The sequence below is a fragment of the Pseudomonas sp. Yb2C2 genome (genome assembly GCF_052112325.1).
GTDB classification, from domain to species: Bacteria; Pseudomonadota; Gammaproteobacteria; order Pseudomonadales; family Pseudomonadaceae; genus Aquipseudomonas; species Aquipseudomonas marginalis.
In genome coordinates this window covers 223988-337809 of record NZ_JAVAJK010000003.1, presented here as the reverse complement: position 1 = coordinate 337809, position 113822 = coordinate 223988, and the positions used below count along the sequence as shown (strand labels likewise).

At 62.2% G+C, this 113822-nt stretch carries 101 protein-coding genes and 4 tRNA genes (1 of these 105 cut by a window edge); 53 read left to right on the top strand and 52 right to left on the bottom strand.

The features are described from left to right. Nucleotides 1–259, top strand: partial view of a methyl-accepting chemotaxis protein gene (locus Q8X51_RS05865; protein WP_137212475.1) — the end only. 1367 nt of this gene lie to the left of the window's left edge; only the last 259 of its 1626 coding nucleotides appear in the window; the start codon falls outside the window, past its left edge; it ends in the stop codon at nt 257–259. A 58-nt stretch (nt 260–317) separates the two neighbouring features. Here the strand turns inward: Q8X51_RS05865 and Q8X51_RS05860 are convergent, their stop codons facing one another. Beyond that, nucleotides 318–1181 carry an MBL fold metallo-hydrolase gene (locus tag Q8X51_RS05860; protein ID WP_315872184.1) on the bottom strand — a complete coding sequence of 288 codons (864 nt, stop codon included), beginning with the start codon at nt 1179–1181 and terminating at the stop codon, nt 318–320. A gap of 94 nt (nt 1182–1275) precedes the next feature. On the opposite strand from Q8X51_RS05860, the gene Q8X51_RS05855 reads away from it, so the two are divergent. The 5 genes from Q8X51_RS05855 (at nt 1276) to Q8X51_RS05835 (ending at nt 6881) form a co-directional block, all read left to right on the top strand. After that, nucleotides 1276–1611 (top strand): ArsR/SmtB family transcription factor, encoded by a 336-nt coding sequence (locus tag Q8X51_RS05855; RefSeq protein ID WP_017527038.1) that lies wholly within the window; start codon nt 1276–1278, stop codon nt 1609–1611. A gap of 51 nt (nt 1612–1662) precedes the next feature. Further along, nucleotides 1663–2907 (top strand): NAD(P)/FAD-dependent oxidoreductase, encoded by a 1245-nt coding sequence (locus Q8X51_RS05850; protein WP_407694338.1) that lies wholly within the window; start codon nt 1663–1665, stop codon nt 2905–2907. Further along, nucleotides 2908–3714 carry a sulfite exporter TauE/SafE family protein gene (locus Q8X51_RS05845; RefSeq protein WP_223013576.1) on the top strand — a complete coding sequence of 269 codons (807 nt, stop codon included), beginning with the start codon at nt 2908–2910 and terminating at the stop codon, nt 3712–3714. Between the two features lie 139 nt (nt 3715–3853). Then, the gene (gene nosP / locus Q8X51_RS05840; protein ID WP_065926981.1) at nt 3854–4999 is read left to right on the top strand and encodes a nitric oxide-sensing protein NosP; all 1146 of its coding nucleotides are present in this window, start codon (nt 3854–3856) and stop codon (nt 4997–4999) included. Beyond that, nucleotides 4941–6881 (top strand): PAS domain-containing hybrid sensor histidine kinase/response regulator, encoded by a 1941-nt coding sequence (locus tag Q8X51_RS05835; RefSeq protein ID WP_407694337.1) that lies wholly within the window; start codon nt 4941–4943, stop codon nt 6879–6881. The genes nosP and Q8X51_RS05835 overlap by 59 nt, the downstream gene beginning before the upstream one ends. Before the next feature lie 342 nt (nt 6882–7223). Here Q8X51_RS05835 and Q8X51_RS05830 read toward each other — a convergent pair whose 3' ends face one another. From Q8X51_RS05830 to Q8X51_RS05805, 6 genes are all read right to left on the bottom strand, one after another. Continuing rightward, nucleotides 7224–7889, bottom strand: a complete 666-nt coding sequence (locus tag Q8X51_RS05830) for a response regulator transcription factor (RefSeq protein ID WP_010209341.1) — start codon at nt 7887–7889, stop codon at nt 7224–7226. Nucleotides 7890–7904: 15 nt separating this feature from the next. Next, nucleotides 7905–8453 carry a PQQ-dependent catabolism-associated CXXCW motif protein gene (locus tag Q8X51_RS05825; RefSeq protein WP_065926983.1) on the bottom strand — a complete coding sequence of 183 codons (549 nt, stop codon included), beginning with the start codon at nt 8451–8453 and terminating at the stop codon, nt 7905–7907. 107 nt (nt 8454–8560) lie between these two features. Continuing rightward, nucleotides 8561–9352, bottom strand: a complete 792-nt coding sequence (locus Q8X51_RS05820) for an ABC transporter permease (RefSeq protein WP_065926984.1) — start codon at nt 9350–9352, stop codon at nt 8561–8563. Further along, nucleotides 9349–10089: an ABC transporter ATP-binding protein gene (locus Q8X51_RS05815; protein ID WP_407694336.1), complete on the bottom strand. Its 741-nt coding sequence runs from the start codon at nt 10087–10089 to the stop codon at nt 9349–9351. The genes Q8X51_RS05820 and Q8X51_RS05815 overlap by 4 nt, the downstream gene beginning before the upstream one ends. Then, complete coding sequence (locus tag Q8X51_RS05810; protein ID WP_065926986.1) at nt 10086–11045, bottom strand: YVTN family beta-propeller repeat protein; 960 nt, start codon at nt 11043–11045, stop codon at nt 10086–10088. Before Q8X51_RS05810 ends, Q8X51_RS05815 begins: the two co-directional genes overlap by 4 nt. A gap of 30 nt (nt 11046–11075) precedes the next feature. Beyond that, nucleotides 11076–12248, bottom strand: coding sequence for an ABC transporter substrate-binding protein (locus Q8X51_RS05805; RefSeq protein WP_407694335.1), 1173 nt, complete (start codon nt 12246–12248; stop codon nt 11076–11078). Nucleotides 12249–12416: 168 nt separating this feature from the next. Here Q8X51_RS05805 and Q8X51_RS05800 point away from each other — a divergent pair, with 168 nt between their 5' ends. Continuing rightward, nucleotides 12417–13679, top strand: coding sequence for a HAMP domain-containing sensor histidine kinase (locus tag Q8X51_RS05800; protein WP_407694399.1), 1263 nt, complete (start codon nt 12417–12419; stop codon nt 13677–13679). Next, the gene (locus tag Q8X51_RS05795; protein WP_065948415.1) at nt 13676–14302 is read left to right on the top strand and encodes a response regulator transcription factor; all 627 of its coding nucleotides are present in this window, start codon (nt 13676–13678) and stop codon (nt 14300–14302) included. The genes Q8X51_RS05800 and Q8X51_RS05795 overlap by 4 nt, the downstream gene beginning before the upstream one ends. A gap of 19 nt (nt 14303–14321) precedes the next feature. Here the strand turns inward: Q8X51_RS05795 and Q8X51_RS05790 are convergent, their stop codons facing one another. Further along, entirely contained in the window at nt 14322–14969 is a 648-nt protein-coding gene (locus Q8X51_RS05790; protein ID WP_407694334.1) for a pentapeptide repeat-containing protein, read from the bottom strand. A gap of 263 nt (nt 14970–15232) precedes the next feature. Continuing rightward, nucleotides 15233–17125 carry a quinoprotein ethanol dehydrogenase gene (gene exaA / locus Q8X51_RS05785; RefSeq protein WP_108574202.1) on the bottom strand — a complete coding sequence of 631 codons (1893 nt, stop codon included), beginning with the start codon at nt 17123–17125 and terminating at the stop codon, nt 15233–15235. 255 nt (nt 17126–17380) lie between these two features. Here exaA and pedF point away from each other — a divergent pair, with 255 nt between their 5' ends. From pedF to Q8X51_RS05735, 10 genes are all read left to right on the top strand, one after another. Continuing rightward, nucleotides 17381–17842 (top strand): cytochrome c-550 PedF, encoded by a 462-nt coding sequence (gene pedF, locus Q8X51_RS05780; protein WP_027606205.1) that lies wholly within the window; start codon nt 17381–17383, stop codon nt 17840–17842. Nucleotides 17843–17845: 3 nt separating this feature from the next. Next, nucleotides 17846–18721, top strand: coding sequence for a substrate-binding periplasmic protein (locus tag Q8X51_RS05775; RefSeq protein ID WP_065926990.1), 876 nt, complete (start codon nt 17846–17848; stop codon nt 18719–18721). Between the two features lie 9 nt (nt 18722–18730). After that, entirely contained in the window at nt 18731–19480 is a 750-nt protein-coding gene (locus Q8X51_RS05770) for a quinoprotein dehydrogenase-associated SoxYZ-like carrier (protein WP_065926991.1), read from the top strand. 16 nt (nt 19481–19496) lie between these two features. Further along, on the top strand, nt 19497–20429 hold the full coding sequence (locus tag Q8X51_RS05765) for a quinoprotein relay system zinc metallohydrolase 1 (RefSeq protein WP_065948411.1): 933 nt from the start codon (nt 19497–19499) through the stop codon (nt 20427–20429). 126 nt (nt 20430–20555) lie between these two features. Beyond that, nucleotides 20556–22331 (top strand): PQQ-dependent methanol/ethanol family dehydrogenase, encoded by a 1776-nt coding sequence (locus tag Q8X51_RS05760; RefSeq protein WP_407694333.1) that lies wholly within the window; start codon nt 20556–20558, stop codon nt 22329–22331. 121 nt (nt 22332–22452) lie between these two features. Further along, nucleotides 22453–23973, top strand: a complete 1521-nt coding sequence (gene exaC, locus Q8X51_RS05755; RefSeq protein ID WP_053138557.1) for an acetaldehyde dehydrogenase ExaC — start codon at nt 22453–22455, stop codon at nt 23971–23973. Nucleotides 23974–24167: 194 nt separating this feature from the next. After that, the gene (gene pqqA, locus Q8X51_RS05750) at nt 24168–24239 is read left to right on the top strand and encodes a pyrroloquinoline quinone precursor peptide PqqA (protein WP_010209364.1); all 72 of its coding nucleotides are present in this window, start codon (nt 24168–24170) and stop codon (nt 24237–24239) included. Nucleotides 24240–24366: 127 nt separating this feature from the next. Then, nucleotides 24367–25530, top strand: a complete 1164-nt coding sequence (ercA, locus tag Q8X51_RS05745) for an alcohol dehydrogenase-like regulatory protein ErcA (RefSeq protein ID WP_065926995.1) — start codon at nt 24367–24369, stop codon at nt 25528–25530. Continuing rightward, nucleotides 25514–26884 carry an ATP-binding response regulator gene (locus tag Q8X51_RS05740; protein WP_065948409.1) on the top strand — a complete coding sequence of 457 codons (1371 nt, stop codon included), beginning with the start codon at nt 25514–25516 and terminating at the stop codon, nt 26882–26884. Before ercA ends, Q8X51_RS05740 begins: the two co-directional genes overlap by 17 nt. A gap of 79 nt (nt 26885–26963) precedes the next feature. Continuing rightward, a complete protein-coding gene (locus Q8X51_RS05735) occupies nt 26964–28442 on the top strand; it encodes a DASS family sodium-coupled anion symporter (RefSeq protein ID WP_027606213.1) in 1479 nt (492 codons plus the stop codon). A 146-nt stretch (nt 28443–28588) separates the two neighbouring features. On the opposite strand, the gene Q8X51_RS05730 is transcribed toward Q8X51_RS05735, so the two are convergent. Both Q8X51_RS05730 and Q8X51_RS05725 read right to left on the bottom strand, forming a co-directional pair. Continuing rightward, complete coding sequence (locus Q8X51_RS05730; RefSeq protein ID WP_074847226.1) at nt 28589–29587, bottom strand: NADP-dependent oxidoreductase; 999 nt, start codon at nt 29585–29587, stop codon at nt 28589–28591. Between the two features lie 29 nt (nt 29588–29616). Beyond that, complete coding sequence (locus tag Q8X51_RS05725; protein ID WP_065926998.1) at nt 29617–30405, bottom strand: SDR family NAD(P)-dependent oxidoreductase; 789 nt, start codon at nt 30403–30405, stop codon at nt 29617–29619. Between the two features lie 177 nt (nt 30406–30582). On the opposite strand from Q8X51_RS05725, the gene Q8X51_RS05720 reads away from it, so the two are divergent. The 3 genes from Q8X51_RS05720 (at nt 30583) to Q8X51_RS05710 (ending at nt 34072) form a co-directional block, all read left to right on the top strand. Further along, on the top strand, nt 30583–31170 hold the full coding sequence (locus tag Q8X51_RS05720; protein ID WP_065926999.1) for a TetR/AcrR family transcriptional regulator: 588 nt from the start codon (nt 30583–30585) through the stop codon (nt 31168–31170). A 116-nt stretch (nt 31171–31286) separates the two neighbouring features. Beyond that, on the top strand, nt 31287–32930 hold the full coding sequence (locus Q8X51_RS05715; protein WP_065927000.1) for an MFS transporter: 1644 nt from the start codon (nt 31287–31289) through the stop codon (nt 32928–32930). After that, nucleotides 32927–34072, top strand: coding sequence for an HlyD family secretion protein (locus Q8X51_RS05710; RefSeq protein WP_065948404.1), 1146 nt, complete (start codon nt 32927–32929; stop codon nt 34070–34072). The genes Q8X51_RS05715 and Q8X51_RS05710 overlap by 4 nt, the downstream gene beginning before the upstream one ends. Before the next feature lie 111 nt (nt 34073–34183). Here Q8X51_RS05710 and Q8X51_RS05705 read toward each other — a convergent pair whose 3' ends face one another. The 9 genes from Q8X51_RS05705 to copC form a co-directional block, all read right to left on the bottom strand. Beyond that, a complete protein-coding gene (locus Q8X51_RS05705; RefSeq protein ID WP_407694332.1) occupies nt 34184–35041 on the bottom strand; it encodes an aldose 1-epimerase in 858 nt (285 codons plus the stop codon). 2 nt (nt 35042–35043) lie between these two features. Continuing rightward, nucleotides 35044–36324: a TRAP transporter large permease gene (locus tag Q8X51_RS05700; protein WP_407694331.1), complete on the bottom strand. Its 1281-nt coding sequence runs from the start codon at nt 36322–36324 to the stop codon at nt 35044–35046. 1 nt (nt 36325) lies between these two features. Beyond that, a complete protein-coding gene (locus tag Q8X51_RS05695) occupies nt 36326–36853 on the bottom strand; it encodes a TRAP transporter small permease (protein WP_065927004.1) in 528 nt (175 codons plus the stop codon). A gap of 66 nt (nt 36854–36919) precedes the next feature. Next, nucleotides 36920–37882, bottom strand: a complete 963-nt coding sequence (locus tag Q8X51_RS05690) for a TRAP transporter substrate-binding protein (RefSeq protein WP_065927005.1) — start codon at nt 37880–37882, stop codon at nt 36920–36922. Nucleotides 37883–37933: 51 nt separating this feature from the next. Continuing rightward, entirely contained in the window at nt 37934–38809 is an 876-nt protein-coding gene (locus tag Q8X51_RS05685; RefSeq protein WP_065927006.1) for an SMP-30/gluconolactonase/LRE family protein, read from the bottom strand. Nucleotides 38810–38839: 30 nt separating this feature from the next. Further along, a complete protein-coding gene (locus Q8X51_RS05680) occupies nt 38840–39658 on the bottom strand; it encodes an NAD-dependent epimerase/dehydratase family protein (RefSeq protein WP_065927007.1) in 819 nt (272 codons plus the stop codon). A 222-nt stretch (nt 39659–39880) separates the two neighbouring features. Further along, complete coding sequence (locus Q8X51_RS05675; protein ID WP_407694330.1) at nt 39881–41131, bottom strand: OprD family porin; 1251 nt, start codon at nt 41129–41131, stop codon at nt 39881–39883. 191 nt (nt 41132–41322) lie between these two features. Then, nucleotides 41323–42180, bottom strand: coding sequence for a copper homeostasis membrane protein CopD (gene copD / locus Q8X51_RS05670; protein ID WP_065927009.1), 858 nt, complete (start codon nt 42178–42180; stop codon nt 41323–41325). A gap of 3 nt (nt 42181–42183) precedes the next feature. Then, complete coding sequence (gene copC, locus Q8X51_RS05665) at nt 42184–42549, bottom strand: copper homeostasis periplasmic binding protein CopC (protein ID WP_065927010.1); 366 nt, start codon at nt 42547–42549, stop codon at nt 42184–42186. A 115-nt stretch (nt 42550–42664) separates the two neighbouring features. On the opposite strand from copC, the gene Q8X51_RS05660 reads away from it, so the two are divergent. Next, nucleotides 42665–43285, top strand: a complete 621-nt coding sequence (locus Q8X51_RS05660) for a TetR/AcrR family transcriptional regulator (RefSeq protein WP_027606227.1) — start codon at nt 42665–42667, stop codon at nt 43283–43285. Nucleotides 43286–43889: 604 nt separating this feature from the next. Here the strand turns inward: Q8X51_RS05660 and preA are convergent. The 3 genes from preA to hydA form a co-directional block, all read right to left on the bottom strand. Then, the gene (gene preA, locus Q8X51_RS05655; RefSeq protein WP_065927011.1) at nt 43890–45164 is read right to left on the bottom strand and encodes an NAD-dependent dihydropyrimidine dehydrogenase subunit PreA; all 1275 of its coding nucleotides are present in this window, start codon (nt 45162–45164) and stop codon (nt 43890–43892) included. Then, entirely contained in the window at nt 45164–46531 is a 1368-nt protein-coding gene (locus Q8X51_RS05650) for an NAD(P)-dependent oxidoreductase (protein ID WP_137212144.1), read from the bottom strand. The genes preA and Q8X51_RS05650 overlap by 1 nt, the downstream gene beginning before the upstream one ends. A 62-nt stretch (nt 46532–46593) precedes the next feature. Beyond that, complete coding sequence (hydA, locus tag Q8X51_RS05645) at nt 46594–48033, bottom strand: dihydropyrimidinase (RefSeq protein ID WP_065927013.1); 1440 nt, start codon at nt 48031–48033, stop codon at nt 46594–46596. A gap of 591 nt (nt 48034–48624) precedes the next feature. Between hydA and Q8X51_RS05640 the strand changes: the two genes are divergently transcribed. Continuing rightward, entirely contained in the window at nt 48625–50106 is a 1482-nt protein-coding gene (locus Q8X51_RS05640) for an NCS1 family nucleobase:cation symporter-1 (RefSeq protein WP_065948399.1), read from the top strand. Between the two features lie 25 nt (nt 50107–50131). Continuing rightward, on the top strand, nt 50132–51415 hold the full coding sequence (locus tag Q8X51_RS05635; protein WP_065927015.1) for a Zn-dependent hydrolase: 1284 nt from the start codon (nt 50132–50134) through the stop codon (nt 51413–51415). Nucleotides 51416–51537: 122 nt separating this feature from the next. On the opposite strand, the gene Q8X51_RS05630 is transcribed toward Q8X51_RS05635, so the two are convergent. After that, nucleotides 51538–51996: an REP-associated tyrosine transposase gene (locus tag Q8X51_RS05630; RefSeq protein ID WP_115488540.1), complete on the bottom strand. Its 459-nt coding sequence runs from the start codon at nt 51994–51996 to the stop codon at nt 51538–51540. Nucleotides 51997–52365: 369 nt separating this feature from the next. On the opposite strand from Q8X51_RS05630, the gene Q8X51_RS05625 reads away from it, so the two are divergent. Together Q8X51_RS05625 and Q8X51_RS05620 are read left to right on the top strand one after the other, a co-directional pair. Further along, the gene (locus tag Q8X51_RS05625) at nt 52366–52749 is read left to right on the top strand and encodes a polymorphic toxin type 44 domain-containing protein (RefSeq protein ID WP_065927017.1); all 384 of its coding nucleotides are present in this window, start codon (nt 52366–52368) and stop codon (nt 52747–52749) included. Further along, entirely contained in the window at nt 52727–53179 is a 453-nt protein-coding gene (locus Q8X51_RS05620; protein WP_074847219.1) for a hypothetical protein, read from the top strand. Before Q8X51_RS05625 ends, Q8X51_RS05620 begins: the two co-directional genes overlap by 23 nt. Before the next feature lie 97 nt (nt 53180–53276). On the opposite strand, the gene Q8X51_RS05615 is transcribed toward Q8X51_RS05620, so the two are convergent. The 3 genes from Q8X51_RS05615 to Q8X51_RS05605 are packed head-to-tail and all read right to left on the bottom strand — an operon-like array spanning nt 53277 to nt 59059. Next, nucleotides 53277–54695 (bottom strand): efflux transporter outer membrane subunit, encoded by a 1419-nt coding sequence (locus tag Q8X51_RS05615; RefSeq protein WP_407694139.1) that lies wholly within the window; start codon nt 54693–54695, stop codon nt 53277–53279. Continuing rightward, on the bottom strand, nt 54679–55848 hold the full coding sequence (locus Q8X51_RS05610) for an efflux RND transporter periplasmic adaptor subunit (protein ID WP_407694138.1): 1170 nt from the start codon (nt 55846–55848) through the stop codon (nt 54679–54681). The genes Q8X51_RS05615 and Q8X51_RS05610 overlap by 17 nt, the downstream gene beginning before the upstream one ends. Next, on the bottom strand, nt 55838–59059 hold the full coding sequence (locus Q8X51_RS05605) for an efflux RND transporter permease subunit (protein ID WP_065948397.1): 3222 nt from the start codon (nt 59057–59059) through the stop codon (nt 55838–55840). The genes Q8X51_RS05610 and Q8X51_RS05605 overlap by 11 nt, the downstream gene beginning before the upstream one ends. A gap of 207 nt (nt 59060–59266) precedes the next feature. On the opposite strand from Q8X51_RS05605, the gene Q8X51_RS05600 reads away from it, so the two are divergent. Continuing rightward, nucleotides 59267–59677, top strand: a complete 411-nt coding sequence (locus Q8X51_RS05600; RefSeq protein ID WP_065927021.1) for a PA0061/PA0062 family lipoprotein — start codon at nt 59267–59269, stop codon at nt 59675–59677. Here Q8X51_RS05600 and Q8X51_RS05595 read toward each other — a convergent pair. Continuing rightward, entirely contained in the window at nt 59674–59835 is a 162-nt protein-coding gene (locus Q8X51_RS05595) for a hypothetical protein (RefSeq protein ID WP_162844269.1), read from the bottom strand. The genes Q8X51_RS05600 and Q8X51_RS05595 overlap by 4 nt on opposite strands. A gap of 212 nt (nt 59836–60047) precedes the next feature. Here Q8X51_RS05595 and Q8X51_RS05590 point away from each other — a divergent pair, with 212 nt between their 5' ends. Continuing rightward, nucleotides 60048–60710, top strand: a complete 663-nt coding sequence (locus tag Q8X51_RS05590) for a peptidase C39 family protein (protein WP_407694137.1) — start codon at nt 60048–60050, stop codon at nt 60708–60710. Between the two features lie 43 nt (nt 60711–60753). Here the strand turns inward: Q8X51_RS05590 and pbpG are convergent, their stop codons facing one another. Both pbpG and folD read right to left on the bottom strand, forming a co-directional pair. Beyond that, nucleotides 60754–61677: a D-alanyl-D-alanine endopeptidase gene (gene pbpG, locus Q8X51_RS05585; protein ID WP_065927030.1), complete on the bottom strand. Its 924-nt coding sequence runs from the start codon at nt 61675–61677 to the stop codon at nt 60754–60756. Nucleotides 61678–61885: 208 nt separating this feature from the next. Then, nucleotides 61886–62740: a bifunctional methylenetetrahydrofolate dehydrogenase/methenyltetrahydrofolate cyclohydrolase FolD gene (gene folD, locus Q8X51_RS05580; RefSeq protein ID WP_065927023.1), complete on the bottom strand. Its 855-nt coding sequence runs from the start codon at nt 62738–62740 to the stop codon at nt 61886–61888. A gap of 275 nt (nt 62741–63015) precedes the next feature. Here folD and Q8X51_RS05575 point away from each other — a divergent pair. From Q8X51_RS05575 to Q8X51_RS05525, 11 genes are all read left to right on the top strand, one after another. Beyond that, a tRNA-Arg gene (locus tag Q8X51_RS05575) sits at nt 63016–63092 on the top strand. Nucleotides 63093–63124: 32 nt separating this feature from the next. Beyond that, nucleotides 63125–63200, top strand: a tRNA-His gene (locus tag Q8X51_RS05570). A gap of 56 nt (nt 63201–63256) precedes the next feature. Beyond that, a tRNA-Leu gene (locus Q8X51_RS05565) sits at nt 63257–63341 on the top strand. Nucleotides 63342–63417: 76 nt separating this feature from the next. Further along, nucleotides 63418–63493 (top strand) — tRNA-His (locus tag Q8X51_RS05560). Between the two features lie 397 nt (nt 63494–63890). After that, the gene (gene tig, locus Q8X51_RS05555) at nt 63891–65201 is read left to right on the top strand and encodes a trigger factor (protein WP_407694136.1); all 1311 of its coding nucleotides are present in this window, start codon (nt 63891–63893) and stop codon (nt 65199–65201) included. Between the two features lie 91 nt (nt 65202–65292). Next, on the top strand, nt 65293–65928 hold the full coding sequence (gene clpP, locus Q8X51_RS05550) for an ATP-dependent Clp endopeptidase proteolytic subunit ClpP (protein ID WP_003174822.1): 636 nt from the start codon (nt 65293–65295) through the stop codon (nt 65926–65928). A 112-nt stretch (nt 65929–66040) separates the two neighbouring features. After that, a complete protein-coding gene (clpX, locus tag Q8X51_RS05545) occupies nt 66041–67324 on the top strand; it encodes an ATP-dependent Clp protease ATP-binding subunit ClpX (RefSeq protein ID WP_003238279.1) in 1284 nt (427 codons plus the stop codon). Between the two features lie 162 nt (nt 67325–67486). After that, entirely contained in the window at nt 67487–69883 is a 2397-nt protein-coding gene (gene lon / locus Q8X51_RS05540) for an endopeptidase La (protein ID WP_065927024.1), read from the top strand. 149 nt (nt 69884–70032) lie between these two features. Next, on the top strand, nt 70033–70305 hold the full coding sequence (locus Q8X51_RS05535; protein ID WP_003174819.1) for an HU family DNA-binding protein: 273 nt from the start codon (nt 70033–70035) through the stop codon (nt 70303–70305). 230 nt (nt 70306–70535) lie between these two features. Further along, nucleotides 70536–72410 carry a SurA N-terminal domain-containing protein gene (locus Q8X51_RS05530; protein WP_027606244.1) on the top strand — a complete coding sequence of 625 codons (1875 nt, stop codon included), beginning with the start codon at nt 70536–70538 and terminating at the stop codon, nt 72408–72410. 101 nt (nt 72411–72511) lie between these two features. Next, entirely contained in the window at nt 72512–73036 is a 525-nt protein-coding gene (locus tag Q8X51_RS05525; protein WP_141690815.1) for a GNAT family N-acetyltransferase, read from the top strand. Here Q8X51_RS05525 and Q8X51_RS05520 read toward each other — a convergent pair. After that, on the bottom strand, nt 72983–74188 hold the full coding sequence (locus Q8X51_RS05520) for an MFS transporter (RefSeq protein WP_407694135.1): 1206 nt from the start codon (nt 74186–74188) through the stop codon (nt 72983–72985). The genes Q8X51_RS05525 and Q8X51_RS05520 overlap by 54 nt on opposite strands. A gap of 115 nt (nt 74189–74303) precedes the next feature. Between Q8X51_RS05520 and Q8X51_RS05515 the strand changes: the two genes are divergently transcribed. Together Q8X51_RS05515 and Q8X51_RS05510 are read left to right on the top strand one after the other, a co-directional pair. Continuing rightward, nucleotides 74304–75200 carry a LysR family transcriptional regulator gene (locus tag Q8X51_RS05515; protein ID WP_065927027.1) on the top strand — a complete coding sequence of 299 codons (897 nt, stop codon included), beginning with the start codon at nt 74304–74306 and terminating at the stop codon, nt 75198–75200. A gap of 89 nt (nt 75201–75289) precedes the next feature. Next, nucleotides 75290–76072: a DUF2242 domain-containing protein gene (locus Q8X51_RS05510; protein ID WP_027606248.1), complete on the top strand. Its 783-nt coding sequence runs from the start codon at nt 75290–75292 to the stop codon at nt 76070–76072. A gap of 1 nt (nt 76073) precedes the next feature. On the opposite strand, the gene aceE is transcribed toward Q8X51_RS05510, so the two are convergent. Continuing rightward, nucleotides 76074–78734: a pyruvate dehydrogenase (acetyl-transferring), homodimeric type gene (gene aceE / locus Q8X51_RS05505; RefSeq protein ID WP_065924141.1), complete on the bottom strand. Its 2661-nt coding sequence runs from the start codon at nt 78732–78734 to the stop codon at nt 76074–76076. A gap of 145 nt (nt 78735–78879) precedes the next feature. Between aceE and Q8X51_RS05500 the strand changes: the two genes are divergently transcribed. Beyond that, complete coding sequence (locus tag Q8X51_RS05500; RefSeq protein WP_027606249.1) at nt 78880–79356, top strand: MarR family winged helix-turn-helix transcriptional regulator; 477 nt, start codon at nt 78880–78882, stop codon at nt 79354–79356. 136 nt (nt 79357–79492) lie between these two features. Next, nucleotides 79493–79750: a hypothetical protein gene (locus Q8X51_RS05495; protein WP_137212152.1), complete on the top strand. Its 258-nt coding sequence runs from the start codon at nt 79493–79495 to the stop codon at nt 79748–79750. Between the two features lie 8 nt (nt 79751–79758). Here Q8X51_RS05495 and Q8X51_RS05490 read toward each other — a convergent pair whose 3' ends face one another. Both Q8X51_RS05490 and Q8X51_RS05485 read right to left on the bottom strand, forming a co-directional pair. Further along, nucleotides 79759–80793 carry an AraC family transcriptional regulator gene (locus tag Q8X51_RS05490; protein ID WP_065924139.1) on the bottom strand — a complete coding sequence of 345 codons (1035 nt, stop codon included), beginning with the start codon at nt 80791–80793 and terminating at the stop codon, nt 79759–79761. A gap of 4 nt (nt 80794–80797) precedes the next feature. Continuing rightward, nucleotides 80798–81928: a carbon-nitrogen hydrolase family protein gene (locus Q8X51_RS05485; RefSeq protein WP_065924138.1), complete on the bottom strand. Its 1131-nt coding sequence runs from the start codon at nt 81926–81928 to the stop codon at nt 80798–80800. Between the two features lie 211 nt (nt 81929–82139). Between Q8X51_RS05485 and Q8X51_RS05480 the strand changes: the two genes are divergently transcribed. Then, nucleotides 82140–84179: an NADPH-dependent 2,4-dienoyl-CoA reductase gene (locus tag Q8X51_RS05480; protein ID WP_323147053.1), complete on the top strand. Its 2040-nt coding sequence runs from the start codon at nt 82140–82142 to the stop codon at nt 84177–84179. 57 nt (nt 84180–84236) lie between these two features. After that, nucleotides 84237–85127, top strand: coding sequence for a 1-aminocyclopropane-1-carboxylate deaminase/D-cysteine desulfhydrase (locus Q8X51_RS05475; protein WP_407694134.1), 891 nt, complete (start codon nt 84237–84239; stop codon nt 85125–85127). Here Q8X51_RS05475 and Q8X51_RS05470 read toward each other — a convergent pair. The 3 genes from Q8X51_RS05470 to Q8X51_RS05460 all read right to left on the bottom strand — a co-directional run bounded on the left by Q8X51_RS05470 (nt 85117) and on the right by Q8X51_RS05460 (nt 87752). Continuing rightward, nucleotides 85117–85674: a cytochrome b gene (locus Q8X51_RS05470; protein WP_065924135.1), complete on the bottom strand. Its 558-nt coding sequence runs from the start codon at nt 85672–85674 to the stop codon at nt 85117–85119. The genes Q8X51_RS05475 and Q8X51_RS05470 overlap by 11 nt on opposite strands. A gap of 113 nt (nt 85675–85787) precedes the next feature. Further along, nucleotides 85788–86615 (bottom strand): phosphonoacetaldehyde hydrolase, encoded by an 828-nt coding sequence (gene phnX, locus Q8X51_RS05465; protein WP_407694133.1) that lies wholly within the window; start codon nt 86613–86615, stop codon nt 85788–85790. Nucleotides 86616–86642: 27 nt separating this feature from the next. After that, the gene (locus Q8X51_RS05460; RefSeq protein WP_323147051.1) at nt 86643–87752 is read right to left on the bottom strand and encodes a 2-aminoethylphosphonate--pyruvate transaminase; all 1110 of its coding nucleotides are present in this window, start codon (nt 87750–87752) and stop codon (nt 86643–86645) included. 113 nt (nt 87753–87865) lie between these two features. On the opposite strand from Q8X51_RS05460, the gene Q8X51_RS05455 reads away from it, so the two are divergent. Further along, complete coding sequence (locus tag Q8X51_RS05455; protein WP_407694132.1) at nt 87866–88726, top strand: LysR substrate-binding domain-containing protein; 861 nt, start codon at nt 87866–87868, stop codon at nt 88724–88726. On the opposite strand, the gene Q8X51_RS05450 is transcribed toward Q8X51_RS05455, so the two are convergent. Then, nucleotides 88696–89592 carry a LysR substrate-binding domain-containing protein gene (locus tag Q8X51_RS05450; RefSeq protein WP_065924131.1) on the bottom strand — a complete coding sequence of 299 codons (897 nt, stop codon included), beginning with the start codon at nt 89590–89592 and terminating at the stop codon, nt 88696–88698. The genes Q8X51_RS05455 and Q8X51_RS05450 overlap by 31 nt on opposite strands. A 257-nt stretch (nt 89593–89849) precedes the next feature. On the opposite strand from Q8X51_RS05450, the gene Q8X51_RS05445 reads away from it, so the two are divergent. Together Q8X51_RS05445 and Q8X51_RS05440 are read left to right on the top strand one after the other, a co-directional pair. Beyond that, nucleotides 89850–91175, top strand: coding sequence for an MFS transporter (locus tag Q8X51_RS05445; RefSeq protein ID WP_407694131.1), 1326 nt, complete (start codon nt 89850–89852; stop codon nt 91173–91175). Between the two features lie 109 nt (nt 91176–91284). Beyond that, nucleotides 91285–91992, top strand: coding sequence for a YebC/PmpR family DNA-binding transcriptional regulator (locus Q8X51_RS05440; RefSeq protein ID WP_027606258.1), 708 nt, complete (start codon nt 91285–91287; stop codon nt 91990–91992). Between the two features lie 227 nt (nt 91993–92219). On the opposite strand, the gene Q8X51_RS05435 is transcribed toward Q8X51_RS05440, so the two are convergent. From Q8X51_RS05435 to Q8X51_RS05420, 4 genes are all read right to left on the bottom strand, one after another. Further along, on the bottom strand, nt 92220–93524 hold the full coding sequence (locus Q8X51_RS05435) for a protein kinase (protein WP_065948444.1): 1305 nt from the start codon (nt 93522–93524) through the stop codon (nt 92220–92222). 39 nt (nt 93525–93563) lie between these two features. Beyond that, nucleotides 93564–94658, bottom strand: a complete 1095-nt coding sequence (zapE, locus tag Q8X51_RS05430; RefSeq protein ID WP_407694130.1) for a cell division protein ZapE — start codon at nt 94656–94658, stop codon at nt 93564–93566. 62 nt (nt 94659–94720) lie between these two features. After that, complete coding sequence (locus tag Q8X51_RS05425; RefSeq protein WP_407694129.1) at nt 94721–95458, bottom strand: anti-sigma factor family protein; 738 nt, start codon at nt 95456–95458, stop codon at nt 94721–94723. Then, on the bottom strand, nt 95455–95961 hold the full coding sequence (locus Q8X51_RS05420) for an RNA polymerase sigma factor (protein ID WP_027606262.1): 507 nt from the start codon (nt 95959–95961) through the stop codon (nt 95455–95457). The genes Q8X51_RS05425 and Q8X51_RS05420 overlap by 4 nt, the downstream gene beginning before the upstream one ends. Nucleotides 95962–96130: 169 nt before the next feature. Here Q8X51_RS05420 and Q8X51_RS05415 point away from each other — a divergent pair, with 169 nt between their 5' ends. Beyond that, complete coding sequence (locus Q8X51_RS05415) at nt 96131–97213, top strand: catalase family peroxidase (protein WP_065948384.1); 1083 nt, start codon at nt 96131–96133, stop codon at nt 97211–97213. After that, on the top strand, nt 97210–97749 hold the full coding sequence (locus Q8X51_RS05410) for a cytochrome b (protein WP_065940125.1): 540 nt from the start codon (nt 97210–97212) through the stop codon (nt 97747–97749). Before Q8X51_RS05415 ends, Q8X51_RS05410 begins: the two co-directional genes overlap by 4 nt. Before the next feature lie 18 nt (nt 97750–97767). On the opposite strand, the gene Q8X51_RS05405 is transcribed toward Q8X51_RS05410, so the two are convergent. Beyond that, entirely contained in the window at nt 97768–98919 is a 1152-nt protein-coding gene (locus Q8X51_RS05405; RefSeq protein ID WP_065924125.1) for a M14 family metallopeptidase, read from the bottom strand. 463 nt (nt 98920–99382) lie between these two features. After that, nucleotides 99383–99733 (bottom strand): DUF6124 family protein, encoded by a 351-nt coding sequence (locus tag Q8X51_RS05400; protein WP_027606266.1) that lies wholly within the window; start codon nt 99731–99733, stop codon nt 99383–99385. Between the two features lie 131 nt (nt 99734–99864). On the opposite strand from Q8X51_RS05400, the gene Q8X51_RS05395 reads away from it, so the two are divergent. After that, complete coding sequence (locus Q8X51_RS05395) at nt 99865–100500, top strand: LexA family protein (protein WP_323147046.1); 636 nt, start codon at nt 99865–99867, stop codon at nt 100498–100500. Here the strand turns inward: Q8X51_RS05395 and Q8X51_RS05390 are convergent. The 4 genes from Q8X51_RS05390 to Q8X51_RS05375 form a co-directional block, all read right to left on the bottom strand. Next, complete coding sequence (locus Q8X51_RS05390) at nt 100497–102422, bottom strand: acetyl/propionyl/methylcrotonyl-CoA carboxylase subunit alpha (protein ID WP_323147045.1); 1926 nt, start codon at nt 102420–102422, stop codon at nt 100497–100499. The genes Q8X51_RS05395 and Q8X51_RS05390 overlap by 4 nt on opposite strands. Beyond that, nucleotides 102419–103225, bottom strand: coding sequence for a gamma-carboxygeranoyl-CoA hydratase (locus Q8X51_RS05385; RefSeq protein WP_027606269.1), 807 nt, complete (start codon nt 103223–103225; stop codon nt 102419–102421). The genes Q8X51_RS05390 and Q8X51_RS05385 overlap by 4 nt, the downstream gene beginning before the upstream one ends. Nucleotides 103226–103358: 133 nt before the next feature. Further along, nucleotides 103359–104966 (bottom strand): carboxyl transferase domain-containing protein, encoded by a 1608-nt coding sequence (locus Q8X51_RS05380; RefSeq protein WP_027606270.1) that lies wholly within the window; start codon nt 104964–104966, stop codon nt 103359–103361. A gap of 11 nt (nt 104967–104977) precedes the next feature. Continuing rightward, complete coding sequence (locus Q8X51_RS05375; RefSeq protein WP_065924121.1) at nt 104978–106141, bottom strand: isovaleryl-CoA dehydrogenase; 1164 nt, start codon at nt 106139–106141, stop codon at nt 104978–104980. Nucleotides 106142–106291: 150 nt separating this feature from the next. On the opposite strand from Q8X51_RS05375, the gene Q8X51_RS05370 reads away from it, so the two are divergent. Beyond that, complete coding sequence (locus Q8X51_RS05370) at nt 106292–107923, top strand: AMP-binding protein (RefSeq protein ID WP_407694128.1); 1632 nt, start codon at nt 106292–106294, stop codon at nt 107921–107923. A gap of 548 nt (nt 107924–108471) precedes the next feature. On the opposite strand, the gene Q8X51_RS05365 is transcribed toward Q8X51_RS05370, so the two are convergent. The 3 genes from Q8X51_RS05365 to Q8X51_RS05355 all read right to left on the bottom strand — a co-directional run bounded on the left by Q8X51_RS05365 (nt 108472) and on the right by Q8X51_RS05355 (nt 110831). Next, the gene (locus Q8X51_RS05365) at nt 108472–109371 is read right to left on the bottom strand and encodes a hydroxymethylglutaryl-CoA lyase (RefSeq protein ID WP_407694127.1); all 900 of its coding nucleotides are present in this window, start codon (nt 109369–109371) and stop codon (nt 108472–108474) included. 16 nt (nt 109372–109387) lie between these two features. Beyond that, on the bottom strand, nt 109388–109780 hold the full coding sequence (locus Q8X51_RS05360; protein ID WP_027606274.1) for a MerR family transcriptional regulator: 393 nt from the start codon (nt 109778–109780) through the stop codon (nt 109388–109390). Between the two features lie 115 nt (nt 109781–109895). Then, nucleotides 109896–110831 carry a LysR family transcriptional regulator gene (locus tag Q8X51_RS05355; RefSeq protein ID WP_027606275.1) on the bottom strand — a complete coding sequence of 312 codons (936 nt, stop codon included), beginning with the start codon at nt 110829–110831 and terminating at the stop codon, nt 109896–109898. Nucleotides 110832–110997: 166 nt separating this feature from the next. Between Q8X51_RS05355 and Q8X51_RS05350 the strand changes: the two genes are divergently transcribed. Continuing rightward, nucleotides 110998–112227 carry an acyl-CoA dehydrogenase gene (locus tag Q8X51_RS05350; RefSeq protein ID WP_074847198.1) on the top strand — a complete coding sequence of 410 codons (1230 nt, stop codon included), beginning with the start codon at nt 110998–111000 and terminating at the stop codon, nt 112225–112227. A gap of 120 nt (nt 112228–112347) precedes the next feature. Here Q8X51_RS05350 and Q8X51_RS05345 read toward each other — a convergent pair whose 3' ends face one another. Continuing rightward, nucleotides 112348–113682, bottom strand: coding sequence for a substrate-binding domain-containing protein (locus Q8X51_RS05345; protein WP_407694126.1), 1335 nt, complete (start codon nt 113680–113682; stop codon nt 112348–112350). Nucleotides 113683–113822 lie beyond the last annotated feature (140 nt).

Sequence of the window (113822 nt, the reverse complement as noted above, 5' to 3'; positions counted from 1 at the left end):
GATTGCCCATGAAGCGGGCCTGGCGATTACTCAGATCACCGAAGCCATTACCGATATCAATGACCGCAACCTGTTGATCGCCACGGCCTCCGAGGAACAGGCCCACGTGGCCCGTTCGGTGGACCAGAACCTGATCAGCATCCGTGATCTTTCCATCCAGAGTTCTTCGGCGGCCGGCCAGACCTCGATCGCCAGCCAGGAACTGTCGAGGCTGGCGGTGGACCTCAAGCAGATCGTGTCGAAATTTGCCGTAGCCTGATCACACCTGCGCAGCACCCCCGGAGCATGGAATGGCATGGACACCAGGCAGGACGGCTTTAGAGCTGGTTCAACGGAATCTTCAAGTACACCACCCCGTTCTCCTCCGCTGGCGGCATATGACCGGCCCGCACATTCACCTGGATCGCCGGCAACAACAGCGTGGGCATCCCCAGCCCGGCATCGCGCTGGGTGCGCATCGCCACGAACGCCGCTTCATCCACTCCGTCATGCACATGGATATTGCCCGCGCGCTGCTCCGCCACAGTGGTCAGGCATTTGGCCTCGCGGCCTTCGGGCGGGTAGTCGTGGCACACGTACAGTTGGGTATCGGGGGCAAAGGCCAAGAGCTTGCGCATCGACGCATACAGCTGGCGCGCATCGCCGCCGGGGAAGTCGCAGCGGGCGGTGCCGACATCGGGCATGAACAGGGTGTCGCCCACCAGGATCAAGCGGTCGTCGATCAGGTAGGCCATGTCCGCCGGGGTATGCCCGGGCACGTGCAGGGCCTGGGCCTTGATGGTGCCGATGTGGAAGATTTCATCCGGCGCGAACAGGTGGTCGAACTGCGAGCCATCGACGCGAAACTCCGGCTCCAGGTTGAAAAGATGCTTGAACACGTCCTGCACCTTGCTGATGCTTTGGCCGATGGCGATCTTGCCGCCCAGGGTGCGGCGCAGGTACGGCGCGGCCGACAGGTGGTCGGCATGGGCGTGGGTTTCCAGCAGCCATTGCACCTGCAAGCCGTGCTCACGCACAAAGGCAATGACCTTGTCGGCCTGAACGGTGTCGGTGCGCCCGGAGGCCGGGTCGTAGTTGAGCACCGAATCGACGATGGCACACGGGCCGCCGTCCGTTTCATAGACGACGTAGGTGTAGGTCGACGACGCCTCGTCCAGAAAGGAATGAATCAACGCTGACATGACGGCTGCCCCTGATGTTGAAAAAAGTGATTACAATCACTTTACATTTACACATAATGTTTTGAGCTTAAGTGACGCAAAGGACCCGAGGCAAATGGAATCTACTCTGAGTGAAGGCGAAGTCGCCCAGTTGCGCGCGTCGGCGTCCAAGGCCTGTGCCTTGCTCAAGGCCCTGGCCAATGAGGATCGTTTGTTGATCCTGTGCCAGTTGACCCAGGGCGAGCGCAACGTCGGCGAGCTGGAAACCATGACCGGCGTACGCCAGCCCACGCTGTCACAGCAGTTGGGCATCCTGCGTGACGAAGGGCTGGTCGCCACCCGTCGCGAAGGCAAGTACATCTTCTACGGGCTGGCCAGCCATGAAGTGATCCAAGTGATGAAGACACTGTCCGGTCTTTACTGCGGCGCGGTGATAAAAAGCTGGGCGTGACGCCATACGGCAGCGACCCTTGTGTGCATTGACGATAAAAGGCAATAGACCATGACCGACCAACACTGGGGGCCAACCATCAGTGGCGATATCGTCGTCATCGGCGGCGGTTCGGCAGGCATCGGCCTGCTGGCCAGCCTGCTCAAGCGCGACCCCGACCTCAACATCACCCTTATCGAACCCAGCGATCATCACTGCTACCAGCCGGCCTGGACCCTGGTCGGCGGCGGCGCCTACGACCTGGAAAAGACCCGGCGTCCCCTGGCCGACGTGCTGCCCAATGGCGTCACCTGGGTGCAGGCTGCCGTTACCGAGTTGCTGCCGGATGAGCACACCCTGGTGCTCGACAGCGGTCAGCGCGTCACTTGGAACAACCTGATCGTCTGCCCCGGCCTGCGCCTGGCCTGGGAGAAAGTCGAGGGCCTGGAAGACACGTTGGGCCGCAACGGGGTCACGTCCAACTACAGCTATGAGCACGCCGCGTATACCTGGCAGCTGGTGCAGCAGTTGAAGCGCGGCAAGGCGATCTTTACCCAGCCGGCCATGCCGATCAAATGCGCGGGTGCGCCGCAAAAGGCCATGTACCTGTCCTGCGATCACTGGCTCAGGCAGGGCGACCTCAAGCACATCGACGTCGAATTCAACCTGGCCGGCGCGGCGCTGTTCGGCGTGGCGACCTTTGTGCCGCCGTTGATGAAGTACGTGGAGAAATACCATGCGCGCCTGGCGTTCAACGCCAGTCTGGTCAAGGTCGATGGCCCGGCGCGCAAGGCCTGGTTCGAGGTGAAGGACGCCGAGGGCAACGTCACGCTGGAGGAAAAAACCTTTGACCTGCTGCACGTGGTGCCGCCGCAAGTCGCGCCGGATTTCATCCGCCACAGCCCGTTGGCCGACGCTGCCGGCTGGTGCGAGGTAAACCCCCACAGCCTGCAACACCTGCGCTACCCGCACATCTTCGGCCTGGGCGATGTGTGCGGCACCCCCAACGCCAAGACCGCCGCCGCGGTGCGCAAGCAAATCGTGGTGGTCGCCGAAAACCTGCTGGCCCTGCGCAAACAGGCGCCGCTGCCACTCAAGTACGACGGCTACGGTTCGTGCCCGCTGACGGTGGAGAAGGGCAAGGTGGTGCTGGCCGAGTTCGGTTACGGCGGCAAGCTGCTGCCGACCTTTCCCCTCGACCCGACCCGGGCGCGGCGTTCTATGTGGTTTCTCAAGGCCACCTGGCTGCCGTGGTTCTACTGGAACGGCATGCTCAAGGGCCGCGAGTGGCTGACCCGTCTGAGCAAGGTGGATTAAATGCTGCTGGCCAGTGTGTTGGGGATGTTGATGGGCCTGGTCATGGGCCTGACCGGCGCGGGCGGCGGCATCCTCGGGGTGCCGGCGCTGGTGTTGGGGTTGGGCTTGACGATGACTCAGGCCGCGCCGGTGTCGTTGCTTGCGGTAGGCGCGGCAGCAGCCGTCGGGGCGATTGACGGGTTACGCCACGGCCTGGTGCGTTACCGCGCCGCGCTGTTGATCGCCTTGCTCGGCGCGCTGTTTTCGCCGCTGGGGGTGTTTCTCGCCCACCAGTTGCCGGAGCCGGTGCTGATGGGCCTGTTCAGTGCGCTGATGGTGCTTGTGGCCTGGCGCATGTTGCAGCGCGAAAAGCTTGAGGCCGGGCCGAGTGACCATGGCGCGGCGTCCTGGGGCCAGAAGAACTGCATGCTCAATCAACAGACCGGGCGCCTGGCCTGGACCGCCAAATGCAGTGCCACCCTGGCCGCACTGGGCGCCGTGACGGGGGCCGTCTCGGGGTTGCTCGGGGTGGGCGGCGGCTTTCTGATCGTACCGGCGTTCAAGCAACTCACCGACGTGCAGATGCGCGGCATCGTCGCCACGTCGCTGATGGTGATCAGCCTGATTTCGCTGATCGGCGTGGCCGGCGCGTTCCATGCCGGTGTGCGCATCGAACCCGTGGGCTGGGTGTTTATCGTGGCGAGCATCGTCGGCATGCTGATCGGCCGGCGCCTGTGCTCGGTGATTGCCGCACGCACCTTGCAGGTGGGGTTTGCCAGCCTGTGTGTAGTGGTTGCAGCTGGAATGCTTGTGAACGCTTTGCTGTGAATTTGAAATGCAGTCCAACATTTGAATCTCCCTTGTTTTTGAGCGATTCATCCCATCGCATCCCCCCACCCAGTACCCAAGTAGCATAGGTCCCACCCTCCGCCCTTCGTACACTCATGCCTCAGAGGGGGAGGCAACGATGCATAACAGCGAAGGCGTAGTCAGCGCGATGTCCCAGGCGAGCGATGCCGGGCAGGCCGCCGAGGAGTTGGCGCAGCAACTGTTGCATCCATACCTGGGCTTCGTGCTGTTTTTCTGCTCGGCGTCCTACGATTTGCAGGCCCTGGGCCGCGCCCTGCAGGAGTGTTTCGGCAACGTGCGCGTGGTGGGCTGCACCAGCGCCGGCGAGATCACGCCCCAAGGCTATGGCCGCAATTGCATTACGGCGATGGGCTTCAACCACGCGCACTTTTCCATCGCCACGGAGCTGATCGACCAGGTGGAACACTTCAGCCTGATCGACGCCCAGCAGATGGTCGAACGTCTGGTCGGCGGTTGCCGCAGCAATACCCTGGCGCCGATCAAGGGCAACACCTTCGCCCTGACCCTGCTCGATGGCCTGTCCAGCCGCGAAGAAGTGGTGCTCGCCGCCCTCAGCGCGGCGCTCGGCGACATTCCGCATTTCGGCGGTTCGGCCGGCGACGACAACTTCCTCACCCACACCCACGTGTACTTCAACGGCGCCTTCCACAGCGGCGCGGCGGTGGTGGTGCTGGTCAATACCTGGCTGGATTTCGAGGTGTTCACCACCCACCACATCCTGCCGCGCAGTGAAAAGCTGGTGGTGACCGGCGCCGACAGTCCGTCACGCCGGGTCTTCGAGCTTAACGCCGAACCCGCCGCCGAAGAGTACGCGCGGCATATCGGCGTGGCCGTGGCCGACCTCGATCACCGCGTCTTCGCCGCGCACCCGCTGGCGGTGCGCATCCACGACCAGTACTACGTGCGCGCGATCCAGCAAGTGCACGACGACCTCAGCCTGAGTTTCTACTGCGCGGTGGAAAACGGCATCGTCCTCACCGTGATGAAGCCCGGACCGATCCTGCCAAACCTGCAAACCCTGTTCGACGGCCTGCAAGCGCGCCTTGGCGATCTGCTGTTGACCATCGGCTGCGACTGCTTCCTGCGCCGCCTGGAGTTGGAAGACTCAGGCAATCTGGAACAGATCGGCGGTTTCCTGCGTGACCAGCGGGTGATGGGTTTCAACACCTACGGAGAACAGTTCAATGGCATGCATATCAACCAGACCTTCACCGGGGTCGCCATTGCCCGAGGCCGGCGCTGAACTGCTCGCCCAGGTTGCCCAGCTGCAACAGGACAACCACAAGCTGGCACGGATCAACGCGGCGCTGATCGAGCGCATCGAGTCCGGCATGGCCCAGGGTAATAACCCGTACACCACCTTTCAGCATTCGGTGGTGCTGGCCGAGCAGGTGCGCGAACGCACCGACGCGCTGAACCAGGCGATGGCCGAACTCAAGGCCAGCAACCACTTGCTGATCAACGCCCGGCTGCGCGCCGAAACCCTGCGCGGCGAACAGGCGGCGGCGCAAAAGGCCCAGGAAAGCGAACGCTGGATTCGCCTGATCACCGATAACGTCCCGGCCCTGATCGGCTACCTGAATGCCGACCTGGTCTACGAGTTCACCAATAAAGTCTATGAAGAATGGTATTGCTGGCCACGCGGCATGATGCTCGGCCAGAGCCTGCGCGAAGTCCACAGCGAGCAGCACTGCCAGCGCCTGGATGCCTACGTCGCCCGCGCCCTGGCGGGGGAGAGCGTGACCTTTGAATTCGCCGAGACCAACATCAATAACCAGGAGCGCTACATGCTGCGCTCCTATGTGCCGAATATGCTGGCCAGCGGCGAAGTGGTGGGGATCTTTGTGCTGATCCGCGACATCACCGAACGCCGCCGTACCGCCGAAGCCCTGCACCAGGCCTATCAGCACCTGGAACAACGCGTCGCCCAGCGCACCTCGGAACTGACCGCGCTCAACGACCAGTTATTGCAGGAGATTGACGAGCGTCGGCGTGTGGAGTCGCGCCTGCGTGAAGCCAAACTGGAGGCGGAACAGGCCAACCTGTCGAAAACCAAATTCCTCGCCGCCGTCAGCCATGACCTGCTGCAACCTTTGAACGCGGCGCGCCTGTTTACCAGCGCACTGCTGGAGCGGCCCAGCGAAACGTTGGTGCGCAACGTGAGCAACTCCCTGGAAGACGTGGAAAACCTGTTGGGCACACTGGTGGATATTTCCAAGCTGGATGCCGGGGTGATCAAGGCCGACATCGCGCCGTTTGCCCTGAGTGAACTGCTCGACAACCTGGCCACCGAGTACACCGAATTGGCCCGCAGCGAGGGCCTGGAGTTGCATTTTGTCGGCTGCTCGGCGCTGGTGCGCAGCGATATTCAGTTGCTGGCGCGGATTCTGCGCAACCTGCTGAGCAATGCGATTCGCTACACCTACAAGGGGCGTGTGGTGCTGGGCTGTCGCCGCCAGCAGCAGCGTTTGTCGATCCAGGTGTGGGACAGCGGCATGGGCATCGCGGAGGAGCGGTTGGAGGAGATTTTCCAGGAATTCAAGCGTGGCGATGTGCAGCGGCCCGATCAGGACCGGGGGTTGGGCCTGGGACTGGCGATCGTGGAGAAAATCGCCGGGATTCTGGGTCATCGCATCAGCGTCAAATCCTGGCCGGGCAAGGGCTCGATGTTCTCGGTGGAGGTGCCGTTGAGCGCCACGGCGCCCAAGTCGCTGCCAATGCTGGCCATGAGCGAACCGATGCTCGAACGCCTGCAAGGCGCACGGGTGTGGGTGCTGGATAACGACGCGGCGATCTGCGCAGGCATGCGCACCTTACTGGAAGGCTGGGGCTGCCAGGTGATCACCGCGTTGTCGGAGCAAGACCTGGCACGGCAGGTGGACAACTACCATGCCGAAGCCGACCTGCTGATCGCCGACTACCACCTCGACGACGACCAGAACGGCGTCGACGCCGTCGCCCGTATCAATGGACGCCGCGGCCGCGCGATCCCGGCGCTGATGATCACCGCCAACTACAGCAATGAACTCAAGCTGCAAATTCGCGAGTTGGGGCACACGCTGATGCACAAGCCGGTACGCCCGATGAAACTCAAGACCGCCATGAGCCATCTGCTCGGCAAATGAACGGCGAAATACCCACAAGTGGAGATCAAAATGTGGGAGGGGGCTTGCCCCGATAGCGGTGGGTCAGTCGACATCATGACTGACTGATGCACCGCCATCGGGAGCAAGCCCCCTCCCACATTTGAGCAGTGTTGTGCCTGGAAGATTGGCGGCGCAGGTACGTCCGATGAAGCTCAAGACTGCCATGAGCCACCTGCTCGGCGGGCCCTGACAAACGGAGAACCAATGTGGGAGGGGGCTTGCTCCCGATAGCGGTGAGTCAGTCGACATCATAACGGACTGATACACCGCCATGGGGGTGCAAGCCCCCTCCCACCTTTGATTTGTGTTGTGTCAGACGGGTCAGCGGCGCAGGTACGAGCCGAAATCGATATCCCCGGCACTGAGGATCGCCTGCACCCGGTTATGCACATTCAATTTGCGCAGGATCGCCGACACATGGGCCTTCACCGTGGTCTCGGCAATCTCCAGGGTGTAGGCGATCTGCTTGTTCGACTCGCCCTTGGTCATGCGCTCCAGCACCAGCAACTGCTTGCGCGTCAGGGCTTGCAGCAGCTCGGGGGCGAAGCCGGGGTTTTCGTTGAGGCGCCGGTGGGTGCCGGGCTTCTGGGTGCGGATGATGTCCGGCGGCAGGTACACGTTGCCGTTGAGAATCTGCTGGATCGCCTCGGTCATTTGCAGGCGGGGCGAGGACTTGGTGATAAAGCCCACGGCGCCGTAAGTGATGGCTTGCAGCACGACCTGCTTGTCCTGCTCGGCCGAGACGATCACCACCGGAATGGTCGGCGCCTCGTTGCGCAGGTTGATCAGGCCATTGAGGCCATGCATGCCGGGCATGTTCAGGTCGAGCAGGATCAGGTCGAGGTCGTCGTGTTCCTGGGTCAATGCCAGGGCGCTGTCGAGGTCGGCGGTTTCCATCACTTCGCTGCCGGGGAAGCCGTCGCTGATGACGTTATGGATCGCTTCGCGAAACAGTGGGTGATCGTCGGCAATCAGGATTTTGTACATGGCCGTTCACCTTTCTTATTGTGAGGTTTGAAATGGCTCGGGTTGGGCGACCGTCACCGGCAGCTTCGCCGCTTCCCAGGCATCCAGGCCGTCGCGATACCAGTACACAGAGGTATAGCCGAGGTTGGCGGCACGTTTTACCGCGTTCCAACTCAGCCAGCAATCGGAGCGGCAATAGAAGACCAACGGTCGCTTGAGGTCGCCGCCGCTGTAGGCATACAAGTGGCGCACGAAATAGCTTTGCCACTCCGGCGTCAGGTCGCCGTCGCCGGTATTGGCCAGCCAGTGGCTGCCGGGCAGGTTGGCGTGGGGCTGGTCTTCGATGAAGCGGCCTTGCAGCCACTGGCGGCGGTACACATCGATCAGCACTGGCGCCGGGCTTTGATTGAGCAGGGTTTGCAGGGCCGCGGTATCGACAATCGTGGCGCCTGGCAGGTGGTCGGGCGTAGGGCTGCGGTACAGGCTGATGCGGTAGCCGTCGGCGGAAAACAGCGGGGTGTCGGCCTGGACGTGGGCGACGAACAGGCACAGCAGCGCCAATAGAGGCAGTCGGGCAGGCAGCATGGCAGGACAATCCTTATCGTTATGCGCGCATTACACGTGAGTCCCGAGCCCTTGGGAATGCGACGATAGACAGGAAAACCAGTACCAAAGTAGTAGTTTTGCCGCCTTCAGCCCTTTTTGCGCAGCGCCGCATGCTGGGGATTGAAGGTCAGCACCGCCAACACCGCGAACAGCACGGTCAAGCCCAGGCACACCGCCAGGGCCAGGCCGGCGAAGCGTTCGTACAGGGCAAAGCGCACCAGCTCCACGGCGTGGGTAAACGGGTTGATCGCGCACAGCCAGTACAGCCATTCACTGGAGTCGCGCATCTTCCACAGCGGGTACAGCGCCGATGACAGGAAAAACAGCGGGAAGATCACGAAGTTCATCACCCCGGCAAAGTTCTCCAGCTGGCGAATCGCATTCGACAGCAGCAGGCCCAGGGCACTCAACATCAAGGCCACCAGCAGCAACGCCGGCAGGGCGACGACCAGCCCCATGGCCGGCGGTTGCACGCCGTACACCCAGGCGATCGCCAGGAACCCATACACCTGCAACAGCGAAATCAGCGCGGTGGCCAACAACTTGCTGCACAGCAAGAATGTGCGCGGCAGCGGGCTGGTCAGCAGCACGCGCATGCTGCCCATCTCGCGGTCGTAGACCATCGACAGCGAGCCTTGCATGCCGTTGAACAGCAGGATCATGCAGGCCAGCCCCGGGACGATGTACACCTCGTAGGGGATGTAGGTGTCGTAGGGTTCGATTACCGAGATGCCCAGCGCGGCGCGGAACCCGGCGGCGAACACCAGCAGCCACAGCAATGGGCGCACCAGCGCACTGAGAAACCGCGTGCGCTGCAACACAAAGCGCAGCCACTCGCGCAGCACGATGCCGCGCAGGCATTGCCAGTAAGCGTTCATGCCGCCGCTCCCGTCGTGGTGGGGCGAGTCAAGTGCGCGAACACGCTGCCCAGATCGCCGCCTTGCTGCGCGATCAAGGCAGCGACTTGCCCACTGGCCACCAGGCGGCCCTGATGCAGGATCATCAACCCATCGTCGGCCTGTACTTCGTCGAGCAGGTGGGTGGTCCACAGCACGCTGATGCCCTGTTCGATGCACAGGCTGCGCACGTGCTGGTTCAGCGCCAGGCGGCTGGCCGGGTCGAGGCCGACGCTGGCCTCATCCAACAGCAGCAGGCGCGGCTCATGCAGCAACGCCCGGGCGATTTCCACCCGGCGCCGATGCCCGCCGTTCAGTTCGCGAACTTTTTCCCGGCGCCGTTCGGTGAGGGTCTGGCGGGCCAGTTCGGCGGCGACGCGCAGGTCGGTCTGGCGCCGCGATAAACCATGCAGCGCGGCGTGGTAGCGCAGGTTCTGTTCCACGCTTAAATCCAGGTCCAGGGTGCTTTGCTGGAACACCACACCCAGTTGTGTGAGGGCCGCACGCGGCGCCTCACGCAGGGAATGACCGCCCACGCGAATGTCGCCGCTTTGCAGGTCATACAGCCGCGTGAGCAGGGCGATCAAGGTGGATTTGCCGGCGCCATTGGGCCCCAGCAGCGCCGCAAAACACCCTGGCGCCAGGCTGAAACTCATCTCGCACAAGGCCTGCCGTGCGCCGTAGGCGAAGCTCAGGTCGCGCACCTCCAGGGCGTTCATGGCGTGACCACCACGCCCCACGGATAACGCCCGACCTTCACCGACTTGATCACCTTGAGACTGTCCACATCGATCACCGACACATCACCGCTTACGCCGTTGGTGGCCAGCAACTGTTTCTCGTCCGGGGTAAATGCCATCTGCCACACGCGGCGGCCCACCAACAGGTAGTCGATGACCTCGAAGGTCTTGGCGTCGATCACGGCCACATGGTTGGCCGGGCCGAGGGCGACAAAGCCGTACTTGCCGTCGGCGCTGAGCTTGATGCCGACCGGCTGGACTTTGTCCGGGTGCACGCCCTTGATCTTGAAGGTCAAGGTCTTGAGGATCGCGCGGCTGGCCACGTCGAGGATGGTCACGGTGCCGCCGATTTCCGCCGAGGCCCACAGCTGCGAGCCATCGTGGTTGAACTCGACGAAGCGCGGGCGCTGGTCCACCAGGGTGCTGTCGGCCAGGGTCTGGGTGCTGGTGTCGATCCAGTGCAGCATGTTGGTGGTTTCGCTGGTGTTCACCGCCCACTTGCCATCCGGGCTCACGGCCATGCCTTCGGGTTCGACGCCGACGTTGATCTGGCCGAGCACCTTGGAGGTCTCGGTGTCGATCACGGTGACCAGCGCATCGTCTTCGTTGGACACGTACAGCCAGCGGTTATTGGGGTGCAGGGCGAACTGCTCGGGGTCTTTGCCGGAGGGCAGTTCCTTGATGATCCTGCGCGTGGCCACGTCCATCACCTGCACGCGGTCCGAGTCGCTGGCGCAGATGTACAGCAGCTTGTTGTCATGGGACAGCAGCAAGCCTCGCGGACGCTGGCCGACCTTGAGGGTGTCGGTGACTTGCAGGGTCTGCATGTCGATCAGGCTCAGGCTGTTGTCTTTCTCGTTGGAGACCCAGGCGGTACTGGCCACGGCGTGCCCGGCGGCAAGCAGCAGGGCGCATGGGAGCAGGGTGCGGCGCATGGCGGATTCCTTATTATTGTGGGTAGGCGATCAAGGGAAGCGGCAGGTCACCTCGGGTTTGTCATAGCCCAGGCTGTCCATTTCGTTGGTGGGGTGCAGGAAGCCGTCCTGGGGCGAGGTGCTGACCAGCGCGCGGGGCTGCACGATGGGAATCGGCTGGCGCAGTTGGCCGTTCCAGGGGCGGTAACTGAGCTTGCGGCCCTTGAACCCGTCCAGGGGCAGTTGCTCGCTGATTTCCACTTGGCGGATCGCCATGGGCTCGACCTGGCGCAACTTGCTCACTGCACTGGCGACGCTGCGCACGGCCATCCAGGAGGCGAAGTCGCGGTCGTTCATCCAGCGCCCGGCCAGGGCCTCGAAGCGTTTCTGCAATTGGGCGGCGCCGTAGGTCTCGACGGTTTTGTGCCAGCCGGTGGGCGTCAGGCCCTGGGTGCCGGCGACGGGGCGCGGGTACCAGGTCTGGTAGGGCACGTACTCGCCGAAGTCGCCGCGCTCGTCGGCCACCAGCACCACGTCGTATTCGGCGGTCTGGGTGAACAGCGGCATATCCGCCTGGGCGCTGCGGCGTTGGTCGTTATCGAAGCGCCAGGCCTTTTCCGCCACCAGCTGCACGCCGAAGCGTTTGGCGGCGCGACGCAGGGCGGCGGCGTAGGCCTGGTCATCCTCGGTGGGGCCGACGATCAGCAGCGCTTTCTGCCATTTGCGCACTACCAGGAACTGCGCCAGGGCATCGGCGAGCATCGCGCGGCTGGGCAGGGTATGCAGCACGTTGCCCAGGCAGTCGCTGCTGCGCAGTCGGTCATCCGGGCTGCCGGCATTGAACAGCAGACTGTCGGGCAGGGCTGCGCTGAGTTGGCGCAGGCTGGCGGCGGGTGCGTTGATCACGAACAGGCGCAGGCCCTGGGCATGCTGGGCCTGGGCGGCGGCGAGCAGGGCGTCCGGGGTGTCCACCGTGGCGGTCGTCAGGCTGTAGCGCTGGTTGAGAAAGGCGCCAGTGCTGTTGCTGTCGATGATCGCCAGTTCAGCGCCGCGCTGCCCGGCATCGGCGGGCTCGGGAATCACATTCGACAGCAGCGGGCCTGGATCGGGCCGATAGCCCAGGTAGCCGATCTGCACCTGCAAGGGCGCTTCGGCGGCCTGGCCGGTGGCGGTCCAGGCGATCGCCAGCAGGCAGATCACGGCGTAGGGGGCGAGCTGGCGCATAGGGCACTCCATGACAGGTAGCGCCAGCATAGGAACCCTGAACGTCGCTGCAAATATGCAGAAAGTAGCGCTGGGGCAGTACCAAGGTAGTAGCCCCGGGCGCGCCGTGGGGTTTTAGCATGGAGCACCACGGGCTCTATCCACAGGAGTGACACCAGCATGCGCGTCTTGTCGGCCTTGTGGCGCATCAACCTATGGGTGTGCGGCTTCTTCATCCTGGTGACCTGCGCCTGCACCGCGCTGTTGCTGCACCAGGCCCTGGCCGATGTGGAGCGCGAGCTGCAATCGGCCGAAGCGGTGGTGCACTACCTGAGCGAAACCGCCGCGCGCGCCCCGGCCAGCCTGCAACCCCACCTCACCGCGAGTTTGCGCCATGTACGTGTGCACTGGCTGGCGAGCGGCGACACCGTGCAAGCGCCGGACGCGGACGGGCTGGACGCCTGGCTCGGGCAGCTATTGTTTGCCGAGGCGCGGCGCAGTGCCCAGGTGTTGGACTTGCCGGACGGCCGGCGCGTGTCCATCGCTGTCGACCCACGGGATGAAATCGACGAGGTCTGGGACTCCCTGCAACAACTGCTGGGCCTGTGCGCCCTGGCCCTGGCCCTGAGCCTGTTGACCATCCGCTGGGCGGTGCGCCGGGGCATGGGCGTGCTGGATGAATTGCTGCGTGCGCTGCAACAGGTGTGCGCCGGCCAGCTCAATGTGCGCCTGCGCAGCCAAGGCGCGCCGGAAGCACGCCAACTGGCGCTGCACTTCAACCGCATGACCGACGCCCTGGAGCAGGCGCGCACCGATAACACCCGGCTTACCCAAACCCTGCTGGCGGTGCAGGAGCGGGAACGCACCCACCTGGCCCAGACCCTGCACGATGACCTCGGCCAATACCTGGCCGGCATTCGCGCCCAGGCCTGCCTGTTGCGCCTGGCCACCGACCAGCCGCACCTGCTGGCGCCCACGGTGACGCAACTTGAGGATCACTGCGAGCACTTGCAGCGAGGCTTCCGGGCACTGGTCCACGACCTTTATCCGGTGGCCCTGCAACACCTGCCGATGGCCGAGGCGTTTGCGCTGCTGGTCACCCAGTGGCAGGCCAGCCACGGCATTCCCTGCCACCTGCAGGTCAGCACCGACCTGCCGCTGTTGCCCGGCGCCAGCAAGACCCATCTGTACCGCCTGCTCCAGGAAGCCCTGACCAACATCCTGCGGCATGCCGACGCCAGCCAGGTGCACGTGCGCCTGCAACATCGCGGTTCGCGCCTGCGCCTGTGGGTGCGCGATAACGGTCGCGGTGCAGACACGCCCCAGCGGCCCGGCGTGGGCCTGTATTCGATGGCCGAACGCGCCCGCTGCCTGGGCGGCGAATTGAAGATCATCAGCCACCCCGGCGCCGGCTGGGCGTTGGCGTTGAACATGCCGTTGGAGGCCTCATGAATATTCTGTTGGTGGATGACCACGCCGTGGTACGCCAGGGCTATGCCAGCCTGTTGCGTGCGCTGCTGCCGGCCGTTGAAGTGCGCGAGGCGGCCAGTGGCGAAGAGGCGTTGAGCCGGGTCCAGGAAGCGCTGCCGCACCTGGTGATCATGGACTTCGGCCTGCCGGGCATCAGCGGCCTGGAAACCACCCGGCGCCTGCGCCAGCGTCTGCCGCACCTGCGCGTGCTGTTTTTCAGCATGCACGACGAGTTGCCCCTGGTGCGCCAGGCCCTGGAGGCGGGCGCCTCGGGCTACCTGACCAAAACCTCGGCACCCGAGGTGTTGATCGAAGCGGTGCGGCGCATCCTCGACGGCCACGCCTATATCGAACAGGCCCTGGCCACTGAACTGGCCTATACGCCCGGTGATCAACGTTTGCAGGGCATGACCCCGCGCGAGCTGGAAATCTTCCTGATGCTGGCCAGGGGCACGCCGACCCGAGCGATTGCCGACCAGTTGAATATCAGCAGCAAGACCGTGTCCAATCACCTGACCTTGCTCAAGAGCAAATTGCAGGTGAGTTCCCATGCCGAACTGGTGCACCTGGGGATCGACATGGGCGTAGTGCGGGTGGTTGGATAAGCGGGTGTGCGCGGGGGTTCTAGCGATCCCAGGTGGTGGGGCAGTCGATGCAGCCTTCCATATTGGCATCCTGGAAGTTCGCGTAGTGCTGGCGGCTGCCGGTGAGGGTGGCCTGTTCCAGGTTGCTCTCGCCGAGCTTGGCTTCCTGCAGGTTGGCATCGCTGAGGTCGGCACCTTGCAGGTCGGCCTTGCTCAGCCAGGTCATTTCCAGGTCGGCCGCACGCAGGTTGGCCTTGTGCATTTTCGCCCCCGACAGCCGCGCAAATTGCAGGTAGGCCGCGCTGAGGTTGGCGTTTTCGAACTGCGCACCCTGGGCGAACAGGCCCCAACCCTGGATCGCCATCAACGTGGCGCCGCTGAAGTCGGCCAGGCGCAGGTTGCTTTGTTGCAGGCTGGCGCGAGTCAGGTTGGCACCTTGCAGCTGGGCCTTTTCCAGGTTGGCCAAGTCGAGGTTGGCATGGCGCAGATCCGCCTCGCGCAGGTCGGCGCCGGCCAGGTTCATCTTGCTCAAGTCCTGGTTGCGCAGGTTGGCGCCCTTGAGGTTGGCGCCAGGGCATTGGCTGTGTTCGGCGATGGTGCAGCCGTTGATGATCAGCGGCGCATCGTCGCCATCCTCGGCGTGGGCCACGGGCAGGCAGAGCAGGAGTAACAAGGGCAGGTAGTTCATCGTGCGACCTCTGGGGATCCTGTGGTAAGCGGGCTTGTTGTGGTGAGGGGCTTGCTGTGGTGAGTGGGCTTGCTGTGGTGAGTGGGCTTGCTGTGGTGAGCGGGCTTGCCCCGCGCTGGGCTGCGAAGCGGCCCCGGCATTCCTCCAGCACCACCGTGCGCTCAGGTTCTACGACTGCTGCGCAGCCGAGCGCGGGGCAAGCCCGCTCACCACAAGGGAAGAAGCCGCCTGCTGCAAAAAGCGGCCCGGCATTCTCGCGGGGGTTATTTTTGCGCGGTCTTTTGATCCCAGCTCGGGATCTTGAACACCCAGAACGACCCGCCTTGTGCCACTGGCTTGGTCAGCTCCGCCATGTCGCCGCCCCACAATGGCACCGCGCCGCCGTAGCCGACGGTGACGCCGACATACTGCTCGCCATCCTGCTCCCAGGTGATCGGCGGCGAGACGATGCCGCTGCCGGTCTGGAACTTCCACAGCTCCTTGCCGGTTTTCGCGTCGAAGGCCTTGAAGAAACCGTCGCCTGTACCGGTAAACACCAGGTTGCCCTTGGTCGCCAACACGCCGGCCCACAGCGGCAAGGCTTCCTTGTGCTCCCACACCACCTTGCCGGTGGTCGGGTTCATTGCCCGCAGGGTGCCGACGTGGTCGTCATACATGCGCTTGATGCGAAAACCCATGCCCAGGTACGCCGAGCCCTTCTTGTAGTTGACCTCTTCGGTCCAGTATTCCTCTTTCCACTGGTTGCCCGGAATGTAGAAGAGGCCGGTGTCCTGGCTGTAGGCCATGGGGTTCCAGTTCTTGCCACCCAGGAACGGCGGCGAGACTTCCACCGGTTTGCCTTTGGTTTCACCCGGCAATGGCTTGGCCGGGCGCTGGCCTTCGTTCTCCACCGGACGTCCGGTCTTCAGGTCGATATGGCTGGCCCAGGTGATGTTGTCGACAAACGGGAAGGCGTTCTGCAGCTTGCCGTTGTTGCGGTCCACCACATAGAAAAAGCCGTTGCGGTCGGCGTGGCCGGTGGCCTTGACCACTTTGCCGTCCTTGTCCTTGTAGTCGAACAGCACCAGCTCGTTGTTGCCGGAGAAGTCCCAGGCGTCGTTCGGGGTGTGCTGGTAGAACCACTTCACTTCGCCGGTGCTCGGGTCGACGCCGACCTGACCCGAGGTGTAGAGGCTGTCGAAGTCGTGGGGGTTGCCGTCCTTGGCGGTGCGCGCCCAGGTGTTCCACGGGCCAGGGTTGCCGGCGCCGACGATGATCGTGTTGGTCTCGGCATCGAAGCTTGCGCTCTGCCAAGGGGCGCCGCCGCCGTGGCTCCAGGCCTCGACCTTGCCGGTTGCGGTGGTCGGGTCATCCGGCCACGAAGGCGCCTTGACGTCGCCGGTGGTGGTGCTGTCCTTGCCGTTGAGGCGGCCCATATGGCCTTCCACGAACGGGCGCATCCACACTTCTTCCCCGGTGTCCGGGTCGCGGGCAAACAGCTGGCCGACCACGCCGAACTCATCGCCGGAGCTGCCGTGAATCAACAGCACCTTGCCGCTGACCTTGTCTTTGATCAGCACCGGGGCGCCGGTCATGGTGTAGCCGGCGGCGTGGTCGCCGAACTTCTTGTTCCACACCACTTTGCCGGTGTGCTTGTCGAGGGCGATCAGGCGTGCGTCGAGGGTGCCGAAGTAGATCTTGTCGCCGAAGATCGCCGCACCGCGGTTGACCACATCGCAGCATGGGCGAATGTTGTCGGGCAGGCGGTGGTTGTAGGTCCACAGGCGCTTGCCGGTCTTGGCGTCGAGGGCGAACACGCGGGAATAGGAGCCGGTGACGTAGACCACGCCGTCGCTGACGATGGCCTGGGATTCCTGGCCGCGTTGCTTCTCATCGCCAAAGGAATAGGACCAGGCCGGGGTGAGCTTGAACACGTTCTTGTCGTTGACCTGGGCCAGCGGGCTCCAGCGCTGGGCGTTGGTGCCCATGCCGTATTGCAGCACGTCCTGGGTGGTCAGGTGGTCGTTGGCGATGTCTTCCCAGGTGACGTTGTGCGTCGGCTTGGCGGGTTCGGCGGCCGCGAACGTTACGGCACTGAGGGACAGGCTGCCCACCAGCACGAAGGCTTGCACGGCAAGGCTTAAAGGTGAGCGGGCGGGTAGCGATCTTATTGTCATGGTTGCAGTTCCCAGTGGAGGTTTTGGCCTGCACAGGGTGGAACGCCGGGGCGCCGGGCGGATACGGAAAAACTCCCGCTGTGGCCGGGAAGACTTCCCGAGGCGCCGCTGTTTTAGGCGTGCCCCACAAGCCCTACTACCAAGGGAGGAGAGGGCGGCCACCAAAGCAGCATACGGCCTATGTCCCGGGGTTTCTAAGATGGTTGCCATAGCCTCTGCAATGAGGTTTTGCGTGCAATCCTGAGGGCAAAAATAATGACAACAAAACACAATGCCTTGCTCGTCGCCGGGCTGTTGGTCGGTGTGATCGCCGGGGGCTCCGCCTGGGCCCATGGCAACGTGGTCCCGCAAGCGGTGGAAACCAAGGGCCTGACCTCGATCAAGGACGCCGGCGTACCGGTCAACGAAGACGGCTGGGCGGCGGTCAACCCGTACCGCACCTCGCCTGAACACGACCGCGCCGTGGAAATCGGCTCGTCCGCCTACAACCAGAACTGCGCCGCCTGCCACGGCCTGGAAGCCAAGTCCGGCGGCATCGCCCCCGACCTGCGCATGCTCGATGTGGGCGAAGCCGGTGATGAGTGGTTCGTCGAGCGCGTGCGCCATGGCGCGGTGCGTGACGGTCGCGTGTACATGCCGAAAATGGCCGACTATCTGAGCCAGGAAGCCTTGTGGGCCGTGCGCACCTACCTGGACAGCGTGCACGTCGAGGAGTAAGCCATGCGCCTGTTCGCTTATGTGCTTGGCCTGGCCCTGCTGTGTTGCCAGCCGGCACAGGCGCAGGTGCGCAGCTATGACCAGATGATCGCCGCCGGCGAAATCAACGTGGCGGTGTACAAGGACTTTGCCCCCTACAGTTTCGAAGACGGCGCCACCGCGCGCGGGGTCGACGTGGAACTGGCCCAGGCCCTGGCCACGGCGCTGGGGGTACGGCTCACGTTGATCTGGGCGCCGGCCGGCGAGAAGCTCGACGACGACCTGCGCGACTACATCTGGCGCGGCAGCCCGTTGCACAACCAGCAACTGGCCGACCTGATGATGCGCGCGCCCTACGACCGCGATTACGCACAAAAGCGCAACGACCAAGGCGAACTGGAAAACGGCCATGTGGTGATGTTCGGGCCGTACCAGAACGAACAATGGCAGGTGGCTTATGACCGTCGGCGCCTGGACACGGTTGCCAGCGTGGCGGTGTTCGAGCAGCACCCGATTGGCGTCGAAGTCGACAGCGTGCCGTCGTTCTACCTCACCTCGGTGTTCAACGGCATGCTCGCCGCCAAGACCCATCACTACCCCGACGTGCCCCAGGCCTTTGCGGCGATGAAAGCCGGTGAGGTCGATGCGGTGATGGCGATGCGCGGCGAAGTCGATTGGCAGGTGCATGAAGCCCACGACCCGCAACTGGCCCTGGCCGAAAACGCCTACCCGAACATGGGCAAGCAACGCTGGGAGATCGGCATGGCGGTGCACGAGAGCAATCGCCAGTTGGCCTACGCGGTGGAAGAGGCGCTGGAAGGCCTGATCCGCGACGGCGCGGTGCAAGCCATCTATGCCCGTTACGGCCTGCAGTACGAAGTGCCCGAGATGTATCAATAGGAGCAGGCGATGAACTGGCGATTGAGCTGCATCCTGGCCTGCTGGCTGCCGCTGGCGGCGCACGCCGTGGAGGTCGATCCGGTGCCGTCGGTGATGTGGGACTTCTATCACAAGCAGTTCCTGGCGCTGGCGCCGTTCGTGTTCGACGACCGAGTCAAGCTGCTTGCGCCGCCGTTTGCCGAAGATGCGCGTCAGGTGCCCCTGGAAATCGATGCACGGGCCTTCAGCGGCCATGTGGTAAAGATCCTCGCCTGGGCTGAGCTCAACCCGTTGCCGAAAATCGTCGACTTCCAGCCCAAGGCCGGGGTGCTGCCGTGGCTGTCGCTGCGGATTCGTATCGAGCAGGCCACGCCGTTGCGGGCGGCGGTGCTCACCGATGACGGCCTGTGGCACGTGGGCTCGACCCTGATCGACGCGGCCGGTGGCGGCTGCACTGCGCCCAGCGTGGTACGCACCCAGCCGGGCTGGGAAGAGCACATCGGCGAAGTGCTCGGCGGCCGTTACCCGCGTGGCGAGTTCAGCCGGGTGCGTGTGCAGGTGGCGCACCCGATGGACAACGGCATGGTCAGCGGCATCCCCGAGTTTTTTATCAACCATGCACAACTGCGCGGCCAGGACGGCCAGGTGCTGGCTGACCTTGAGTTGTTCCCGGCGGTCAGCGAAAACCCCAACCTGGCCTTCGACATCGACGCGCCGGGGCCCACCCGCCTGGTGTTGCGCGACAACAGCGGCAATGAGTTCGACGCGGCCATCCCCTGACCAGAAGGAGCGCGGCATGCGCTGGATTCTATTGTTATGCCTGGGCCTGAGCCTGCCCGCCCTGGCGGACCTCGACTACGCCCTCAAGCCCCGGCTGATCGCCGACGACACCTGGCTGCTCGAAGGCAGCACCGACAATTTTGCCAAGGCCAATGGCGGCAATATCGTCAACACCGCCTTCATCGTCACCGAGGCCGGTGTGGTGGTGATCGACACCGGACCGTCGCGGCGCTACGGCGAAGCCATGCGCGAGGCCATCGCCCGTGTCACCCCCAAACCGGTGATCCAGGTGCTGATTACCCATCATCACCCCGACCATGCGCTCGGCAACCAGGCCTTCAAGGACATGCCCATCGGCGCCCTGGCCGAGACCACGCGGCTGCTGCACGAGCAGGGCGACGGCATGGCGGAAAACCTCTATCGCATGGTTGGCGACTGGATGCGCGGCACCGAGGTGGTATTGCCCACCCAGGTGCTGGAACCCGGTGTGCTGAGTGTCGGCCGCCACGACTTGCGCCTGCTTGCGCTCAGCGGTCACACCGGCGCCGACCTGGCGATCTTCGACCAGAGCACCGGCGTGCTGTTTGCCGGCGACCTGGTGTTTTACCAGCGCGCCCTCACCACCCCCAACAGCCCGGGGCTGGCGGTGTGGCTGGCTGACCTCGGCACCCTGCAAGCCTTGCCCTGGACCCTGATCGTGCCCGGCCATGGCCCGGTGGCCAGCGACGCGCAACCCTTTACGCAGATGCGCGACTACCTGACCTGGCTTGACCAACTGCTGCGTGACGGCGCGGCCCAGGGCAGCGACATGGCCGAGATGATCCGCAGCCCCATCCCCGCACGCTTCGCGGCGATCAGCCTGAGCCGCTATGAACTGATCCGCAGCGTCAGCCACCTGTACCCGCGTTACGAGCGCGAACAGATGCAACGCGTGGATTCGGCGCGCTGACCCGCTACTAAGGAACTAGCAAACTCGATACTGCGGTCAATTGTGACAACTGCCCCTGCGCCCAAGAATCTGCACCAGACCGGGAAAATTTCCCGGGTATAACAAAAAACCGCAGAGGTAGCCGTCATGACCCAACCCGCACGTCGCCAACCCTTCGCCTTGAGTGTGTTGCTCGGTGCCATCCTGTTGTCTGGCCAGGCCATGGCCTCGGTCACCGATGAGGACATCCTCCAGGACCCTAAAAACCCAGGGCAGATCGTCACCAACGGCCTCGGCGTGCAGGGCCAGCGCTACAGCCCCCTCGATACCCTGAACGTCGACAACGTCAAGGAACTGCGCCCGGTCTGGGCGTTTTCCTTTGGCGGCGAGAAGCAGCGTGGGCAACAGGCGCAGCCGATGATCAAGGACGGGGTGATGTACCTCACCGGTTCCTACTCGCGGGTGTTCGCGGTGGATGCGCGCACCGGCAAGAAGCTCTGGCAGTACGATGCGCGTCTGCCCGATGACATCCGCCCGTGCTGTGATGTGATCAACCGTGGCGTGGCGTTGTACGGCGACCTGGTGTTCTTCGGCACCCTCGACGCCAAGCTGGTGGCGCTGAACAAAGACACCGGCAAAGTGGTGTGGAGCAAGCAGGTCGCCGACCACAAGGAAGGCTACTCGATCAGTGCCGCGCCCCTGGTGGTCAACGGCAAGCTGATCACCGGCGTGGCCGGTGGCGAATTCGGCGTGGTCGGCAAGATCCAGGCCTATGACCCGAAAAACGGCGAGCTGCTGTGGAGCCGCCCGACGGTCGAAGGTCATATGGGTTATGTCTACAAGGACGGCAAAGCCGTGGAAAACGGCATCTCCGGTGGCGAGGCGGGCAAGACCTGGCCGGGCGACCTGTGGAAAACCGGCGGCGCCGCACCGTGGCTGGGCGGCTACTACGACCCGGAAACCAACCTGCTGCTGTTCGGCACCGGCAACCCGGCGCCGTGGAACTCGCACCTGCGCCCCGGCGACAACCTCTACTCGTCCTCGCGCCTGGCGCTGAACCCGGACGACGGCACCATCAAGTGGCACTTCCAGAGCACGCCCCACGACGGCTGGGACTATGACGGCGTCAACGAGCTGATCTCCTTCAACTACACCGAAGACGGCAAGGAAATCAAAGCGGCAGCCACCGCTGACCGCAACGGCTTCTTCTATGTACTCGACCGCACCAACGGCAAGTTCATCCGTGGCTTCCCGTTTGTCGACAAGATCACCTGGGCCAGCGGCCTGGATAAGGGCGGTCGACCGATCTACAACGAAGCCAGCCGCCCAGGCGCGCCGGGCAGCGAAACCAAGGGCACCTCGGTGTTTGTCGCGCCGGCGTTCCTCGGTGCGAAGAACTGGATGCCGATGGCCTATAACCGCGACACCGGGCTGTTCTATGTGCCGTCCAACGAGTGGGGCATGGACATCTGGAACGAAGGCATCGCCTACAAGAAGGGCGCGGCGTTCCTTGGCGCCGGCTTCACCATCAAGCCGCTGAACGAAGACTACATCGGCGTACTGCGCGCCATCGACCCGAAGACCGGCAAGGAAGTCTGGCGCCACAAGAACTTCGCGCCGCTGTGGGGCGGGGTGCTGACCACCAAGGGCAACCTGGTGTTCACCGGCACGCCGGAAGGCTTCCTGCAGGCGTTCAACGCCAAGACCGGCGAGAAGGTCTGGGAATTCCAGACCGGCTCCGGCGTGCTCGGCTCGCCTGTGACCTGGGAAATGGACGGCGAACAGTACGTCTCGGTGCTCTCCGGCTGGGGCGGCGCCGTGCCGTTGTGGGGCGGTGAAGTGGCCAAGCGCATCAAGGACTTCAACCAGGGCGGCATGCTCTGGACCTTCAAGCTGCCCAAAGAGCTGGTCGCCAAGCACTGAATCTACGACCAAATGACAAGTGCCCCCCTGCCAACGGCGCATTCGCCCGCCAGCGGGGGCTCTTTACTATCGGGTCATCGCCTGTTGACCGACAGGCCCGGACCCAGACAGAGGCTTTAACATGATCTACGCACAACCTGGCACCCCTGGCGCCATCGTCAGCTTCAAGCAGCGCTACGGCAATTACATCGGCGGCGAGTTCGTCGCCCCGCTCAGTGGTGAGTACTTCACCAACACCTCGCCGGTGACCGGTGAAGTGATCGCCGAATTCCCGCGCTCCAACGCCGCCGATATCGACAAGGCCCTTGACGCTGCCCATGCCGCCGCCGACGCCTGGGGCAAGACTTCGCCCCAGGATCGCTCCCTGGTGCTGCTGAAAATCGCCGACCGTATCGAGCAGCACCTCGACGTGCTGGCCGTGACCGAAAGCTGGGACAACGGCAAGGCCGTGCGTGAAACCCTCAACGCCGACGTGCCCCTGGCCGCCGACCACTTCCGCTACTTCGCCGGCTGCATCCGCGCCCAGGAAGGCGGCGCCGCCGAGATCAACGAACACACCGCGGCCTATCACTTCCATGAGCCATTGGGCGTGGTCGGGCAGATCATTCCGTGGAACTTCCCGCTGCTGATGGCCGCCTGGAAACTCGCCCCGGCCCTGGCCGCCGGTAACTGCATCGTGCTCAAGCCGGCCGAGCAGACGCCGCTGTCGATCATGGTGTTTGCCGAGTTGATCAATGACCTGCTGCCACCGGGCGTGCTGAATATCGTCCAGGGCTTTGGCCGCGAAGCCGGGGAGGCGCTGGCCACCAGCAAGCGCATTGCCAAGATCGCGTTCACCGGCTCGACCCCCATCGGTGCGCACATCATGCATGCGGCCGCCGAGAACCTCATTCCCTCCACCGTGGAACTAGGCGGCAAGTCGCCGAACATCTTCTTCGAAGACATCATGCAGGCTGAGCCGCAGTTCATCGAAAAAGCCGCCGAAGGCCTGGTGCTGGCGTTCTTCAACCAGGGCGAAGTGTGCACCTGCCCGTCGCGGGCGCTGGTGCAGGAGTCGATCTACGACGACTTCATGAAAGTGGTGATGAAGAAGATCGTCAAGATCAAGCGCGGCAACCCGCTGGACACCGAGACCATGGTCGGCGCCCAGGCGTCCGAACAGCAATACGACAAGATCCTCTCCTACCTCAAGATCGCCCAGGAAGAGGGCGCCGAGCTGCTCACCGGCGGCGCGGCCGAGCGCCTGGAGGGCGACCTGTCCAGCGGTTACTACATCCAGCCGACCCTGCTCAAGGGCCACAACAAGATGCGTGTGTTCCAGGAAGAAATCTTCGGCCCGGTGGTGGGTATCACCACCTTCAAGGACGAAGCCGAAGCCCTGGCGATTGCCAACGACAGCGAATTCGGCCTCGGCGCCGGGCTGTGGACCCGCGACATCAACCGCGCCTACCGCATGGGCCGGGCGATCAAGGCCGGCCGCGTGTGGACCAACTGTTATCACCTGTACCCGGCGCATGCGGCGTTTGGCGGCTACAAGAAATCGGGCGTGGGGCGTGAGAACCACAAGATGATGCTCGATCACTACCAGCAGACCAAGAACCTGTTGGTGAGCTACGACATCAATCCATTGGGTTTCTTCTGATTCCAACTTGAAATGCGATCAAGTGTGGGAGGGGGCAAGTCGAATCGTCGCACCGCCCCTCCCACATTTTGCTCCCTGTACATTCGCGACTAATGCAGTGCGGCATTTACTTCGAAAGTAGCATGCGCACCCCCATCCCCCCATGCATTAATGCCCTTACCGGAATCTTCCGGCACAACAAGAGGACTCTCCCCATGTGGACCAAACCCGCCTTCACCGACCTGCGTATCGGCTTCGAAGTGACCATGTACTTCGCCAGCCGCTGATCCATCTCCGGCCAGCCTCGCGCTGGCCGGTGCCCTATTGGGAATGACCCTTTGGTCTGATTGCAAACGCCTGCGAATGGGTTAGTGTGGAGCGCATCTCCCAAAAATAATAACAACAGGCTTTCCAATGAGCCCCAATCTGAGCCTCCTGCGTAAATTCGTCTCGCCTGAAATCATCTTCGGTGCCGGCTGTCGGCACAACGTCGGTAACTACGCCAAGACCTTTGGTGCGCGCAAGGTCCTGGTGGTCAGCGACCCCGGTGTGATCGCCGCCGGATGGGTCGCCGATGTGGAAGCCAGCCTGCAGGCCATCGGCATCGACTACTGCCTGTACAGCGCCGTGTCGCCCAACCCGCGCGTCGAGGAAGTGATGCTCGGTGCCGAGGTGTACCGGGAAAACCATTGCGACGTGATCGTGGCCATCGGCGGCGGCAGCCCCATGGACTGCGGCAAGGCCATCGGCATTGTGGTCGCCCATGGGCGCTGCATCCTCGAGTTCGAAGGCGTGGACACCATCCGCGTGCCGAGCCCGCCACTGATCCTGATCCCCACCACCGCCGGCACCTCGGCGGATGTCTCGCAGTTCGTGATCATTTCCAACCAGCAGGAACGCATGAAGTTCTCCATCGTCAGCAAGGCGGTGGTGCCGGATGTGTCGCTGATCGACCCGGAAACCACGGCGAGCATGGACCCGTTCCTGTCCGCCTGTACTGGCATCGACGCGCTGGTGCATGCGATCGAGGCGTTCGTGTCCACCGGCCATGGCCCGCTGACCGACCCCCATGCGCTGGAAGCCATGCGCCTGATCAACGGCAACCTGGTGCAGATGATCGCCAACCCCGGTGACATTGCCCTGCGCGAGAAGATCATGCTCGGCAGCATGCAGGCGGGGTTGGCGTTCTCCAATGCGATCCTCGGCGCGGTGCATGCCATGTCCCACAGCCTCGGCGGGTTTCTCGACCTGCCCCATGGCTTGTGCAACGCGGTGCTGGTGGAACACGTGGTGGCGTTCAACTACAACTCGGCGCCGGAGCGCTTCAAGGTGATTGCCGAGACCTTCGGCATCGATTGCCGTGGTCTCAACCACCGACAGATCTGTGGGCGCCTGGTGGAACACCTGATTGCCCTGAAACACGCCATCGGCTTCCATGAAACCCTCGGCCTGCATGGCGTGCGCGTGGCGGACATTCCGTTCCTGTCCCAGCATGCGATGCACGACCCGTGCATCCTCACCAACCCGCGCGAGTCCAGCCAGCGTGATGTCGAGGTGGTGTATGGCGAAGCGCTCTGACGACCAGCAACAGGCCCTCGCCGGTCTGTTGGGCCTGGGTAATCACTCGGCGCGCAAGAGCCACTACCCGGAACTCACCGCGCGTCTCGACGAGTTGGAGGCCGAGCGCAACCGCTATATCCGTCTCAACGATGAGCTGGAGCAGCGCGTGGCGGCGCGCACCGATGAACTGCTGGAAGCCAACCGCAACCTGCAACAGCAGATCGCCCAGCGCGAGCAGGTCGAGCAGGAGCTGCGTGACGCCCGCGATGCCGCCGAGGCCGCCAACCGCAGCAAGGACAAATACCTCGCCGCCGCCAGCCATGACCTGTTGCAGCCGCTCAACGCCGCGCGACTGCTGATCTCCACCTTGCGCGAGCGCAAGCTGCCCAGCGTCGAACAAGTGCTGGTGGAACGTACGCACCAGGCCCTGGAAGGCGCCGAGGATTTGCTCACCGACCTGCTGGATATTTCGCGGCTCGACCAGGCGGCGGTCAAGCCCGATGTGGCGCTGTATCGCCTGGATGAGCTGTTTGCGCCGCTGGTCTCGGAGTTCCAGTCGGTGGCGCTGGCGGCCGGGCTGAACCTGCGCGCGCGTACCGGCCATTATGCGATTCGCACCGACCTGCGCCTGGTGACGCGGATCCTGCGCAACTTCCTCAGCAACGCCTGTCGCTACACCGACGAGGGCTGCATCCTGCTCGGCGCGCGCCGCCGTGGCGATCGCCTGCGCCTGGAGGTGTGGGACACCGGGCGCGGCATCGCGGCCGACCGCCTCGACGCGATCTTCCTCGAGTTCAACCAGCTCGACGTCGGCCGTGCCTCGGACCGCAAAGGCGTAGGGCTGGGTCTGGCGATTGTCGAGCGCATCGCCGAGATCCTCGGCTACCCGGTGGCAGTCCGTTCGTGGCCGGGGCGCGGCTCGATGTTCAGTATCGAGGTGCCCATCAGCGACGAGATGCCCCTGGCGATCAGCCAACTGCCGGCGCAACCGAGCACGGGCAACCCGCTGCCGGGAAGGCGCCTGCTGGTGATCGACAACGAGGTGAGCATCCTCGACAGCATGCGCGCGCTGCTGGGGCAGTGGGGCTGCGAGGTAATTACCGCCACCGACCAGGCCGGGGCGTTGCTGGCGTTGCAGGGCAGGGCGCCGGAGCTGATCCTCGCCGACTACCACCTTGACCATGGGGTGGTGGGCTGTGCGGTGGTCAAGCACTTGCGCGAGCATTTCGCGCAGAACATCCCCGCCGTGATCATCACCGCCGACCGCACTGACCAGTGCCGCCGCGCGCTGCGCCGCCTGGACGCGCCGTTGCTGAACAAACCGCTCAAGCCCGGCAAGTTGCGGGCGGTATTGAGCCAGTTATTGACCTAGGGTGTTGATACCCGTCAACACCTGTTGCGGCGCTTTGCCCCATGCTGCCTCCCTGATTCAGAGCCCGACGGAGCCCGCCATGAACGCCCCCGCAACAACCGCAGCCTCTTTCAAGTTGCCCCTGGGCCTGGTGATCGGCGTACTGGTGATGGTCGGCGTGCTGCTGTTGCCGCTGCCCGCCGACCTGCCGGTGGCCGGGCAGCGCATGCTGGCGATCCTCGCGTTTGCGGTGGTGGTGTGGATCACCGAGGCGGTGTCCTATGAAGCCAGCGCGATCATGATCACCTCGCTCATGGCGTTTTTGCTCGGCACCGCGCCGTCGCTGCAAGACCCCACGCACCTGATCGGCTCCAGCCCGGCCATCAGCATGGCGCTTACCGGCTTTTCCAACCCGGCACTGGCCCTGGTGGCGGGCGCGTTGTTCATTGCGGCGGCCATGACCCACACCGGCCTGGACCGGCGCATCGCCCTGGTGACCCTGACCCGCGTCGGCACCAGCACGCGGGGCATTCTGCTCGGGGCGATTGCGGTGACGATCCTGCTCAGCCTCGTGGTGCCCAGCGCCACGGCGCGCAGCGCCTGTGTGGTGCCGATCATGATGGGCGTGGTCGCCGCATTTGGCGTGGACAAGCGCTCCAACATCGCCGCCGGCCTGATGATCGTGGTGGCCCAGGGCACCAGCATCTGGAACGTCGGCATCCAGACCGCCGCCGCGCAAAACCTGCTGACCGTGGGCTTTATGGACAAGATGCTCGGCCAGCGCGTGTCGTGGATCGACTGGCTGATCGCCGGCGCGCCGTGGGCGGTGATCATGTCGGCGGTGTTGCTGTTCCTGGTGATCAAGCTGCTGCCGCCGGAAACCGACAGCATCCCCGGTGGCAAGGAGGCCGTGGCCCAGTCCCTGGTGGACATCGGCCCGATGACCGGCCCGCAGAAACGTTTGCTGACGGTGTCGGTGCTGCTGCTGTTGGCATGGGCCACGGAAGGGCGCCTGCACCCGTTCGACACCACCTCGACCACCTATGCCGGGTTGGTGTTCCTGCTGCTGCCGGGCATCGGGGTGATGACCTGGAAAGATGTGCAATCGCGCATTCCGTGGGGCACGGTGATCGTGTTTGGCGTGGGCATCAGCCTCGGTACCGCATTGCTGACCACCCAGGCCGGGCAATGGCTGGGGTCCCAGGTGGTGGCGCACACCGGCCTGGATCAGGTCGGGCCGCTGGGGGTGTTTGCGATCCTGGGGGCGTTTCTGATTGTGATCCACCTGGGCTTTGCCAGCGCCACGGCGCTGACTTCGGCGTTGTTGCCGATATTGATTGCGGTGCTGCAGACCTTGCCGGGGGAGTTCAACCGCTTGGGCATGACCATGCTGTTGGGGTTTGTGATGAGCTACGGGTTTATCCTGCCGATCAATGCGCCGCAGAACATGGTGTGCCTGGGGACGGGGACGTTTACGGCGCGGCAGTTTGCCAAGGTGGGGATCCTGGTGACGTTGATCGGGTATGGGTTGATGTTGGTGTTTGCGGCGACTTACTGGAGCTGGCTCGGTTGGATCTGATTTGAAATGCGCTTGTGGATGCCCATGAGATCCACTGTGGCAGGCCGCTGATGTGGTGAGCGGGCTTGTCCCGCGCTGGGGGCGCTTCGCACCCTCACGGGGGACAAGTCTGCATCGCCATCAGCTTGAGCGTTGGGTGGGCTTAGTCATAGGACCTTGATCACCACCTTGCCCTTGGCTCTGCCCCGTTCGACGTAGCTCAAGGCCTCAGCCGTTGCCTCGAGAGGGAAGGTTCGGTCGATCACCGGTGTGATAGCGCCGGACTCGACGAGCGCGGTGATTTTCTGCAATTGCGCACCGCTCGCACGCATGAACACGAACCCATAGTCGACGCCCTGCCTGCGGGCTTTTCTGCGTATGCCGCTGCTTAACAGGCGCATGATCCAACCGAGTCCCCAGGACAGCTTTTGCTCGCGTGCGAACTCGGCGGTCGGTGGCCCCGAGATGGAGATGAGCTGCCCACCCGGTTTGAGAATGCGCAGGGATTTTTCCAGTTCGGCGGGGCCGAGGCTGTTCAAGACGACGTCGTAGTCACGCAAGACGTTTTCGAAATTCTGCTGCGTATAGTCGATGACGACGTCTGCTCCCAACGCCTTGACCCAATCCACGTTGGCGGTGCTGGTCGTGGTGGCAACGAAAGCCCCCAGGTGTTTTGCAAGCTGGATGGCAATGCTGCCGACACCACCGGAGCCCGCCTGGATAAAGACTTTTTGCCCCTTCTTCACGCGGGCTGTTTCAACCAGCACCTGCCAGGCGGTCAGTGCCACCAGGGGCAGGGCGGCGGCTTGTTCCATGCTGGTGTTTTTGGGTTTCAGTGCGAGGGCACTTTCCTTAATCGCGATCAGCTCGGCAAAGCCACCGATGCGCGCGTCGGGCGGGCGCGCGTAGACCTCGTCACCGGGCTTGAAGGTGCGCACGCCTGACCCTACGCGAACGACGACGCCGGCCAGGTCGTTGCCCATGATCAGCGGGAATGTGTACGGCAGGATCAGTTTGAATTCACCCTTGCTGATCTTCGAGTCCAGCTGGTTGACGCTGCTGGCATGTACCTTGACCAGTACGTCGTGGATGCCCGGTTCCGGGTCCGGTACCTCGGCAAGGCGTCCTTGATGCTTGCCGTAACGGTCGATCAGGAAGGCTTTCATCGTTCAGTTCCCATGGCTATACGTGACAATCACGCCTTGGCTTGATAGCGCTCGGCGACGACCGATTGGCGAATCTCTGACAGCAAACCCTGGCGGGCGGCTTGCAGGGCATCCCAGCGGGCGGCGTCTTGCAATGGCGGAATGGTCACCGGCTCGCGACGATCAAAACCGACCAGCGCAGCATCGACCAACTCGTCCACGCTCATGATTTCGCTCAGGGTATTGATGTCGATGCCCGCGCGATCCCAGATTTCCGTGCGAGTGGCGGCTGGAAGAACGGCTTGCACGTAGACGCCCTTGGGCGAGAGTTCGAGGCTCAGCCCCTGGGATAGAAACAGCACGAACGCCTTGGTTGCACCGTAGACGCTCATGCCGAATTCCGGTGCCAGCCCCACCACCGAGCCAATGTTGATAATCGCGCCGTTACCGGCGTGTACCAGGCGTGGAGCGATGGCGCTGGCGAGTCGCACCAGGGCGGTGGTGTTGAGCGCGACCAGGTTGGTAACGCTGTCGATGGATTGCTCGATGAAGCTGCCGGAGAGGGCGGCGCCCGCATTGTTCACCAGGATGCCGATACTGGCGTCGTCACGCAGGCGTGCTTCGACGCGGGCCAGGTCACCGGTTTGAGTCAGGTCGGCCTGGATCACGTCAATGGACACCGCGTGTTTCTCACGCAGCTGCGAGGCCAGTGCGTCCAGCCGGCCTTTATCGCGGGCTACCAGCACGAGATTGTGCCCACGTTGGGCAAAACGCTCGGCGTAGGTCGCGCCAATGCCTGTTGAGGCGCCGGTAATCAGTACGGTTTCTGGGGTGCTCATAAGTAGATGCTCTTGATTGTTCAGGATGATCAGAGACGGCGATCCGCGCCGTACAGCCGCAGAGACATGCGCTGGTGGTTTTATGATGTCGATCACAATCAAAACTGTCAACAGTTTTGATTGTGATCGACATCAGAGTATAGTCAGGCCATTGTTCAGGAGTCCCAGGGGCGCGAAATGAAGATCACCAAGACACAATCACTCGCCAACCGAGCTCATATTGTGGAGACGGCGTCAGAGCTGTTTCGTGAGCGTGGCTATGACGGTGTGGGTGTGGCAGAACTCATGGCTACTGCGGGTTTTACCCAGGGAGGCTTCTACAAACACTTCGGCTCCAAGGCCGACTTGATGGCCGAAGCAGCGGAAAATAGCCTGGCAAAGTCCCTGTCGAATAGCTCCGATCTGGACATTCCGGGCTTTGTGAACCTGTACGTGTCCAGGGATCACAGAGACGGCAGGGGAGAGGGGTGCACCATGGCAGCCCTGTGTGGTGACGCGGCCCGTCAGTCAGATGATCTGAAGGCAACCTTTGCCAGTGGCGTTGAAAACACGCTTGCAGCACTCGAGGACAAGTACACGGCGGGTGTGGATGTGCCCAGGCAAGAGGTCCGCGCGAAAATGATCGACCTGCTGGCCCATGCAATCGGTGCGGTCATGCTGTCGCGGGCGTGTCCGGATGACTCGGCCCTGGCGGATGAAATATTGGAAACGTGCCGCGCTGAGATAATGGCATCCCTGCCATCGAGTAAAGAAAGCAGCGCATGAGTGGCAAGATGGGCGCTGACCGACGCGCCCAAGATGGCAAGATGAACCCCGCTCAGGTTTACTACTCTGAGTAGTGGTTTTACCGACGTCACCCGTCGGCTCATCTAGGTCATCGAATGGACAAATACACCCCCCGCCCTTGGGAACCCCACGAGCGCCCGAGCCTGCCGGGCTCGCCGTCGACGCCGCTGCATCCGACGCACAAGCGCTGGCTGTTTGCGATGGTCGGCGTGCTGGTGGCAATCACCGGTGGCCTTGGCAACGCGCTGGTGATCGCCAACCTGCAATACCTGCAAGGCGCCCTCGGTGCGACCACCGCGGAAATGGCCTGGCTGCCCGCCGCCTATGTGATGACCAACGTATGCATGAACCTGCTGCTGGTGAAGTTCCGCCAGCAATTCGGCCTGCGCGCGTTTACCGAGGTGTTCCTGGTGCTGTATGCGCTGGTGACCTTCGGCCACTTGTTCGTCAACGACCTCAACTCGGCCATCGCCGTACGGGCCGCCCACGGCATGGTCGGCGCGGCGCTGAGTTCGTTGGGCTTGTATTACATGATCCAGGCGTTCCCGGCCAAGTGGCGGTTGAAATCCCTGGTGCTGGGGCTGGGCACGGCGCAGTTGGCGTTGCCCCTGGCGCGGCTGTTCTCCGAGGACTTGTTGCAGATCGCCGAATGGCGCGGGCTTTACCTGTTCGAACTGGGCCTGGCGCTGATCTGCCTGGGTTGTGTATTCCTGCTCAAACTGCCTCCCGGCGACCGCTTCAAGACCTTTGAAAAACTCGACTTCGTCACCTTCGCCATTCTCGCCAGCGGTGTCGCGCTGCTGTGTGCGGTGTTGTCCCTGGGGCGTATCGACTGGTGGCTGGAAGCGCCGTGGATCGGCGTGGCCTCGGCCTGTTCCCTGGTGCTGATCATGGCCGGCCTGGCCATCGAGCATAACCGCGCCAACCCGATGCTGATGACCCGCTGGCTGGGCAGCGGCACCATGATCCGCCTGGCGTTGGCGGTGATCCTGATTCGCATGGTGCTGTCGGAGCAGTCCACCGGTGCGGTGGGGTTCATGCAGATGCTGAACATGAGCTACCAGCAGATGCATACGCTGTACGTGGTGATGCTGGCCGGCGCGATCAGCGGGCTGGTGGTCAGTGCGCTGACGATCAACCCGGCGCACCTTTTAATGCCGTTGGTCATCTCCCTGGCGCTGATGGCCACCGGCTCGGTGATGGACAGTTTCTCCAGCAACCTCACGCGTCCGCAGAACCTGTACATCAGTCAGTTCCTGCTAGGCTTCGGTGGCACCTTCTTCCTGGGGCCGACCATGGTGCTGGGGACCAAAAACGTGCTGGCCAACCCGCGTAACCTGGTGAGCTTTTCGGTGATGTTCGGGATTTGCCAGAACCTCGGCGGCCTGATCGGCGCGGCTTTGCTCGGGACCTTCCAGATCGTGCGCGAGAAGTATCATTCCAGCATGATCGTCGAGCACCTGACGCTGCTCGACCCGCGTGTGGCCGCACGGGTGCAGAGCGGCGGGTCGGCCTATGGCGGTATCGTCGCCGACCCGGAACTGCGTAACCTCATGGGCATCCGCAGCCTGGCCACGGCGGCGACCCGCGAGGCCAATGTCATGGCCTACAACGATGTGTTCATGCTGATCGCGATTATCGCGATCCTGACCATGATCTGGATCTTTATCCGCAGTCTGTGGCTGATGAGTACCACCAAGGCAGCCACTCCCGTTCAACCCAGCGGCGCTACTTCATGACCGAACCCACCACCACGACCACCAACGCCATCGCCGCCACCCCGGAAGGCACCACGCCGCCCGGCGCCACGGTTACCGAGCCGCGCTCATTGCGCGTGCGCATCTTCTCGTCCCTGGGCTTTGCCGCGATTGCCATCGTCGGCGTGCTGATCGTGCTGTATGCCTGGCAATTGCCGCCGTTCAGCAGCGCGGTGGAAACCACCGAGAACGCTCTGGTGCGCGGCCAGGTGACCATTATCGGCCCGCAGCTCAGCGGCTATGTGTTCGAGGTGCCGGTGCAGGACTTCCAGTACGTCAAGGCCGGCGACCTGCTGGTGCGCCTGGATGACCGTATCTACAAGCAGCGCCTCGACCAGGCCCTGGCGCAACTGGCGGTGCAGAAGGCCGCGCTGGCCAATGTGGTGCAGCAACGCAACAGTGCCGAAGCCACCATCAAGCTGCGCCAGGCCGCACTGGTGGACAGCCAGGCCCAGGCGCGCAAAAGCACCGCCGACCTGCGCCGCAACGAAGAGCTGATCAGCGACGGTTCGGTGTCCCGGCGCGAGCTGGACGTGACCCGCGCCGCCAATGCCCAGACCATCGCCGCCGTGGCCCAGGCCCAGGCCAGCCTGGAAATCGCGCGGCAGGATTTGCAGACGGTGATCGTCAATCGCGGCTCCCTGGAAGCGGCGGTGGCCAGTGCCGAGGCGGCGGTGGAGCTGGCGCGGATCGACCTGTCCAACACCCGCATTACGGCGCCCCGTGACGGGCAGTTGGGGCAGATTGGCGTGCGCCTGGGGGCCTACGTCAACTCCGGCGCGCAGTTGATGGCGCTGGTGCCGAAGCAGCTGTGGGTGATCGCCAACATGAAGGAAACCCAGATGGACAATGTGCAGGTCGGCCAGCCGGTGACTTTCACCGTGGATGCGCTCAACCACCGCAGGTTTCACGGCACGGTGCAGCATATCTCCCCAGCCACGGGCTCGGAGTTCAGCCTGTTGCAAGCGGACAACGCGACGGGCAACTTTGTGAAGATTGCCCAACGCGTGCCGGTGCGGATCACCGTGGACCCGGATCAGGCCGAGAGCGAACGGTTGCGGCCGGGGTTGTCGGTTGTCGTGAGTATCGACACGGCTGGGCGGCTGAAAAACTCTCCACCTTGAGCATGACGCTGATCCCTGTAGGAGCGAGCTTGCTCGCGAAGATCGTCAACGATAACGCGGGGCGCCTGATGCCCCGCGTTGCCCTGAGGTTTTTCGCGAGCAAGCTCGCTCCTACAGGGGGGTGTATTTCAGGTTGAAATTGAGTTGGACCGACTGATTGTGTTCCAGCAGTTTCAGGCCCGGCCGTCCCGCCAGGTGATGAGCATTCACCGGATGGCTCACCGGCTCGATGCAAAAGAACCCCAGCCCCGGCGGGCAGTACAGCAGGAAGTAATCGGCCCCGCTGGCCTGGCATTCCAGCGCGTAGCCCAGGTCCGGCTGTTCGATCCGGCAATAGCCATCCCATTGGCAGAAACCATTGTCCACCAGGCCTTCGGGCAGGGGCTTCAATGCCTGGAAGTCCCACTCGCCCGGCACCGGCGCCAACCCCGTCGGCAGCTTGGACGCGTCACTCATCCACACCTGTGCGGCCCTGGCCTGCAACCGGGTACCCGGCCGGCGCGGAAAGTACGGATGCAAGCCCAGGCCGTGCCACGCCGCTGTTTCGGCCAGATGGGTCACCCGCAGTTCAATACTTAACGCTCCGTCACTCAGGCGAATCCGCTGCTCGGCGCGATAGGCAAACGGCGTCTCGCACAGTGCCTCCAGCACCACTTCATCCGCCGACTGGCTGACCACCTGCCACGCCTGTTGCCAGGCCGAGCCATGGATCGGCAGCGGATCGGTGAGGCTGTTGGGCGTGAGCGCGAGCCAACCGTCGGGGTTGTCGAAACCGCCGTGGGCAATGCGGTTGGACCAGGGCACCAACGGATAGCACGCCAGCTTGCCGGGCAAACCGGTATGGATCGCCTGCTCATCGTTATGGCGCAGCAGCGGCTGCCCGGTGGCGCGCACCGTCCAGTTGACGAGGCTGCCGCCCACGGCCGGATTCACGGTGAGGTGGGTCAGGTGGTCTTCAAGTTCAATCATCTTCACAACACCACGCTTGGCAGCCACAACGACAGCGCCGGAATGTAAGTCACCGCTAACAGCACCAGGAACAGCACGGCGTAAAACGGCAGCAGCGCTTTCACGGTCTTCTCGATACTCACCTTGCCCACCGCCGCACCCACGAACAGCACCGCACCCACCGGCGGCGTAATCAAGCCAATGCCGAGGTTAACCAGCATGATCATGCCGAAGTGCACCGGGTCGACGCCGATACCGAGCACCACCGGCAGCAGGATTGGCGTGAGGATCAGGATCAGCGGTGCCATGTCCATCACCGTGCCGAGCAACAGCAGCATGGCGTTGATGCACATCAGGATCACGTAGCGGTTGTCCGACAGGGTCAGGAACAGCGTGGTGATTTTTGCCGGGATCTGCATCAGGGTCATGATGTAGCCGAAGCTGGCGGCGAAGGCGATCAGGATCATCACGATGGAAATGGTGCGCACCGTGCGGTGCATCAGCTTGGGCAGCTCGCTCCATTTGTAGTCGCGGTAGATGAACATGGTCACGAAGAACGCCCACAGCACGGCAATCGCGGCGGACTCGGTGGCGGTGAAAATGCCCGAAAGAATGCCGCCGAGGATGATCGCCATGGCCATCAGGCCCCACAGCGCGTCGGCGCAGATTTTCAGGGCCTGTTTCAAGGGGATGACTTCGCCCTTGGGGTAGTTGCGTTTTTTCGCGAAGATCAGGCACAGCACCATCAGGCACGCGCTCATCAGCAAGCCGGGCACCACGCCGGCCATGAACAGCGAGGCGATGGACACCGTGCCGCCCGCCGCCAGGGAGTAGAGCACCGAGTTATGGCTGGGCGGGGTCAACAGCGCCTGCACCGAACCGCTGACGGTGACGGCGGTGGCAAATTCCCGTGGGTAGCCACGGCGCTCCATTTCCGGGATCAGCACCGAGCCGACCGAGGCGGTGTCGGCCACCGACGAGCCGGAGATGGCGCCAAAGAACGTCGAGGCCATGATGTTCACCAGCGACAGGCCACCGCGCACAAACCCCACCAGCACCCCGGCAAACGCCACCAGCCGCCGCGACATGCCGCCCTCGGCCATGATCGCCCCCGCCAGCACGAAGAACGGAATCGCCATCAGCGAAAATTTGTTCACCCCGCCCGCCACCTGAATCATCAGGGCCTGGAACGGGATGTCGATCCACCACGCGCCAATCAGCGCCGACAAACCCAGGGCGTAGGCCACCGGCATGCCGATCAGGATCAAGGCGATAAAGCTGCCCAGCAGAATCAATGCGTCCATATCAGGCAGCCCCTTCGCTTTCTTCCACCAGGTCGAAGCGCACCACGCGCCGGTTGCTCTGGTCACCGAGCAGGAGTTTTTCCACCACGAAGATCAGGGTCAGCAGCCCGCCAATCGGAATCGGCATATAGGTGATGCCCACGCGCAGGGTCGGGATGGCGCTCATGAACTGGTTCCAGGTGGACACGCACAGCTTGGTGCCCCAGATCGCCATGAACAGGCAGATGGTGCCCATCAGCAGTTGCGACAGGATGCCGACGATGCGGCGCTGGGCGGGCGGCAGGCGGTCCGTGACCATGGCCACCGACATATGCGCGCCGGCGCGGTAGCTGGCGGCGGCGCCGATAAAGGTGAACACCAGCATCAGCAGGATGGCGGTGGGTTCCGGCCAGCTGGAGCCGGTGCCGAGGATGTAGCGGGCGAAGATGCCCCAGGGGATGATCAGTGCGACGCCGAGAACCGAGAGGCCGGCGACCCAGATGCAGGTCATGTAGATGCGGTCGTTGATGCGCAGCAGTAGATTCTTCATGGCGTTCACCGTAACCGGGCGCGGCGGTGCAGACCGCGCCGGGCCTTTTGCGAGAGGCAGGAGAGGTTATTGAACGGCGTCGATGCGCGCGATGATGTCGGCGTACGGCGCGCCGTACTTGGCGCGAACCGCTGCGGTGGCGTCATAGAAGGGCTTTTTGTCGACGGTGATGAACTCGACGCCGGCCTTTTTGAGTTTTTCCTCACTGCTGGCGGACTTGGCATCCCACAGCGCGCGCTCATCGGCCTGGGCGGCCTTGGCGGCGTTTTTGACCATGACCTGTTGCGCCGGGGTGAGCTTGTTCCAGGTGATTTTCGACATCACGATGGGCTCGGGCAGGATCAGGTGCTCGGTGAGGGTGTAGTACTTGGCGTTCTGGAAGTGGTTGTGTTCCAGCAGGGTCGGCGGGTTGTTCTCCGCGCCGTCGATCACCCCGGTCTGCAGGGCGCTGAAGATCTCGCCGGTGTCCATTGCAATGCCGTTGGCGCCCATCGCGTTGAAGGCGTCGATGAACAGCGGGTTGCCTTGCACGCGGATCTTCATGCCTTTGAGGTCTTCGATCTTGCGCACCGGCTTCTTGGTGTAGAGGTTGCGTGTGCCGCCGTCCATCCAGGCCAGGGCCACCAGGCCGAACTCGGAGTCGGTGATCTTGGCGAGAATCTCGTCGCCGATCTCGCCGTCGATAACCTTGCGCATATGCGCCTGGTCGCGGAACACGAACGGCAGGTTGAACACGTTCACGTCCGGCACCACCGGCCCGACGATGCCGAGGCTGACGCGGGTCATCTGCACGGCGCCGACCTGGGCCTGTTCGACCACTTCCTTCTCGGAGCCCAGCACGCCGCCGGGGAAGTACTTGAAGGTCAGTTCGCCGTTACTTTCCTTGGTCAGGGCCTTGCCCATGTTTTCTTCGGCGACGACGGTGGGGTAGCCGGCGGGGTGGATGTCGGCGAACTTGATTTCCAGTGCCTGGGCGGCGCTGCTGAGGGTAAAGACTGCGGCGGCGAGCAAGGTGCGTTTGAAGTCCATGGGAGGTCACTCCTGTGTTGTTATTGTTGTATTCAAGGCACAGCGATGCAGCTAAAGGATGAAGCGGGGCTCCGGCAATCCGGTGACACCGGGGTTGAGGGCGAACACGCCGCCGGACACTGACTGTTCACTCTGGTCGTCACGGATCGAGGTGACGAACAGGGTGTCCAGGCGGCTGCCGCCGAAGGCGCACATGGTGGGTTTTTTCACCGGTACGGTGAGGGAGCGGTCCAGGCGCCCGTCGGGGGTGAAGCGGTGGATCAGGCCGGCGTCGTTGGCGCAGATCCAGTAGCAGCCATCGGCGTCCACGGCGGCGCCGTCGGGGCGGCCGAGGAAGTTGTGCATGTCGACGAACACGCGACGGTTGGACGGCGTGCCGGTGTCGATGTCGTAGTCGAAGGCCCAGATCTGCTGGACCAGCGGGTGCGAATCCGAGGCATACATCGTGCGGCCATCGGGGCTGAAGGCCAGGCCGTTGAGGGTGATAAAACCGTCCAGATGGGCGTGGGGGGCCGAACCCGATGCATAGCGATAGAGGATGCCTTCGGCCGCATTCGCGCCCATGTTCAGCACCATGCTGCCGGCCCAGAAACGGCCCTGGCGGTCGCAACGGCCGTCGTTCAGGCGCATGTCCGGGCGTGGATGCTCGACACTGGCCAACGGCGTGGTATCGAGGCTGCCGTCGTTGTGCGGCGTGAGTTGGAAGAAACCGGTTTCCATCCCGGCGACCCAGTTGCCCGCCGTGGTGCGGGCAATGCAGGCAAGCATCTGCGGGGCTTTCCAGGCGGCAACGTGGCCGCTGGCGGCGCTCCATTTTTGCAGGCCGCCGTTGGGGATATCCACCCAGTACAGGGCGTTTTCCTCGGGCACCCACACCGGGCATTCGCCCACGGCATTGCGGGCGTCGACGATCAATTCAGCAGTCATGGCCACTCATTCCCTTGGGTTGGTGTGAACTCAGTCACCGAACGGCCCGGCGGCGCAGAACGCCCCACCCTGATAGACCTTGGCCGGGTCATCGGCGGCTACCGGTGGCTGGGTTTCGACCTGGGCGCGGAAGACTTCGGAGCTGTCTTTCGGGGCGTAGCCCAGGTGCGCGGCGTAGCGGTTGTCCCACCAGGTGTCGAGGTTATCCGACATGCCGTAGACCACCGTGTGACCGACGTTCGGCGTATACAGCGCGCGTTCGAGCAGTTGGGTCAGGTCGTCGAAGCTCAGCCAGGTGTGCATCATCCGGCGGTTCTGCGGTTCTGGGAACGAGGAGCCGATACGGATGCTCACGGTCTCGATGCCGTAGCGGTCGAAGTAGAAGCTCGCCATGTCTTCGCCGTAGGACTTGGACAGGCCGTAGTAGCTGTCGGGGCGGCGTGGGGAGTGGGCGTCGATGGTTTCGGTCTGCTTGTAAAAGCCGATCACATGGTTGGAACTGGCGAAGATCACACGTTTTACCCCATGGCGGCGTGCGGCTTCGTAGATATGGAAGGTACCGCTGATATTGGCGCCGAGGATTTCTTCAAACGGACGCTCCACCGATACACCGCCGAAGTGCAGGATGGCGTCGACGCCTTCCACCAGGTGGTGCACCGCTTGTTTGTCGGCGAGGTCGCAGGGCTGGACTTCTTCCGAGGCATCCACCGGCGGGGCCATGCTGGCGATGTCCGACAGGCGCAGCACCTGGGTGTAGGGACGCAGGCGTTCGCGCAGGACTTTGCCGAGGCCGCCGGCGGCACCGGTGAGCAGCAGGCGGTTGAAGGGAGTGGGGGTGGTCGTGGTCATGGGGATTCCAAATTTTTGTTGTAGGTTGTCGTATGACTATGCCGAAGTATTGTTAGGGATCCCCCAGGTTGTCAACGTTCTTCCAGATGAGTGAGATTCAAACTGTGGGAGGGGGCTTGCCCTCGATGAGGGCGTGCCAGTGAATGCATCTGTTACTGACCCACCGCCATCGGGAGCAAGCCCCCTCCCACAGGGGATTTTCTGGGGCTGGGAGACTAGGTTCTACAGCAGGGAGATTGGATAGTTGATAAAGATCCGGTTTTCGTCGAACTCGTTGTTGCTGAAATCTCGACGCATGGTCGAGTTGCGCCACTTCACGTTGAGGTTCTTCAACGCACCGCTCTGCACGGTGTAGGCCAGTTCCGATTCGCGCCCCCATTCCTTGCCATCGGTGATCGCCCCGGTGTGCACGTTGCTGCCGCTGATATAGCGGTTCATCAGGGTCAGCCCCGGCACGCCGAGTACCACGAAGTTGAAGTCATGCCGCACCTGCCAGGATTTTTCCTTGGCGTTGTCGTAGCTGGCGTTGTAGCTGTCGTTGGCCAGGGTGCCACCGCTGGTGCCGTTGACGCGCATCCACACGCTGTCGCCGGTGAGTTTTTGCAGGCCCACGTAGAAGGTGTTGCCGTTGTACTTGGCCGAGAGCAGGGCGAACACGGTCTTGTTGTCGAGGTCGCCGGCCAGGGCGCTGCCGTCTTCCTTGCCGTTGAAGAAACCCAGGTTGGCCCCCAAGGTCCAGTCGCCCACGGGCTGGCTGTGGGTCAGGTTGAAGTACTGCTGCTGGTAGATATCGGCCAGCTCGGCGTACCACACGCCGACCTGGGTGCGCTTGTCGTTGAAGGTGTATTCGCCGCCGCCGAAGTTGAAGCGATCGGAGGTGAACGCGGCTTTGCCGTTCATGAACATGTCTTCCATGCTCGCGTCGTTGCGCGGGCTGTTGCCGCGAAACTGGCCGCCGTAGAGGGTCAGGCCGGCGATTTCGCTGGACGTCACCTGGCCGCCGCGAAAGGTCTGGGGCAGCGAGCGGCCATCGTCGGAGCGCAGGATCGGCAGCACCGGCATCCATTCGCCGACCTTCAATTCGGTCTTCGACAGCCTGGTTTTCAGCGCCACGCCCAGGCGTCCGAAATTGTCGGCGGGGCGGCCGTCGTCGTGGATCGGCAACAGTTGGGTACCGCCGGTGCCTTTGCCGCCATCGAGCTTCTGGGAATACAGCCCCAGCACATCAATGCCGAACCCCACGGTGCCCTGGGTGAAGCCGGACTTGGCGTCGAGAATAAAACTCTGCGTCCACTCTTCGGCCTTGCCCTGGGGGTTGCTCGGGTTGGTGAAGTTGCGGTTGAAGTAGGCGTTGCGCAGGTTGAGCGTGGCCTTGGCATCATCGACGAAACCGTCGGCATGGGCGAGGAGGGGCAGGGTAAACAGGCCGATAACACTGAGACGCGCGGACGAATTGCGGGCGAATGGACTCACAGTGACGCTCCCTTTCATTTGTTGTTTTTATTATTTGTTATACGTCGTCGTACAACATTGGAGCGGATATTTGCGGGGTTTTCAGGGTGTGTCAAGCAGAAGTTATACGATGACTAGGTGTGGGTTGATCTAGAGCGCACAGGATCAATGTGGGAGGGGCGGTGCGACGATTCGACTTGCCCCTTCCACATTCAGCCCGCCAGGACCATCGGCGGCAAAGTGCCAAGGAGTGAAACGACCGCTACTGCACAAACACCGAGCAGCCATTCCAGCATCACGCTGGCCTTCAAGCTGCCCAACCGCTGTTCGCCGCTATCAAGGCGCAACCGGTTCAACAATGCCAGCGCCAGCATGCCCAGCACCAGCATCACCTTGATCAGCAGAATCAGGGCAAAACCACTGAACAACGGCGTGGGCCACAGCTGTCCGGTGAGTACGCGCACATTGATCAGGCCGGTCACCAGCAAGCCGGTGACCAGGCCATAACCCACGCCGCTGAAACGACGCAGGACAGGCGCCAGCTCAACACGGTGTGACTGCCTGAGGATCAATACCAGCAGCAATAACCCACCCAGCCATGCGCCGACGCATATCAGGTGCATCACCTGGTTGAGGATCAACAACTGCCCGCTCAGCCCGTCGAGCATGGCGCCATGGCCGACCGGGGCGAGAGTCATCAGCAACAGTGTGAGCAATGGCAGGCGCGGGGCTTTCCACGGGGTCATCAGGGCGATGACCAGCAAGCCATTGACGATCAGGTGCCAGGTCCACACCTGGCCAAAAAAGGTCTTGCCCAGCACCAACTGCACGGTCGACAGTTCCAGCGCCGCCGGCCATGAACCGGCCATGCTGGCGGTAATCAACAGCAACCAGATCACCCCCGACGCGAGGGCCGTCCATGCCAGCCCATGGGTGATGCGCAACAATTGCCGGTCCAGCACCGGCTGCGGTTCAGCGCCGAGGAGCCAGGGCCTGAATACACGGGCCCCGAACATCAACAGCACGACGATGAAATGCACGAACCGGCACAGCACCAGCAGCGTTGCCATGGGTTATTGGCCGACCTTGAAGCTGTACTCACCGTTGCTCTTGTGGGTGTCGACCGACACCGCATTCCACACCACCTTGTAGGTGCCCGCCGCAAGTGGGGCGGCCGGTGTCACCACCAGGGTTTTCTTGTCGGCGTCCGGGGTTTCCAGGCCTTTGATGGCGATTTCGGTGCCGTCCTTGCTCAGGGACACCTTGGTGAAGGTGGCTTCGACGCCTTCGCTGAAGGTCAGGCGCAGGTCTTTGGGCGCGGTGACGCTGCTGTCTGCCGCAGGCGTGGAGCTTTTGAGATGAGCATGGGCAAATGCTGCGGAGGCACCCAGCAGGGAGGCGAGCAGGGCGACAGTGGTCAGGGTTTTCTTGATCAACATTGTGCAATACCCATCAATGGTTAGGAGCGGGCAGTGTACGAAGTTTCGACTGCGCCTGTCGCCCCGATCTAGAGCGGTGGTAGTCTTTGGGGCATGTCTTTGTCAGGGAGCCCTTATGGGCAATCACAAGAGCGGAATTCGCCGGGTCAACGTCGAGAAAATCCTGCTGGCGGCGGAGAAAATCTTCGCCGAAAAGGGCTACGGCAGCACTGCCATGGCCGATATCGCCGAAGAAGTACAACTGCCGCGCTCCAACCTGCATTACTACTTCACCACCAAGAGCGAGCTGTACAGCGCGGTGCTGTTCGACCTGCTGGAAGTGTGGAAGCAGGACGCCCTCAGCTTCGAAACCTTCGATGACCCCCGGGTGGTGCTCAGCAGCTATATCCGCGCCAAGATGCAGCGCTCGCGCACGCGGCCCTATGGCTCCAAGGTCTGGGCCAACGAGATCATCCACGGCGCGCCGACACTCGGTGAGGCCCTGGATGAAAGCCTGTACGACTGGGCCAAGATGAAGGAAGCGAAAATTCGCCAGTGGGTGGAAGACAAACGCATCCTGCCGGTGGAGCCGTCGAGCCTGCTGTACATGATCTGGGCGTCGACCCAGCACTATGCCGACTTTGATCACCAGGTGAAGATTTTGAATGATCACCAGCCGTTGTCGGATATGCAGTTCGAGAAGGCGATCCAGACGGTGACCAGTGTGATTTTGCGCGGGATTGGGTTGGAGCCTTGAGTGTTGTGGTGGGGCTGAGGGCCTCATCGGGGCATAGGTATCTACACAACTCTTAAAGGCTGACACATAACTCTGTGGTGAGCGGGCTTGTCGAATCGTCGCACCGCCCGCGCTGGGTTGCGAAGCAGCCCCAAAACCTTCACCTCGATTGATTCTGGCACTCTGCGGTGACCTTATTGGGGCCGCTTCGCAGCCCAGCGCGGGCGGTGCGACGATTCGACAAGCCCGCTCACCACCGGTACGGTGTTCGCTCTTAACTACCCCTGGGGAATCTATTGCGTCCTGCGTTAATAGACCTGCGGCACGATGATAGCCTAGGGCTGGTGTTCAAGGAGGTGGAGCCGGCACCGTAAGCGCAAACGTTATGGCGAATGGATCCTTGTAGTGAGCGGGCTTGCCCCGCGCTGGGCTGCGCAGCAGCCCCAAAACACAGCCCCGGAACTGTCTGGCACACTGCAGCGTTCTTATTGGGGCTGCTACGCAGCCCAGCGCGGGGCAAGCCCGCTCACCACAGAAGCCTAATTGCCATAGATTCCGTATTCACTGGAAGTTGTGTAGATACCCATGCTCATCGGGGGCAAGCCCCCGATAGCGGCCTACAGGCCTACACCGCCTCCCGGTAAGGATTCCTCGGATCCTGCGTCCAATTCAAAAACGGCTTGCCCGTGTCGATGGGCACCATCTCGATGCAATCGGCCACCGGGCAGGTGATCTGGCACAGGTTGCAGCCCACGCACTCGTCATCGATCACTTCGTATTTATGCGTGCCGTCCGCCTGTTTCAGGCTGGCGATGGCCTGGTGCGAGGTGTCCTCACAGGCAATATGGCAACGCCCACAGCCAATGCACGCCGCCTGGTCGATCCTGGCGATCACCTGGTAATTGATGTCCAGGTACTTCCAGTCCGTGGTGTTGCCCACCGCACGCCCGGAAAATTCTTGCAGGCTGGTGTAGCCCTGGCTGTCCATCCATCGCGACAGCCCATCCTTCATCTCTTCCACGATGCGAAAACCATGCAGCATCGCCGCCGTGCACACCTGCACCGCGCCGCAACCGAGGGCGACGAATTCCGCGGCGTCGCGCCAGTTGCCGATGCCGCCGATCCCGCAGATCGGTAGGCCTTGGGTCTGCGGGTCACGGGCGATTTCGGCAACCATGTTCAGGGCAATCGGCTTGACCGCCGAGCCGCAGTAACCGCCGTGGGTGCTCTGGGTGCCGACCATCGGCAGGGCGACCATGCGTTCCAGGTCCACGCTGGTGATGGAGTTGATGGTGTTGATCAGCGACACCGCGTCCGCACCGCCGCGATACGCTGCCCGTGCCGCCACGCGGATGTCGGTGATATTCGGCGTGAGCTTGACGATCACCGGCAGCGAGCAATAGGTCTTGCACCAGCGCGTCACCTGTTCCACGTACTCCGGCACCTGGCCCACCGCCGCACCCATGCCGCGTTCGGGCATGCCGTGGGGGCAGCCGAAGTTCAGCTCGATACCGTCGCAGCCGGTGGCTTCCACCAGGGGCAGGATGTTTTTCCAGGATTCCTCCACGCAGGGCACCATCAGCGACACGATCAGCGCGCGGTCGGGCCAGTCCTTTTTGACTTGGGTGATTTCCCGCAGGTTGATCTCCAGGGAACGGTCGGTGATCAGTTCGATATTGTTGATGCCCAGCACTTCACGGTTGGCGCCGTAGTGCGCCGAGTAGCGCGATGACACATTGACCGCCGCCGGGTCTTCACCCAGGGTCTTCCACACCACGCCGCCCCAGCCCGCTTCAAACGCACGCACCACGTTGTAGGCCTTGTCGGTGGGCGGCGCGGAGGCCAGCCAGAATGGGTTGGGGGCCTTGATACCGGCGAACACAATCGAGAGATCGGCCATTACGCAGCCTCCACATTCAGCATGAGTTGGGCGTGCATGGCTTCGGCGGCCAGCTTGCCGTGTTGCACCGCCTGCACGGTGAGGTCCTGGCCGAGGCTGACGCAGTCACCGCCGGCGTAGACCCCAGGGATGCTGGTGCGCAGCTGTTCGTCGACGAAGATACGCTCGCCGACGCGGTGCAGCTGTTGCGCCAGGGGATCGTGCAAAGCGTCGTTGTCGAAGCCCTGGCCGATGGCCTTGAAGATGGCATCAGCGGCCAGTTCGAAGGTTTCTCCGGTGGATTGCAGGCGGCCGTTTTCCAGGCGGGTGCGGGCGAAGCGCATGCCGCGTACGTGGCCCTGGTCGTCGAGCAGGACTGCTTCGGGTTGGGCCCAGGTCAGCAGGCGCACCTGATTGGCCTTGGCGATGTCCTGCTCATGGTGGGTGGCGCCCATATCGGCCAGGCCCCGGCGGTAGACGAGGTTCACATCACGGGCACCGAGCCGGGCCATTTGCACGGCCATGTCGATGGCGGTATTGCCGGCGCCGAGCACGATGCAGCGGTCGGCCAGGGGCAGTTGGCTCAGGTCGTCGGCCTGGCGCAGTTCGCGGATATAGTCGGTGGCGGCGAGCAGGCCGGGAGCGTCCTCATGGGGTAAACCGAGTTGCTTGCTGGCCGCCAGGCCCAGGCCGAGGAACACCGAGTCGAATTGCTGGTGCAGTTCGCTCAGGGTCAGGTTGTCGCCCAGGCGCTGGCCATGGCGGATTTCGATGCCGCCGATCTGCAGGAGGAAATCCAGTTCCTTCTGGGCGAAGTCGTCGACCAGCTTGTATTTGGCGATCCCGTATTCATTCAGGCCGCCGGCTTTTTCCCGCGCTTCGAAGATCACCACGTCATGCCCGTGCAGCGCGGCGCGATGGGCACAGGCCAGCCCTGCGGGACCTGCGCCGACCACGGCGATGCGTTTGCCGGTGGGGGCGGCACGCTGGAACGGGTGTTCGCTGAAGTGGGCGTTATCGATGGCGTAGCGTTGCAACAGGCCTATCAGCACCGGCGCGCATTCTTCGGCGTTGTTACGCACGCAGGCTTGCTGGCAGAGGATCTCCGTCGGGCAGACCCGCGCGCAGCTGCCGCCAAGGATGTTGGCCGAGAGGATTTTCTGCGCTGCGCCCTGGACGTTGTCGGTGTGGATATTGCGGATGAACGACGGGATGTCGATTTCGCTGGGGCATGCGTTCACGCAAGGGGCGTCGTAGCAATACAGGCAGCGCGAGGCTTCCAGTTGGGCCTGGCGCGCGTTGAGCGGCGGCGCCAGGTCGGTGAAATGGCTGGCGAGGGTGGCCCCGTCTTCATGGGGATGGGGGAGGTGGGTCAGGGTCTGGATCACGGTGTGGGCCTCACGGTTTTTTTGGATTGCCTCTAAGTGGGCATTTTTGTTGCCTGGCGGTCTCAGCGCTTCACAGCAACCGGCCTGGAATGCTCCGCCCGCTTGCTCAACTGTTCGAACACCGACGGATACGCCGGCCGTTCCACATAGCGCCCGGCCCCGCGCTCGGCGCGCAGGTCGCCATCGGCCCAGACCAGCTTGCCCTGGCTGATGGTGTGGCTCGGCACGCCGCGCACGGTCTTGCCTTCGAAGATGTTGAAGTCGACTTGCTGGTGATGGGTCTTGGCGGAGATGGTCCGCGTACCCTCGGGGTCCCACAGCACCAGGTCGGCATCCGCACCCACGCGGATCGCGCCTTTGCGTGGGTAGAGGTTGAAGATCTTCGCGGTGTTGGTGGAGGTCAGCGCGACGAACTCCTGCATCGACAGGCGCCCGGTATTGACCCCTTCGTGCCACAGCAGCGCCATGCGGTCTTCGATACCGGCGGTGCCGTTGGGGATCTTGCTGAAGTCGTCACGCCCGGCGGCTTTTTGCTCGGCGCAGAAGCAGCAGTGGTCGGTGGCGGTGGTGTGCAGGTTGCCCGATTGCAGGCCATGCCACAGCGCCTCCTGATGCCCGCGCGGACGGAACGGCGGGCTCATCACGTAGCCGGCGGCGGTTTGCCAGTCGGGGTGCTGGTAGACGCTGTCGTCCAGCAGCAGGTGGCCGGCGAGCACTTCGCCGTAGACCGCCTGGCCCTTGCCCCGGGCGTAGGTGATTTCATCCAGCGCTTCCCGGGTGGACACGTGCACCAGGTACAGCGGCGTGCCGATGGTCTCGGCGATACGGATCGCGCGGCTGGCCGCTTCGCCTTCCACCTGGGACGGGCGCGACAGCGGGTGCGCTTCCGGCCCGGTGATGCCCTGGGCCATCAGCTTGCGTTGCAGGTGGTACACCAGTTCGCCGTTTTCCGCATGCACGGTGGGCACGGCGCCGAGTTCCAGGCAGCGTTCGAAGCTGGCCACCAGGGTATCGTCGGCCGCCATGATCGCGTTCTTGTAGGCCATGAAATGCTTGAAGCTGTTGATGCCGTGGTGGCTGACCAGCTCGGCCATTTCCTCGCGCACCTGCTCGCTCCACCAGGTGATTGCTACGTGAAAGCCATAGTCGGACGCGGATTTTTCCGCCCAGCCCCGCCACTGATGGAACGCTTCCATCAGCGATTGCTGCGGGTTGGGAATCACGAAGTCGATAATCGACGTAGTGCCCCCCGCCAAACCCGCCGCCGTGCCGCTGAAGAAATCTTCACTGGCCACGGTGCCCATGAAGGGCAGTTGCATATGGGTATGGGGATCGATGCCGCCGGGCATCAAATATTGTCCGCTGCCGTCGAGTTGTTCAGTGCCGGCGGGAATATCCAGGTCCGTGCCAATGGCGCGAATCAGACCGCCTGCGCATAAAACATCGGCGCGGTAACTTTCATCATGGGTAATAACGGTGGCGCCACGGATCAACAGCGACATGTCGAGTTCCTCACAGGCTTGACCGGCTTGTGCCAGTTCTAAGTGTTGTATGGCTACGCGCCGATGGTCGGTTAATTCCTGTCATCGGTGACAGGAATAGAAACTAGACCGAGTTTTTCGATTGAGCAAGAAGATTTTTTATAAGCTTATATCGTATTTAATCTATTGATTTATAAGAATAAAAATACAAAATCACCAAAATGTAGCGGTCTCTCACCATTTTGACGCACTTGACAGGTTCCCAATATGAGCAACATTTCTTATTGCAAATCAGACGCTTGAGACATGCCTCTTGACGGGGTCGGTCAATAAAAATAATTGTGGTGCACCAGATTGAGTCCTGACCGTTCGGATAATTGGCGCGTTATTTAGCCTGAGTATCGCGGCAAGTACCGCAGGCACAATCGGAAAGCTGATTAACATCAGCGAGTTATATAAGCGGTGCGGGTTCAAGAGCGGTTGTCGGCACGGTTATTGAGTGCAGTGGCGGCTGGCCGGGCCCGTGATGTCATGTTGTTTACGAGGTACTCCGGCCACCCTGCGTTCAGCGCGGAGTGAGCAACAATAATTCGAAAAAACCGTGGAGCGGCCATGCAACAGAACAGATCGCAAGTCATTGAGCGCAACGGCCTGTACGAACTCGACGCCGGCCCCGACGTCCTCGACAGCCCTCGCTACAACCACGACATGGCACCGACCAAGGTGCACGAACGCACCTGGAACAAGTGGCACATCACCGCGCTGTGGGTCGGCATGTCGATCTGCGTGCCCACGTACACCCTGGGCGGTGTGCTCACCGCGTATTTCGGGTTGTCGGTGGGCGAGGCGTTGATGGCGATTTTGCTCGCCAATATCGTGGTGCTGATCCCGCTGACCCTCAACGCCTTCCCCGGCACCAAGTACGGCATTCCGTTTCCGGTGTTGCTGCGTTCGTCCTTCGGCATCCTCGGCTCTAACGTGCCGTGCCTGATCCGCGCGCTGGTGGCGTGCGGCTGGTTTGGTATCCAGACGATGTTTGGCGGGCTGGCGATTCACCTGTTCCTGGGCTCGATTTTCGAGGGGTGGAAGTCCCTCGGCGGCACTGGTGAAGTGATCGGCTTCATGATGTTCTGGTGCCTGAATTTATGGGTGGTGCTGCGCGGCGCCGAGTCGATCAAGCGCCTGGAAACCCTGTCGGCGCCGTTGCTGGTGGCGGTGGGCATTGGCCTGCTGGTGTGGGCGATGCCGAATGTGTCTCTCAGCGAACTGATGGCGATCCCGCCCAAGCGTCCGGAGGGCGCGAGCCTTACCGGTTACTTCATGGCCGGCCTGACCGCGATGGTGGGCTTCTGGGCCACCCTGTCACTGAATATTCCCGACTTCAGCCGCTACGCCAAAAGCCAGAAGGACCAGATCCTCGGGCAGATCTTCGGCCTGCCACTGACCATGTTCCTGTTCGCCGCCCTCGGCGTGATCATGACCGCCGCGTCGGTGAAACTGGTGGGCGTCAGCGTGTCCGACCCGGTGACGCTGATCGGGCATATCCAGAGCCCTGTGTGGGTGGCCGTGGCCATGGCGCTGATCATCGTCGCCACCTTGTCCACCAACACCGCCGCGAACATCGTCTCGCCCACCAACGACTTCCAGAACATCGCGCCCAAGCTGATCAACCGCACCACGGCGGTGATCCTCACCGGGTTGGTGGGCTTGGCGTTGATGGGCCATGAACTGCTGAAAAAACTCGGCTTGATCGTCTCGGATGTGAGCCTGGAAACCGTGTATTCCAACTGGTTGCTGGGCTATTCGAGCCTGTTGGGGCCGATTGCCGGGATCATGGTGGTGGACTACTTCATCACCCGCAAACAACAACTGGACCTGGCCGGCCTGTACCGCGACGACGTGTACCCGGCGTGGAACTGGAGCGGCTTTATCGCCTTTGGCGTGCCGGTGGTGTTGACGTTGCTGTCGTTGGGCAGTGATGCGTTCAGCTGGTTCTACAGCTACGGCTGGTTTACCGGTTCGGCGTTGGGCGGGTTGTTGTATTACGGCCTGAATGCCAGGCGTGGAGCCAGCCCGGTGGTTGTCAATTCATAAGAAATACAAGCCTGAGGAGATCCCCATGAACGCTGCCCTTGACGTTCTGCAATCGCCCCACCAGCACATCAATCGCGACCGCTTGTGGCAGTCGTTGATGGACCTGGCCAAACTCGGTGCCACCCCCAAGGGCGGCGTGTGCCGCCTGGCGCTCACCGACCTCGACCGCAAGGCCCGCGACCTGTTTGTGCAATGGTGCGAAGACGCCGGTTGCACCGTGACCGTCGACGGCATCGGCAATATCTTCGCGCGCCGCCCTGGGCGTAATCCCGACCTGCCGCCGGTGATGACCGGCAGCCATATCGACACACAGCCTACGGGCGGCAAGTTCGATGGCTGTTTCGGTGTGCTGGCGGGGGTGGAGGTGCTGCGTACGCTCAATGACCTCAAGATCGAAACCGAAGCGCCCTTGGAAGTGGTGGTGTGGACCAACGAGGAAGGCTCGCGCTTCCCGCCGTGCATGATGGGCTCGGGGGTATTTGCCAAGAAATTCACCCTGGCGGATACCTTGGCCAAGGTCGATGCGGATGGGGTCAGCGTGGGTGACGCGCTGAATGCGATTGGCTACGCGGGAACCCGTCCCGAGTGTGGACACAAGGTCGGTGCGTATTTCGAGGCGCATATCGAACAAGGGCCGATTCTGGAGGATGAGAAAAAGACCATCGGCGTGGTGCTCGGCGCCCTCGGGCAGAAGTGGTTCGACCTGAAACTGCGCGGTGTCGAGGCCCATGCGGGGCCGACGCCGATGCACCTGCGCAAGGACGCCCTGGTAGGCGCGGCAGCGGTGGTGGCGGCGGTCAATGCGGCGGCGTTGGGGCATCAGCCCCATGCGTGCGGGACCGTCGGTTGCCTGCAGGCGTATCCCGGTTCACGCAACGTCATTCCGGGCGAAGTGCGCATGACCCTGGACTTCCGTCACTTGGAACCAGCGCGGTTGGATTCGATGATTGCCCAGGTGCGCCAGGTGATTGACGAGACCTGCGCCAAGCATGGGCTGAGTTTTGAAATGGAACCCACGGCTGACTTCCCGCCGCTGTACTTCGACAAAGGCTGTGTGGACGCCGTGCGCGATGCGGCCAATGGGCTGGGCTTGTCGAACATGGACATCGTCAGCGGGGCAGGGCACGACGCGATTTTCGTCGCCGAGTTGGGGCCGGCGGGGATGATCTTTGTGCCGTGTGAAGGGGGCATCAGCCACAACGAAATCGAGAACGCCGCCCCGGATGACCTGGCGGCGGGGTGTGCGGTGTTGTTGCGGGCCATGGTGGCCGCTTCAGCCGCCATCGCCAGCGGCAAACTCGCGGCTTGAAATGCGGGTAAAAAATGTAGGAGGGGGCTTGCTCCCGATAGCGGTGTATCAGTTACAGATAAGTTGACTGACCTACCGCAATCGGGAGCAAGCCCCCTCCCACATTTGAACTGTGTATGACGTTAAACCCAGATGGCATCCCACAGCGGGTAGTCGCCAATCCGCTCGACCAGACCCGCTCTCAATGGATTAGCCACCACATACCGGGCCATTTTCACCAAGTCATCTTCCTTGCGCAGAGCCCGGTCATGAAAGCTCTCTTGCCAGAGCCGGCCCTTGCGACCACTCACGCCATTGACGGTCCTGGTGCTTTTTGACTTCACCTGGCACATCAAGTCCGCCAGCGAGCCTTTTTTCAGCTCAAGCAACCAATGGAAATGGTCCGGCATGATGACCCATGCCAGGGAATTGGCCAGCCCTTGGTACTGGGCTAACCGAAATTGCCAGACCACCAGGCGACCGAGATGGAAATTGCTGAATATCGGTATGCGTTCGTGGGTGTTGGTGGTGATGAGGTAGATACGGTCGGGTTCGCTGAATCGACCGATGCGCAGGCGGTGTGAAGCGGGTAAATCTGCCATTCCCTGGCCCTCTCTAGATGTGCTTAGAGAGGCTAGATTGGCGAGCAGGCGGTTGATGGGCAGGCTTTTGGCAGGATGTGTCTGGACGGCCGCCATCGGGGGCAAGCCCCCTCCCACATTGGTTCAGCGGTGTTCATACATTGTGTGTCTGACGCGGGGCTAGTGTGGGAGGGGGCTTGCTCCCGATGAGGCCGGAACTGACGCTGCCGAAACCTCATTGGACGTGGAAGTACCTTGTTTTGAGGTTGTGGTGTAAGGCATGTCTTACTCCTTTGTACGAAGTCTCTTTTGTTCTTCTCCTCGCTCATCATCTTGGCTATCTGGTGTTAGGTTCTGCCGCGCAAAAACCTAATGCAGAGGAAGCATGCAATGGCGAACCCTATACCCCCGCCTGGTGTATCGGTTGACGAAAATATGGCCACCGCTTTTCATAAAAAGAATGTACTGAAAGCCGGTTCAGCGTTTATGTACTCTTGGTTTTATACTCAGGTCCGCAATCGCGGCCCGTGGGACTACAAGCAAATTTCCAAAGAATATGAAGCGTTTGGAAATTTTCACTATGGTGCGGTGGGGATTGCGGCGGGTTTCAGCGAGGAAGTGCTTTTACGCGCAGCGGGACTTGCTCAAACCAGAGCGGGTACGGATAAACCCGAGTTTGGTCGTTGGTGGGGGGATGCGCCTTTCGGTGACGATCCAGTCGACCAATATTGGATCAAGAAAGGAATCAGCTATGCCAGGTTCAGGAACTACTAGAAAGTCGCTTTATTCAACGGTCACAACGATCTTGCTGGCGCTTTGCTTGGTGTATATCGCTGGTGATTGGCTGCTCTCGCCGGGCCGTCCGCAATTGACGGAGGTTGTACTCCGCGTGCCGATCAGTGATGACGCTTCGATCTATGGCGTCAAGGATGATCGCGGAGGGGCCACTGTGCCGTTCAGTTACCGATATTACGTTTACCGCACCTTGGGAACCGATAGTGAAATATTGGCTGTATTGAAAGATGCCAATCCGTTTCTAGTTACGCGTGACGGGGCGGTAAAAGTTGATGTCGAGAGCCGTTCGATTACGGTTTCGGTGTCGGGGGATGTATCCGACTATCACAGCAGTACCCTGTATCGGCATGCCAATGGTAGTGATTACACAGTGGTGAGTGTTTTTCTTAATAGTCGGCCAGAGGGCTGAAATGTGCGGTGGCTCAGTCAGTGGTGGTTGACTGAGCCACCGCCATCGGGGGCAAGCTCTCTCCTGCATTTAGCCTGAACTGTGCCTTGGGGCGATGTCAGGCGCCAGGTTGCCAGCCGCCGCCGAGTGCGGTCACGAGTCCTACACTGGCCTGCAACTGCCGCGTCTGCACCGCCTGCAATGTCCGCTGCGCCTGCAACGCCGCGGTCTGCGCGGTCACCACATCCAGGTAACTCACCGCCCCCGCCTGATAGCTGTTCATCGCCAATGATTGCGTATGCTGCGCCGCATCCGCCGCCGCCTGTTCATCCTGCGCTTCCTGCTGCAAATCCCGTAGTTGCGCCAAGTTATCTTCCACCTCGCGCACGGCCTTCAGCACCTGGCTACGGTACTGCGCCGACGCCTCTTCAAACTCGGCCTTGGCCTGGCGTTCATTGGCGCTCAAGCGGCCACCGTCGAAAATCGGCAGGTTCACCAACGGGCCCAGTGCCCAATACCGATTACCCGCCGACAGCAGATTGCCGACGCCCTGTGTCTGCCCGCCAATCAACCCGGTCAAGCTGAAGTCCGGATACCACGCCGCCTTGGCCACGCCGATATTTGCGTTGGCCGCAAACACCCGTCGCTCTGCCGCTGCAATATCCGGGCGACGTTGCAACAGGTGGCTTGGCAACTGCGACGGAATTCCCGGCAGGGCGATCAGTTGCTGGCCGGGCGGCAAGGTAAAGTCGCTGGCTGCCACACCCACCAACTCGCCGATGGCGTGCTCGGTGAGGTTGCGTTGCCCACGCACTTCATCCAATTGCGCCCTGGCCTGCGCCAGTTGATTTTGCGCACGGGTCAGGTCCAGCTCCGAGGCTATCTGGCCCTCGTAGCGGCTGCGGGTCAATTGCAATGCCTGGCTGAAATCATCCAGCGAGCGAGTGAGAATCCGGCTCTGTGCATCCAGCCCATTGAGCTGCACGTACAAGGTCGCCAACTGACGCTGCAAACTCAGGCGTGCCACCGCCAGGTCATCCCCGGACGCTTGCGCCTGGGCATCGCCGGCCGCGACCCGGTTGCGGATTTTGCCCCACAGGTCCAGGTCATAGCTCAACGAAAAGCCCGCGATGTTGCTGTTGTACACCGACGGTTGCGTATCCCCCCGCAACGGTCGCGAATCCGATTGCCGCTGGCGCAGCGGTTGCGCGCTGGCGCTGATCTGCGGGAACAGGCCTGCGTGCAGTTGGCTGGCATACGCCTGGGAAGCGTCGAAGTGCGCCAGCGCCGCCGCCAGGTCCGGGTTGGCCTTGAGCAGCTGCTGTTGCAGGTCATTCAGGCGCGAATCGTTGTAGAGCTTCCACCATTCGGGCGCCAGTTGGTCGGAGGGCTGGGCGCTGTGCCAGGGCCCATCGCTGGTCTGTTCGCGGTAGTTGGCCGGCAGGTCGATCGCCGGCACCTTGTAGGTCGGCGCCATCGAGCAACCCTGCAAGACCAGCAGCGTCAATGCGGCGAGCGGTTTAAGCCTTATGCGCATGCGCACCTCCGGAGGTATCGGCGAGTTGCACGGGATCACCTTCGCGCAGGGCATCGGGCGGGTTGTCGACGATGCGGTCGGTGGGTTTCAAGCCCTGGTCGATCACCAGGCGTTCGCCCAGGTCGAGGCCGATATGGATGGCCTGCAGGTGCACATGGTTCTGCCCGTCCAACACCGCCACCTGGGTGCCCTGGGCGCGGAAGATCAGCGCGCTGGCCGGGATACTCACACCATGGGTATCGGCCGGAATCGGCAAGGTGGCTTCGGCATAATCACCGGGCAGCAGTTCGCCGTCGGGGTTGTCGGCGACGAACTGGGCGAGCAGGGTGCCGGAGCGGCGGTCGATGGCGGTGGAGTCACCGATCAGGCGCGCCTTGAAATGCTTGCCGGGGTGCTCGGGCACGGTCAGCTCGGCTTCAAGGCCGGGATGGATGACCGCTGCGTAGTTCTGCGGCACCGGTACATAGAGGCGCAATTGATGGGTGTCGGCAATGTCGAACAGTTCCGGATCGCTGTCGGTGTCGGCCTTGATCAGCTGGCCGATATCGGTGTTGCGCGCGGTGATGGTGCCGGCGAACGGGGCGCGAAGGGTCTTGTAGCTTTCCAGCGCCGACAGCCGGGCATAGTCGGCAGCGGCGGCCTCGGCGTTGGCCTTGGCGGCAGCGGCATTGGAGGTTTTTTCATCGGCCTCCTGGCGCGATACCGAATGGCTGGCCAGCAGGTTTTGCCAGCGCGTGGCGGTGGTTTCGGCCAGGCGTGCGTTGGCCTGTTCCTGCACCAGGCGTGCATGGGTCTGCGCCAACTGTTGATCAAGGTCGGGGCTGTCGATTTCCGCGAGGACTTGCCCGGCGTTGACGTGGCTGCCGATATCGACTTTCCAATCCTTCAGGTAACCGCTGACCCTGGCGTGGATCGGCGCCTTGCTCCAGGCTTCCAGGTGCGCCGGCAGGCGCAAGGTATCGCCGGCCACATTCTGCCTGGGCTGGAACACCATCACGTGCGGGATGGCGGCGGTCTCGGTCCAGGCCGTGACCGATTGTTCGTGCAGCGTACGGGCATGCAGGCCGTTGGCGACCAACAGGGCGGCCAGGGTCAGGCCGCCGACACCCATGAGCATCAGACGCTTGCGCGAGGGTTTGTGATCAGACGACATGTGGGGTTTCTCCTGCAACTGCGCGAGTAGGGTGACGACCGTGGACCAGGCTGAAGACCACGGGAACAAACAACAATGTGGCGAGGGTGGCGAAGATCAAACCGCCGATGACGGCGCGCCCGAGCGGGGCGTTCTGCTCCTCGGAAATCGCCAGGGGCAACATGCCGATGATCATCGCCAGGGCGGTCATGCACACCGGGCGGAAGCGCGTGTAACCGGCCTCCATGGCGGCTTTCAACGCATCACCATGTTCGGCCAGGCGTTCACGGCAGAAGCTCACCACCAGGATCGAGTTGGCCGTGGCGACGCCCATGCACAGGATGGCGCCGGTGAGTGCCGGCACCGACAAGGAGGTGCCGCTGAGGAACAGCATCCACACGATGCCTGCGAGCGCCGCCGGCAACGCGGTGATGATGACGAATGGGTCGGCCCACGACTGGAAGTTGACCACGATCAGCAGGTAGATCAGCACCACCGCACCCAGCAGGCCAAGGCTCAAGCCGCTGAAGGCTTCATGCAGCGCATCGATCTGTCCGTGCAGGCTGATCGTCGCGCCTTTGGGACGCAGATGCGCGGTGTCATCCAGCACCTTTTGCACGTCGCGGGCTACGCCGCCGAGGTCGCGGCCCTGCACGTTGGCGTACAGGTCCAGGGTCGGTTCGATGTTGTAGTGGGTCACCACCGCCGGGCTTTGCACGCGGGAGATGGTTGCCACGCCGCCGAGGATCTGCGACTGCCCATCGGCACCGGTCACCGGCAAGGCTTCCAGTGACGGCAGGCTGTCGAGGCGGTATTGCGGGGTGGCGGCGACGATGGAATAGGACACGCCGTTGGCCGGGTTGAGCCAGAAGGTCGGCGCGGTCTGCGAACTGCCGGCCAGCGACGCCACCATGCTGTTGGTCACGTCCCGCTCGGTAATGCCCAGGCCGTTGGCGCGCATGCGGTCGACACTCACCTGCAGCGACGGGTAGCCGGTGGACTGCTGGATGCGCAGGTCGGCGATACCAGGCACGTGTTGCAGGCGACGTTCCAACTCGACGGCATAGGCGCGGTTTTCTGCATCGCTGCGCCCGGAGATTTTTACGTCCAGCGGCGCCGGCGCACCGAAGTTGAGGATCTGGCTGCTGATGTCCGCCGGCAGGAACGCAAAGTGGCTGCCAGGGAAACTTTGCGGCAGCGCTTCACGCAGTTTTTTCACGTAGTCGGCGGTGGGCGCATGGTCCTTTTTCAGGCTGACCTGGATGTCGCCATCCTGCGGGCCGATGGTGCCGCTGCTGCTGTAGGCCATGTCGATGCCGCTGAGCGGAATGCCAATGTTATCGACGATGGTGTCCAGCTCTTCGGCGGGGATCACTTCACGGATCCGCGCTTCGATGCGGTCGAAGGCGGCGGCGCTTTCTTCGATACGCGTGCCCAGCGGCAGGCGCACATGCAGGGCCAGCGCGCCGGCATCCGTCGCCGGGAAGAAGTCCTGGCCCAGGCTGGGCAACAGCAGGAATGAGGCGAGCACACAGGCCAGGAAACCGACGATAAAACCCTTGCGATTGCCCAGGGCCAAGGTCAGCAGGCCGTGGTAGGTGTCGCGGATATTCGAGAAGTGACGCTCGAAACCCTGCTGGAAATTCAGCACCGCTTGCAGTCCGGCATTGCGCGGTTTCGGGTGCTGCTCGCCCTCATGGTGGTTGATGAATGCATCTTCGGGATGGTGCCCCACGCCTGGCTCCGGCGTGTGCGGCTTGAGCAGGAACATCGCCAGCGTCGGCACCAGGGTGCGCGAAAGAATGAATGAGCTGGCCATGGCGAAGATCACCGCCAGCGCCATCGGCCGGAACAGATAACCGGCGATGCCTTGCAGCAGGAACATCGGCACGAACACGATGCAGATGCACAGCAGCGAGACGAACGCCGGGCCGACAATTTGCGCGGCGCCGTCGAGGATCGCGGTCTTCACCGCCTTGCCTTGTTCCAGGTGCCAGTTGATGTTTTCGATGGTCACCGTGGCGTCGTCCACCAGGATCCCCACCGCCAACGCCAGCCCGCCGAGGGTCATGACGTTGAGGGTCTGCCCGCTGACCGCCAGCAACGCAATGGCCGACAGCACCGCCAGGGGAATTGACGCCGCGATAATGATCGTGGAGCGCCAGCTGCCGAGGAACAGCAGGATCATCGCACTGGTCAGCAGCGCGGCGATGATGCCTTCTTGGGCCACGCTGCCCACCGATTGCTTGACGAATACCGAGGCGTCGCCCAGCAACGAGGTCTTCAATGACGGCGGCAGGGTTTCGTTGATGCGCGGCAGCATCTGGCGGATACCGTCGATGATCGACAGGGTGGAAATGCTGCCGTTTTTCAACGCCGGCATCAGCACCGCTCGATGGCCGTCGACGCGCACGATGTTGGTCTGCGGCGGCGAACCGTCGCGCACGTGGGCGACCTGGCCGATGGTGATCAGCGCGCCGTCGACGGTCTTGATCGGCAGGTCGTTGAGCTCATCGATGGCCTTGGGGCTGTTGTTGAGCAGGATCGTGTATTCATTGGGGCCGAGTTTGGCGGTGCCCACCGGGATGATCTGGTTCTGCAGCGCCAGGGCATTGCCCACATCCTGGGCCGACAAGCCTTTGGCCGCCAACGCCTGGGGGTCGAGGTCGAGGGTGATCTGCCGCTGCTTGCCACCCATCGGCGTGGGCATAGCCAGGCCGGGCAGGGCGCTGAGGGGCAGGCGGATATTGTTCTGCACCAGGTCGCGAATTTTGGCTTCCGACAGCGTGGGGCTGGAGAACGCCATTTGCAGGATCGGCACCGTGGAGGCGCTGTAGTTGAGGATCAGCGGCGGCGTGATGCCCGGTGGCATCTGCTTGAGCACGGTTTGTGATACGGCGGTCACTTGGGCGTTGGCGGTGCGGATGTCGACGCCGGGCTGGAAGAAAATCTTCACGATGCCCATGCCGGGCAGCGATTGCGATTCGATATGTTCGATGTCGTTGACGGTGGTGCTCAGGGAGCGTTCATAGGTGTAGATCACCCGGCCGGCCATGGCGTCCGGTGACAGGCCGTTGTACTGCCAGACCACAGCGACCACAGGGATGCCAATATCGGGAAACACGTCGGTGGGGGTTCGCAGGGCCGCCATCGGCCCGATGATGCAGATGAATATGGCCAACACGATAAACGTGTACGGCTTTTGCAGTGCGGTCTTTACCAGCCCGAGCATGCGTGAACCTCCGAGGGAGCAGGATTGCAAACCCCGGCAGTCTTGCCCGACCCACCTAACACGCGCCTTTCAGCCAGGTGAAGGAACATTTAGGTAAGGGCTGAAGATCGTTTCATATGGATTCATTTGTTCTACAGGGCGTGGCTGCCCAAGCTTGCATCCCATCGGACGACTTGTCTTTTAACTGATGTTCTTTGGAGCCCTGCCATGTCACTCAAACCTTTATTGTTGATCCCCGCCCTGGGGGCTGTTTTGTTGTTGTCGGCCTGTGCCGGCCCGATTCCCAAGGCGGACCCCAGCGAAGCCTGGATCGGCTTGAAAGAAGAAGCGCCGAACGACCTGATGGCCGAACGTGTGGACGGCAAGCGTGTCGACGACGGGCGCTTTTTCGAGGTGACCCCCGGGGATCACCGCCTGGACGTGACGTTGTTCGAGGAAGAGGCAGGCGACGACAACCAGCAGGACTGCCAGGGTCGGGTCGAGTACAAGGATTTCAAGGCGGGTGAGCATTACACCCTGGTGGAGTCGAGCCTGGGCACCACCGTGCGCGCATCCCTGATGGACGGGCACGGTAAGGAAGTCGCAGCGACTCAGGATTTCAATTGCATGCCTGGCTAGGCGTGGTGCACCGCCGCTCTATGGGGCTTGGCGGGTGCCGCAGGTTTGACGTGGGGGTGATGGTGCCGGCGAGTAATGCGCAACACCCCCCACAACATGGCGCCGGCTACCGCCAGCCAACCGCAGATCAACAGGAAAATCGTTGTTGCAAGGCTCATTTTGGCCTCCTTTTCGCCCCGCAGGGGGCACACACAGTCTTCTCAATGGACAGTCTAGCTACCCGGCGGTTGCCTGCTATTGACCAATGGTCGTGTTCGTCCAACTCGTTTGCTCTATCCGCGACGCTTTACTGAGCCTGTGGGCTATACCCGCGTGGCAGAGCGTCCTATGATCAGGGCCCTCACCGGCAGTTGATCAAGAGAGTAAAAAATTGCGGTTACGGTCGAACCTTAAAACATCCTTGTTGCTGGCCTGTGCCCTGGGGCTCGCGGCCTGTTCCGGGCAGCCGTCGAAACTTCCGGGCCTGCCGGAACGTGTCGAACTCAATGGTGTGCCGACCTTTCGCAGCGAGGCTTATCAGAGTGGTCCTACAGCGTTAGCCAGCATGCTGTCGCAACAAGGCATTGTGATGACACCGGGCTTGTTGGATAAACCGTTGCATTTGCCGGGCGGGGAAGCGGACCTGGAGCGCAACATGCAGGTGCTGGCCCGTGAGTACGGGCTGATGGTGTACCCGCTGGATGCCAAGCTGACCGCGGTACTGGCGCAGGTGGCGGCGGGTTACCCGGTGATGGCGCGGATTGGCGGCGGCCTGTTGTCTGACGCGTGCTACGTGGTCGTGGTGGGTTTCAACCAGCAGAAAAGCACGGTGCTGTTGCGTTCAGGCATGGACCGACGCCTGCTGATGAGCTTCAGCGACTTTGAGTCGAAGTGGAGCAGTGCCGGGCACTGGGCAATCCTCACTCAGCGCCCGAGCCAGTTGCCGGCCAATGTGGATGCGCAGCGCTGGCGGGACTCGGCGAACGCAACGGCCCAGGCCGGGCAGGAGCGGGCGGCGGCGCAGGCGCTCAAGGTGTTGGCGGAACACAAATAAAATGGGAGGGGCGAGCCCCTCCTAAATGAGTTCTCGGTGTTCCTTAGCGGCGGACTTCGGCGGCATTCGCGCGGTTCTTCAGGTTCTTATCAGCCTTGTAGCGCAGAGCGACGTCCGGCACCGAGCCGCCCTTGCCGGTCTCGACCCAGTTACGGATACGGCTGGCATCGGCAAAGTGGGTGAATTTGCCGAAAGCATCCAGGATCACCAGCGACACCGGACGATTACCCATGCGGGTGACCAGCACCAGGCAATGACCGGCCTGGTTGGTGAAACCGGTCTTGGTCAGCTTGATATCCCAGTTGGCGCGGTTGATCAGGTGGTCGGTATTGGAGAAACCCAGGGTGTAGTTGGGCTTGCGGAACGCTACGGTCTTTTCCTTGGTGGTGCTCAACTGGCTCAGCATCGGAAATTTTTGCGCGTAGGCCAGCAGCTTGCTCAAGTCGCGGGCGGTGGACACGTTGTGGATCGACAGGCCGGTGGGCTCGACATAATGGGTGCTGGTCATGCCCAGGGCCTTGGCCTTGGCGTTCATCGCGGCAATAAAGGCCGCGTAGCCGCCCGGATAGTGGTGCGCCAGGCTCGCGGCGGCGCGGTTTTCCGAGGACATCAGGGCAATCAGCAACATCTCCTTGCGCGGCATCTGGCTGCCGATCTTCACGCGGGAGAACACGCCTTTCATCTCCGGCGTGTCGGTGATGTTAATGTCGATGTACTCGTCCATGTTCTGCTTGGCTTCAAGCACGATCAGGCCCGTCATCAGTTTGCTCACCGAGGCGATAGGCACCACCACGTCGGGGTTGCTGGCGTAGATGACCTTGTTGGTTTGCAGGTCCACCAGCATGGCGCTGCCGGAAGCGATCTGCAGTTTGGATGGATCCCGCGGCGCCAGGGCGGAGTCGGCAGCGTGTGCAAAGGTGCCGGTGAAAGCAAAAAATAGGCTGACAATGGAAAGACGAATTTTCACGCGGATGAACTCGCTAAAAAAGTAAGAAATACCGTTGGGAAACGGGTTCTGTGACAAATGGCGTTACATTTTAGGAGTATGGACGACAGACTGTCGAATGTTCTTCTAAAACCAGACGAAAGTGCTTAAAAACTAAGAAAAAACAGGTTTTCTTCCGGGCAATAAAAAGCCCTGCGATAAGGCAGGGCTTTTTCAGTACGACTGGTTATTAACCGTGCAGGGTTTCTGCGGCGTACAGGGTATTTTCCAGCAGGCAGGCACGGGTCATCGGGCCAACGCCACCCGGCACCGGGGTGATCCAGCCAGCGCGGGGCAGGGCGGTTTCATACACCACGTCGCCGACCAGCTTGCCGTCTTCCTGGCGGTTGATGCCCACGTCGATGACGATGGCGCCTTCCTTGATCCATTCGCCCTTGACCAGGCCCGGCTTACCGGCGGCCACGACGACCAGGTCGGCACGGCCAACGTGGCCTGCGAGGTCCTTGGTGAAACGGTGGGTCACGGTGACGGTGCAACCGGCCAGCAGCAACTCCATGGCCATGGGGCGGCCCACGATGTTGGACGCGCCGACGATGACGGCATCGAGGCCGTACAGGTCGACACCGGTGCTTTCCAGCAGGGTCATGATGCCTTTGGGCGTGCACGGGCGCAGCAGCGGGATACGCTGGGCCAGGCGGCCGACGTTATAGGGATGGAAACCGTCGACGTCTTTGTCAGGGCGGATGCGCTCGAGCAACTTGGACGCGTCCAGGTGCGCGGGCAATGGCAATTGCAGGAGGATGCCGTCCATCGCCGGGTCGTCGTTGAGGCTGTCGATCAGGTCGGTCAGGGCCTGCTGGGTGGTGTCGGCAGGCAGGTCGTAGGCCTTGGAAAGAAAGCCGACCTCTTCACAGTCTTTACGCTTGTGCGAGACATAAACCTGAGAGGCAGGATCGCTGCCGACCAGGATCACCGCGAGGCCAGGCGTGCGCAAGCCTTGCTGGCTGCGCTCGGTGACTCGTTTGGCGATCTGCTGGCGCAGGCTGGCGGCGATTGATTTGCCGTCGATAAGTTGTGCAGTCATTACGCGTGATTAACCATCGAGAGGGGGAGGAAAAGTGCGCGCATTCTCGCACGCCACGGCGTGAGGGCAAAGGCGCTTGGTCCGCAAATTGGCCTAACCCCTTAAATAAAATGAATTTTTTTCAAAAAAGATTTGACGGGTTTCCAGGCCCTCTATACTATTCGTCGCACTTGTCGGGCACAGCCTAGCACTGGTTAAGAAGGTCGAGCAGAATCGTTGTTCTGCAAGGCTGGAAGCACTTAGTTTGTAATCCTCCAAGAGTACAGATTAATAAGGCGCCCGTAGCTCAGCTGGATAGAGCATCCGCCTTCTAAGCGGATGGTCGCAGGTTCGAGTCCTGCCGGGTGCGCCATTAGGCAGCTTTGGCACAAGTAGCGCTATATGGTGGGCGTAGCTCAGTTGGTAGAGCACGGGATTGTGACTCCCGTTGTCGAGGGTTCGATCCCCTTCGTCCACCCCATATTTTGAAAGGCGCCAGATTAACCGTCTGGCGCCTTTGCTTTAAGAGCTTCAAGCGCGGATGTGGTGGAATTGGTAGACACACTGGATTTAGGTTCCAGCGCCGCAAGGCGTAAGAGTTCGAGTCTCTTCATCCGCACCAATAAAGCTTTACTCGGTCTATACGCAGGGTAGGGCTCGACAAAGAAGTGGTTTGGTTTCTTTGTTAACGCAATATGGTGGGCGTAGCTCAGTTGGTAGAGCACGGGATTGTGACTCCCGTTGTCGAGGGTTCGATCCCCTTCGTCCACCCCATATTCGAAAGGCGCCAGATTTAACAGTCTGGCGCCTTTTTTGGTTTTGGCGGTTCGGATTGTCGTGGCTGCAGGTTCTGGGTCGCGATGGCGGTGCGTTTCATCGTATTTATGTGTCTCGATGATACTGCGTTGTTATCTGCCCTCACTGCGGGGTGGGCGTCAGGGAGATGAGCGACGACCCCTTCTATATATAGAAGGGGCGGCGCAGAGCCCTGGCGTGATTGGCTTTATTTGTCACCGGGGCGGGGCGCGACAGTGCCTTCGTATCGATAAATTGCCGGCTGTTTACGGGCGTATTTCCAGTAGGGTGACTTCTTGAGTTTGACCCACTAGAATGCATGCCCTTGATTGGGGTCGGAAATGGCCGGCTAACGTCTGTGCAACGAGGAATATCCATGCAAGTTTCTGTTGAAAATACTACTGCTCTCGAGCGCCGCATGAGCATCACCGTGCCGGCTGAGCGCATCGAGACTGCGGTCAACAAGCGTCTGCAGCAGACTGCCCAAAAGGCCAAGATCGCTGGTTTCCGTCCAGGCAAAGTGCCAATGAGCGAAATCAAGCGCCGTTTTGGTGCTGATGCACGCAATGAAGCCGTCGGTGACGTGATCCAGGCTTCTTTCTACGAAGCAGTGGTTGAGCAAAAGCTGAACCCGGCTGGTTCGCCTTCGATCGAACCCAAGTCCCTGGAAGCGGGCAAGGACCTGGAATACGTTGCCGTATTCGAAGTGTTCCCCGAGTTCGAAGTGGCCGGTTTCGACGGTATCGCTATCGAGCGCCTGAGCGCCGAAGTGGCTGATTCGGACCTGGACAACATGCTGGAAATCCTGCGCAAGCAGAACACCCGTTTCGAAGTGGTCGACCGTGCTGCCCAGAACGAAGACCAGTTGAACATCGATTTCGTTGGCAAGGTTGACGGCGAAGCATTCGCTGGCGGCTCCGCCAAGGGCACTCAGCTGGTGCTGGGTTCCAACCGCATGATTCCTGGCTTCGAAGACGGCCTGGTTGGCGCCAAGGCTGGCGAAGAGCGGGTCCTGAACCTGGAATTCCCTGCTGACTACCAGAACCTGGACCTGGCTGGCAAAGCCGCCGAGTTCACCGTGACCGTCAACAGCGTTTCCGAGCCTAAGCTGCCAGAGCTGAACGAAGAATTCTTCAATCAGTTCGGCATCAAGGAAACCGGTATCGAAGGCTTCCGCACCGAAGTTCGCAAGAACATGGAGCGCGAGCTGCGCCAGGCTATCAAGTCCAAGGTCAAGAACCAGGTCATGGACGGTCTGCTGGCCTCCAACCCGATCGAAGTGCCTAAGGCCCTGCTGTCCAACGAAGTGGATCGCCTGCGCGTACAGGCTGTCCAGCAGTTCGGCGGCAACATCAAGCCAGACCAGCTGCCGGCCGAGCTGTTCGAAGAGCAAGCCAAGCGCCGTGTGGTGCTGGGTCTGATCGTGGCTGAAGTGGTCAAGCAGTTCGACCTCAAGCCTGACGAAGATCGCGTCCGCGAAATGATCCAGGAAATGGCTTCGGCCTACCAGGAGCCTGAGCAGGTCGTGTCCTGGTACTACAAGAACGACCAGCAGCTGAACGAAGTACGTTCGGTTGTGCTGGAAGAACAAGTTGTGGATACTGTTCTGCAGAAGGCTAAGGTGACCGATAAAGCGGTCTCTTACGAAGAAGCAGTCAAGCCGGCGGAAGCAGCACAAGCCGACTGATTGTCCAACTCGTTGGAAATTCAACCATAAGCCAGCCTCGCGCTGGCTTATGCGTTTTCAAGACATGACTATTTGGGAGTAACTGCAGAGCATGTTCCGTAATTCCTATATTCAGCAGAACTCTGATATCCAGGCCGCAGGCGGCCTGGTCCCGATGGTTGTCGAGCAGTCCGCTCGTGGTGAACGCGCCTACGACATCTACTCGCGCCTGCTCAAGGAGCGAGTGATCTTTCTGGTGGGCCCGGTAGAGGACTACATGGCCAACCTGATCTGTGCGCAACTGCTGTTCCTTGAAGCGGAAAACCCGGACAAGGACATCCATCTCTACATCAACTCGCCGGGCGGTTCGGTGACAGCGGGCATGTCGATCTACGACACCATGCAGTTCATCAAGCCGAACGTATCGACTACCTGCATTGGCCAGGCCTGCAGCATGGGCGCGTTCCTGCTGACCGCAGGTGCCGAGGGCAAGCGTTACTGCCTGCCGAACTCGCGCGTGATGATTCACCAGCCACTGGGCGGTTTCCAGGGCCAGGCGTCGGACATCGAAATCCACGCCAAGGAAATCCTCTTCATCCGCGAACGTCTCAACACGCTGATGGCCAAGCACAGCGGGCACACCCTGGAAGAAATCGAGCGCGACACCAACCGTGACAACTTCATGAGCGCCGAAGCCGCACGTGAATATGGGTTGATCGACGCAGTGATCGAAAAGCGCCCCGCTTAATATAAGCCGCTCAAAATAGGGCTGGTCGGGTTTCCCGATCATCTGCGGGCTTGAAAAAGCCCGCATAAGCCTTCATCTTGTGTTGCAAGCCTATCGGATTTGGATCGAACGAATGACTGACACCCGCAACGGCGAGGACAACGGCAAGCTGCTCTATTGCTCCTTCTGTGGCAAAAGCCAGCATGAAGTGCGCAAATTGATTGCCGGCCCCTCGGTCTTTATCTGCGACGAGTGCGTCGACCTGTGCAATGACATCATCCGTGAGGAGGTGCAGGAAGCCCAGGCCGAAAGCAGCGCGCATAAATTGCCTTCGCCTAAAGAAATCAGCGGCATCCTTGATCAGTATGTGATTGGTCAAGAGCGTGCAAAGAAGGTTCTGGCCGTAGCGGTATACAACCACTACAAGCGCTTGAACCAGCGTGACAAGAAAGGCGACGAAGTCGAACTCGGCAAGAGCAACATCTTGCTGATCGGTCCTACAGGCTCGGGTAAGACCCTGCTTGCAGAAACCCTCGCTCGCCTGCTGAACGTTCCGTTCACCATCGCTGACGCCACCACCCTCACCGAGGCTGGCTACGTGGGCGAAGATGTCGAGAACATCATTCAGAAACTGCTGCAGAAGTGCGACTACGACGTAGAGAAGGCCCAGATGGGTATTGTCTACATCGACGAAATCGACAAGATCTCGCGCAAGTCCGACAACCCGTCGATCACTCGGGACGTTTCCGGTGAAGGCGTGCAGCAGGCCCTGTTGAAACTGATCGAAGGCACGGTTGCTTCCGTACCGCCACAAGGCGGCCGCAAGCACCCGCAGCAGGAATTCCTTCAGGTTGATACGCGCAACATCCTGTTTATCTGTGGCGGTGCATTCTCCGGCCTGGAGAAGGTTATTCAGCAACGGTCTACCCGTGGCGGCATCGGTTTCAGTGCAGAAGTGCGCAGCAAGGAAGAAGGCAAGAAGGTGGGCGAGTCCCTGCGTGAAGTCGAGCCTGACGATCTGGTCAAGTTCGGTCTGATCCCGGAATTCGTTGGCCGTCTGCCGGTCCTGGCCACGTTGGACGAGTTGGATGAGGCGGCTCTGATTCAGATCCTCACCGAACCGAAAAACGCCCTGACCAAGCAATACGCCAAGCTGTTCGAGATGGAAGGTGTGGACCTTGAGTTCCGTACCGACGCGCTCAAATCGGTGGCCAAGCGGGCACTGGAGCGCAAGACCGGTGCACGTGGCCTGCGTTCGATCCTCGAAGGTGTATTGCTCGACACCATGTACGAAATCCCCTCGCAGTCCGAGGTGAGTAAAGTGGTGATCGACGAAAGCGTTATAGAAGGTAAGTCCAAGCCACTGTATATCTACGAAAACAGTGAGCCGACTGCCAAGGCTGCGCCAGACGCGTAAGCGTTTCGCAGTTTTGGTACAAACGAAGGGGCCTCTAGGGGCTCCTTTGTTTTTCATAAGGATTTTTACTGCGTGTAACTGCCAGCATTGAGCTTGTTTTTTTTACACGCAGCCCCCATCTTGGTTTCAAGCTTATTTTTCAACTGTCATAGAGGCGAAATCATGAAGACAACCATCGAATTGCCTCTCCTGCCGTTGCGTGATGTCGTCGTCTATCCGCACATGGTTATCCCGCTGTTCGTGGGGCGCGAGAAGTCTATCGAAGCCCTCGAGGCCGCGATGACGGGCGACAAGCAGATCCTGCTGTTGGCCCAGAAAAATCCTGCCGATGATGATCCAGGCGAAGATGCCCTGTATCGCGTCGGCACCATTGCCACTGTCCTGCAACTGCTCAAGCTGCCCGATGGCACCGTCAAGGTGCTGGTGGAAGGCGAGCAGCGCGGTGCGGTAGAGCGTTTCATGGAGGTGGACGGCCACCTGCGCGCCGAAGTGGTGCTGATCGACGAAGTCGAGGCCCCTGAGCGCGAGTCCGAAGTGTTTGTGCGCAGCCTGCTCTCGCAGTTCGAGCAGTACGTGCAGTTGGGCAAGAAAGTCCCGGCTGAAGTCCTGTCTTCCCTCAATAGCATCGATGAGCCAAGCCGCCTGGTCGACACCATGGCCGCGCACATGGCGCTGAAGATCGAGCAGAAGCAGGACATCCTCGAAATCATTGACCTGTCGGCCCGTGTCGAACACGTGCTGGCGTTGCTGGATGCCGAGATCGACCTGCTCCAGGTCGAGAAGCGCATCCGGGGTCGGGTCAAAAAACAAATGGAGCGCAGCCAGCGCGAGTACTACCTGAATGAGCAGATGAAGGCCATTCAGAAGGAACTCGGCGACAGCGAGGAAGGCCACAACGAAATCGAAGAGCTGAAAAAGCGCATCGATGCTGCCGGCCTGCCGAAAGACGCCCTGGCCAAAGCCACCGCCGAGTTGAACAAGCTCAAGCAAATGTCGCCGATGTCGGCCGAAGCCACCGTGGTGCGCTCGTACATCGACTGGCTGGTGCAGGTGCCGTGGAAGGCCCAGACCAAGGTACGCCTGGACCTGGCCCGTGCCGAAGATATCCTTGATGCCGACCACTATGGCCTTGAAGAAGTCAAAGAACGCATCCTCGAATACCTCGCCGTGCAGAAGCGCGTGAAGAAGATTCGTGGCCCGGTGTTGTGCCTGGTTGGCCCGCCTGGGGTAGGTAAAACCTCCCTGGCCGAGTCCATCGCCAATGCCACCAACCGTAAATTCGTGCGCATGGCCCTCGGTGGTGTGCGCGATGAGGCGGAAATTCGTGGCCATCGCCGGACTTACATCGGTTCGATGCCAGGAAGATTGATTCAAAAAATGACAAAGGTGGGTGTGCGCAACCCGCTGTTCCTGCTCGATGAAATCGACAAAATGGGCAGCGACATGCGTGGCGATCCGGCATCGGCCTTGCTGGAAGTGCTCGACCCTGAGCAGAACCACAATTTCAACGACCATTACCTGGAGGTCGACTACGACCTGTCCGACGTAATGTTCCTGTGCACCTCCAACTCCATGAACATCCCGCCGGCATTGCTGGACCGGATGGAGGTGATTCGTCTGCCGGGTTACACCGAAGACGAGAAGATCAATATCGCCGTCAAATACCTCGCGCCCAAGCAGATTTCGGCCAATGGCCTGAAGAAGGGCGAGATCGAATTCGACGTCGAGTCGATCCGCGACATCGTGCGCTACTACACTCGCGAGGCCGGTGTCCGGGGCCTTGAGCGCCAGATCGCGAAGATTTGCCGCAAGGCGGTCAAGGAGCACGCGCTGGAAAAACGCTTCTCGGTGAAGGTCTCGGCCGACGCTCTTGAGCACTTCCTGGGTGTGCGTAAATTCCGTTACGGCCTGGCAGAACAGCAGGATCAGGTAGGGCAGGTGACTGGCCTGGCGTGGACCCAGGTGGGCGGCGAATTGCTGACCATCGAAGCTGCGGTGATCCCCGGCAAGGGCCAGTTGATCAAGACCGGCTCCCTCGGTGACGTGATGGTCGAATCCATTACCGCCGCGCAGACCGTGGTGCGCAGCCGCGCCAGGAGCCTGGGGATCCCCCTGGACTTCCACGAGAAGCACGACACCCACATCCACATGCCGGAAGGGGCTACACCGAAGGATGGTCCGAGCGCTGGCGTAGGCATGTGCACGGCCCTGGTTTCGGCATTGACCGGCATACCGGTGCGCGCCGATGTTGCGATGACCGGGGAAATCACCCTGCGTGGCCAGGTATTGGCCATTGGTGGCCTGAAAGAGAAATTGCTGGCTGCACACCGCGGTGGCATCAAGACTGTGATCATTCCTGAAGAGAATGTTCGCGACTTGAAGGAAATTCCTGACAATATCAAGCAGGATCTTCAGATTAAACCGGTTAAATGGATTGACGAGGTCCTGCAAATTGCGCTGCAATACGCGCCGGAGCCCTTGCCGGATGTGGTTCCGGAGATAGTTGCAAAGGACGAAAAACGAGAGTCTGATTCCAAGGAAAGAATTAGCACGCATTAATGTGAATAAGCCTGGGGGCTTCCTTGACAGCTTTTTAGAGCCCTTGTTATAAAGCGGCTCTTAAGTGTCTGTAGGCCATTCAGCACTGGTTTTTGCTGTTTACCAAAAAACTTAGAATCATACTCAATAGATATATAAGGGGACTTAGAGTGAACAAGTCGGAACTGATTGATGCTATCGCTGCATCCGCTGATATCCCGAAAGCTGCTGCCGGCCGTGCGCTGGATGCAGTAATCGAATCCGTCACTGGCGCTCTGAAGGCCGGCGACTCCGTGGTACTGGTAGGCTTCGGTACTTTCTCTGTGACTGACCGCCCAGCTCGCACTGGCCGTAACCCACAGACTGGCAAAGCACTGCAAATCGCTGCTGCCAAGAAACCAGGTTTCAAAGCCGGTAAAGCCCTGAAAGAAGCGGTTAACTAAGCTTCGATCAAGCCTTTGCTACCCGGGTCGGACGCAGGTCTGGCCTGGCAGCGGAGCGAAAGCTGACCCAAGTATCCATCGGGTCGCCAAGCCGGGGGTGTAGATTCAACCCCCCGTCCGCTCCGCCAGTTACGAGAAGGCGCATCCTCGGATGCGCCTTTCTTCTATCCGGACTCTACCCACGCTCCACGGTTGCCAATTTTTGAAGTTCAACCGTTTCTGGGGGACGCATGCTGCAAAATATCAGGGACAATTCACAAGGCTGGATTGCCAAGACCATTATCGGGATCATCGTCGCATTGATGGCGTTCACCGGTATCGAGGCCATTTTCCAGGCTTCGACCAACACCAAGCAGGACGTGGCCAAGGTCAACGGTGAAGAAATCACCCAGACTGAACTGAGCCAGGCCGTCGACATGCAACGTCGCCAGCTGATGCAACAGCTGGGCAAGGATTTCGATGCTTCACTGCTGGACGAAAAACTGCTGCGCGAAGCGGCCCTCAAGGGCCTGATCGATCGCAAGCTGCTGCTGCAAGGCGCTGCCGACTCCAAGTTTGGCTTCTCTGAAGCTGCACTGGACCAGGTGATCCTGCAGACGCCGGAATTCCAGGTGGACGGCAAGTTCAACGCCGAACGCTTTGACCAGGTGATCCGTCAGCTGGGCTACAGCCGTCTGCAGTTCCGTCAGATGCTGACCCAGGAAATGCTGATCGGCCAGGTGCGCGCAGGCATCGCCGGCAGCGGTTTCGTGACCGACGCCGAAGTGCTGGCATTCGCCCGTCTGGAAAAACAGACCCGCGATTTCGCTACCGTCAATATCAAGGCCAACCCTGCGGCGGTGAAACTCACCGACGACGAGGTCAAGGCTTACTATGACCAGCACGCCAAGGAGTTCATGACCCCGGACCAGGTGGTCATTGACTACTTGGAACTGAAGAAGTCTTCCTTCTTCGACCAGGTCAGCGTCAAGGACGATGAACTGCAGGCTGCCTATCAGAAAGAAACCGCCAACCTCGCTGAACAGCGTCGTGCCGCGCACATCCTGATTGAAGTCAACGACAAGGTCACCGACGCGCAAGCCAAGGCCAAGATCGAAGAAATCCAGGCACGCCTGGCCAAGGGTGAGAAGTTCGAGGCCCTGGCCAAGGAGTTCTCCCAGGATCCAGGTTCGGCCAACAATGGCGGCGATCTGGGCTTTGCCGGCCCTGGCGTCTACGACCCTGACTTCGAAGCTGCCTTGTACGCGTTGAACAAAGACCAGGTTTCGGCGCCGGTGCGCAGCACCTTCGGTTGGCATTTGATCAAGCTGTTGGGCGTTGAAGCACCGCAAGTGCCGACGTTTGCCAGCCTGAAAGACAAGCTGACCCGCGAGCTCAAGACCCAACAGGTCGAGCAGCGTTTTGTCGAAGCAACCAAGCAATTGGAAGATGCGGCATTCGAAGCCTCCGACCTGGCCCAACCAGCATCGGACCTGAAGCTGACCGTACACACCTCCGCGCCGTTTGGCCGTGAAGGTGGTGACGGTGTCGCGGCCAACCGCGCCGTGGTCACCGCTGCGTTCAGCCCGGAAGTGCTGGATGAGGGTGCCAACAGCAGCGCCATCGAGCTGGACCCGGAAACCATCATCGTGCTGCGTGCCAAAGAGCACCGCAAACCGGCGCAACTGCCGCTGGAAAGCGTTGCTGCGGCGATTCGCACACAGATGGCCAAGGAGCGCGCCAGCGCGGCTGCCAAGACTCACGCTGACGAACTGATCGCCAGCCTGCGTGATGGCAAGACCCCGCTGAACCAGCCGGTCGACGGCCAGGCCTGGAAAGTCACTGAAGCGGCTACCCGTAGCCAGGAAGCGATTGACCCGGCCGTGCTGCAAGCCCTGTTCCGCATGCCCAAGCCTGCGGCCAAGGACAAGCCGACCTTCACCACCGTGACCCTGGCTGATGGCAGCCTGGTGATCGTGCGCTTGAACGGCGTCAACGAAGCGGCCGCCCCAACGGACGAAGAAAAGGCGCAATACCGCCGCTTCCTCGCTTCCCGTGTCGGCCAGCAGGACTTTGCGGCGTACCGCAAGCAGTTGGAAACCAAGGCTGATATCAAGAAGTACTGATGTCGCTTTGAACAAGAAGCCCCCGGCCTGAAAAGACCGGGGGCTTTTTTATGTGTGCGCTAGACTGGGTACTCGGTATCGTCGACCCAGGAGTTCCAAGCGTGTTGATTCAAGGAATGGATGGCTTGCTGATCCGCCGCGCCAGCGTGGCGGATGTTCCTGCGGTGCTGCAGGTGTTCGACGAGGTGATCGCCTGGTTCGTTGGCAGGGGCAATACCCATCAGTGGGGCACCGAGCCCTGGTCGGGGTCGCCCCGGCGGGTCGCGCAAGTGGCTGAAGCCTGCGCGTTGCCCGGGGCCTGGGTTGTCGAGGACCCCGAGGGGCATCTCCGAGGAGCGCTGGTGGTGGGCGATCCCATGCCTTATGTACCTTCGGCGACTGAGCCCGAGGTGTATGTGCGCCTGTTGATTGCCGCGCGTGACCCGAGTGTTCGCGGCCTTGGCCGGCGCATGATGGCCTTTGCCGATGACCAGGCCCGCGCAGCAGGAGTCACGCGCTTGCGTGTGGACTGCTACGGCGGCGGGACAGGGGATCTGGTGCGTTTTTATGAGTCCTGTGGCTACCAGCGCATTTCAACGTTCGACTTGGCGGGGTGGCCGGGCCAACTGCTGGGGCGCCGCCTGTGATGCACCGGCCCAGGCCAGCAGCATCAGAAGCACAACCGCCCATGGAAAGGCCGTGACGCCCCAACCTTGAAGCAATACGCCACCCGCCAGGCCGCCACCGGCTATCCCCAGGTTCCACACGGTCACCAGCATGGATTGTGCGGCATCCGCCGACTTGCCCGCCGATTGGGCCAGTGCGGTTTGCAGCAATGCCGGCAAACCGCCGAACGCCAGGCCCCATAACGTCACGGCGATATAGATGACTGCCGGCACATTGATCCACAACGCCAGCGCAAGGGCGATCAGGCCAAACAGCGCACAACTGATCAGCAGCAAGGCGCGCAACCACCGGTCAATCAATACACCTGCCAGCCAGATGCTCAGCACTGCCGCGAGGCCGAACACCAGCAGTACTCGGTCAACGTCCGCATCGACCCCTGCGGGCACCAGCAACGGGGCGATGTAGGTGTACAGAATGTTGTGGGCCAGCACGTAGGTAAACGTCACCCATAGCACCGGACGAATGCCCGGCAGGTTCAGCACCTGGCGCAGCCCCAGGCGTCTATCCGCCCGTTCGCCGGCAAAGTCCGGCAGTTGCCAGCGTGCCCAGGCGAGCAGCACCAGGGTCAGCCCGGTCATGATCGCAAAGCTCAAGCGCCAGCCAACGGCGGTGCCGAGGAAGGTGCCCGCAGGTACACCCAGCGACAGCGCCAGGGGTGCACCCAGCATCGCCACGGCAATGGCGCGACCTTGCAGGTGTGGCGCCACCATTCGGCTCGCATAACCCGCCAGCAACGCCCACAGCAACCCGGCGAAGACCCCGGCAAAAAAGCGCGCCACCAGGGTCAACCCGTAATGGCTGGACAGCGCGGTTACGCTATTGACCAAGGCAAAGCCGCCAATGGCCAGCAGCAACAACGGCCGCCTGCGCCAGCCGCGGGTCAGCAGCGTCAGCGGGATGGCTGCCAGCAGGGAGCCAAGGGCGTAGAGGGTAACCAATTGGCCGACCAAGGCGGGCGACACGCCCAGGCCGTCGCCCATCTGCGGCAGAAGCCCGGCGGGCATGGCTTCGGTGAGGATGGTAATAAAGCCGGCGCTGGCCAGGGCCATTAGACCGCCCAAGGGTAAAGAATCCCGTTGGGCTGATGCGGTGAGTGAAGGGCTGCTGCTCATGACGTTTTATCCAGGTAAAAGGGCAAGCAGGCAGAGTAGGGGGCTGTGGTTGACGGAAAAACAGGCTAAGGTTCCGAACTTATCGGACGCGGATGTCCGTAATTGGAGGCAGATCATGGACAGCTTGGGCAGCCTGTCGGTATTTGTGCAGGTGGCGCAGACGCTCAGCTTCACCGCCGCCGGCCGCGTGCTGGGGGTGTCGTCGTCGGCCGTGGGCAAAAGCATTGCGCGGATGGAAGAGCGCCTGGGCGTGCGGCTGTTTCACCGCAGCACGCGCAGTATCACCTTGACCAGTGAAGGTGCACTGTTCCTTGAGCGCTCGCGGCGGATTCTCGCTGAGGTGGAAGCGGCCGAGCAGGAGCTGACGGACGCCGCTGCAACGCCACGGGGCAAGTTGCGCATCAGTGTGCCGCAGGTGCGCGGCTTGTTGATGCCGGTGCTCAGTGACTTTATGCGCACCTACCCGGAGATCGAGCTGGACGTGGATTTTTCCGACCGCATGGTGGACGTGATCGAGGAAGGTTTCGATGCGGTGATTCGCACGGGCAAGCCGGAAGATTCGCGCTTGATGGCGCGTCATCTGGGCCACTACCAGTTGGTACTCGTCGCCACGCCGGGCTACTTCGCCCAACACGGCACGCCGCAGCAACCACAGGACCTCAATGGCCACGCCTGCCTGCGCCACAAGTTCTGCGCCACGGGCAAGCTCGAGCCCTGGCCGTTGCGCCTTGCCCCGGGGGCTGCGGAACCGCTGTTGCGTACGCCGCTGGTCAGCACCACCATCGAGTCCCTCAAGCATGTGGTGCTCGAGGGCTTGGGCATTGCCTGCCTGCCGGACTACATGGTCAACCAGGCCGTGGACGAAGGGCGCTTGCAACGGGTGCTGGATGATGACCTGGAGCATCGGGGCAATTTCTGGATATTGTGGCCCGGTCGCCATACCTCGGCCAAGCTCCGCGTATTTATTGACCATATGTGCGCCGGGCTTTTCCCTGCAGGCCCCGGCGCGTAACCCTGTGACGTTTTACCGACAGGAATGCGCGCGCCAAGGCCTCGTTCTGTTGCACAATACCGCCCAGACCGTTTTCCTCAGGATTATCAATGTCGACATCATTCCACTTGCGTAGCCTCGGGCTGGCGCTGGTGCTGGCGGGCGCCGCGGGCTGCTCGTCACCCAAGACCGCTATTTATGAACATGAGAACTTCGACGACTCCGGTACATTTTCCCGGGATTACCCGGTTACCGATGTAGCGGCGTGCGAGGCCGCGCGGCGCGCCTTGCTGAGCCAGGGCTACATCATCACCAGCAGCGATCCGAAACTGGTCGTGGGTAACAAGAGCTTCCAGCAGACCGGCGAAACGCACCTGCAGATCAGCTTCAACGTGGTGTGCGCCGATGATGGCAAAGGCAAGAACCACTCGACGATGTTCGCCAATGCCCTGCAGGATCGTTATGCGCTGAAGAAGGTCAACAACTCCGCGAGCCTGGGCGTGGGCGTGCTGGGGTCGGTGTCGATGCCGATCGGCTCTACCGATGACTCGATGGTGAAGGTGGCCAGTGAGACGGTGTCCGCGCCGAAGTTCTACGACCGTTACTTTGCGTTGGTGGATGTGTTCCTGCCACAGGAAGTGAAGAAGGCCGAGCATATCCCCGAGCAGCCCAAGGCCGACCTCGGTGTGCCGGAGCCGAAGGCCGCACCGGCTGCAGAGAAAGTCGAGGCGCCGAAGGAAGAGCCTGCCGCACCGGCTGCCTCGGAGCCGGTTGTGCCCGCGCCTGAGGCTGCACCGATTGCGCCGCAGGCCGAGCCCGCACCCGCTGCCACCACGCCGGACCTGCCGCCGCCGACAGAAGCGATTCCGCCCCTGCCGACGCCTGCGCAGTAAATCAAACCGCTACGGGGTCGGCCTTGTCGACGTTGATCCCGTAGCGTTTGATCGCTTCACTGACCTTGTCGCGACCGATCACGCCGTCATCCGCCAGTGCCTTCAGGGCAGCCAGGGCGATGAAGTGGCGATCCACCTCAAAGAACGCGCGCAAGGCTTCCCGGGTGTCTGATTGCCCGAAACCATCAGTGCCCAGTGCGACAAAGCGTCGGCCCGGCACGAACGGACGGATCTGATCGGCGAACAGCTTCACGTAATCCGTCGCCACCACCACCGGTCCCGTTTGCCCGGCCAGGCATTGCTCGACGTAGCTCTCGCGTGGCTCACGCTCGGGGTGCAACAGGTTCCAGCGCTCCACCGCGTGCCCGTCACGGCGCAATTCGGTCAGGCTGGTCACGCTCCATACATTGCATTGCACGGCAAAGTCGTTGGCGAGCAGGTCGGCGGCGGCGATCACTTCGCGCAGGATCGAACCACTGCCCATCAGTTGCACCTTGGCGTGCTGGCTGCCGCTCAGGCGGTACATGCCTTTAACAATGCCATCCTCCATACCTTCGGGCATTGCCGGGTGCGGGTAGTTTTCGTTGAGCAGGGTGATGTAGTAGTAAATATCCTCCTGTTCGACATACATACGCCGCATGCCTTCGCGAATAATCACCGCCAGTTCGTAGGCAAAGGTCGGGTCATAGGACACGCAGCACGGAATCACCGACGACAGGATATGGCTATGGCCATCGTCATGCTGCAGGCCTTCGCCCATCAACGTGGTGCGCCCGGCCGTGGCACCCAGCAGGAAACCACGTGCCCGTGCATCGCCCGCTGCCCAGGCCAGGTCGCCGACGCGCTGGAAGCCGAACATCGAATAGAAGATGTAGAACGGCACGGTCATCAGGCCGTGATTGCTGTAGGACGTACTCGCCGCTATCCACGAGGAAATGGCCCCGGACTCATTCAGGCCTTCCTGCATGATCTGTCCGTCCTTGCTCTCCTTGTAATAGCTCAGTTGCCCGGAGTCCTGTGGGGTGTAGAGCTGGCCGACGGCAGAGTGGATACCGATCTGACGGAACAGGCTTTCCATGCCGAAGGTGCGTGATTCGTCCGGCACGATGGGCACGATCAGCTTGCCCAGGTGCGGGTCTTTCAGCAGGGTGCCGAGGATGCGCACGAAGGCCATGGTGGTTGATATCGCGCGCTCGCCAGTGTCCTTGAGCTGAGTGGCGAAGGCGCTCAGTTCGGGGATCTGCAACGGTTCGACCGCCGTGTGGCGCGCGGGTACATAGCCGCCCAGGGCCTGGCGACGCGCGGCGAAGTAACGGGCTTCTTCGCTGTCGGCGGTGGGCTTGAGGTACGGAATTTCAGCCAGTTGCTCATCGGGCACTTCCAGGCCGAAGCGGTCGCGGAAGGCTTTGACGGCATCGGCGCCCATCTTTTTCAGTTGGTGATTGATGTTCTGGCCTTCGCCGGCTTCGCCCATGCCAAAGCCCTTGACGGTCTTTGCCAGGATCACCGTTGGTTGGCCGCTGTGGCGTACGGCGGCAGCATAGGCGTTGTAGACCTTGTCCGGGTCATGGCCGCCCCGTGAGAGTTTCCAGATATCGTCGTCTGACAGGTCTGCAACCAGTGCCAGCAACTCCGGGTATTTGCCGAAGAAATGTTCGCGCACATAGGCGCCGTTCTGGGATTTGTAGTTCTGGTAGTCACCGTCCACGCACTCCATCATGCGCTGGCGCAGCAGGCCGCCGGTGTCTTTTTCCAGCAGCGCATCCCAGCCACCGCCCCAGATCACTTTGATCACATTCCAGCCGGCGGCGCGGTACAGGCTTTCGAACTCCTGGATCACCTTGGCATTGCCGCGTACCGGGCCGTCCAGACGTTGCAGGTTGCAGTTGACCACGAAGATCAGGTTGTCGAGTTTCTCGCGCCCGGCCAGGGAAATGGCGGCCAGGGATTCCGGCTGGTCCATTTCGCCATCACCGAGGAATGCCCAGACCTTGCGGCCCTGGTGTTGCTTGAGGTCACGAAACTCCAGGTAGCGCATAAAGCGCGCCTGGTAGGCCGCCGTGATCGGCCCGAGGCCCATGGACACGGTGGGGAATTGCCAGAAGTCCGGCATCAGCCGTGGGTGGGGGTAGGACGAAATGCCCTCGCCACCGGCTTCGCGGCGGAAGTTATCCAGTTGTGCTTCGCTGATGCGGCCTTCGAGGTAGGCACGGCCGTAGATGCCTGGCGAGGAGTGGCCCTGGATGTACACCAGGTCGCCGTCGAAGTTGTCGGTGCGGCCACGGAAGAAGTGGTCGAAACCTACGTCGTACAGCACAGCGGCTGACGCATAAGTGGCGATATGCCCACCCACACCGGAGTGTTTGCCTGCACGCAATACCATGGCCATGGCGTTCCAGCGGATAAACGCGTTGATACGGCGTTCGATGACCAGGTTGCCGGGGTAGGGCAACTGGCGTTCCACCGGGATGGTGTTGACGTAAGGCGTGGTCACCCGCCCGTAGAAATCACCATGCCGCGCCACGTCGAAATCCAGCAACTGATCGATCAGGTAATGGGCGCGCGGGCGACCTTCGGTGGACAGCACCGATTCGATGGACTCCAGCCACTCGCGGGTTTCCTGTGGATCGACGTCGCGTCTGACTACGTTATTCGGGGTCATGTGAGGCTCCAGGGTCGGCGGATTTCAAGTGGCGGGCTCCTTGTGGGAACGTCGTCAATGTTGTTGCAATTGCAACTACATGGCCGAATCTAGCGCGGGATGAGCTACTATTGCAACCTTCTTGAAATCCGCCGGATGGTGTTGCATGTCGTCGAAAGAGCCTGATGTATGGTTCCGTTTTGTCAGGGCCCACAGGACGGTCATCCGTGAAATCGAGCGCCGCCTGGCGGCCGCCGACTTGCCGCCTTACGCCTGGTACGATGCACTGTGGGGCCTTGAAAGCGGCCCCGAAGGCACCCGCCGCATGCACGAATTGGCCGATGTGCTGGCCATCGAGCGCTATAACCTCACGCGCCTGGTAGATCGCCTGGAAAAGGACGGCCTGGTGCTGCGTTCACGTTCCGACGGCGATGGCCGCGCCGCATTTGCGTCGATCACCGATGCCGGCCGGGCGTTGCGTAAAAAAATGTGGAAGATCTACGAAAGTACGGTGGACGAGTTGTTCCTGTCGCAGATCGAACCGCAGCAGCGCCAGGCGTTTGCCGAGGCGTTGGAGCGTACCGCCGGGATGGCGGTGGAGGCGGGTGTCCAAACCCGTGGTCGACGCAAGTCTGAAACTTGATGCAGATCGAATGTGGGAGGGGGCTTGCTCCCGATAGCGGTGGGTCAGTGACAGATGTGTTGACTGACACCCAGCTATCGGGGGCAAGCCCCCTCCCACATTGGAATGCTTCCCGTCCATTTCAGTGCATCCCTGATTGCAATCGCGCCTCAAAACCCCGGTGCTAAATCCGCACAACGCTGCTACGTTTAATCCTGGAGTGCAGGAACGTCATGACGTCGACATTTTTTCGTCATCACGGCACTTTAGGCTGGCTGTGCAGGTCATTTATCTGCAGCCGCTTTTAATTCAAAACAAGGAGCCCACCATGGACGAATACCAGGAAGAACTGCTGGAGTACCAGGCCTTTGAACTGGATCCTCTGGATCCGGCCGATGACGCCACCGAGCTGTAAGACCGACTTCAGGCGGAATGCCGCTGACTGCGGCGAAATTCCCCTGGGGTCTGGTTGTTCCATCGCCTGAACGCCCGTTGAAACGCCTGGGCCGAGGCAAAACCGAGCAAGTAGGCGATTTCGCCGAATGCCAGTTCCGTATCGCGAATGTAGGTCATGGCCAGGTCGCGGCGGGTATCGTTGAGAATCGCGCGAAACTGTGTGCCTTCTTCGGCCAGTTTGCGGCGCAGTGTCCAGGTCGGCAGCTTCAAGCGTGCCGCCACTTCTTCCAGGTCGGGTTCCCGGCCGCCATTGAGCATCGGCCCGAGCAACCGGGTAATGCGCTCGCGCAGGCTGCGGGTGCGGGTCAACTGCTCCAGTTCCCGTTCACACAGTTGCAGCAACAGGTGCCAGGTACTCGGACAATGCTGCGGGTTGCGCAGGGCCAGGGTTTGCTGGCTCAGGCGCAGTTGATTGGCGTCGGCGCCGAACTGGATCGGGCCATCGCCCAGCACCGCGTACTGTTCGCTGTAGTCCGGCGCTTCAAACTCGATTTCAATCCGCTGCGCCTGCACCGTTTGCTGGGCCAGGCTCGAAAGTTGCTGCAGCCAGCCGGCGATGATCGAGTCCACCACGAAGCGGTTGTAGGCGTTATAGGGGCTGATGGAATAGAAACGCAGCCAGGCGCCTTCGGCGTCCTCGTGAAAACTTGATTGGCCGCGATAGTTGGAGCCGTACAGCGCCTCGAAGCGGGTCAGGGTGCGCGCCGCCTCACGTACGTTGGGTGCCTGGGCGGCGGTGACCCCGGCCAGCCCGGCCTGGCTCAGGCGGCTGAGCTGGCCCATGCGCAGGCCCAGGCCGGGGTCGCCGGTGAGTTGGATGGCCGCATGGCCCAGGCGCATATAACGGGGGATCGACAAGCGTGCACCCGCTTCGGCGAGGCGCGCGGGGTCGAGGCCGTATTGCAGCAGCAGCGGTTGCGGGTCGAGGCCGTGGCTGTGGATCGCGTCGGCCAGAGTGTGCACGAAGCCCACCGACAAATCACCCAGGCGCACCGGCTTCACGGGGTTACAGCCAGATATTCAGCAGGCGCGCACCACGGGCGTCGCCGTCGGCGCTGATCTGCCCGTAGCTGCTGAGAAAGCTGTGCCCGGCCGTGCCCAGGTCCCAGAACTGCCCACGCAGGAATACGCTCATGCCAGCGGTTGCCTGGCTGACGGGTTGCTGGCTGATCAGCGTCAGGCGCCGCCAGGCCTCACCTTCGCTGAGTTCTTCAGGCTTGAGGCTGATTTCCGGTGGCGTGGACACGCTCTTGAAGCCGCGCCATGGTCGATCCCAGGTATCGCGACCCAGCACAAAGGCCGGTACCGCAATCAGTTGCGCACCTTGCTCGTTGAGCTTGCGATAGTTGTCCGGGTACCAGCTGTCACTGCCGACCAACACGCCGAGGCGCCCGGCCGGGGTGTCGACCACGCTGACGATGTTTTCGTCACCGGGTTCGATAAAACCGCGTTCATCGTAGATCGGATAAAGCTGGCGCTGGGGATCACCGAGGGGCAATCCGTCCGCCGCGAACACCACGCTGGCGTTGTACAAGGCGCCATGGCCGACCTGCAGTTGGCCCTGGCTGACGCTGGGGTTGGGCAGGGCGATGGAGCCGGCCACCAGCGTGACGCCAAACTCCTTGGCCAGGCCGCCGAACAGCACCTGATAGTCCCGCGCCATGCCGGAGGCTTTCATGCGCAGGTAGGCGTCATCGGTGCGGTTATCGCCGGTTGCGCTGATCCAGGCACGCGCAAACAGCAGCGGGTTGCTGACCGACAGCCAGTTCATCGCATCCTTCACGTGCAGCGCCTGGTACACCTCATTTTTTTCACCGGTCAACATCAGCCAGGTGCCGATATGTTCAGGCAGCACCACGATGGTTTTTTCGTTGATCAACCCCTGGTCCCGGGCCTTTTGCAGATAGGCCGCGAGCTTCAGGTGCAGGCGTTCCAGGCTCTGGTAATCGGCGGGAAACAGCTCCGGCTGGATGCCCAGCAAGTTGCCGCGATCGGCGGGCAGGCCTTCGTTGACGGCGAGGGTGATGCGCAGGTCCGACAGGTAATGCCCCACGGGGCGCTCCTGGGTCCAGACCAGATACGCGGCGACTGCGGCAACCAGGGCCATGGAGACGGTAAAAGCGAGAAGTTTACGCATGGGGCAACAGACAACAGACCGGGTGCAGGGTTCGCGACTAGGGTAGGGCCCCGGCAGCGGCTTGCCAAGGGGCGCTGTGCATTTGGATCAATAACTTGTCAGTTTCAGTCATTGAGCCGTCGTCCACCGCCTCTTAGTCTGTGGGACATAAACCGATGGGGTGCCATTCGAGCCCTCCACGTCCCGTGATGATCCGTTGTGGAGCTGTACCATGACCGCTGCTGCCTACCCGCACCTGCTGGCCCCGTTGGACCTGGGTTTTACCACCTTGCGCAACCGCACCCTGATGGGCTCGATGCACACGGGCCTGGAAGAAAAGCCCGGTGGGTTCGAGCGCATGGCGGCCTACTTTGCCGAGCGCGCCCGTGGCGGCGTGGGCCTGATGGTCACTGGCGGCATTGGCCCGAATGATGAAGGCGGGGTGTATTCCGGCGCGGCCAAGCTCACCACCGAAGAAGAAGCGCAGAAGCACAGGATCGTCACGCAGGCCGTGCATGAGGCGGGCGGCAAGATCTGCATGCAGATCCTCCACGCCGGCCGTTATGCGTACAGCCCAAAACAGGTGGCGCCGAGTGCGATCCAGGCGCCGATCAACCCGTTCAAGCCCAAGGAGCTGGACGAGGAAGGCATCGAGAAGCAAATCCAGGATTTCGTCACCTGCTCGCTGCTGGCCCAGGTCGCCGAGTACGACGGCGTGGAAATCATGGGTTCCGAAGGTTACTTCATCAACCAGTTCCTCGCCGCCCACACCAACCACCGCACCGACCGTTGGGGCGGCAGCTACGAAAACCGTATGCGCCTGGCGGTGGAGATCGTGCACCGCGTGCGTGAAGCGGTGGGCCCGAACTTCATCATTATCTTCCGCCTGTCGATGCTCGACCTGGTGGAAGGCGGCAGCACTTGGGAAGAAATTGTGCAGTTGGCCAAGGCCATCGAGCAGGCCGGCGCGACCATCATCAACACCGGCATCGGCTGGCACGAAGCGCGTATCCCGACCATCGCCACCAAAGTACCCCGTGGCGCGTTCAGCAAAGTCACGGCCAAATTGCGCGGTGCGGTGCAGATCCCGCTGATCACCACCAACCGCATCAACACACCGGAGATTGCCGAGCAGATCCTCGCCGAAGGCGATGCCGACATGGTCTCGATGGCGCGGCCTTTCCTCGCCGACCCCGAGTTCGTCAACAAGGCCGCCGCCGGCCGCGCCGATGAAATCAACACCTGCATCGGCTGCAACCAGGCTTGCCTGGACCACACCTTTGGCGGCAAGTTGACCACCTGCCTGGTCAACCCGCGGGCCTGCTATGAAACCGAACTCAACTACCTGCCGGTCAAGCAGATCAAGAAAATCGCCGTGGTCGGTGCCGGCCCCGCAGGCCTGGCCGCCGCCACCGTGGCGGCTGAGCGTGGCCACCAGGTGACCTTATTCGATTCGGCCAGTGAGATCGGCGGCCAATTCAATATCGCCAAGCGCGTACCGGGCAAGGAAGAGTTTTTCGAGACCCTGCGCTACTTCAATCGCAAGTTGCAGACCACCCACGTCGAGCTGTGCCTCAACACCCGTGTCGACACCGCACAACTGGTGGCGGGCGGTTACGACGAGATCGTCCTGGCCACCGGCATTGCGCCGCGCACGCCGGCGATTCCGGGCGTTGAAAATGCCAAAGTGCTGAGCTACCTGGACGTGATCCTCGAGCGCAAGCCGGTGGGCAAGCGCGTCGCGGTGATCGGCGCCGGCGGCATTGGTTTTGACGTGTCGGAATTCCTCGTGCATGAAGGCGTGTCTACCAGCCTCGACCGCGAAGCGTTCTGGAAAGAGTGGGGCATCGACACCCAGTTGCAAGCCCGTGGCGGTGTGGCCGGGATCAAGCCGCAACCCCATGCCCCGGCCCGTGATGTGTTCCTGTTGCAACGCAAGGCTTCCAAGGTCGGCGACGGCCTGGGCAAGACCACCGGCTGGATCCACCGTACCGGCTTGAAGAACAAGCGCGTGCAGATGCTTAACAGCGTCGAGTACCTGAAGATCGACGATGACGGCCTGCATATCCGCATCGGTGCCGAAGGTGAGCCGCAGCTGTTGGCCGTGGACAACATCGTCATCTGCGCCGGGCAAGACCCGCTGCGCGAGTTGCAGGACGGCCTGGTCGCCGCAGGGCAGAACGTGCACCTGATCGGCGGCGCCGATGTGGCGGCCGAGCTGGACGCCAAGCGCGCCATCAACCAAGGCTCACGGCTCGCCGCCGAGCTGTAAGGCGATGCAAGGGGCGGTGTTAGACTACCGCCCCTTTTTCGATGCAGATGCCGCCCGATGGGTCCCTTTGACTGGCTTCCCCACGCTCCTCTTGAAGCCATGCGGCTCGATTGGCTCAATGGCGTCGAGCTGGCCGTGCTGCGCTTGGACCGCATCGACCCGCTGATCAGCGGCAACAAGTGGTTCAAGCTCACCGAACATCTGGCCCAGGCACGACAGGCCGGTGCCTGCGGCGTCATCAGCCTTGGCGGGGCGCACTCCAACCATCTGCACGCGCTGGCAGCGGCGGGCAAGCGCTTTGGTTTTCCCACCGTCGGCCTGTTGCGTGGTCACCCTCAAGACACCCCCACAGTCCTCGATCTGAAAGCCTTTGGCATGCAGTTGCATTGGCTGGGCTATGCCGGCTACCGCGCGCGCCACGCGGAGGATTTCTGGTTGCCGTGGCGCGCGCAATATCCCGATCTTTACCCCGTGCCCGAAGGCGGCGGCGGGTTGGCCGGGGCATTGGGTTGCGGGGTCTTGGTCGAGCAGGCACGCCGGCAATTGAGCACCGTGGGCTGGGCCGATTACGATGCCTGGTGGTTGGCGGCAGGCACCGGTACGACGTTGGCGGGGTTGGCGTTGGCGGAGGCGGGCGCGCATCCGGTGTATGGCGCCATGGCGGTACCGGATGATCATGGTGTGGCACAGAACGTGAGTGCCCTAGTGCAGGGTGGTTATGAATTGCTGGACGCCAGTCGGGGCGGTTTTGCCAAGGTAGATCCGCTGCTACTGGACTTTATCGAGACCGCTGAACAGGCCTGCGGTGTACCGCTGGAACCGCTCTATACCGGCAAGGCGTTGTTGGCGTTGAAGCAGCAGATCGAGGCCGGGCGGTTCGTACCCGGCACTCGCCTGATCTTCGTGCATACCGGCGGCTTGCAGGGCCGCCGAGGGTTTACAGCCTAGCACGCTTACCCGGCATCATCCGCAGCGCCGTGTTATCACGCATCACATAATGATGAAAGATCCCCGCCAACGCATGCAGCCCGATCAGCCAGTAACCGGCTTTGCCGAACCACACATGCCAGCCTTCAATCTCTTTGGCCAGCGCCTTGTTTTCAGCGATCAGTGGCGGCAACTCGATCCCATAGAACATCACCGAATGCCCCTCGGCACTGACGATCAGCCAACCGGCAATCGGCATGCCGATCATCAAGGCGTACAGCGCGAAGTGCATCAGCGTGGCCAGCAGGCTTTGCCATTGCGGCGGGGCGGGGACGATCCTCGGCGCAACCCCCAGGCTGCGCGCGAACAGGCGCAGCCACACCAGCACAAACACGGTGAGGCCGAACATAAAATGCATCTCGACGATCAACGTCCGTGCACCGCTGCCTTTGGGAAACTGTCCGCGTAACTCAATGCAGGCGTAGACCACCGCCAGTAGCACCACCATCAACCAGTGCAGCGCAATCGACATGGTGCTGTAGCGCGTATCGGAATTTTTCCACGGCATCGCTGGGTTCCTCACTCATCAGGGCGAACCTTCGTTCTTTGGCGACGAAGTCCTTTTACTGTAAGCCTGTTTTGCGCGGTTTGCCCGGTGCGATGTCGTTGTCTTGACCTCTATCAGTCGCTTTGCGGCATTTCGCCACGGGCCAGGCGCTGGTTGATGTCGGCGATGACGGCCGGCAGGTCGGTAATGGTATCGATCAGGTAATGGGGGCGGGAGCTTGCGAACATCGCTTCGATGCGCGTGCGTTCGCTGGCCAACGTGGCGCTGTCCAGGGCGCGGAACTGCGCGTAGGTCAGGCCCAGGGCATTGCCGGAGCAGGTCAGGGCCACGGTCCACATCCCGGCGCGGCGGCCTTCGAGGATGCCTGGCACGGTGTCGTCGACCTTGACGCACGCCGCCACATCGTCGATGCCCAGGGCGATCACGTTGGCGAGTGCCTGGGCTGGCCATGGGCGGCCGTTGGGCACTTCGTCGGTGGCGACCACGTGGTCGGCGACGTAGCCGTTGGTGGCGGCCAGGGCGACCACTTTGTCCATGACTTGCTTGGGATAGCCCGAGCAGGAGCCGATCTTGATGCCTCGCCCGCGCAGTTGGCCGATGGTGTCGAGGGCGCCGGGGATCAGCGCCGAGTGTTCGGCGATCTTCTCGATCTGCAACGGCATGAAGCGCTGGTAGATGGCCGTCACGTCGTCATCGGTGGGCGTGCGGCCGAATGCCTGGCGGTAGCGCTCGGCGACTTGCGGCTGGTCGCACAGGGTGCGGATATGGTCCCACTTGCCCATGCCCATCGGGCCACGGGCTTCTTCGATGGATACCTGCACATCGAATTCGGCGAAGGCCTCGACGAAAATCTGCGTGGGGGCGAAGGAGCCGAAGTCGACCACGGTGCCGGCCCAGTCGAGGATGACGGCCTGGAGGGTGTTGGGGTTTTGATAGTTCATGGTTCAGATCCTGTGGGTAAGGGGCAATCAGATGTCCGACACTTCCATTTCTTCCAGCACCTCGGCGATCGCCTTGACCGCTGCGCGCATCCCTTGCGCATCGACATGGCCGATGCAGCCCACGCGGAACGTCTCCACCTCGGTCAATTTGCCCGGGTACAGAATGAACCCCTTGGCCTTGACCCGTTCGTAGAAGTCCTTGAACTGGTAGCGCGGGTCCTGCGGTGCGTGAAAGGTCACGATGATCGGTGCCTGGATCGCCGCCGGCAGGAAGCTGCGCAGGCCCAGTGCGGCCATACCGTCGAGCAAGGCCTGGCAGTTGTCGGCATAGCGTCGGTGGCGCGCGGGCAGGCCGCCTTCTTCCTGGTATTGCAGCAGCGCTTCGTGCAGGGCGGCGACCACATGGGTCGGCGGGGTAAAGCGCCATTGGCCGGTCTTGGTCATGTAGCTGTGCTGGTCGAGCAGGTCCATCGCCAGGGAATGGCAGTTGCCCTGGGCGGTGGCCAGCGCCTGTTTGTTCGCGAAGACGAAGCCCATGCCCGGCACGCCTTCCAGGCACTTACCGGACGCGGCGATCAGTGCGTCGAACGGCACCTCGCGGGCATCGATCGGCAGCGCACCGAAGGAGCTCATGGCGTCGATGATCAGGCGCTTGCCGTGGTGTTTGACGACCTCGGCGATCTGCGGCAGCGGGTTGAGAATGCCGGTGCTGGTTTCGCAGTGGATCAACGCAACGTGGGTGATGGCGCTGTCTACCGTCAGCAGGCGGTCCACATCGGCGGCGGTAGTGGGCTGGTCCTCGGCGGTCTCAAAGGTGCTCAAATCACGGCCGAGCACTTCGCAGATCCTGGCCAGGCGCTTGCCGTAGGCGCCGTTGATCAGCACCAGTACCTTGCCGTCACGCGGGACCAGGGTGCCGATGGCGGCCTCGACCGCAAAGGTGCCGCTGCCTTGCAACGGCACGCAATGGTGGCTGCCTTCGCCGTGGAGGATCGCCAGCAATTGCGCGCAGACGCTGGCAGTGAGTTGGTTGAAGCGGTCATCCCATGAACCCCAGTCCACCATCATGGCCCGGCGGGTGCGGTTCGATGTGGTCAGGGGGCCAGGTGTCAGCAGGATCGGCGCGGCAGTGGTCATCTCAAGTCCTCGCAAGGCATCGGGGGTTGAAGCTACGACGCCTAAATTGCAGTTTGGCTTGTCATCAATCAAATTGTTTGTTGTTATGCGAGCTATCAGTGAGGCCGATAACCATGAACCTGTTCCAACTGCGCGCATTCGATGCCGTGGCCCGTGAGGGCAGTTTTACCCGTGCTGCCGCGCGGCTGTTCATCAGCCAACCGGCGGTGACCGGGCATATCAAGGCCCTGGAGGAGCACTACCAGATCCCGTTGCTGCGTCGCACCGCGCGGCGGGTGGAGTTGACCGAAGAGGGCGCGCGGCTGGCGGCGATCACACGGGCGATCTTTGGCCTGGTGGACGAAGCCCAGACCATGCTGGAGGCCAACCGCCAACTGCTGAGCGGGCGCCTGGAAGTCGCGGCGGACGGCCCGCACCTGGTGATGCCGATGATTGCCAGCCTGCGCGCGCGCTACCCCGGGATTACCGTCAACCTGCGCCTGGGCAATGCCCAGGAAACCCTGGCCGCGCTGTTGTCCGAGCATGCGGATGTGGCGGTGCTCACCGAAGTGGAACCGCGCAACGGTCTGCACCTGCAACCGTTGAGCGAGTCGCGGATGTGCGCATTGGTGCCGGCCAGCCACCCGTGGGCGCAGCAACCCGAGGGTATTCGCCTCGAGCAACTCAACGACATGATCATGGTGCTGCGCGAGCCCAGCTCGATCACCCGGCGTACCTTCGATGAGGCCTGCATGGCCGCGAATGTGCAGCCCAAGGTGCTGCTGGAGCTGGACAGCCGCGAGGCGGTGACCGAAGCCGTCGCCGCTGAGCTGGGGGTGGGCGTGGTCTCGTCCATGGAAGTCAGCCCCGACCCGCGGGTGCAGGCGGTGCCGATTGAGGGCGAGGGGCTGGTCAACCGGCACCTGCTCGGTTGCATGGAGCGGCGGCGCTCGTTGCGCCTGATTCAGGCGTTCTTCGAGTTGGCGCCAGGCTGAAGGCTGTCGCGCACGATCTCCAGGAACGTCGCCACCACCCGGCGTGAACTCTGTTCCTTGAGGCACACCAGGGTTTCTTTCATGCGCTGGCTGCAATCGCGGATGGGCATGGCGTACACCCGCGAGTCGGCGCCGAACTCCGCCGCCGAGACCACGCCCACGCCGATGCCCACCACCACCGCTTCACGGGCGGCCTCACGGCCTTCCACCTGGATGGCCGGGCGAATGCGCAAGCCTGCCTGGCTCATTTCCTGTTCAAGGGTCTGGCGGGTGACCGAGCCGATTTCACGCAATACCAGCGGCGTGTCGTCCAGGTCAGCCAGGCAGATGGACTCGCGTCCGGCCCACGGGTGGTTGCGCGCGACAAAGGCGAGCAATTGGTCGTCGGGCAACGGCAGCGACAGCAGGCGCTCATCGTCGACGTCGCGGCCCAGCAAGGCCAGGTCGGCCTGGTAGTTGTACAGGCGAAACAGCGATTCGTCGGTGTTGCCGGTTTCGATCTTCACGCTGATCCCCGGGTACAGCTGGCAAAACCGCGCGATCTGCGGCAGCACGTGCACGGGGGCATCCACGGCGAGGGTGAGGGTGCCGGTGAGCAGCGCGCGGGAGTCCTGCAACAGTTCCTCGGCTTCGGCTTCGATCACAAACAGGCGCTGGGTGATGCTCAGCAGGCGTTCGCCCAGGTCGGTCAGGCGCACCGAGCGCTTGTTGCGATGAAACAACAGCACGCCGAAGCGCTCTTCGAGTTTGCGCACCTGGTCGGAAATCGCCGGTTGCGTCAGGAACAACCGTTCGGCGGCCTGGGTGAAACTGCCGTGGACGGCGACGGCGTGGAACGCTTTGAGCTGTGCGTGGGACACCGACATCGCGAATCCTCTTACAAGCTGAACTTATATTTGAAATACGATAAATCGATTTTACCTATTAGTCAGCCATTGCTTTGATACGCCTCAGCCCCCGTAGGTTGAGTCCTACAACCTACGGAGCCATGGGCTCCTGAATACCGGACCCATCTGACCAATGCCGCGCTTTCCAAGGCTCGGCATTGCAGTGCTCAACCATAAAAACAACAGGCATTCGCTTCTCGATTCTGCCGGCACACTCACCTGAGGTCAGAACCACCATGAATATCCCTATGGGTAGCATCAAGCGTTGGCGCGTGCAGATTTTCGCTATCACCTGGCTGGCGTACGCCGCATTCTATTTCACTCGCAAAGCGTTTTCCGTGGCCAAGCTGGGGATCGTCGACGACCCGAGTTTCCCCCTCGACAAAATGATGATGGCCAACCTGGATGGCATTTACCTGGCGGCCTATGCCGTCGGGCAGTTCACCTGGGGCATGCTGGCTGACCGCTTCGGGCCGCGTGTCGTGGTGCTCGGCGGGTTACTGATTTCTGCCGCTGCGGCGCTGGTGATGGGCACGTTCGCCACCTTGCCGATCTTTATTAGCTGCATGTTGATCCAGGGCTTGGCGCAGTCCACCGGCTGGTCGGGATTGTGCAAGAACCTCGGCAGTTTCTTCCCGGCGCAGCAGCGCGGGCGAGTGCTGGGGCTATGGAGTTCGTGCTACGCCTTCGGCGGCCTGGTGGCGTCGCCCTTTGCCGGGTGGTGGGCCTACACCCTGATCGGCAGCTGGCATGCGGCGTTTATCTCCAGTGCGGCGGTGGTGGCGTGTGTGGCGCTGCTGTTCTTTCTCTTCCAGCGCAACACGCCGCAGGATGTGGGCTTGCCCGCCGTGGAGCCGGAGCCGCTGTTGAGCGCCGAGGAGGCCGCCGCCGAGAAGCGCATCAGCGTGCTGGAACCGCTGCGGGCGATCCTGCGTAACCGCACTGTCTTGACCCTGGGGCTGGCGTACTTCCTGCTGAAACCGGCGCGCTACGCGATCCTGTTGTGGGGGCCGGTGATTGTGTATGAGCAAATGCCCTCGGTCGGCAAGGTCGGCGCGGCCATCGTGCCGACGGCGTTCGAACTGGCCGGTTTGCTGGGACCAGTGCTGATCGGGCTGGCGTCCGACAAACTGTTCGGCGCCCGCCGCATGCCGGCCTGCGTGCTCAGCCTGTTGGCCCTGACCGTGGCCCTGGCGCTGTTCATGGGCGCACTGCACACCGGCAGCGTGCTGCTGGTGATGGCGTTGCTGTTTGTGATGGGCCTGACCCTCTACGGGCCGGACTCGATGATCAGCAGCACCGCCGCCATCGACTTCGGCACCGCCAAGGCGGGGGCGACGGCCGCAGGCTTTGTGAACGGTTGCGGTTCGGTGGGGGCGATCCTCGGCGGGTTGCTGCCGGGTTACTTCGATACGGTGACGGTGTTTATCGTGTTTGCCGGTGCCGCGCTGTTTTCCTCGCTGGTGCTGATGCCCTACTGGAACGCCAGGCCGGCCGTGCTGGCCCAGGTCGGGGATTTCGTGCCGGACTGCCGTGCGGCGATCAAACCCTTGCGAACCTGAGGGGTATGGCCGGTTTTTTGGTGGATCAGAGCGTTTTTGCCCTATAAACTCTGCCCCCAAAGCGCCGGCCAGTAGACGTTTCGGCGCGATGTATAGAAGAGAGTGAGTCATGGGCGCACAGTGGAAAGTCAAACATAAAGAAGCGGCATCCAATGCCAAGGGCAAGATCTTCGGCAAGCTGGTGAAAGAAATCACCATCGCCGCCCGCAACGGTGCCGACACCGCGACCAACGCCCACCTGCGTCTGGTGGTGGAACAGGCCAAAAAGGCCTCGATGCCCAAGGAAACCCTGGAACGCGCGATCAAGAAGGGCGCCGGTCTGCTCGGTGAAACCGTGCAATACCACCGCGTGACCTACGAAGGGTTCGCCCCGCACCAGGTACCGTTGATCGTCGAGTGCGTGACCGACAACATCAACCGCACCGTGGCGGAAATCCGCGTGGCGTTCCGCAAGGGGCAGCTGGGTGCTTCCGGCTCCGTGGCCTGGGATTTCAACCATGTCGGCCTGATCGAAGCCTCGCCGGACACCCCGGATGCCGATGCGGAAATGGCCGCGATCGAAGCCGGTGCGCAGGACTTTGAAGACGGCGAAGAGGAAGGCACCACCCTGTTCATCACCGAGACCACCGACCTGGACGCCGTGCAAAAAGCCCTGCCGGAACAGGGGTTCACCGTGCTGTCGGCCAAGTTGGGCTACATCTCGAAGAACCCGGTAAGTGGCCTGACCGATGAGCAGATGGCTGAAGTCGAAGCCTTCCTCGAAGGCTTGGACAACCACGACGACGTGCAGGATATGTTCGTCGGACTGGCGGGCTGATTTATCCGCTGAAGAAACGCATTCAAAATGTGGGAGGGGGCAAGCCTTAATGCCAGTCAGTTAAGGCTTTTTGTAGGAGCGAGCTTGCTCGCGAAAAACTCACAGGCGCCGCGCTCATTCAGGAAGCACGCGTTATCGTTGACGTTTTTCGCGAGCAAGCTCGCTCCTACAGGAGGCGATGTACGCTTAACTGACTGGCATTAGGGCAAGCCCCCTCCCACAGTTGCTTAGTGGTGTTGGATGGATTGCAGCAAGGCGTTGATTTCTTCGAAGCTCGGCCGTGCCAACACGTCGGGCTGGCAACAGCTTTTCTGCAACGCTACCAGCGCCTCGTCAATCAACCCCGCTTCAACCCGCTCCAGCAATTCCCCCAGCAACACCCCGAACGCGCGCACTTCAATGCGTTGCAAGGCTCGTGTTTCCAAGGTGTCTGCCTTGGCATGGAACGACGCCGCGCCAAAGTCCCCGAGCAAACAATCTCCCGCTTCATTCCACAGGATATTGTGCCCGTACAGGTCGCCATGGGTGATGCCGTGCCGGTGCAGATGCGCGGCCACGGAGGCGATGCCCCGGGCCATGCGCAAGGCTACGTCGAGGCTGAAGCGGGTGGCGGGGTCGTAGACATCGCGGGTGCACGAGGCCAGGCTCGGCAGGGCGGCGAGGTTGCGGTAGCTCGGGTCGATCAGGTCCATGACCAACGCGGCCTGGTCCTCGGGGGCACCCACCACGCGGCCTTGCACCTTGATCAGGTTAGGGTGCAACCCGGCGGCGATGCAGGCCTGCATTTCGTGCAGCGGCGAGCCGTCGCTGGTGATCGTGCCTTTGTACAGCTTGACGGCGACGGGCTTGGCCGTGGGTGTCCACAGGGCCTTGCGAATAACCCCCGAGGCACCTTCGCCCAGCACCTCGGACAGTTCCAGTTCCGTCCAGGGAATAGCCGCTGTCGCGTCATCCGCCACCCCATCCACGGTCATTTCCACCGGGTTGCCCGCATAGGCCAGCCACGTCAGGCTCGGCAGCGTCAACAGCCACTCGGGCAAGCGTGTGAGGCGGTTGGAGGCAATGCGGATCAGCTCCAGATTGCTGCAGTTGGCCAGGCTCTGCGGCAACTGCGTCAGTTGGTTCCCGGCGAGCATCAGTTTCTGCAGCAGCGGCCGCTCGCCCAACTCGCAGGGGAGCTGGCTGATGCAGTTATCGGTGAGGATCAGCCAGCGCAGCAACGGCGGCAGCGCGGCGGCGGGCACGTGGCTGATCTGGTTGGCCTTGAAGCCGATCATGCTCAGTTTGGCGCATTGGCCCAGGCATTCCGGCAGTTCGGTAAAGGCGTTGTCCGAGCAGAACAGCACGCGCAGGTGCGGCAGGCGGTGCAGGTCGTCGGGCAGGCGGCTCAGGGCATTGCCGCTGAGGTTGAGGATTTCCAGAGAGTCGGCCAGCCCGAAGATTTCCTCAGGGAATTCGGTGAGCCCGCAGGACAGGTCCAGGCGCGTAATGCCGGCCAAGTGGCCGGCCTTGAGTTGGGCGAGGGTATTCATGAACGGCGCGATCACTCGGCAAGGGGGCGTAAATGGCGCTCATGATACCGGGTCGCGCGCCCGTTGCGGGTTGGCCTGTTGCAATTGGTTCAGGCGACTGGCGGTGCGCGCCAGGTCGATGGCCTGGCCGCTCATGGCCTGTGCCAGCGGTTGTTCGCCGATCAGGACCAGATGCTTGTCCTTGTCGTAAAGCACGTCCACCAAGTTGATAAAACGTTGTTGCACGGCGATCGGGCACTCTGCCAGGTGGGGCAGGCCGTCGATGACCCAGTGATCGAACGCCTCGCACAGCAACAGGTAGTCCATCACCGCCGTCAGCTGTTCGCACAGATCGTTGAAGGTGAATACGATGGTGCGTGCATGATGCTGGCGGCAGATCAATGTGCGGTTGCCCACCGTCAGCGTCTGCGTCGGGCCGCCGCTGACAGGCAGGCCGAGCGCCGCACGCTGGGCCTGCGTGCCCGGCCACAGGTAACAACCGGTGGTAAAGCGTTGCGCGGCATGGGCCTGGGGCAGGCTGCGAAAGTCCTCGGGCGAACTGACTTCCAGCACGTCCATACGCGCGGCAATCAAGTCGATCACCGGCTTGAAACGCTCGTGGTACAGCGGGTTGGGCAACAGCCCTTCGGGTGGATAGTTGGAGGTGACCAGCACCCACACGCCACGCTGGAACAGGGCCTTGAACAGCCGGGTAATCAGCATGGCATCGCCGATGTCGTGCACGTGGAACTCGTCGAAACACAGCACGCGGCAGCCGTCGAGCAGTTCGTCCAGGGTCATGGCCAAGGCATCGTCCGTCGCCTGGTGCGTGAACATACCGCGGTGCAGTCGGGCGAAAAACTCATGGAAATGCACGCGTTGCTTTTCGGCGATGGGCAGCGCCTGGAAGAAACCGTCCAGCAGCCAGCTTTTGCCGCGCCCCACCGGGCCGTGCAGGTACAGGCTGCGGGTCGGCTGGCTGGCGAGCAGGTGCCGGGTCTGGCGCGCCATCGCGTCGATGGCCTGGGCTTGGCCAGCACTGAGGGTGTAACCCAGTTGTCGGGTTTTGTCCTGAAAGAACGTCTGGATGGGCATGTCGTCCAGTATGTCGGTTTTTTTACCGAGCAAACGACGGATAAGGGGGAGCACGGCCAATGCGAGTCACTCTGTAGTGCGGTGGTCGCTTACTTTAGGGCGCCGCTGGCGATTTGACCAATCTAGAACGGCTGCAGGGGCGGCGTCGGCTGGTCCGTCGGGCTGACCACCGCATAGTTGTAGCCGCCGCCGGACCAGTATTGCGCTTGCAACCCATCCGCCGTGCGCTCGCCACGGGGCAGGAAACCGTTGTCCGGGCCCGGTGGGCGGATGTAGAAGCTGATGCGCCGACCTTGTGCGTCCTGGTACAGCACCATGGCGGCGGCGCCTTGATCGGTGGTGAGCAGTCGCCCGCTGACGGGCGTGAAGCCCGCTTGGCTCAAGTCCGGCAGGCGATGGGCTTGATTGAAGTAGCGGTCGAGCCACGCCTGCATCGTGCCGCGGTCCTGGCCGTTATAGTCGGCGGGCATGATGCCCTCCTGGGCAAACAGGCGGAACGCTTGCATCGCATCGGCCATCGGCAGCAGCGGCGGTTGCGTGGCTTCACGGGCCTGCCAGCCGCCGAGGCCACCGAGGCTGACGGCCATCAGCAGCACTGCGGCGGTGGCAAAGCGGCGGCGCGCCTGGTGCTTGAGGCGCTGGCGAATCAGTGCCGGGTCCAGCGCCGGGTTAGCCGGTTGTTGCAGGGCGCCGCTCAAGGACGCGCGCAGCAATTGCGCGTCCTGTTGCCACGCCTGCACTTGGGCCGCGACCTCGGGGTGGGCGGCCAGATAGGTTTCGAGCACGCGGCGATCACTGTCCAGGAGTTGATGATCGACGTAGGCATGCAGGTCGCGTTCGCTGGGGGGCAGGCTGATCATTTGAGTATCCGCAGGGAAGGGCTGGCGATGTCGCCATCGCTGAGTTGACGCAACGCTTGGCGCGCCCGGGACAGGCGCGACATCACGGTGCCGATCGGCACCTCGAGTATTTGCGCGACTTCCTTGTAGCTCAAGCCCTCCACCGACACCCACAACAGCAGTGCGCGTTGTTCGGTGTTGAGTTGGTCGAAGGCTTGCAGGGTCGCTTGGGCGATGACGGTGCGCTCCACCGACGGCTGCGCATCATCGCGGCCGGTAAAGAATTCCAGCATGCGTGCATAGCGCCGGGTGCGGCGGTGGGCATCGAGGAACTGCCGGTAGAGGATCGAGAACAGCCAGGCGCGCAAATCGCCCTCGATGCGTTTGTCGGCCCAACGGGTGATCGCCCGCTCCAGGGTCGCCTGCACCAGGTCGTCGGCACTGCTGGCGTTACGGGTCAGGGACACAGCGAAACGCCGCAGCCTGGGGATGAGTTCACGTAACGGTTCGTCGAGTTCATGCATGGGTGTCTGGCTGGTCACTACGCTGGGACTAGAGAGACGTCCGGCGTGAACGGTTATTCCCGGCCGTGGAAAATAAATCCAGGGCCTGGGAATAGAGCGGATCGGCGTTCGTCTTAATGCTCCGACCTTATGGTTACCCCCAAAGGCCTTCAGGCCCTGGAGTCTGTTCATGGTAGATCACTCATCACCGCCACGTCCCCCGTTAAGCACGGCGAGCCTGATCGCACGACTTGCGGGAATTGGTGCCGTGGTTGCGGTTATGGCCGGGGCATTTGCCTACGTCAACGGCAGCCTCGACCCACAACGCCTGCGCCCGAAAACCCTGGTCAATGCCCTGGAAACCAACAACGGCGTGCACCCTGGATTCCGGCGTAACCATGCCAAGGGCGTGTGCGTGGCCGGGTACTTCGAAAGCAGTGCCGAGGCGCGTGCCTACTCCCGCGCCCAGGTGTTCAGCGCGGCCAGGACCCCATTGATCGGCCGCTTCGCCCTGCCCAGCGGCAACCCCTATGCGCCGGACAGCAGTGTACCGATCCGCAGCTTTGCCGTGCAGTTCAGCCTGGCCAACGGCCAGCAATGGCGTACCGGCATGAACAGCATGCCGGTGTTCCCGGTGGGCACGCCCGAGGCGTTCTACCAGATGCTCAAGGCCGGCGCGCCGGACCCGGCCACCGGCAAGCCGAACCCGGCGAATATGCCGGCGTTTTTTGCCGCACACCCTGAGGCGGCGCCATTCCTGGCGTGGGTCAAGACGGCCAGGCCATCGGCCAGTTATGCGACCGAAACCTATAACGGTATCAACGCGTTTTATTTGGTGAGTGCCGAGGGCAAGCGCCAGGCCGTGCGTTGGGGCGTAGTGCCCCAGAGTCAGGATGCAAAGGGGGAGACCGCACCGATGGGCGCCGACTTTCTGGAGAAAGACCTGGTGCAACGCCTGGCCACAGGGCCGTTGCGTTGGCAGTTGAACATGACCCTGGCCAACCCCGGCGACCCGCTGGAGGACGCGAGCAAACCCTGGACCGGTGAGCACAAGGTGTTGAATGCCGGCACCCTGGTGCTGCAAAGCAGCCAGCCCCAGGCCGACGGCGATTGTCGCGACATCAATTTCGATCCGTTGATCTTGCCCAGCGGCATCGAAGCCTCCAATGACCCGCTGCTGGCTGCACGTTCGGCGGCGTATGCCAGTTCGTACCTGCGCCGTGCCGGTGAAGTCAGCCCCTTGCACAGTGCCCCAGCGGAGTCGAAGCCATGAATGCCCAACCACGGTTTTTTGCCCCCCTGGCGCGCCTGCTGCACTGGTTGATGGCGCTGATGGTCATCGCCATGTTGTTTATCGGCGCAGGCCTGGCGGCGTCAGTGTCGGAGCGGCATGAGTGGTTGATCCACCTGCACAAGCCGCTGGGGATCGCGATCCTGGTGCTGGTGATCGTGCGCCTGGCGGTGCGCTTCTCCACCCGCCAGCCGCCGTTGCCGTCTGACTTACCGCTGTGGCAAGTGCTGGCGGCCAAGGCGTCCCATCTGGTCTTGTATGGGTTGATGCTGGTGTTGCCGCTGCTGGGCTGGGCGATGATTTCGGCGGCGGGCGACCCGGTGATGCTCAGCAGTTCGGTGCAGTTGCCGGCGCTGGTGGCGGCGGATGCGCCGCTGTTTGCGCTATTGCGCAAGGCCCATGGTTATCTGGCCTACCTGCTGTTCCTGACGGTACTGCTGCACCTGGCGGCGGCGCTGTTCCATGGGTTGATTCGGCGCGATGGTGTGTTGCAGAGCATGACCGGCACCAAGGACTGATGCCGGGGGCCAGGGGCGTTAGCGCAGGACCGTGACGATATCGGCCACGGTGCTCAAGACGTCCTTGGCCAGCTGTTTGGAGCGTTCGCCTGACCAACCGGTTTTCGGGTTGGGGGCGTCATCGTTGTCCTTGAACGGCATTTCCAGGGTCAGGGACAGGCAGTCGTATTGCTCGCCGACGGCATTGCAGGCCAGGGTCATATTGGCTTCGCCCGGCAAGTCGCGGGTGTAGCCGTGGGTGGTTTGGAAGTCACGGGTCAGCGAACTCAAATGGCTGCGGAAGCGTTTTTCCAGCGCTTCGATACGCGGGGTGTAGCCGGGGTTGCCTTCGCAGGCAGCGGTGAACACGTAGGGGATTTCTTCGTCGCCGTGAATATCGAGGAACAGGTCGACACCGTACTGCTGCATTTGCTGTTGCACGAACAGCACTTCCGGGCTGATCTCCTGGCTGGCGCTTTGCCAGGCGCGATTGAGGTCCTGGCCCATGGCGTTGGTGCGCAGGTGACCGTGGAAGGCGCCGTCGGGGTTCATGTTCGGCACCAGGTACAGGTCGGCAACGGCCAGGAGCTTTTTCATCTCGGCATCGCCATCCTGTTGCAGGCGTTCGATGATGCCCTCCATGAACCATTCGGCCATGTGTTCGCCGGGGTGCTGCTGGGCAATGATCCAGACATTGCGTCGGCCTTCGCCGCCTTTGCCACGTCGCAACAGTTGAATATCGCGGCCCTCGACACTTTTGCCGGTGGCCAGCAGTTGGGTGCCGGCGTACTTCAGGGCCTGGTCGATCAGCCAGTTGTGGCGTTCGCGACTGTAGGGCTCGAAGTAGGCCAACCAGGCATGCTTCTCACGGGTTTCTAGGCTGATGTGCAGGATCTCGCCGTCAAAGCGAGTGGGGACTCGGAACCAGTTGACGTGATCATAGGACGCGACAGCGTTATAGCCGCTCCAGGCGTGCTTATACGAAGAGCCACCGGCGTTGCTCAGGCGAAAGTTATGGGTGTGGCCCACGTGCATGCCTTCGGCTTTGAAGTGGAACCATTGGTAATGGTGGCTGCGGGTATCGGGTTGGATGGCCAGCAGCAGCTGGTAGGCGTCGCTGGCGTCGAGCACCTGGATATTGCCACTGTCGAAGTCGGTGCTGATCTTGATGGAGGTCAAGGCCACGGTCATAGTCTGGTTGCCTGAATATGAGTGTTGTGGCGGCTATATTACACAGGAGTTTGGTAAAGCCTGGATGCAAAATTGTTGCGGGGAGGGGGGCGTCGTCCGTGACGCCGCCGCAGCTTAGAATCTATGAGATTGATTCTCAAGCGCTATTTCGCAGAGATGTGCGCTGGAGCACTGGACTGGCTTTCTTTTGGCGATGGTCTTTTGCTACCATGCGCGCCATCAAGCAACACACAGTCTTCATTAGCCTGAAGCCATGCCAGGGAAACTGGCAAAAAAAAGACCCGGCCAAAGAGCCGGGTCAAAAACCGTGATTAGCCTGATGAGGAGATATTCCAAGAGTCCGACCTAAGGTCCCTTGGTCTATCGACTGATCTCGCGATCAGCTGGGTCCAATAATAATCATTATCATTTGCAAGTCAAATGTTTTTATCCATGGGATAGAAATATTTTTCTTTCGCGGTTGTTATCCGTTCGCCCGAACCTCCGGTGCCCGCAACGACCGCTCGACCATCGCCTTCGCCATATCAATCAAATACACCACTGAAAACGCCAGGTCTCGCTGGTTGCCCTGATGGCTGCTCGCTGATTCGTAGGCCGTGGCGGCGGCACTGCGCAACAGGTCCGAGGCGTGCACCAGGGCTTCCTCCTGGCTGATGCCGGGCTTGATGGCGAAAAAGCTGTCATCCGGGACGGGTGCTGACATATTTTCTTTCAAGTAGAAGTCCAAGGCACGCTGGGCAGCACCGCTGCTGCGCAGGCCTTGAACGTCATCGTTTTCGGGTGTTTCAGGCAGGGGATACGGGCTCGTCGTCATAAGGGGCGGTACTCTGGGTGGGTGTCGAAAACCTTATGCTCGATGATAGTACGTATCGTATTTATGTCGTTTTATGGATTACTACAAACTGTTTATTGCCCTGGAAACTGGCTGACGTATTGTCGGCGGCCATGGATAAATGGATAGCATTGGTCAAGGCCAACATGAAAGACCGCGAGGTCACCCAGGGTGAGCTGGCTGAACGCTTGGGCATGTCCCAGGGTGGCGTTGGGCACTGGCTCAACAAGCGCCGCGTGCCGAGCCTGGCGGATATGAACCGGGTGCTGGCGGAGCTGGGGCTGGGCGACCTGGAAGTGGTGCAGGAGCTGCGCGAGAAGGCCGACGAAGTCCGTGGCCCGGCAAAACAATACACGTCGTATTTTCGCTACCCGGTCAGCGAGTGGAAAGGCCTGGGCGAAACGCGCGAAGAGCGCCCGGCCTATGGCGCCGCACGCTTCGAACCGACGGATTACCACGCCCGGGGAGACGCCTTCTGGCTGCCGGTGACAGGTGACGCCATGACCGCGCTCAGCGGCCCGAGCATCGCAGCGGGGATGATGATCCTGGTGGATCCGGCCATCGCCGCCGAACCCGGCAAACTGGTAGTCGCCCAACGGGCCGGCAGCACCCAGGCGACCTTCCGCCAGTTGCTGGAAGAGAGCGGCCAGCTCTACCTGGTGCCGCTCAACCCCACCTACCCGAAACTGCTGTTCACCGCTGATTGCCGCATCCTCGGCGTCGTCGTGCAGGCCACGGTGAAGTTCTAGTCCTCCGTTTCGAGCTCCACCAACGCACACCCTTCGGCAACCATTTCGCCCTCCTGGCAGAACAGCGCCTTGACTACCCCGGCCTGGGGCGCGCGGATACTGTGCTCCATCTTCATCGCCTCGAGCACCACCAGTTGCGTGCCGGCCTCGACCGTTTGGCCGACGTCCACCAGTACCCGCACGATGCTGCCGTTCATCGGTGCCGTGAGGCCGCCCTGGTGCGACTGGCTGGCCTCGACTGCGGCAATCGGATCGAACAGGCTGACGCCCTGCATCTCGCCGTCCCAACGCAGGAAAACCGTGTGCTCGTTGCGCACTGCCAGATGTGAACGACGGACGCCCTGGTGTTCGATCACTAACTGTTCGCCCTGCAATGTCGCGGCGTCGGCGGCCAGTGTCACCAGGCGGTCCTGGCCATTGCAGCTCAAGTGCAGCGAGACCTCGGCGGGCAGCCCCGCACGGAATCCACCGGTGTCCGCCCATGGCCCGTCACCCGCAGGCAAGCTCTGCATGAAGGCCGAACCCGCAGCCTGCCAGAACGCATCGCTCAGCGTCCCGGCCACCGGCAGCAGATCCTCCTGATAGCGCGGAATGAATCCGGTATCCAACTCGGCCGCCGCAAATGCCGGATGACCAATAATGCGCCGCAGGAAGCCCAGGTTGGTCTTCAGCCCACCCACGGCAAACTCGTCGAGCATGCTCAGCAAGCGCAGGCGTGCCTGTTCACGGTCCTCACCCCAGGCAATCAGCTTGCCGAGCATCGGGTCGTAGAACGGCGACACGTCGTCTCCTTGCTCGACACCACTGTCCACGCGGCGCCCCGGGCCCGGCCCGGACTCGCGATACAGCGCCAGGTGCCCGGTGGCGGGCAGGAAGTCGTTGGCCGGGTCTTCGGCGTACAAACGCACTTCAATCGCATGGCCGATCAGCGGCACCTGCTCCTGGGTGATCGGCAGCGCCTCGCCCTGGGCGACGCGAATCTGCCAGGCCACCAGGTCCAGGCCGGTAATCGCTTCGGTGACTGGGTGCTCCACCTGCAGCCGGGTGTTCATCTCCATGAAGAAAAACTCGCCGCGCGCATCCAGCAAGAACTCCACCGTGCCCGCACCGACATAACCGATGGCCTGGGCCGCACGCACCGCCGCTTCGCCCATGGCCTTGCGCTGTGCAACGCTCAGCCCCGGCGCCGGGGCTTCCTCGACGACCTTTTGGTGGCGGCGTTGGATCGAGCAATCCCGCTCATTGAGGTACAAACAATGCCCGTGCTGATCGGCAAACACCTGGATCTCTACGTGGCGTGGCTTGAGCAGGTATTTCTCCACCAGCATCTGCCCATTGCCGAAGGACGACAGCGCCTCACGCTGGGCCGAGGCCAGGGCGTCGGCGAGTTGGCTGACATCCTCCACCACCTTCATGCCCTTGCCGCCGCCGCCGGCCGTGGCTTTGAGCAGTACCGGATAGCCGATGCGCTCACAGGCGGCGCGGAAGGTTTCCAGGTCCTGTTCTGTGCCGTGATATCCCGGCACCAGGGGCACGCCGGCGGTTTCCATCAGGGCCTTGGCGGCGGACTTACTGCCCATGGCGTCGATGGCCGAGGCGGGCGGCCCGAGGAAGATCAGGCCCGCCGCCTCGATCGCACGGGCAAACCCGGCGTTTTCCGACAGGAAGCCGTAGCCTGGGTGAATGGCCTGGGCACCGCTGGCCTGGGCGGCGGCGATCAGTTTGTCGATTTGCAGGTAGCTCTCGGTGGCCTTGCTGCCCCCCAGGTCGACACGAATATCCGCCTCGCGGCTGTGTCGCGCATCACGGTCGACGGCGCTATGCACCGCCACGGTGGTCAGGCCCATGGCCTTGGCGGTGCGCATCACCCGGCAGGCAATCTCGCCGCGGTTGGCCACCAGTACGGTGGTCAGCGTGCTCATGAACGCGGCTCCTGGGGTTGCCAGCTGGGTGGGCGTTTTTGCAAAAAAGCGCGCAAACCTTCCTGGCCTTCGGCGCTGACACGGATGCGTGCAATGGCATTTTCGCAATAGCGGCGCAGGGCAGGGGTGAGCGCGCCGTTACCGACTTCACGCAGCAGGTCCTTGCTGGCGCGCATCGCCGCCGGGCTGTTATGCAGCAGGTGGGTGATCCACTGTTCCACCTGTTGGTCCAGTTCGCCAATCGGGTAGCTTTCCGCCAGCAGGCCGATTTCCCGTGCACGCTGGCCGCCAAAGCGCTCGGCGGTCAGGGCATAGCGCCGCGCCGCCCGTTCGCCGATGGCCTGCACCACGAACGGGCTGATCACGGCCGGGGCCAGGCCGATGCGCACTTCCGACAGGCAAAACTGCGCGTCATCGGCGCCGATGGCCATGTCGCAGCAACTGATCAGGCCCAGCGCGCCACCGTAGGCCGCGCCTTGCACCACCGCCAGGGTGGGGATTTTCAGCTTGGCCAGGTTGTACATCAGCTCCGCCAGTTCGCGGGCGTCGTCCAGGTTGGTGTGGTAATCCAGTTCGGCCGACTGCTGCATCCAGGCCAGGTCGGCACCGGCGCTGAAGTGCCTGCCGCGCCCACGCAGGACCAGGAAACGCAGGGACGCATCACCTTGCACATGGTCGAGGGCGATGATCAGTTCGCGGATCATCTCGGCGTTGAACGCGTTGTTCTTGGCTTCTCGGCTGAGCCACAGGGTGGCAAAGCCACGGCTGTCGGTGATCAGTTCGAGGGTGTTGAAATCGCTCATGCAAGGAGCTCCATGATGATGAGAGGTCTCCTGTAGGAGCGAGCTTGCTCGCGAAAAACGTCCAGGCAACGCGTTCATCCAGAATGCTCGCGTTATCGTTAACGACCTTCGCGAGCAAGCTCGCTCCTACAGGTTACATGCGGAACACGCCGAAGCGGCTCGGCTCGATGGGGGCATTCAGCGCGGCGGACAAGGCCAGGGCCAGCACATCGCGGGTCTGCATCGGGTCGATGACGCCGTCGTCCCACAGGCGTGCGCTGGAGTAATAAGGGTGACCCTGGGTTTCGTACTGGTCGAGGATCGGCTGCTTGATCGCCGCTTCCTCTTCAGCGCTGAAGCCGACGCCTGCCCGTTCAGCCTGCTCACGCTTGACCTGCACCAGCACGCCCGCAGCCTGTTCGGCGCCCATCACGCCAATCCGCGCGTTGGGCCACATCCACAAAAAGCGCGGATCATAGGCGCGGCCGCACATGCCGTAGTTGCCGGCGCCGAAGCTGCCGCCGATGATCACCGTGAATTTCGGCACCTTGGCGCACGCCACCGCGGTCACCAGCTTGGCGCCGTGCTTGGCGATGCCACCGGCTTCGTATTTCTGGCCGACCATAAACCCAGTGATGTTCTGCAGGAACAGCAGGGGAATCCCGCGTTGGCAGGCCAGCTCGATAAAGTGCGCGCCTTTTTGCGCGGCTTCGGCGAACAGAATCCCGTTGTTCGCCAGGATCGCAATCGGGTAGCCGTGCACATGCGCGAAGCCGCACACCAGGGTGGTGCCGAACAGCGCCTTGAACTCATCGAACACCGAGCCATCCACCAGCCGTGCGATCACTTCGCGTACATCGAACGGCTGCTTGGCATCGGCCGGGATCACGCCGTAGAGCTCTTCGCTGCTGTACAGCGGCGCCACGGGCGTGCGTTGCAGCAATTGGCCCTGCTTGCGCCAATTGAGGTTGGCCACGCTACGGCGGGCCAGGGCCAGGGCGTGTTCGTCACTGTCGGCATAGTGGTCGGCCACGCCGGATATCCTGCAGTGCACATCGGCACCGCCGAGGTCTTCGGCACTGACCACTTCACCGGTAGCGGCCTTTACCAGCGGCGGGCCGGCCAGGAAGATGGTGGCTTGGTTGCGCACCATGATCGCTTCGTCGGCCATGGCCGGCACGTAGGCGCCACCGGCGGTGCACGAGCCCATCACCACGGCGATCTGCGGGATGCCCTGGGCACTCATGTTGGCCTGGTTGAAGAAGATCCGCCCGAAGTGTTCGCGGTCAGGAAACACTTCATCCTGGCGCGGCAGGTTGGCGCCGCCGGAGTCCACCAGGTAGATGCACGGCAGACGGTTCTGCTCGGCGATGGTCTGGGCGCGCAGGTGTTTTTTCACCGTGAGCGGGTAGTAGGAGCCGCCTTTTACCGTGGCGTCGTTGGCGACGATCATGCATTCGACGCCTTCCACGCGGCCGATGCCGGCGATCACGCCGGCGGCAGGCACGTCTTCGCCATACACCTGATGGGCGGCCAGTTGGCTGAGTTCAAGGAACGGCGAGCCCGGGTCCAGCAGGCGATTGATGCGCTCGCGCGGCAGCAGTTTGCCGCGTGAGGTGTGGCGTTCCTGGGCCTTGGCGCCGCCGCCTTGCTGCACGTGGGCGAGCAGGGTATGCAGGGCGTCGACCTGTTGGCGCATCGCCGCGCTGTTGCTGGCGAACTCCGCTGAGCGTGGGTTGAGCTGGGTGTGCAAGGTGGCCATGGGGCGCTCCTTCAGCGGGTTTCGTTGAAGAGTTCGCGACCGATCAGCATCCGCCGAATCTCACTGGTGCCGGCGCCGATTTCATACAGCTTGGCGTCCCGCAGCAGGCGCCCGGCGGGGAATTCATTGATGTAGCCATTGCCGCCGAGGATCTGGATCGCGTCGAGGGCCATTTGCGTGGCGCGTTCGGCGCTGTACAGGATCACCCCGGCCGCATCCTTGCGCGTGGTTTCGCCGCGTTCGCAGGCCTGGGCCACCGCGTAGAGGTAGGCGCGGCTGGCGTTGAGCTGGGTGTACATGTCGGCGACCTTGCCCTGGATCAGCTGGAACTCGCCGATGCTTTGGCCGAACTGCTTGCGATCGTGGATGTAGGGCACGATCAGGTCCATGCACGCCTGCATGATCCCGGTGGGGCCGCCGGACAGCACCACGCGCTCGTAATCGAGGCCGCTCATCAGCACTTTCACACCGCCGTTGAGCACGCCGAGGATGTTTTCTTCCGGCACTTCGACGTCATCGAAAAACAGCTCGCAGGTGTTGGAGCCACGCATGCCGAGCTTGTCGAACTTGTTGCTGCGGCTGAAGCCTTTCCAGTCGCGCTCGACGATAAACGCGGTGATGCCGTGGGGGCCCTTTTCCAGGTCGGTCTTGGCGTAGATCACATAGGTGCTGGCATCGGGGCCGTTGGTGATCCAGGTCTTGCTGCCGTTGAGCACGTAGTGGTCGCCGTGTTTGTCGGCGCGCAGTTTCATCGAGACTACATCGGAACCGGCGTTGGGTTCGCTCATGGCCAGGGCGCCGACGTGTTCGCCGCTGATCAGTTTGGGCAGGTACTTGAGTTTCTGTTCGTGAGTACCGTTGCGGTTGATCTGGTTCACACACAGGTTGGAGTGGGCGCCGTAGGACAACGCCACCGAGGCCGAGCCACGGCTGATTTCTTCCATGCTCACCACGTGGGCCAGGTAGCCCAGGCCGGCGCCGCCGTATTCTTCCGGTACGGTGATGCCCAGCAGGCCCATATCCCCGAACTTGCGCCACAGGTCGGCGGGGAACAGGTTGTCGATGTCGATCTGTGCCGCACGGGGCGCGATTTCCTTGGCCACGAAGGACTGCACCTGGTCGCGCAGCATGTCGATGGTTTCACCGAGGGCGAAGTTCAGGGACGGGTAACTCATGGACAGGCACCTTAATGTGAGCTTTGTTGTTGTGTGGATGGCGCGCCAGGGAAGGGCGCTCACCTTTACGTTAACGTAAGCTTGCGTTACGGTGCTGTCAATCGTAGTTTACGTTTACGTCAACCTACAAAAAAGACAACCGGGGTCGTTATGGATCAACTGCATCCGAGCTACAGCCGTGGCTCCCAGGACAAGGCGTTGCTGGCCATGACCATTGGCCAGGCCTTCGATCACACCGTGGCGCAATACCCCGATGGCGAAGCCCTTGTGGTGCGCCATCAGCAGCGTCGCTACACCTGGCGGCAACTGGCCGAGACCGTCGATGTGCATGCCCGCGCGTTCCTGGCCTTGGGTATGCAGACCGGCGATCGCCTGGGCATCTGGGCGCCCAATTGCGCCGAGTGGTGCATCAGCCAGATCGCCAGCGCCAAGATTGGTGTGATCCTGGTCAATATCAACCCGGCGTACCGCAGCAGTGAACTGGACTACGTGCTCAAGCAGTCCGGCTGCGAGTGGCTGGTGTGCGCCGGCGCGTTCAAGACCTCCGACTACCACGCGATGTTGCAGGCATTGCAGCCTGATCTGCGCGGCATGATCAGCCTCGACCCCAGCCCGCCCCCGGGCTTCCTGCCCTGGTCGGAACTGGCGGCCCTCGGTGCGGGCCTGCCGCCCGAGCAGCTGCACAGCCGTCAGGCCAGCCTGCACTTCGATCAAGCCGTCAATATCCAGTACACCTCCGGCACCACGGGGTTCCCCAAGGGCGCCACCCTCAGTCATCACAACATCCTCAATAACGGCTATATGGTCGGCGAAAGCCTGGGCCTCACCGCGCAAGACCGCCTGGTGATCCCGGTGCCGCTGTACCACTGCTTCGGCATGGTGATGGGCAACCTGGGCTGCATTACCCATGGCACCACCATGATCTACCCGAATGACGGCTTCGATCCGCTGCTGACCCTCACCGCCGTCGCCGAAGAACGTGCCACTGGCCTGTACGGCGTGCCCACGATGTTTATTGCCTTGCTTGATCACCCACGCCGGGGCGAGTTCGAGCTGTCCACCCTGCGCACCGGCATCATGGCCGGCGCCACGTGCCCCATCGAGGTGATGCGCCGGGTCATCGGCGAATTGCACATGGGCGAGGTGCAGATTGCCTACGGCATGACCGAGACCAGCCCCGTGTCCCTGCAAACCGGCGCGGATGACGATCTGGAGCGTCGCGTGACCACCGTCGGCCGCACCCAGCCGCAACTGGAAAGCAAGATCATCGATGAAGCCGGTAACACGCTGCCCCGTGGCCAGGTCGGCGAACTGTGCACCCGTGGCTACAGCGTGATGCTCGGCTACTGGAACAACCCCGACGGCACCCGCGAGGCCATCGACGCTGCGGGCTGGATGCACACCGGCGACCTGGCCACCATGGATGCCCACGGCTATGTGTGCATCGCCGGGCGCAACAAGGACATGATCATTCGCGGTGGCGAAAACGTGTACCCGCGCGAGGTGGAAGAGTTTTTCTTCACCCATCCGGCGGTGGCCGATGTGCAGGTCATCGGCATTCCGGACGAGCGTTACGGCGAGGAGATCGTGGCCTGGGTCAAGCTACATCCCGGCCATGTGGCCAGCGAACTGGAGCTGCAGGCCTGGTGCAAGGGCCGCATCGCGCACTTCAAGACGCCCAGGTACTTCAAGTTCGTGGAGGAGTTTCCGATGACGGTGACGGGCAAGATCCAGAAATTCCGCATGCGCGAGATCTCGATCGAAGAGCTGGGGGCAGGGTAGGGTTAAAGGCCAGAAAGCACAAAGGGGACCCGAAGGTCCCCTTTAATTTGTCGTTGCGTGCTCTTTTTTTATTATTGAGGGGCGGTCTATTGTTGTTTTTGGCAACCGTTACCCTTTACCGCTGTTTTTGGCGACCCCCATCCGGGGTCAAGAGCAAACGTATTTTTTTGAGCGCTGATCTGCTTCTTCGTTAACGATCCAACCAGTGGGTAGCTACCTGAGGTAGTTTTATTTTTCTCTAACCGGTTGCGGGTCTCGGCATGCCGTACCCTGCGAAGCACATCTTCTCCAAAAAAATCTGTTAGCTGCGTCTCTGCCGTGTTGTTTTTGTTATGTCAGAGTCGTTTCGTCTTATTTTTATTAGGTTTGGCGCTTTTTATTCTTGTTATGCCATAGAGATAGCAGAAGGCGTGCCAACTTTTAAAATCCATTTAAAATCAATAAGTTAATTTTTTAGTAGGGTTTGGCCTACAGAAAATACGACAAAATATGTTCCCGTGTTACTCGATGTGTAGCCGTGCGGTAACACATTGTCACGGCTACGCTACTCAACCGGCTGTCCGCGCCTTGGCTACGCGCGAGCCGGTAGGGCGGCCGAGGACATGGCTGATTTGCAGGCCCGCGCGAATCAATGCGTCCAGGTCGATGCCGGTGTCGATCCCGAGGCCATTGAGCAGGTACAGCACATCTTCGGTGGCGACGTTACCGCTGGCGCCCTTGGCATAGGGGCAGCCGCCGAGGCCTGAAATAGAGCTGTCGAATACCGTGATGCCTTCCAGCAGGCCGGCATAGATATTGGCGATGGCCTGGCCATAGGTGTCATGGAAGTGGCCCGCCAGTTTGTCCCGTGGCACCTGCGCGCCGACCACCTCGAACAGCCGCCGCGTGGTGCCCGCCGTGCCGGTGCCGATGGTGTCGCCCAGGGACACCTCGTAGCAGCCCATGGCATACAACTCCCGCGCGACCGCCGCCACCTGTTCCGGCGCAATCTCACCTTCGTAAGGGCAACCCAACACACAGGACACATAGCCGCGCACGCTGATGCCGTGCTGCCTGGCCGCCGTCATGATCGGCGCAAAACGCTCCAGGCTTTCGCTGATGGAACAGTTGATATTGCGCTGGGAAAACGCCTCGGAGGCTGCGGCAAACACCGCCACTTCCTTCACGCCCGCCTCCAGCGCGTCCTCGAAACCACGCAGGTTTGGCGCCAGCGCACCGTAGGTTACACCGGGCTTGCGCTGGATTTGCGCGAACACGTCGGCGGAACCGGCCATTTGCGGCACCCACTTGGGCGAGACAAAACTGCCGACTTCGATATAGCTCAGGCCTGCCGCGCTGAGGGCATCCACCAATTGGACCTTGTCGGCCACGCTGATGGGCTGGGCTTCGTTCTGCAAGCCGTCGCGCGGGCCGACTTCCACCAGGCGCACATGGGAGGGGAGGGACATGGCAGCTACCTTCTGATCAATGGCCAACCTGGCCCATGGTTTGCGCCAGGGCCTGGGTGCAACGCTCTTCGGCGGTGTCCAGCTCCAGCTTCATTTGTTCGATATCCAGCAGTTGCTGTTCCAACTGCTCACGGCGCTCGGCGATCTTGGCCAGCATGCTGTTGAGTTGGATCTGGTTGCCGCCGGTGGGGTCGTAGAGTTCGATCAGCTCACGGCACTCGGCCAGGGAAAAACCGATGCGTTTGCCCCGCAGGATCAGCTTGAGGCTGACCTTGTCCCGCGCCGAATAAATGCGCTCCTGCCCCCGGCGTTCCGGGGCCAGCAGGCCTTGTTCTTCATAGAAGCGAATGGCGCGGGTGGTGATGTCGAGCTCGCGGGCGAGGTCGGAGATGCTGTAGGTCGTGCTCATGGGGGCGCTCAAGAAGGTCTTGGCGCTAAGCTAATGGCAGGTTGACGTAAACGTCAAGGGCCGCTGCGCAGCCCATCGGGGGCAAGCCCCCTGCCACAGGGGGCGTTTTTCAGCCTCAGGCCTGTTGTTTGTCCAGCTTCTTCTCGTGGGCGGTGACTTGCTGGCACAACTCGATCATCTGCTCGCGCATCCAGCGGTTGGCCGGGTCCTGGTCGGTGCTTTCATGCCAGTACAGGTGGGTTTCCACCGGTGGCACGTCGTTGACCGGCAGGTTGAACCAATGCAGCTCATGGCGGCGGGCGAAACGTTCGGGCACGGTCATGACCATGTCGGTCTGCTGCAACACTTGCGAGGCCATCAGGTAATGCTGGGAGCGCAGGGCGATCTTGCGCTGGATGCCCATCTTGCCCAGGGCCAGGTCGACATGGCCCAAGCCGTTGCGGCGGCTGGAGATATGGATATGGGTCAGCGACAGGTAGTCATCCAGGGTGAACTTGTCCTTGCCCGCCATGGGATGGCCCTTGCGCATGGCGCACACGTAGCGGTCTTCCATCAGCTTGACGTGGCGTACCTGCGGGTCGGTGTTGAGCGGCGCGTCCACGGCAAAATCCAGGCGCCCGGCCGCCAGTTCCTTGGTGGTCTCGCGGCGTTTGGAGAGGAAACTCTCGATCACCACGGTGGGTGCCAGGCGGCGCAGGCGTTGGAACAGCAGCGGCAGAATCACCGCTTCGGTGAGGTCGGTCATGCTGATGCGGTAGGTCTTGGCCGCCTGCTGCGGGTTGAAGATGCGGCTTTCCTGCACCGACACCCGCAGCAACGACAGCGCATTGCGCACCGGGCCGATGATGTTCTGCGCCATCGGTGTGGGCACCATGCCTTGGGCGGTGCGCACGAACAGCGGGTCGTTGAACGTCTCGCGCAGGCGCGCCAGGGCGTTTGACACCGCCGGCTGGGTGATGCCGACAATCTGCCCGGCGCGGGTCAGGTTGGCTTCGGTGTAGATCGCGTCGAAGACGATAAAGAGGTTGAGGTCGACCTTGCTCAGATTCATTGGGTTGCGCTCTTATTATTAGGTGGCGATTTGTTACGTACTCATACGTCGATCATATATCGGTGATGAATGTTAATACACGCCGAGAATAGGCTAGGTAAATTATCAGCGCTGTTCTAGCATCGATTGCATGACCTAAACAACCTCTCAAAGAAGGGAGCTGCTCATGGATTTCGCCTATTCGCCCAAGGTTCAGGAACTGCGTGAACGTGTTACAGCGTTCATGGACGCTTACGTTTACCCGGCCGAGCCGGTGTTCGAACGCCAGGTCAGCGAAGGCGACCGCTGGCAGCCCACCGCCATCATGGAAGAGCTGAAGGCCCGGGCGAAAGCCGAAGGCCTGTGGAACCTGTTCCTGCCCGAGTCCGAACTGGGCGCCGGCCTGACCAACCTTGAATACGCCCCCCTGGCCGAGATCATGGGCCGCTCGCTGCTGGGGCCGGAACCGTTCAACTGCTCCGCCCCCGACACCGGCAACATGGAAGTGCTGGTGCGCTACGCCAACGAAGAGCAGAAACAACGCTGGCTCGAACCGCTGCTGCGCGGTGAGATCCGTTCGGCCTTCGCCATGACCGAGCCCGATGTCGCCTCCTCGGATGCCACCAACATGGCCGCCCGCGCCGAGCGCCAGGGCGACGAGTGGGTGATCAACGGCAAGAAATGGTGGACCTCCGGCGCCTGCGACCCGCGCTGCAAGATCCTGATCTTCATGGGCCTGAGTAACCCGGATGCACCGCGCCACCAGCAGCACTCGATGATCCTGGTGCCGGTGGACGCCCCCGGCGTGAAAATCGTACGCCCGCTGCCGGTGTTCGGCTACGACGATGCGCCCCACGGCCACGCCGAAGTGCTGTTCGACAATGTCCGCGTGCCATACGAAAACGTACTGCTGGGTGAAGGCCGAGGCTTCGAGATTGCCCAAGGCCGCCTTGGCCCCGGCCGTATCCACCACTGCATGCGCTCCATCGGCATGGCCGAGCGCGCGCTGGAACTGATGTGCAAACGCTCCGTCAGCCGCACCGCGTTCGGCAAGCCTTTGGCGCGCCTGGGCGGCAATATCGACAAGATCGCCGACTCACGCATGGACATCGACATGGCGCGCCTGCTGACCTTGAAAGCGGCGTACATGATGGACACCGTGGGCAATAAAGTGGCGAAAAGTGAAATCGCCCAGATCAAGGTGGTGGCGCCGAACGTGGCGTTGAAGGTGATCGACCGCGCGATCCAGATCCACGGCGGCGCCGGCGTCTCCAACGACTTCCCGCTGGCCTACATGTACGCCATGCAACGCACCCTGCGCCTGGCCGACGGCCCGGACGAAGTGCACCGCGCGGCCATCGGCAAGTTCGAGATCGGCAAGTATGTGCCTAAAGAGTTGATGCGCGGCGGGCAGTAACACCGCGCCGCCTGCAATCGGGGCAAGCCCCCTCCCACATTTTGATTTGGGAATACAGTCAAAGTGTGGGATGGGGCTTGCCCCCGATGAGGCCATTCCGAACACCGCAAGGCTAAGGCCTCAGTACACCCAAACCTCCACCCGCCGATTCTTGATCCGCCCCTCATCCGCCGTATTCGCCGCCACCGGCATCTGTGCGCCGAAGCCGCGAATATCGCGCAATACCACGCCATTCTTGACCAGCTCCCGGCGTACCGCCATCGCCCGCAGCTTCGAGAGCAGCGCGGCCCGTTGCGGGTCATTCTTGGCATCGCCGAATCCCACCAGCGTTACCTGCTTGTCGAGTTGGTTGTGGCGCTTTATATAGGCCACGACGCGCTGCACGTCCTGGCGCGCCTTGTTGTCCAGGCTGGCGCTGCCTTCCTCGAAGCGAAAATTCACGCTCAAACGCTGGGCGTCACGGGCAATCGCCTGGTAATCGTCGGGCATCGAAGGGCGCGGCTCCACCGTCATCGCCTGCACCTGCTGCGCAATAAACCCATTGGCCGCCACAATCGCCTGGCCTTTGCTGCTCTGGGCAAAGTCCACCAGGGCCTTGGCCCAGGGGTTGCTGGAGGAGGGCGGCAGGTAGAAGAACAGCCGGCGTGACAGCGGGTAATCCTCGGTGGCAATCAGGCTGTTCAACGGCAACATAGGTTGCGAGTCGCCATCGACAATCGCCACCGCCTTGGCCTGGCGCACGTAAGGCAGGCCGATAAAACCGATGCCCTGGGGATCCCGGCTCACCGCATCGGACAACGCTTCGCTGGACTCGAAGCGCTTGGCGTCAGCGGCCAGGGGCTTGCGGCGCAGGCGCAGCACCAAGTCCTTGAAGGTGTCATAGGTGCCGGATTGATCATCCCGCGCATACAGGTGAATGGCGCCGCCGATCCCGCCCAATGCTTCCCAGGTGTTGATTTCGCCGTTGAAAATCTGCGCCAGTTGCTCGGTGTTCAAAGTATTCAGCGGGTTGCGCGGGTTGAGGATAATGGCCAGGCCGTCGATGGCGATCACCTGTTCGGCCTCGGGGCTTTTCAGGTCGCCGAGCGGTTCGAGGTCCACCAGTTCGCTGTCTTTTATCGGCCGGGACGAGGCGGCCAGGTCGGCGCTGGCGTTTTTCAGCGCGGCAAACCCCGTGCTGGAACCATGGGCCGCCACCTCGACGGTCACCGTCCTGCCCTGGCGTGTCTTGCCGATCACGCGCTGTTCATTGGCGCCCTCGGCCGGTTCGCTGTGCACCGCCTGCAGGCCCTGATGCTCCATCAACCCCTTGACCAACGCCGGCCCCAGCGCCGCGCCAATGGTGTTGGAACCCTGGATGCGCAAAGCCGGGCCTTGGTCGGGAACGGGGAGGGGGGCAGCCACGACGCAGAGGGAAAACGCGCTACACAACAGGAACAGAACGCGCAGCATCATGCCGGCACCTTCTCAAGCCAAAGGGAGTGCCGCGAGATTAAGTCACTTGGATTTCAATAATGTGACTGACAGTCAGCCTATCTGTTACTGATACACCGCGGCCCCCTCCTACATTTGGCCCGAGTACACAGTCAAGGGGA

Bases quoted from the DNA above. Each gene is read 5' to 3' on its own strand.
- Q8X51_RS05500 (WP_027606249.1), top strand. From the start codon at position 78,880: ATGTCGTCGAAAGAGCCTGATGTATGGTTCCGTTTTGTCAGGGCCCAC.
- exaC (WP_053138557.1), top strand. From the start codon at position 22,453: ATGATCTACGCACAACCTGGCACCCCTGGCGCCATCGTCAGCTTCAAG.
- Q8X51_RS05715 (WP_065927000.1), top strand. From the start codon at position 31,287: ATGGACAAATACACCCCCCGCCCTTGGGAACCCCACGAGCGCCCGAGC.
- Q8X51_RS05770 (WP_065926991.1), top strand. From the start codon at position 18,731: ATGAACTGGCGATTGAGCTGCATCCTGGCCTGCTGGCTGCCGCTGGCG.
- Q8X51_RS05515 (WP_065927027.1), top strand. From the start codon at position 74,304: ATGGACAGCTTGGGCAGCCTGTCGGTATTTGTGCAGGTGGCGCAGACG.
- hydA (WP_065927013.1), bottom strand. From the start codon at position 48,033: ATGTCGCTGTTGATCCGTGGCGCCACCGTTATTACCCATGATGAAAGT.
- Q8X51_RS05510 (WP_027606248.1), top strand. From the start codon at position 75,290: ATGTCGACATCATTCCACTTGCGTAGCCTCGGGCTGGCGCTGGTGCTG.
- Q8X51_RS05660 (WP_027606227.1), top strand. From the start codon at position 42,665: ATGGGCAATCACAAGAGCGGAATTCGCCGGGTCAACGTCGAGAAAATC.
- Q8X51_RS05480 (WP_323147053.1), top strand. From the start codon at position 82,140: ATGACCGCTGCTGCCTACCCGCACCTGCTGGCCCCGTTGGACCTGGGT.
- Q8X51_RS05835 (WP_407694337.1), top strand. From the start codon at position 4,941: ATGGCATGCATATCAACCAGACCTTCACCGGGGTCGCCATTGCCCGAG.
- Q8X51_RS05740 (WP_065948409.1), top strand. From the start codon at position 25,514: ATGGCGAAGCGCTCTGACGACCAGCAACAGGCCCTCGCCGGTCTGTTG.
- Q8X51_RS05365 (WP_407694127.1), bottom strand. From the start codon at position 109,371: ATGTCCCTCCCCTCCCATGTGCGCCTGGTGGAAGTCGGCCCGCGCGAC.
- Q8X51_RS05350 (WP_074847198.1), top strand. From the start codon at position 110,998: ATGGATTTCGCCTATTCGCCCAAGGTTCAGGAACTGCGTGAACGTGTT.
- Q8X51_RS05760 (WP_407694333.1), top strand. From the start codon at position 20,556: ATGACCCAACCCGCACGTCGCCAACCCTTCGCCTTGAGTGTGTTGCTC.
- Q8X51_RS05635 (WP_065927015.1), top strand. From the start codon at position 50,132: ATGAACGCTGCCCTTGACGTTCTGCAATCGCCCCACCAGCACATCAAT.
- Q8X51_RS05440 (WP_027606258.1), top strand. From the start codon at position 91,285: ATGGGCGCACAGTGGAAAGTCAAACATAAAGAAGCGGCATCCAATGCC.
- Q8X51_RS05690 (WP_065927005.1), bottom strand. From the start codon at position 37,882: ATGGACTTCAAACGCACCTTGCTCGCCGCCGCAGTCTTTACCCTCAGC.
- Q8X51_RS05390 (WP_323147045.1), bottom strand. From the start codon at position 102,422: ATGAGCACGCTGACCACCGTACTGGTGGCCAACCGCGGCGAGATTGCC.
- folD (WP_065927023.1), bottom strand. From the start codon at position 62,740: ATGACTGCACAACTTATCGACGGCAAATCAATCGCCGCCAGCCTGCGC.
- Q8X51_RS05630 (WP_115488540.1), bottom strand. From the start codon at position 51,996: ATGGCAGATTTACCCGCTTCACACCGCCTGCGCATCGGTCGATTCAGC.
- Q8X51_RS05850 (WP_407694338.1), top strand. From the start codon at position 1,663: ATGACCGACCAACACTGGGGGCCAACCATCAGTGGCGATATCGTCGTC.
- Q8X51_RS05700 (WP_407694331.1), bottom strand. From the start codon at position 36,324: ATGGACGCATTGATTCTGCTGGGCAGCTTTATCGCCTTGATCCTGATC.
- Q8X51_RS05805 (WP_407694335.1), bottom strand. From the start codon at position 12,248: ATGCGCCAGCTCGCCCCCTACGCCGTGATCTGCCTGCTGGCGATCGCC.
- Q8X51_RS05620 (WP_074847219.1), top strand. From the start codon at position 52,727: ATGCCAGGTTCAGGAACTACTAGAAAGTCGCTTTATTCAACGGTCACA.
- lon (WP_065927024.1), top strand. From the start codon at position 67,487: ATGAAGACAACCATCGAATTGCCTCTCCTGCCGTTGCGTGATGTCGTC.
- Q8X51_RS05815 (WP_407694336.1), bottom strand. From the start codon at position 10,089: ATGAACGCCCTGGAGGTGCGCGACCTGAGCTTCGCCTACGGCGCACGG.
- Q8X51_RS05355 (WP_027606275.1), bottom strand. From the start codon at position 110,831: ATGAATCTGAGCAAGGTCGACCTCAACCTCTTTATCGTCTTCGACGCG.
- Q8X51_RS05415 (WP_065948384.1), top strand. From the start codon at position 96,131: ATGGTAGATCACTCATCACCGCCACGTCCCCCGTTAAGCACGGCGAGC.
- Q8X51_RS05460 (WP_323147051.1), bottom strand. From the start codon at position 87,752: ATGACCACTGCCGCGCCGATCCTGCTGACACCTGGCCCCCTGACCACA.
- pedF (WP_027606205.1), top strand. From the start codon at position 17,381: ATGACAACAAAACACAATGCCTTGCTCGTCGCCGGGCTGTTGGTCGGT.
- Q8X51_RS05600 (WP_065927021.1), top strand. From the start codon at position 59,267: ATGTCACTCAAACCTTTATTGTTGATCCCCGCCCTGGGGGCTGTTTTG.
- Q8X51_RS05400 (WP_027606266.1), bottom strand. From the start codon at position 99,733: ATGACGACGAGCCCGTATCCCCTGCCTGAAACACCCGAAAACGATGAC.
- aceE (WP_065924141.1), bottom strand. From the start codon at position 78,734: ATGACCCCGAATAACGTAGTCAGACGCGACGTCGATCCACAGGAAACC.
- exaA (WP_108574202.1), bottom strand. From the start codon at position 17,125: ATGACAATAAGATCGCTACCCGCCCGCTCACCTTTAAGCCTTGCCGTG.
- Q8X51_RS05360 (WP_027606274.1), bottom strand. From the start codon at position 109,780: ATGAGCACGACCTACAGCATCTCCGACCTCGCCCGCGAGCTCGACATC.
- Q8X51_RS05735 (WP_027606213.1), top strand. From the start codon at position 26,964: ATGAACGCCCCCGCAACAACCGCAGCCTCTTTCAAGTTGCCCCTGGGC.
- Q8X51_RS05790 (WP_407694334.1), bottom strand. From the start codon at position 14,969: ATGAACTACCTGCCCTTGTTACTCCTGCTCTGCCTGCCCGTGGCCCAC.
- preA (WP_065927011.1), bottom strand. From the start codon at position 45,164: ATGGCCGATCTCTCGATTGTGTTCGCCGGTATCAAGGCCCCCAACCCA.
- ercA (WP_065926995.1), top strand. From the start codon at position 24,367: ATGAGCCCCAATCTGAGCCTCCTGCGTAAATTCGTCTCGCCTGAAATC.
- Q8X51_RS05450 (WP_065924131.1), bottom strand. From the start codon at position 89,592: ATGTCGGTGTCCCACGCACAGCTCAAAGCGTTCCACGCCGTCGCCGTC.
- Q8X51_RS05475 (WP_407694134.1), top strand. From the start codon at position 84,237: ATGGGTCCCTTTGACTGGCTTCCCCACGCTCCTCTTGAAGCCATGCGG.
- nosP (WP_065926981.1), top strand. From the start codon at position 3,854: ATGCATAACAGCGAAGGCGTAGTCAGCGCGATGTCCCAGGCGAGCGAT.
- Q8X51_RS05615 (WP_407694139.1), bottom strand. From the start codon at position 54,695: ATGCGCATAAGGCTTAAACCGCTCGCCGCATTGACGCTGCTGGTCTTG.
- phnX (WP_407694133.1), bottom strand. From the start codon at position 86,615: ATGAACTATCAAAACCCCAACACCCTCCAGGCCGTCATCCTCGACTGG.
- Q8X51_RS05795 (WP_065948415.1), top strand. From the start codon at position 13,676: ATGAATATTCTGTTGGTGGATGACCACGCCGTGGTACGCCAGGGCTAT.
- Q8X51_RS05710 (WP_065948404.1), top strand. From the start codon at position 32,927: ATGACCGAACCCACCACCACGACCACCAACGCCATCGCCGCCACCCCG.
- Q8X51_RS05820 (WP_065926984.1), bottom strand. From the start codon at position 9,352: ATGAACGCTTACTGGCAATGCCTGCGCGGCATCGTGCTGCGCGAGTGG.
- Q8X51_RS05345 (WP_407694126.1), bottom strand. From the start codon at position 113,682: ATGATGCTGCGCGTTCTGTTCCTGTTGTGTAGCGCGTTTTCCCTCTGC.
- clpP (WP_003174822.1), top strand. From the start codon at position 65,293: ATGTTCCGTAATTCCTATATTCAGCAGAACTCTGATATCCAGGCCGCA.
- Q8X51_RS05860 (WP_315872184.1), bottom strand. From the start codon at position 1,181: ATGTCAGCGTTGATTCATTCCTTTCTGGACGAGGCGTCGTCGACCTAC.
- clpX (WP_003238279.1), top strand. From the start codon at position 66,041: ATGACTGACACCCGCAACGGCGAGGACAACGGCAAGCTGCTCTATTGC.
- Q8X51_RS05530 (WP_027606244.1), top strand. From the start codon at position 70,536: ATGCTGCAAAATATCAGGGACAATTCACAAGGCTGGATTGCCAAGACC.
- Q8X51_RS05445 (WP_407694131.1), top strand. From the start codon at position 89,850: ATGAATATCCCTATGGGTAGCATCAAGCGTTGGCGCGTGCAGATTTTC.
- Q8X51_RS05830 (WP_010209341.1), bottom strand. From the start codon at position 7,889: ATGTACAAAATCCTGATTGCCGACGATCACCCACTGTTTCGCGAAGCG.
- Q8X51_RS05845 (WP_223013576.1), top strand. From the start codon at position 2,908: ATGCTGCTGGCCAGTGTGTTGGGGATGTTGATGGGCCTGGTCATGGGC.
- Q8X51_RS05410 (WP_065940125.1), top strand. From the start codon at position 97,210: ATGAATGCCCAACCACGGTTTTTTGCCCCCCTGGCGCGCCTGCTGCAC.
- Q8X51_RS05810 (WP_065926986.1), bottom strand. From the start codon at position 11,045: ATGCGCCGCACCCTGCTCCCATGCGCCCTGCTGCTTGCCGCCGGGCAC.
- Q8X51_RS05375 (WP_065924121.1), bottom strand. From the start codon at position 106,141: ATGAGTTACCCGTCCCTGAACTTCGCCCTCGGTGAAACCATCGACATG.
- Q8X51_RS05405 (WP_065924125.1), bottom strand. From the start codon at position 98,919: ATGACCGTGGCCTTGACCTCCATCAAGATCAGCACCGACTTCGACAGT.
- Q8X51_RS05420 (WP_027606262.1), bottom strand. From the start codon at position 95,961: ATGCATGAACTCGACGAACCGTTACGTGAACTCATCCCCAGGCTGCGG.
- Q8X51_RS05380 (WP_027606270.1), bottom strand. From the start codon at position 104,966: ATGGCCACCTTGCACACCCAGCTCAACCCACGCTCAGCGGAGTTCGCC.
- Q8X51_RS05395 (WP_323147046.1), top strand. From the start codon at position 99,865: ATGGATAAATGGATAGCATTGGTCAAGGCCAACATGAAAGACCGCGAG.
- Q8X51_RS05595 (WP_162844269.1), bottom strand. From the start codon at position 59,835: ATGAGCCTTGCAACAACGATTTTCCTGTTGATCTGCGGTTGGCTGGCG.
- Q8X51_RS05855 (WP_017527038.1), top strand. From the start codon at position 1,276: ATGGAATCTACTCTGAGTGAAGGCGAAGTCGCCCAGTTGCGCGCGTCG.
- Q8X51_RS05425 (WP_407694129.1), bottom strand. From the start codon at position 95,458: ATGATCAGCCTGCCCCCCAGCGAACGCGACCTGCATGCCTACGTCGAT.
- Q8X51_RS05705 (WP_407694332.1), bottom strand. From the start codon at position 35,041: ATGATTGAACTTGAAGACCACCTGACCCACCTCACCGTGAATCCGGCC.
- Q8X51_RS05765 (WP_065948411.1), top strand. From the start codon at position 19,497: ATGCGCTGGATTCTATTGTTATGCCTGGGCCTGAGCCTGCCCGCCCTG.
- Q8X51_RS05685 (WP_065927006.1), bottom strand. From the start codon at position 38,809: ATGACTGCTGAATTGATCGTCGACGCCCGCAATGCCGTGGGCGAATGC.
- tig (WP_407694136.1), top strand. From the start codon at position 63,891: ATGCAAGTTTCTGTTGAAAATACTACTGCTCTCGAGCGCCGCATGAGC.
- Q8X51_RS05825 (WP_065926983.1), bottom strand. From the start codon at position 8,453: ATGCTGCCTGCCCGACTGCCTCTATTGGCGCTGCTGTGCCTGTTCGTC.
- Q8X51_RS05610 (WP_407694138.1), bottom strand. From the start codon at position 55,848: ATGTCGTCTGATCACAAACCCTCGCGCAAGCGTCTGATGCTCATGGGT.
- Q8X51_RS05520 (WP_407694135.1), bottom strand. From the start codon at position 74,188: ATGAGCAGCAGCCCTTCACTCACCGCATCAGCCCAACGGGATTCTTTA.
- Q8X51_RS05435 (WP_065948444.1), bottom strand. From the start codon at position 93,524: ATGAATACCCTCGCCCAACTCAAGGCCGGCCACTTGGCCGGCATTACG.
- Q8X51_RS05640 (WP_065948399.1), top strand. From the start codon at position 48,625: ATGCAACAGAACAGATCGCAAGTCATTGAGCGCAACGGCCTGTACGAA.
- Q8X51_RS05625 (WP_065927017.1), top strand. From the start codon at position 52,366: ATGGCGAACCCTATACCCCCGCCTGGTGTATCGGTTGACGAAAATATG.
- Q8X51_RS05720 (WP_065926999.1), top strand. From the start codon at position 30,583: ATGAAGATCACCAAGACACAATCACTCGCCAACCGAGCTCATATTGTG.
- copD (WP_065927009.1), bottom strand. From the start codon at position 42,180: ATGGCAACGCTGCTGGTGCTGTGCCGGTTCGTGCATTTCATCGTCGTG.
- Q8X51_RS05775 (WP_065926990.1), top strand. From the start codon at position 17,846: ATGCGCCTGTTCGCTTATGTGCTTGGCCTGGCCCTGCTGTGTTGCCAG.
- Q8X51_RS05725 (WP_065926998.1), bottom strand. From the start codon at position 30,405: ATGAGCACCCCAGAAACCGTACTGATTACCGGCGCCTCAACAGGCATT.
- Q8X51_RS05680 (WP_065927007.1), bottom strand. From the start codon at position 39,658: ATGACCACGACCACCCCCACTCCCTTCAACCGCCTGCTGCTCACCGGT.
- Q8X51_RS05455 (WP_407694132.1), top strand. From the start codon at position 87,866: ATGAACCTGTTCCAACTGCGCGCATTCGATGCCGTGGCCCGTGAGGGC.
- Q8X51_RS05605 (WP_065948397.1), bottom strand. From the start codon at position 59,059: ATGCTCGGGCTGGTAAAGACCGCACTGCAAAAGCCGTACACGTTTATC.
- Q8X51_RS05485 (WP_065924138.1), bottom strand. From the start codon at position 81,928: ATGCGTAAACTTCTCGCTTTTACCGTCTCCATGGCCCTGGTTGCCGCA.
- copC (WP_065927010.1), bottom strand. From the start codon at position 42,549: ATGTTGATCAAGAAAACCCTGACCACTGTCGCCCTGCTCGCCTCCCTG.
- Q8X51_RS05730 (WP_074847226.1), bottom strand. From the start codon at position 29,587: ATGAAAGCCTTCCTGATCGACCGTTACGGCAAGCATCAAGGACGCCTT.
- Q8X51_RS05695 (WP_065927004.1), bottom strand. From the start codon at position 36,853: ATGAAGAATCTACTGCTGCGCATCAACGACCGCATCTACATGACCTGC.
- Q8X51_RS05470 (WP_065924135.1), bottom strand. From the start codon at position 85,674: ATGCCGTGGAAAAATTCCGATACGCGCTACAGCACCATGTCGATTGCG.
- Q8X51_RS05370 (WP_407694128.1), top strand. From the start codon at position 106,292: ATGGATCAACTGCATCCGAGCTACAGCCGTGGCTCCCAGGACAAGGCG.
- Q8X51_RS05385 (WP_027606269.1), bottom strand. From the start codon at position 103,225: ATGAGCGATTTCAACACCCTCGAACTGATCACCGACAGCCGTGGCTTT.